This is a genomic window from Billgrantia sp. C5P2, from assembly GCF_051062895.2.
On sequence record NZ_CM128542.1, the window covers coordinates 2,444,686 to 2,559,155 of the forward strand.

Genomic DNA, 114,470 nt, shown 5'->3' on the forward strand with positions numbered 1-114,470 from the left:
CACGGCTTTCCAGTTTCAGGGTGAGGACAGCCTCGCTCCATCAGCCTTCGAGTCGACTCGTCAGTGCCTTACAGGTTTCAACGCCCATCGCTCGTACCGACCACCCCCATGGTCGATCAGGTTCCACCCGAGTCACGCACATCGCGTCGGCGCCTGCGCGCCTGCCACGAATGCGATTGGCTCGTGGCACTGCCGCCACTGCAATCAGGGCAAAGGGCGGACTGCCCACGCTGCGGACATACCTTGGCCATCCGCCACCATCGCCCTGCCCAGCGCAGCATGGCGCTGGCCATGGCATCGATGGTCGCCCTGCTACTGGCGATCTCCTTTCCCTTCGTCAGCTTCAGCACCGGCGGTTTCGGCAACCGCATCGAACTCACCCAGACGGCAACCACCTTGATCGGCTTCGATCAGCCACTGGTGGCGATTGCGGTGATCATGACGATCGTCGTGCTGCCGGGGATCTATCTGCTCGGCGTGATGTGGCTGCAACTGGGCCTGCTCCAGGGTCAGCCGCTACCGGCCAGCCGCGGTATCGCCCGCGCACTGGCTCACCTCAATCCGTGGATGATGGCTGACGTCTTCATCATTGGCGCGCTGGTGAGCCTGTTCAAGGTGGCGGACCTGGCGCAGGTCGAGCTGGGGATATCCTTCTGGGCCTTCTGCGCCTTCGCGCTGCTGCTGCTGGCCACCACCCAGTCCATCGACTCGGACTGGATGTGGTTCTCGCTGGCCGGCGAGCCGCTAGCCCCCGAGGGCGCCCACACGGGGGCGACAGCCGCCAGCCAGGGGCTTACCGGCTGCCCTACCTGCGGGCTGGTCAATCGCCTGGAGTCGAACCGCAAGGGCCATTGCCGACGCTGTGGCGAACGGCTGCACGCGCGATTGCCGCACAGCCTGCAGCGCACCTGGGCGCTGCTTGCCGCCTCCGCCATCATGTACATTCCTGCCAACCTCTACCCCATCATGACCACCACCAGCCTCGGTCACAGCGCCCCCTCCACCATCATTGGCGGCGTGGTGGAGCTGATCCAGATGGGTTCATGGCCGGTAGCCGCAGTGATCTTCATGGCCAGCGTCATCGTCCCAGTGGGCAAGCTGGTGGCGCTGGCGTGGCTCTGCCTGGTGGTAAAGCGCAGCAATGAACTCAACGCAGGCAATCGCACGCGGCTTTACCGCCTGACAGAATTCATCGGGCGTTGGTCGATGGTCGATGTCTTCGTGGTCGCCATTCTCGTGGCGCTGATTCGCGCCGGTTCGCTGATGTCGATCACCCCTGGCCCCGCCGCCCTGGCGTTCGCTGCCGTGGTGGTACTGACCATGCTGGCGGCCATGACCTTCGACCCTCGACTGATCTGGGATACGCCCCTGCCGCGTGACCGACACGAAACGCAAGGAACCACTGGATGAGCGACACCCCTCGCGACAACGAGGCCTCACGCGACTTGCACCGGGCCAAAGCCACGCCGCAACGGCGCCTGTCGCCGATCTGGATCGTGCCCATCGTGGCCATGCTGATCGGGCTGTGGCTGGTCTACGACAACTACCGCAGCCGAGGTCCGCTGATCACCCTGACCATGAGCAATGCGGAAGGCATCGAGGCCGGCAGCACCCTGATCAAGACCCGCAATGTCGAGGTTGGCCGGGTCGAGCGCGTGCAGCTCTCCGACGATCTGTCGCATACCGTCATCACTGCGCGGATGTCTCCCGATACCGAAGCCATGCTGACCGAAGGCAGCCGCTTCTGGGTGGTCAAGCCGCGCATCGGCCGCGAGGGTATCAGCGGCCTGGGCACCGTGCTCTCAGGCGCCTACATCCAGCTCCAGCCGGGTAGCGGCGAGCCCGGCCTGCGCGAATTCGAGGTCAGTGACCTTCCCCCCGTGGCGCCGGCCGATGCCGCCGGGCTACGTATCAATCTGGTCAGCCAGCTCGGCAACTCGCTGCGTGCCGGCGACCCCGTGACCTACCAGGGCTATACCGTGGGTCGCGTCGAGGAAGCCAATTTCGACGCCGACACCCGACGCATGAGCCAGCGCATCTTCATCGAGAGCCCCTACGACCGCCTGGTCACCGACAGCACCCGTTTCTGGTCGGCCAGCGGCATCGACCTGCGTCTCGATGCGGACGGCATCCGCGTCAATGTCGAGTCGCTCGAAGCCCTGCTCGGCGGCGGCGTCACCTTCGGCGTACCCGAAGACCTGCCGCGCGGCGGCCCGGTGGAGAACGACACCACCTTCAACCTCTACCCCGACGAGGAGAGCGCCCGCCAGGGCACCTTCAGCCGCTACCTGGAGTACGTACTGCTGGTGGAGGACAGCGTGCGCGGTCTGTCGCGTGGCGCCCCGGTGGAATTCCGCGGCGTGCGCATCGGCACCGTGGCGGCCGTGCCCTGGGAGTTCACCGCCGAGCAGCCGGAGACGCGCAACGGCTTCGCCATCCCGGTGCTGATCCGTATCGAGCCTCAACGACTCGGCATCGAGAACCAGCAGATCGACCTCGAAGAGTGGGACGAACGCTTCAAGCGCCTGTTCGGCATCGGCCTGCGCGCCTCGCTCAAATCGGGCAACCTGCTTACCGGCTCGATGTTCGTCGACCTCAATTTCTATCGTGAGGAAGCGGAGGATTACCTGGCGGAGAGCTTCAGCGAGCGTACCGTCTTCCCGACGACATCGACCGGCTTCGCCCAGATCGAAGCCCAGGTCACCACCCTGCTGGAGAAGCTCAATGCACTGGAGATCGAGCCGATACTGACGGGCCTGGACCGCAACCTGGCCGCTTCCGAAGCCATGCTGGGCGAGGTGCGCGAGCTCAGCGCCTCACTGCAAGGCATGCTCGACGACCCGGGTACTCGCAATCTTCCGGCCAACCTCAATGCCTCGCTGGAGGCGCTGCGAGAAACGCTGGAGGGCCTGTCCCCCGATTCCAGTGGCTATCGCGAGCTGACCGCCACCGCCGAACGGCTGGAGCGCTTGATGCGCGACCTGCAACCGGTCACGCGCACGCTCAACGAGAACCCCAGGGCACTGTTGTTCGACAGCCTCGACGCCGAGGATCCGACACCGCGCGCCCCGCAACGCAACTGATGAGGTTCGCCTAATGAATCGCTATGCTGTAATGATTGCGTCGAAAGGGAGTGCTGCATGAGGTGGATGATTTGGCTTGCCCTGCTGGCAAGCATACTGCTTGTCGGCTGCGCCTCGCCCACTGCACCGGCCAATCGTTACATGCTGCCCGATAGCGGCACCACGCTGTCGGATGGCAACCCCGCCCCCAGCCACCTGCTGGTGGTACAGCCACCGCGCCTGGCGCACTACCTGGATACCGACGGCATCGTACTGCAGCTCGACGACATCACGCTCAACGCCGCCCGCCAACATCTCTGGGCCGAGCCGCTGGGGCGCCAGTTGGAGCGCGGCTTGCGCACCAGGCTGGCCGAGCGCCTGCCCGACACTCGGGTCATGCGCGACGAGACCAGCCTGGGTCGCAGCGAGGCCCTGCGCTTGCGCCTCGAAGTCGATCGCTTCCAAGGCCGTCATGACGGCCTGGCCATCGCCAGCGGCCAGTGGCAGCTGCTGGCCCCCGACGGACGCCTGATGACCATGCAACGCTTCCATGTGGAGACGGAGCTCGACGATGACGGCTATCCCGCTCTCGTCCGCGCGCTGGGGAGCAGTTGGGATAGAGTGGCCGCCGACATTGCCGCGGGTATCAGGCAAGCACGCTGAGCCCTACCTGCGCGGCCATCCTGGTCTAGTCTGATAAGCGAACTGACTACAAGGACGCCACATGCCGGCCAGCCCTACTCCTGCCGCGAAGAACCGGACAGTGCCTGATCGCGCGACCGCCCTGGCGCTGCACAGTCTCGCCCAACGACTCGAGCGGGAACTCCTCGCCGCGCTGGAGTCGGATTCTTCCCAAGCTGCCGTCGATCGGCTGGAAACGATCAGCGCTTGCTGCGATCAGCTCGCGGATGCGCTCCAGCAGATCGACTCCCAACTGGCGCAGTCCGTGCTGGAAAGCCTGCGCCTGGGCCTGGATCGGTACGCCTGCGATCTCTATCAGCGTGGGGGCTGGGAACATCTGGACGACGCCCGGCGTACCACTTTGCTCTCACGCCACGCCATCAGGCTCACCCAGGCCAAGGGCGTCGGTCCGGCGAGCGCTCAGGTCCTCTTCGTTAATGGCATCAGCGATCCGGAGCGGCTCCATCAACTGACACCGGAAGTGCTCGACGAGATCGAAGGCTTGAATGCTGCCGTGCTTGCCCGCCTCAAGAGCGACCTCAAGGCCACCCGGGGTAAAGAGGCAGGAGCTCAAGGAAAGCTGCAGCGCGGTAAATAAACTGGCATAATGCCCCAACGCGGCGATTCGTGGTCCCTCCTGCCGCGCCCCTGAACCGAATTTCTCACGTCTTGGCCCGGGACTGGTCATGTGCATGACGCACACGACAAGGCCAGGACGTATCTGCGGAGACCGCATGACCCTTTTTTCCGAACTCGGCCTGCGAGCCGAACTGCTGCGTGCTGTCGAAGCGCAGGGCTATACCACGCCGACCCCGATCCAGCTCCAGGCCATTCCTGCCGTGCTCAAGGGCGGCGATCTGCTCGCCAGTGCCCAGACCGGCACCGGCAAGACCGCCGGCTTCACCCTGCCGATGCTGCAACGCCTGGCTGACGGCCCACGCCCCGGCCAACGGCAGGTACGCGCGCTCGTGCTGACGCCCACCCGCGAACTGGCTGCCCAGGTAGGCGAGAGCGTCGCCGACTACGGCCGCCACCTGACCCTGAAGAGCCATGTGATCTTCGGCGGCGTTGGTCAGCAGCCCCAGGTGGACGCCATTCGTCCCGGCCTCGACGTGCTGGTGGCGACCCCGGGTCGCCTGCTCGACCTGCATCAGCAGAAGCACGTGGATCTGTCACGGGTGGAGATCCTGGTGCTCGACGAAGCCGATCGCATGCTCGACATGGGCTTCATCCACGACATCAAGAAAGTGCTGCGGGTACTGCCCGCCAAGCGCCAGAATCTGCTGTTCTCGGCCACCTTCTCCGACGAGATCCAGACGCTGGCGGCCAAGCTGCTCGACAACCCCGCGAAGATCTCGGTGGCACGCCGCAACACCACGGCGGAAACCGTCGACCAGGCGGTCTATCGCGTCGACCGGGAGAAGAAGCGCGAACTGCTCGCTCACCTGATCACCCGGCACGCCTGGCATCAGGTGCTGGTCTTTACCCGCACCAAGCACGGAGCCAACCGCCTGGCCGAGCAGCTCTCCAAGCAGGACATCCCGGCCATGGCAATCCATGGCAACAAGAGTCAGTCGGCACGCACCAAGGCGTTGGCGGCCTTCAAGGGCGGTGACCTGCAGGTGCTGGTGGCAACCGACATCGCCGCCCGTGGCCTGGACATCAGCGAACTGCCTCACGTGGTCAATTTCGAACTGCCCAACGTCGCCGAGGACTACGTGCACCGCATTGGTCGCACCGGTCGTGCCGGTAGCGAAGGCCAAGCCGTCTCACTCGTCTGTGTCGACGAGCACGGCCTGCTGAAGGGTATCGAGCGGCTGATCAAGCGTGACCTGGACAAACACATCGAACCCGGCTTCGAACCCGACCCCAACGCCAAGCCCGAGCCGATCGAGAACGGCCGCAACCGGCGTGGTGGCCAGGGCGGCCAGGCTCGCCAGGGTGGCGCCAATCGTGGCCAGTCGGGGCAGCGCAGCGGCAACTCGGCAGGTGGCGATGCCCAGGCACCGCGTCGCCGGCGCAGCCGCGGGCAGGGCACTCGCCGGGCCTGAGTGCCCAGGCTTGGTGGTTGGCGAGTAGTAAGGAATGGTATACGGTTTGTCGTGCTGCCATTTTCACGAGCAGTTCGACTCAAGCGACTGAATACTCATTGAATCTCGCCACACCGCGCAAGGAGGCTCGAGCATGCTCAAATGGCTGACCGGAAAGCAACCCATTCCGGTCTGGGTCATCAAGCAGATCGATGATGGCCTGCTGCATCTCTGCGGCCAGGGCAGCATCGAGCCTCGAGCCAAGCGCAGTAGCGTCATCGAGGCCCTCCACGCCGGACGCTACGAAGGTGCCATCCACATGACCAGTGGCGGCCTGGTGCTGAATGCACGGCTGTTCGCCGCCCTGGTACCGCTCGAGGCCCTGCAACTCGATGCGCAGGGTCATGCCCACTGGCAAGGCCGCAGTTGGCTCGTCGCTCAAGCACCGCAGCGTTGCTGGACCTACGAGGGACGCCTGGTGACCCAACGCCAGGTAATCGGCCATCAGGAGCAGTTGGTCAGCGTCGAGGACGTTTCGGACATCCGTCGCCAGTTGCAGGGTTCCGCCGATCCCGGACGCGTCGAGTTCGATTCCCGCGGTGTCAATGAACATCCCTTGATCGCCCGCCGTGAGCAGGACGACGCCTCTTCCACCAGACATGACACCAATCGGCGAACCGACAAGTGGCGAGGCCATGACGACTGACCCCCGGCCCGATCCACGACGTGTCGCTCTCTTCCTTTTACTGATGGTGCTGGTGGGGCTCAATCTCAGGCCCGCCCTCTCCTCGCTTGCCCCCCTGCTACTGCGTATCAAGGCCGAGACCGGCCTGACGCCACTCGCCATCGGGGCCTTGACCACGCTGCCGGTACTCTGCCTGGGAATCTTCGCGCCCTTGGCGCCCTGGCTTGCCAAGCGCATGGGCCCGGAGAGCACCCTGACCCTGGCACTGGGCATGCTGATTTTCGGCCTGCTGCTGCGCGGGGTTCCCGCCGTGCCGTTGCTGTTCATCGGCACGCTGCTGGTGGGTGCCGCCATCGGCATCGCCGGCACCCTGCTGCCGGCGCTGGTCAAGCGAGAGCTTCCCGGTGGGGCGGACCTCATGACCGGGGTCTATACCATGGCCCTGTGCCTGGGAGGCGCTCTCGGCGCCGGCCTGAGCATTCCCCTAGCCAATATGCTAGGTAGCTGGCGTTTCAGCCTGATCAGTTGGGGGGCACTGGCCGGCCTCGCCTTGCTGGCCTGGATAGCGCTCATGCCACGTACGCCGCGGGCCATTGCCACGCCCCCCGCGGGCGGCAGCATGCGCGAACTGCTCGGGCAGCCGCTGGCATGGCAGGTCATGGTGCTGATGGGCTCCCAGTCGTCGTTGGCTTATATCGTCTTCGGCTGGCTGCCGACTCTGCTGCAAGCACGCGGTTACAGCGAAGCCGAGGCCGGCTGGATGATGGGCGCTTCGGTAATGGTGCAACTGGTCTCGGCACTGGGTGCGCCGTGGCTAGCGCGCTTCGGTCGTGACCAGAGGCCGGCCCTGCTACTGGTGCTGGGCTGCGTGGGAGCCGGTCTGTGGCTGTTGCTGCAGGCCGACGAGAACTGGCGCTGGCCCGGAGTGGTGCTGCTGGGACTGGGACAGGGCGGCAGCTTCAGCCTTGCCCTTACCCTGATCGTACTGCGCACGGCCAATTCACGCCTGGCCGGCAAACTCTCCGGCCTGGCCCAGGGCGGAGGCTATACTCTCGCCGCCATGGGGCCACTGGCGGTGGGGATCCTGCTGCAGTTGGAGGTCGGCATGGCCACGATGACGAGCGTCCTGCTGTCGATCGTCGCCCTGGCGGCCGGCTTCGCCCTGCTGGCCGGGCGCAACCTGCGCCTGGACATCGGCGAAGATGGCCGGCTCCTCACACGCTAGGCTTCTGCATTACTGTTGACTTCGATCAAGCATGCCAGGGCATTAGGGCATGCTAGCCTAGCGGGTAGCCCCCTTCGTCAGGTCACTTGTCATGCCAGAAATCGTGTTCCAGGCTCGTGATCTGAAGCGCTTCTACCAGATGGGTGAAATCACCATCCAGGCGCTCCGTGGCGTCGACCTGGAGCTGTACCAGGGTGAACTGGTGGTAATGCTGGGCGCCTCGGGCTCGGGCAAGTCGACGCTGCTCAACATCCTCGGCGGCCTCGACAGCCCCAGCCAGGGTTCCCTCGTCTACTTCCCTGGCTCACGAGACCCAGCCGTTTCGCAGCCTGCAGCCGAGCCGCGTGAGCTCGACCTGGCAGCGGCCAGCCAGCGCGAGCTGACGCGCTTTCGCCGCCACCATGTGGGCTTCGTGTTCCAGTTCTACAACCTGATCTCGAGCCTCACCGCGCGGGAGAACGTCGCCATCGTCACCGACATCAGCCGCAACCCCTTGTCCCCCGAGGAGGCCCTTGCCCTGGTAGGTCTCGAGCACCGCCTCGACCACTTCCCCTCGCAGCTGTCGGGTGGCGAGCAACAGCGGGTGGCCATCGCCCGCGCCGTGGCCAAACAGCCCGATGTGTTGCTGTGCGACGAGCCCACCGGGGCTCTCGACTTCCAGACAGGCATTCGCGTGCTGGAGGTACTCGAGAGAATCAATCGCGACACCGGCACCAGCGTGGCGATCATCACCCACAACGAGGTGATCGGCGAGATGGCAGACCGCATCATTCGCTTGCGGGACGGCAGGGTCGACCAGTTGCAGGTCAACGCCGAACGCCGCAGTCCCAAGGCGTTGCGCTGGTAACGTTCCCCATGCAGACACTCGACCGGAAGCTCTATCGCGACCTGTGGCGCCTCAAGGGACAGGTGCTGGCCATCGCAATGGTCATCGCCAGCGGCGTCATGACCCTGATTCTTTCCGTGACCACCCTGGAGGCCCTGGCCGGGGCCCGGGAGCGCTTCTACGCTAGCCATCATTTCGCCGAGCTGTTCGTCGAGGTCAAGCGCGCGCCGCTGGGGGTGATTGAGCAACTGCAGCGGCTCGAGGGCGTCAACCTGATCGAGCCGAGGGTCCGAGCCACCATACGCCTGGCGGTTCCCGGCTACGGCGACCCCGTGCGTGGCCAGTTGCTTTCGCTGCCCGACGGACGTCAGCCGCTGCTTAATCAGCTCCATCTGCTGGCGGGCGGCCTGCCGGAAGCCGGCCGCGACGATCAGGTCGTGGTGTCGGATGCCTTCGCCGAGGCCCATGGCCTGGCGCCTGGCGACACGCTGGAAGCGATCATCAACGGCCGGCGCACTCGCCTGACCCTTGCCGGCGTGGCCCTGAGCCCAGAGTTTCTCTTTCAAGCCGCCCCTACCGACCTGATGCCGGACTATCGGCGCTACGCCGTACTGTGGATGAACGGGCGGGCCCTTTCGAGGGCCTACGGCATGGATGGAGCCTTCAACAGCCTGACGCTAACCCTGCAGGCAGGAGCCCGCGAAGCCGACGTCATCGAGGCGCTCGACCTGGCCTTGGCGCGCTATGGTGCACTCGGCGCCCAGCCGCGTCACGACCAGCAGTCGCATCGCTTCATCGAGGAGGAGTTGAACCAGCAGCGCATCACGGCAGTCGTGCTGCCGGTCATCTTCCTGTCGGTGTCGGCCTTCCTGCTCAACGTCGTCATGGGACGCATCATCCAGACCCAGCGTGAGCAGTTGGCGGTACTCAAGGCCTTCGGCTACCGCAATAGCGAACTGGCTCGGCACTTCGGCTTGCTGGCGGCCTCGATCGTGCTGCTCGGCTGGGCGCTGGGCGTGGCGCTGGGGGCCTGGGCGGCAAGCGGTATGGCAGGGGTCTACCGGGATTATTTCCGCTTCCCCGAGATGCGCTTCGGCGTGCCCGCCTGGGCATTGGCCCTGTCACTGCTGGTGACCCTGGGTGCCGCCCTGTCCGGCACTTGGCTGGCGGTATGGCGGGCGGTCAATCGCCCACCCGCCGAGGCCATGCGCCCCCCTGCGCCTCACCGCTTTCGCCGCCATTGGCTGGAACGCCTGGTTCCGGCATGCCTGCTCGGCAACGAAGGACGCATCGTGGTACGCAACCTGACCCGCCACCCGCTCAAGGCCGGCTTTTCGATGCTGGGCATTGCCCTGTCGGCGGGGTTGTTGATGATCGGCGCCTACCAGCTCGCCGCGGTCAACGAGATGATTGACCAGCAGTACCGAGAGGTGCTGCAGATGGATGTCGAGCTTACCTTCAACGAGCCCACCTCGGCCAGTGCCGCCGGAGAGCTGCGTCATCAGCCCGGCGTGCTGGCAGTGGAGACCTGGCGCCGGATCCCCGTGACCCTGATCCATGGCCACCGCCAGTACCGCACCAGCCTGCTGGGAATGGAATCCCCACCTCGATTGCGCCGGGTCCTCGACCATAGCGGCCGCCCTCAATCCCTACCCGAGACCGGGGTCATGCTGACGCGTCATCTGGCCGAGCTGCTCGACGCCAGGGTCGGCGACGAACTCGAAGTCGCCATTCTGGAGGGGCGGCGCGAGCGCGTGACACTGCCGCTGACGGCTATCGTGGACGAACCCCTGGGGGTCGGCGCCTATCTACGCCGAGACACCCTCAACACCCTGCTGCGCGAGGGCCCCACCATCAGCGGCGCCTGGCTGTTGAGCGACTCGTCGCGGACGGACGAACTGCATGCTGCGCTATGGGAGATGCCCACCGTGGCAGCCATCGGCCTGCTTTCCCAGGCCGAACGGGGTATTCGCGACTATATGGATGAGACGCTGCTGGTGGTCGCGGTGATCTTCGTCGGCATCGCCTCGTCCATCGCATTCGGCGTGGTCTACAACAACGCCCGAATCGCCTTCGCCGAGCGCGCCCGTGAGCTGGCGACCCTGCAGGTGCTGGGCTACAGGCGTGCAGAAGTGGCGCGAATACTGCTCGGCGAGACAGCGCTGCTCACCCTGGCGGCGATTCCGCTGGGATGGGCCATCGGCATCGTCTTCATTCGCCTGCTCCAGAGAGCTTTCAGCAATGACCTCTACCGCATGCCACTGGTCTTCACCCCGCAGATCTTCGGCTTCGCCGCCGCCGGGGTGATCGTCGCTTCGCTACTGGTTGGCGCACTGGTCTTCCGGCGGCTAGGCCGGCTCGACAAGTTGCGGGTCCTGAAGGCAGTCGAGTGACGAACCATGACGAGTACACCGGAGGAAAGAACCATGAGGAATCGCCGCATACCCCGTCACCTGGCCTGGGTGGTCCTGGGGGTGGGGCTGCTCGGGCTGCTGGTCTGGGCGCTGCGCCCCTCGCCGGTACCGGTCAGCGTGGCCCGGGTGACGGTGGGCCCGTTCGTCGATTCAGTCACCGAAGAGGGCCGTACGCGCCTGCGTGATACCTGGAATGTCTCGGCACCCATCGACGGCTACCTCCAGCGAGTCGTCCTCGAGGAGGGGGACAGCGTCGAGCAGGGCCAGACGCTGTTCCAGCTCGAGCCGAGCCCGGCGCCGGCGCTGGACGTACGCACCCGCCAGCAGGCCGAAGACAATTTGCAGGCGGCCCAGGCCCGGTTGCAGGCGGCCCAGGCGAACCTCGACACGGCGCGCGCCGACCAGCGCTTCGCCGAAGCGGAATATGAGCGCTACCGGCAGCTGCACCAGCGCAACCTCATCTCCGCCGCCGACCTGGACCAACGTCAGAACCAGCGCGACCGCCAACGCGCCCTGGCCAGTTCCGCCGCCTCCGGCGTGGAGGTTGCCCGCTTCGAGGTGGAAAGCGCCAGGGCACTGCTCGCCGTGACGAGCGGACAGCGCAGCGAACCGGACCAACCCCAGCTACGGGTCCGCGCCCCAGTTACCGGGCTGGTGCTGAACCGCTACCGCTGCTGCGAGGGCAGTGTCGCCGCCGGCGACCCGATCCTCGAACTGGGCAGCCTCGACGACCTCGAGATCCAGGTCGATCTGCTCTCCATGGACGCCGTGAGGTTACGCCCGGGAATGGCCGTCAACCTCACCGGCTGGGGTGGCGAGCCGCTGAGAGGCGAAGTCAGGCGCATCGCCCCTTCCGGCTTCACCCGCACCTCGGCGCTCGGAGTGGACGAACAGCGGGTACCGGTGATCGTGGACTTCTCCCGTGAACTGGATCTGGCTGCACTCGGTCTTGGCAGCGGCTTTCGCGTGGATGCCGAATTCCTGATCTGGACCGCCGACGACATCCTGCAGATCCCCACCAGCGCGCTGTTCCGTCACCAGGGCGAGTGGACGGTCTACGTGATCGAGGAGGAGCGGTCCAGTCGGCGCCAAGTGGAGCTGGGGCGACGCCAGGGTCTCGTCTCCCAGGTACTCGCAGGCCTAGACGAGGGCGAGACGTTGATCACTCATCCCGGCGAGCGGGTCGCCGAAGGAGTTCGGGTCAGGGTAGATGAGTGAGATCCACGGCATCTCCCGTTATCATTGGCGTTCACTGCGCGCCGTTCGGCGCCCACCCTCGACGCTTCGAAGACAGGAAACGCCATGAACGAGTCTCCCTTAGCCGATCGCCCCGTGCTGGTGCTCTACACCGGTGGCACCCTGGGCATGGTGCCCAGTGCCGAGGGGCTGGCCCCGGGAGGCAATATCGAGGCACGGCTCAGACAAGCCCTGGGCGGCTTGCCCCCAAGTCGCCAGGCGCAGCTCCCACGGTTCACGGTTCAGTCCATCGAGGCCCCCATCGACTCCAGCGCGGCCGATCCTCGCGACTGGCAGTGGCTGGGAGAGACCATTGCCGGGTGTGTGAGCGAGCATTCCGGCATCGTCGTCCTGCACGGTACCGATACCCTTTCGTGGACCGCCTCCAGCCTTGCCTACCAGCTCCAGGGGCTGGATCGTCCCGTGGTCGTCACCGGTGCCATGCATCCCCTCGAAGCCGAAGGCAGCGACGCACTCGGCAACATCGAACTGGCCCTGCGTTACGCCGCCAAGCCGGAACTGCAGGAAGTCGCCGTGGCCTTTGCCGGGCGCCTGCTGCGCGGCATTCGCACGCGCAAGACCCATAGCGAAGCCGACGATGCCTTTGCCAGCCCCAACTACCCGGTGCTGGGCGAGCGTGTCGACGATGACGTGGTTCTTTACCCCGGCCGTGGGCTCGAGGCTCAGCAGCGCGGGGCACCGCGCTTCGAACTGCCGGATTACTCGACGTTGGCCGACGGCGGCATGGTCAGAATCGTACTCTGGCCCGGGATCCAGGCCTGGCAGTTGGACGCCTGGCTCAGCGACGACCGCGTCCGCGGCGCGCTGCTCGAGGTCTGGGGTGGAGGCAATGTCCCACCTGCCCCCGAGCTGATCGGCGTGCTGGCCAGGGCCAGCGGTGAGGGCAAGCTGGTCGCCGCGATCAGCCAGTGCCCTATCGGCGGCATCGCCCCCGGCCATTACGCTGCCGGACAGGGGCTGCTGCAGGCCGGCGTCCTTTCAGGTGACGCCATGACCCCGGAGGCCGCCATGACCAAGCTTGTCCATCTCCTCGCTCAGCCACTGGACGAGCAGGAGCGCCGCCGCCGCTTCCTCACCCCACTGGTGGGAGAGCGCTGACCGCCGCTGTCGCCGGTTCGACAGACCTATAGAATCGGCTGACTTCCCGCGACGGCCGGGCTAAGTTGAATGTAACCCACCGAAACTGCAGGCGTAAGGAGTAGCGACATGGAGCATCCCGTGCATCCCTTCAGCGAACTCTTCGAGCAACTGGGCCTTCCCGCCGATGACGCTTCGATCAAGGCCTTCCTCGAACGACACGCTCCGCTACCCTCGACCATGGCGCTCTACGAGGCCCCCTTCTGGAACCCCTCGCAGGCCGAGTTCCTCGAAGCGGCACTGGAAGAGGATGCCGACTGGGCAGAAGTCGTCGACCATCTCGATACATCGTTGAGGAAGCAATAAGCAATCAAACGTTAAGCCAACGGCCGTTCTGCTAGGCTTGGCCGGGGACAACAAGAACAGCATGGGCGGGGAAAGATATGCCGATCGATAGGATATCGGTAGAGGAATCATCTGGCGTTGCCGGTCTCGCCAATCTACAACTACCACCCTTGCCCGAAACGCTGAGCCAGCGCCTGGCCGAATGCCGCTCGTTGCCTAGCCTGCCGGCGGCAGCGGCTCGCGTGATCGCCATGGCGCGCTCTGCCGAGCCGTGTCTGGCCGACTATGCCCGCGCCATCGGCCAGGACCCCGCGCTCACCCTGCGACTCCTCTCGATGGCCAATAGCGCCTCGTACTCACGGGGCGGGAACCCGGTCTCCACCTGCCTGGACGGTGTCTCACGCATCGGCCTGGATGCCACCCTGGCGATAGCGCTGAGCTTCGGCCTCCCCCGCCCGGGCGCCAACGCCGTACTCGATCACGAATACCTGTGCCAGCGTGCCATCATCGCAGCCACAGCCACTCAGGAGCTGGCCCAGAACCTCTGCCCGCACGAAGCTCCGCAGCTGTTCACCACCGCGCTGCTGCAGGATATCGGCATCTTGGCCTTCGAAGCCCTGGATGGCGATGACTACGCCACGCATATCCCCGGTCTTCGTCAGCACCAGAAGCTGAGCGAGGCCGAGAACGAGCGCTACGGCTGCGACCACGCCCTGGTCGGCGCCTGGCTGGCGGCCAGCTGGGGAGTGCCCGGCCCCATCGCGGCCGGTATCATCGACAGCCATGGCCCGCTCGTCGACGGCGATCCGCGTAAGCTCTGCCTGCGTCTTTCCTGTCGTATCGCCGACTGCTGGCTGGCGGCCGACTCGGCCTCTGCCTTCAGCGCCCTGCTACGCCAGCTTGCCTCGGTCGCATCGCTGGACATCGTCATGCTGATGACGGTAATGCAGGAGCTCCAGCATCGCCTGCCCTCGCTGGCCCGCCTGTTCGAGATCACCTGCCCACCGGCCATCGACAGCACCCACTTGCTGGCCGAGGCCAAGGAGCTGCTGTTCGAGCAGAACTTGAAGATGACGATTCGACTCGCCGAGCAACAGCGCGAGCTGGAAGCCTTGCATGCCAGCCACGTCATACTCGACGAGCAGCACCGCACCGACCACCTGACACAACTGGCCAACCGCCCCTGGCTGGAGAAGCGCCTCGAACAGCACTTCGAGTGCGCCAAGCGTGCTCGCCAGCCCCTGTCGGTCATGTTCATCGACCTCGACCATTTCAAGCGCATCAACGACCGCTTCGGGCATCGTTTCGGCGACGAGGTGCTGATCCACTTCGCCGCGGCGCTCAGCAACATGGTCCGCGAAAGCGATATCGCCGGACGTTACGGCGGCGAGGAGTTTCTCGTCATCATGCCCAATACGCGTCGCCAGCATGCCGGTATCCTGGCCGACCGAATCCGCGAATACCTCGCCACCCAACCCTTGGCCCAGGCCGACGGCCAGCCACTTCACGTGACCGCCTCCATCGGCATCGCCGACATGGAAGACGGCGAATTCGAGAGTGCCACCGGCCTGGTCGACGCTGCCGACCAGGCCATGTACAGCGTCAAGCACGGCGGACGTGATGGCGTCGGACATTACGAGGAGCCCGACCCCTCCACCTGAGCTTGCTCGTCAGCAAAGAGGGCGACCAAGTGGCCGCCCTCTTGATACTACCGAGACATGTTACCGAGTCGGCTCGATACACCTGTACTCGCTCGAGCCGTGTTAACCCTTCAGGTCGCGCATCAACAGCGCGAATTCGATTCGCTCCGGTGAAATGGTCTCGCCCGGCACCGGGATGCGCACCACATGGCCCGAGCCCGGCGCCGCCTGCACCGATTCGCCGCGCTTGTTCTCGATGTGCTCGAGGGTGAAACGCCGATTGCCGCCGGGCAGCATCAGCTCCATGCCATCGCCCACCTCGAAGCGGTTCTTGACGTCCACTTCCAGCACGCCGCGCCCGGGATCGTAGCCGATTACCTCGCCGACGAACTGCTGATGCACACCGACCGAGTTGCCGCGCTCGTAGTTCTGGTACTCGTCGTGGACGTGGCGGCGATAGAAACCTTCCGTGTAGCCACGGTTGGCCAGGTTGTCGAGTTCGTCCATCAGGCGCATGTCGAAGGGGCGACCGGCCACGGCGTCATCGATGGCGCGACGATAGACCTGGGCGGTACGCGCCACGTAGTAGTGCGACTTGGTACGCCCCTCGATCTTGAGCGACGTCACGCCCATTTCAGTGAGCCTGGGCACGTGTTGTACGGCACGCAGATCCTTCGAGTTCATGATGTAGGTGCCATGCTCGTCCTCGAAGATCGGCATCAGCTCGCCCGGCCGGGTGGCGTCCTCGATCAAGGCGGAAAGCTCGTCCTGCCCCTCCACACCGCCGGCCGTCGCCGTGCTGTGGGTGGTACTGCCGCCGCCCGAGGCGATCAGTCCTCCCTGGCCGGGGGTCCACACGCCGCTTGCCGCATGTGCCGCCGCCGAGTTGGCCGGCACCAGATCGCCGGTCTCGTCCTGGGCCGCGGCCACGGTGTTGTACTGCCAGCGGCAGGCGTTGGTGCAGGTGCCCTGGTTGGGGTCACGGTGATTGAAATAGCCGGAGAGCAGGCAGCGGCCGGAGTAGGCAATGCACAGTGCACCGTGGACGAAGGTCTCGATCTCGAGTTCGGGGCATTCGGCACGGATCTCGGCGATCTCCTCCAGCGACAATTCCCGCGACAGGATGATGCGGCTGATACCCTGCTTGTACCAGAACTTCGCCGCCGCCCAGTTGACCACGTTGGACTGCACCGAGAGATGGATCACCTGGTCGGGCCAGCGCTCGCGAATCATCATGATCAGACCCGGGTCGGACATGATCAACGCATCGGGGCCGGCCTCGATCACCGGCTCCATGTCGCGCAGGTAGGTCTTGAGCTTGCTGTTATGCGGTGCAATGTTCGACGCTACGTAGAACTGCCTGCCCCGCTCGTGGGCGTAGGCGATGCCGCGGTGCAGGTTGTCGAGCTTGAAATCGTTGTTGCGCACCCGCAGCGAATAGCGCGGCTGGCCGGCATAGACGGCATCGGCGCCATAGGCGAAGGCATAACGCATGTTCTTGAACGTCCCCGCCGGGGAGAGCAGTTCGGGAGCTTTCATGTGAGGTCACCGTTGTCAGGACGATGGCGAGGTCACTGCCTGAAAACTGGTTGCGCTCGGCCATACGGCGTTAAAAATCGACTCTAGGTGCTCATTTACGTCCCGTAAACTCCGTCCTTTCGTCGATTTTTGCCTTGCCTGGCCTTCGCTCGCCGACTTTCCAGACAGCGCCTGGGCGCTGATATGGGGCTGGATTATAGCAGCACGAGGGCTTTGCCAGCACCACCAAGCCACGTGCACTTGTTTTTCCGCTCAAGTAGAATGACGCGCGCCGGACCGGATCCCGGCGACCGCCCATGGCGGGAACGAAAAATTCTCCGACTCAGAGTCCCACTATGCCCAATGCTTCCTCCAACGCCACCGTGGTGATCTACTCCGGCGGCATGGATTCCTTCACCGTCCTGCACCGCGCCCTGCGCGAGGGGCGCGAGGTTCACGCACTCTCCTTCGACTATGGCCAGCGTCACGTCCGCGAACTCGAAGTGGCCGCCAGGGTCTGTGGCATGCTCGACATACCGCACCAGGTGGTCGACATCCGCGCGATTCACGGCCTGATCGACAACTCGGCGCTGACCGATGCCAGCCGCGACATGCCGGAAGGCGACTACGGCGAGGAGAACCTCACCGCCACGGTAGTGCCCAACCGCAACATGGTGCTGCTGTCGCTGGCCATCGCCAAGGCGGTGAACATCGGCGCAGGAAGGGTCGATTACGGCGCTCACGGTGGCGACCACATGCTCTACCCCGACTGTCGCCCCGAATTCGTCGACGCCATGAACAGGGTGGCGGGCATCGCCAACTTCGAGCCGGTCGAGATCCATGCGCCCTACTTGCGCTCCAGCAAGGCGGAGATACTCGCCGATGGCCTGGCCATGGGGCTCGACTACGCCAACACCTGGACCTGCTATCGTGGCGAGGCGCTTGCCTGCGGCCGCTGCGGCAGCTGTCGTGAGCGGCTCGCGGCCTTTGCCGCCAATGGCGCGGTGGATCCTCTCGGCTATTCACCGCAGCCCGATGCTGCCGCCATACAGCGGCCCGATACCCATACCGGCGGCGCATCGGAAGGTGAAGGCTGATGTATCACGTCAAAGAGGCCTTCTACTCACTGCAGGGCGAGGGGGCGCAAGCCGGACGCGCCAGCGTCTTCTGTCGCTTTTCCGGCTGCAACCTGTGGTCGGGCCGCGAGCAGGACCGGACAAGCGCCGCCTGTCGCTTCTGCGATACCGATTTCGTCGGTACCGATGGTCAGCATGGCGGACGCTTCGTCGATGCCGACGCGCTCGCCGTCCACCTGACGGCGCTATGGCCGCAGCAGGACGCTGCGGCCACACCCTATGTGGTGTTTACCGGCGGCGAGCCGCTGCTGCAGCTCGACGAGGCACTGATCGAGGCCATGCATTCACGTGGCTTCGAAGTGGCGGTCGAAACCAACGGCACCCTGCCCGCACCTGCCGGCATCGACTGGCTCTGCGTCAGCCCCAAGGCCGACACGGCGCTCAAGTTGACCCGCGGCGATGAACTCAAGCTGGTCTACCCCCAAGCGGAGGCTGATCCCGAACGCTTCACCGAGCTCGACTTCCGGCATTTCTTCCTGCAACCCATGGACACCACGCCGCTGGTTGACGGAGCCAACTACCTGGACGCGACCGTGGCGTACTGCCTGGCTCATCCACAATGGCGCCTGTCGCTGCAAACCCACAAGATCACGGGAATCGACTGATGACCCTATTCGTCAACCGGCTGACCCAGCTCGACGCTTCGCTCTGGTGCCCTCAGCGCGGCCTGATCGGCGTCAGCTGGTACGTCGATGCCGAACTCGACGGCGAGCTAGGCGAAGATGGCATGTTGTTCGATTTCGGCCGGGTCAAGCCATGGATCAAGTCGCGCCTGGATGCCGATGCCGACCATACGCTGCTGGTGCCGACCCGGGCTCCCGGCCTCAGTATCAGTGAATGCAGCGAGGGAATCTGCGTACGCACCTCGCTGCCCTATACGCTGGAGGTGCGAGCACCGCGCCAGGCCTTCACCATGCTGCCCTGGCAGGAGGTCACGCCCGAACGGCTCGCCGCATCCCTCGCCCGTGAGCTGATGAAACGCCCGCCGCCGCGGGTCAGCGACATACGGCTGCGCCTGCGTGACGAGGTCGTCGACGGCGCCGTCTATACCTACAGCCACGGGCTCAAGCACCACACCGGCAACTGCCAGCGCATCGCCCATGGCCATCGTTCACGCCTGCACATCTGGCAACGCGGCGAACGCTGTCCGGAGCTGGAAGCCCAGTGGGCCGGCTATCTGGACGATCGCTACCTGGTCGACCAGGCCGACATCGTCGACCAGGCCGAACCCGAGATATATCCCAGCCTGACTAGCCGCTACCGCGCCGAGCAGGGCCGCTTTCAACTTCGGTTGCCACGGGAACGCTGCATCGTGCTCGACTCACCGACCACGGTCGAACACATCGCCGCCTGGCTGGCACGACAGATTGCGGAAGAAACCGGAAGGTCAACGCGAGTGCAGGCGTTCGAAGGGATCGACAAGGGTGCGATTGCCGAGGCCCGGCCGTGAGCACCGATACCGCACGCCGGGAATGCACGAAGAGTACGCCCGCACCAGCGGGCTGCCGTCCGGGCTGTGGCGCCTGCTGCATCGCCCCATCGATCAGCTCGCCGATACCCGGCATGCCCCACGGCAAGCCGGCCGGAGAACGCTGCGTGCAGCTCGACACGAACAACCTTTGTCGCCTGTTTGGTGATGCGCGCCGCCCCAAGGTATGCGGACAATTCGCTTTCGACCCCGAGCTATGCGGCAACAACCGCTCCGAGGCACTGGAGCGAATCGCCCTCCTGGAGAGCGGCACGCTCAGCGCAGAAGACTAGCCGTTGCCGACGGCCACGCGCCCTTCCGGACTGCTCACTTGAGGAAGTTGACGCTCGAGCAACATGCGCCAGCGAATCAGCACCGGGGCATCGCTGTGGCTCACGCTGTCGAGCAGGCTGCGGAACTGTTCGCGCACGACTTCATCCTGGTTGTCGATCAGCGTCAGCCATGCCTCGAGTGCACACAGCTCCTGATGCCGGTTCTCGTGCAGACGCGCACACTCCAGCGCCTGCTCGACCAGTAACCGCACCTCCTCCTTGGGCCGGCCCAACCGATCGCGGACACGGGCGAGCTGTACCGCCAGTTCGGAGACGAACAGCGTACTGCGCTCGCGGGCTATCATCAGGCACTGATCCAGATAATCCTCGGCATGACTGAGCTCGTCGAGCGCCAGGCAGGCATCGCTGTACCATAGCGTCGGGCGATGATAGCGGTCGCGGCCGGTGATCTCGCCCAGCTCCTCCTGAGCCAGCTCCATCATTTTCAGGCCATCTCGGTCGCCGGAGAGTGCGCGACGCCAACCGAGGATAGCCTGCGCCGACACCTGCCATAGATGCAGATCGGGAGTCTCGGTCAGGGCAACGGCCTGTTCGGCACGCCTGGCCGCCAAGTGAACATGGCCGAGCTGACGATAGAGCGCAGCGGCAAACAGCAGCGCCATGGCCAGCGATCCGGGATGGCCGATGCGCTCGGCCAGGCGGATCGCCGCCTCGACCTGCTGCTCGGCGCGCCGGTAGTCGCCGCGCAGACAGATGGCCCAGCCCTGGAAACAGGCCGCGGCCACCTGGGGGTGCTCGGAGAACGGCAGCCACTCGATGATCATCGGCTGTTCCAGCGGCGCGATCTCGTCGAGGTGCTCAAATGCCTGCCGGATGCGTCCCGCCCAGTACTCACAGTTGGCCCGGGCGTAGTCGGCCAGCCGCTGATAGCGTGGATCCTCGAGCCGACCGGCAATGGAAGCCAGGCTGGCGGCGAGCGAGAAGGCATCGGCATGGGCATGGCGCTGGCTGCAACCTACCCACAGCCCCCACTTGACCAGAAAGGCCTGTTCGAGGTCTTCGGCGTCCTCGGCATGACAACCCCCGTTTTCCACCAGCAGCTCGCGGGCGCGTACGAAGCTTTCATGTGCGGTAGGCGAACCGTGCCCCTCGAGGGCGAAGGCGGCCTGACCGCGCACGGTCAACAAGCTGATCTCGCGCTCCGCCTGGTTCTCGACGTGACGAAGGCTGGCCAGGCCGAAATCGGCCATCTTCAGCGCGGTGCGGTTGGCGCTGACCTTGAGCGCCTCGCGTGCCGCCAGCTCGAAGTAGCGTGCGCCGCGAGCATAGTGCCCGCTGCGCCGCAGGTGGGTAGCAAAATCGCCCGGATGCCGGCCGATCCACATCGGGAAACGCTCCTCGATCAGGCTGACGACCTGACGATGGATACGCACCCGCACGTCACGGGGACAGGAAAGATAAGCGGCCTCCTGCAGGAGCTGGTGACTGAACTGATATTCGCGGCAGCCGCCCTCGCCCCCGGCAGGCTCGATGATCTCGAGCCGTCGCATCTGCTCCAAGGCGCGGTTGAGCTGGGCCATTTCCCAGCCGCTGCATTCGGCCAGGAAGTCGAGACGAAAACGACGCCCCAGCACCGCGGCCACGTGCGCGACCTCACGGTCGCCATCGAGCTGGTCGATACGCCCGGCAAGCAGCCCGAGCAATCCTCTGGGCAACTCATCGAGCTGCACGCTACGCCCTTCACGGCGATCCATCTCCAGACGCCGGCAGATCTCCTGCATGTAGAGCGGCACGCCGTCGCAGCGTTCGATGATCTGGCCGCGCAGGCGCGGGCTGAGGTGCAGCCGGTAGCGCCTGGCCAGTTGCGACAATAGCCGAGACGACTGCATCGCATCGAGATGGCTCAGGGTGACCTGCTGGTCCCAGTGCAGACGTGTGGGCAGGGTCTCACGACCATGATGGCTAGCCACCAGCAGGAAAGCGCAGTTGATCGGCAGACGCGCCTGCAGGCCCGCCAGGACACGAAACGATGGTTCATCGAGCCATTGCAGGTCGTCGATCATCAGCACCTGGGTACGCTCGGCGGCCTGCCGTTCGATGGCCTTGCAAAGCAGTGCCACCACCAGGTCCACTGCCTCGCCGTTCTTGGCCAGTTGCGCCACTTCGGGCGATTCCTTGACGCCCAGCGCCTCCCCCAGCAAGTCCAACTGATCCGGACTCAGCGCGAGCCCGCATTGCCCGATCAAGTCCTCGAGCCCTTGCTTGTCGAGCTTGCCATCGAGCCGCCAGCGCAGCAGAGCTCGTGCAACGCCATAGGGCTCCAATACCGACAGGCGAGTGGTGGGCTGCCAACAGATGGCGGCGTCGCGGCTCAGCTCGAGCTGACGGAATCCGACCATCAGGGCCGACTTGCCCATGCCGGAAGCGCCCCTCACTAGCACGCTCTGACGCAGGCCGATGCCGGCGCGCGCCAAGGCATCGCGCAGTACGCGCAGCGATGCCTCGCGACCGACCAGACTCGGCGGCATGGCATCACGACCGCCTTCGTTGTGCCCCAGCACCAGTGCACGCAGCCGCACGCGGCCGTCGCTCGCCACCAGCCGCGAGGAGAGACGCGGCTGCAGGTCCAGCGCCGGCGGCATGTGCTGGCTGGCCTCCTGAGAGATGACCAGCTCGCTGCCTTCGGCAGCACACATCAAATCCAGCGAGCCCTGGGTCACTTGCCCCAGCGGATCGACCAATTGGCGCTCGGGTAAGTAGACGACACGACCACTGTTGAGACCGGCCGCCAACTCGATGCGTGGGGCCTCGTCTTCACCGCTCCAATGGCGCGCCACTTCGTCGGGCAGCACACGCCGGCAATGTTCATAGAGCGCCACCAGCTCGGCCAACTGGTGTGCCGGGCCATGAGTACCGAAACAGGCCAGCCCCAGGCCACCGGTCGCCCCGGGCAACCAGAAACCGCCCAGATGATGGCACTGCTGCTCCAGCCAGCGCATCAGTTCGATCTGCAACGACAGGCAGGCACGGATCTCGTCACGGGCCGAGAACTCACCCTTGACGCGCAGGCGAATGGCCATCACCGATAGCTGGCGCTGCTCGATCTCGTCCTCGCGCAGCGGTGAACTTCCGGCCGCCAAGGTGCGCGAGAAGGCACCCTGCGGCGACAGGCTCTGCAGGTCGGGGTTGCCATCCGACCAGTAGCGCGCCAGCTGCAGGAAATTGGGCTCGGGCTGCTGGCCGGAGAGCGCCAGCAACTGCAAGTAGGCGTTGTACTGCTCGTGGGCGGCGGCCAGTTGGCCCTGCTCGGCGAGCTGCCGCACCAGGCGCTCATGGAACGGCCCATAGCCGGAGAAACGACTCACCAGGGTCTGCAGCAGCGCGTCCGGTACCTCGTCGTTGCGCTCGAGCACACCTTCGGCAAAGCGGATCACGCGCTGGCGCCACTCGTTGCGCAGTTGCACCAGCCAACGCTGGAACTCGGTGCAGGCCGGCAACTGCAGCTCTTCCACCAGGTCGCCACGGTAGCGCCGCAGGAGCTGCTCGAGGGTCGCCACGTCCTGCGCGCCCTCCAGCAGCTGCTGGAGTTCGTGCAGATCGAAGCGCCAACCATCGGGCCGCCGGAAGGCAATGGTCTGGCGTGAAACGACCAGCACGCGCTCGGCTTCCTCACCCAGCGACTGTCGCAGGCAGTGAAGCGCGTGGCGCAGGTTGGTGCGTCCGGAGGAGAGCCCCTGATCGGGCCACAGCAGCTCGGCCAGACTGGCTCGGTTGACCGGCTGGTGGTGCAACAGCAGATAGACCAGCAGCGCCTTGACCTTGTCATAGCTGAACTGGGTCAGTACATCATCACCCAATGCCAGCGAGAACTGGCCGAACAGCGCCAGATGATCGCCATCGTCACTGTTATGCTCGGTTACTGAAGCGTCCTGCATGACGGAACCCTGCATGGCAAAGTGGCGGTATCAAGCCGGCACGCCACTATGGAAACGAAACGCCGTGTCCGGCGTGACTATTAGTTGTGCTTCGCATTCGGCAAAGAAAACCACCCGCTTGTCAATGGTATCCGACGAAAGATACCGCGCCAGCATGAGATAATCTTCGTAGTGGCGGCCCTCCGACTTCACCAGCGAGCGATAGAATCGGGCCAGCTCGGCATCGAGATGCGGGATCAGCCTGGCGAAACGCTCGCAGCTTCTCGCCTCGATGTAAGCCCCTATGATGAGAATATCGACCAGGCGCTCCGGATCTTGAGGGCGAACGTGACGGCGCAGCCCCTCGGCATAGCGCGAAGCGCTGAGATGGCGGTATTCGATGCCCCTCGCCTCCATCAACTTCACTACCTGCTCGAAATGCAGCAGCTCCTCGCGCGCCAGTTGCGACATCTTGGTCAGCAGCAGCGGCTGGTCGACATAGCGGTAGAGCAGACTCATGGCGGTCGAGGCGGCCTTCTTCTCGCACTGGGCATGGTCGATCAGCAGCAGGTCGGGGTTCTGGAGCGCCCACTCGACCCAGGCGTCGGGCGTGGGGCAGGCAAGGAAGGCGAGCAGGTCCGCTGGTAGCTCGACGTCGTTGAGGGTCGCTTCTAAGGTCTCTGGCATGGTTCAGGCTCGGTATTCTGGATCGTGCAGTCAACGGTTGGAGACCGGCACGCGATCGGCGCGTCGGCGTTCGTTCGCCTCTGCCAACAACTGCTCGCTGAGTCGCGCATGCAACTCGGCGGCGCTGAGCCCGGCGGCACTCCCCAGCGGCACCAAGCCATAGCGCTGCAGCTCGCGAATACGGTCGCGCCCGACCCGCAGCAGTTCCACCGCACGTGACAGCGACGGCTGCTCGGGTCGGAAGCGAATACGGTGTTGACGCAGTTGCGCTTCGAGGCAGGCTTCGTCGGTGACGCGCAGAAAGCGCGCGGCGACCCGCTCACGCAGGGCATCCAGTTGCGCGATGCGGCGGCTGCGCTGCTCGTCGGAAAGCGCCATCCACACGCAGATCTCGTCATCCGTTCGCTGGCAGCCCCGGCACACCGGATCGCCCAGCGTTGTCGAACAGAGCCCCACGCAGGGCGAGGCGATACGTGCGCACATCCCACTCTCCCCGTTGGTCATTCAGCCAATGGTAACGCGCCCCGCCCTGGCAGGCACCCTGTAGTGCAGCAAACATTGCGACGACCAAAGTCTAGGCCGTGGCTCAAAGGGTCAACTTAACATTGTCGACAGTTTCCCGTAGAATCGCGCCACCCAGTGACTACGGTTGTTTCACCCGCCAGGGCAGTCCTTTCGCCGATGTTCGTCGCCGTATCGAACTGCTTTGGGCAACACACCAGATGAGGGCCCCAACGTGCTTGAAGCCTATCGCCAACATGTCGAAGAACGCGCCACCGAGGGCGTCCCGCCGAAGCCCCTGAATGCAGAGCAGGCCGCCGCGCTGATCGAGCTGTTGAAGAACCCGCCCGCTGGCGAAGAAGAGTTCATCCTCGATCTGCTGACCAATCGCGTGCCGCCGGGCGTCGACGAGGCCGCTTATGTCAAGGCCGGCTTCCTCACCGCCGTTGCCAAGGGCGAAGCCAAGTCTCCGCTGGTCGACAAGGTGCATGCCGTCAAGTTGCTGGGCACCATGCAGGGCGGCTACAACATCGCCACTCTGGTCGAGCTGCTGGACGACAGCGAGCTGGCCAAGGAGGCCGGCGAGCAGCTCAAGCACACCCTGCTGATGTTCGATGCCTTCCACGACGTGGAAGATCGCGCCCGCGCCGGCAACGCCGTGGCCAAGGACGTCATGCAATCCTGGGCCGACGCCGAGTGGTTCCTCTCCAAGCCCGCCCTGGAAGAGAAGATCACCCTCACCGTCTTCAAGGTGACCGGCGAGACCAACACCGACGATCTCTCCCCCGCGCCTGACGCCTGGTCGCGCCCCGACATCCCGGTGCACGCCAACGCCATGCTCAAGAACGAGCGCGACGGCATCCATCCCGAAGTGCCCGGCACCACCGGCCCGCTCAAGCAGATCGAGGAAGTGAAGGCCAAGGGCTTCCCGGTCGCCTACGTCGGCGATGTGGTCGGTACCGGCTCCTCGCGCAAGTCCGCCACCAACTCGGTACTGTGGTTCTTCGGCGACGACATCCCCTACGTGCCCAACAAGCGTGCCGGCGGCTTCTGCTTCGGCGGCAAGATCGCCCCGATCTTCTTCAATACCATGGAAGACTCCGGCGCCCTGCCCGTCGAGATGGACGTCTCCAAGCTCGAGATGGGCGACGTCATCGACGTCTACCCCTACGAAGGCAAGGTGTGCAAGCACGGCACCGATGAGGTCGTCAGCACCTTCGAGCTGAAGACCCAACTGATCCTCGATGAAGTCCGCGCCGGCGGCCGTATTCCGCTGATCATCGGCCGAGGCCTGACCACCAAGGCGCGCGAGTCCCTGGGCCTGGCCCCCTCCAATGTCTTCCGCCTGCCGGAGCAGCCCGCCGACACCGGCAAGGGCTACACCCTGGCCCAGAAGATGGTCGGCAAGGCCTGCGGTCTGGAAGGCGTGCGCCCCGGCATGTACTGCGAGCCGAAGATGGCCACAGTGGGCTCCCAGGACACCACCGGCCCGATGACCCGCGATGAGCTCAAGGACCTGGCATGCCTCGGCTTCCAGGCCGACCTGGTGATGCAGTCCTTCTGCCACACCGCCGCCTACCCGAAGCCGGTCGACGTCGAGACCCACCACACCCTGCCCGACTTCATCATGAACCGCGGCGGCGTCTCGCTGCGTCCGGGCGACGGCATCATCCACAGCTGGCTGAACCGCATGCTACTGCCCGACACCGTGGGTACCGGCGGCGATTCGCACACCCGTTTCCCGCTGGGCATCTCCTTCCCGGCAGGCTCCGGCCTCGTCGCCTTCGCCGCCGCCACCGGCGTGATGCCGCTGGACATGCCGGAGTCCGTGCTGGTGCGTTTCAAGGGCAAGCGCCAGCCCGGCGTCACCCTGCGTGACCTGGTCCACGCGATTCCCTACTACGCGATCAAGCAGGGGCTGCTGACCGTCGAGAAGTCGGGCAAGAAGAATGCCTTCTCCGGCCGCGTGCTGGAGATCGAGGGCCTCGAGGACCTCACCGTCGAGCAGGCCTTCGAACTTTCCGACGCCTCCGCCGAGCGCTCCGCCGCCGGCTGTACCATCACCCTGTCCGAGGACAGCGTGAGCGAGTACCTGAAGTCCAACATCACCCTGCTCAAGTGGATGATCGCCAACGGCTACGGCGACCGTCGTACCATCGAGCGCCGCATCCAGGGCATGGAGGCGTGGCTGGCCAACCCGAGCCTGATGCGCGCCGACAAGGACGCCGAGTACGCCGAGGTCATCGAGATCGACCTCGAGGCGCTCAAGGAGCCGGTGCTCTGCGCCCCGAACGACCCGGATGACGCCCGCCTGCTCTCCGAAGTGGCCGGCGAGAAGATCGACGAGGTCTTCATCGGTTCGTGCATGACCAACATCGGCCACTTCCGCGCTGCCGGCAAGCTGCTCGAGAAGCAGCCCGCCGGCAGCCTGAAGACGCGCCTGTGGCTCGCGCCGCCGACCAAGATGGACCAGCACCAGCTCACCGAAGAGGGCTACTACGGCATCTACGGCCGCGCCGGTGCACGCATGGAGATGCCGGGCTGCTCGCTGTGCATGGGCAACCAGGCCCGCGTCGCCGCCAAGAGCACCGTGGTTTCCACCTCTACCCGCAACTTCCCCAACCGCCTGGGCGACGGCGCCAACGTGTATCTGGCATCGGCGGAACTGGCGGCGGTGGCCGCGGTGGAAGGTCGCCTGCCGAGCGTCGAGGAGTACCAGCGTTACATGGGCGAATTCGACGCCATGGCCGGCGAGATCTATCGTTACATGAACTTCCATGAAATCGAGGAATATCAGAACGCCGCTTCCAACGTGATTCCGGTCGCCCAGGAAGCCTGATACCTCGGGTCTGACAAGATCAGGTTCGACTCCGATGCTCGCAACATCGATGGTGCCTGGCGACAGGTGCCGGAGCCGATGAACGAAGCGCCCTCCTCGGAGGGCGCTTTTTTTCCAAGTGCCTATGCAGCCTGCATTTACGTCGCCAGTTGGCGACGTCTCGCTACGTTTTTTTACCCGCTCCGCCTTGAGAGCATTTCCCGCCGAGACTAAGTTTAAGAAGCCTTCATGTACTGGATCGGTCGGGGGACCGAAGACAGCGCATGCAAGAATGAGGGATTCAAGGCCAAGGGACATTTCAAGGAGTCAGAACATGTCGAACAGAATGCTCCTCACCACAGCACTGGCTTCCGCCTCGCTACTCGTTGCCACCGGCGCTCAGGCACAAGCCGGCCAGCCCCATGAACAGTATGCCTATCTGGGCTTGGGCACCGGCTTCAGCTCGCTGGAGAACGATCGCGAAGACGTGGACAACTTCATCGAGAGCGGCAGCAGCGACTTCGACCTCGACGACGACGACAACGTCTGGAAAGGCTTCGCCGGATACCAGTTCAACCGCTACCTTGCCGGCGAAGTCTTCTATGCCGACCTCGGCCGTGTACGCCTGCGCGGCACCGACGGCGCCAGCACCAACCTGGAATCCAATGCCTACGGCGCCAGCCTGGTCGGCCAGTTTCCGATCACGACCTGGTTCACCCCGTTCGCCAAGATCGGCGCCGCCAGTTGGGAAACGGAGGTGAAAGGCAACCTGGGTGATGCCGAGCTCGACCTGCAGGACAACGACGGCTTCGACCCGGTCTACGGCCTCGGCGCCCAGTTCAACTTCAACCCGGTGTTGATCCGCGCCGAGTACGAGCGCTACGATTTCGACAGCGACTACACCATCGATACCTTTACCGCCTCGGTTGGGCTCCGCTTCTAGCTTCCCTACTGCTTCGACCTGCGACACCGGGCCCTGCCCGGTGTCGTTCCAGCCTGCGACGAATCGACGAGGGCCGGAGCGAACGAACCATGGCATCATCCACACCATCTCCCTCCCTCTGGCAAGGAATCTTCGATGAGCGCGATCATCACGCCCGATATTTGCGATGCCCACCCGGACGTGCAGGTACTCGATCCGATCTTCGTCAGCTTTGGCGGCCGCGAGGCGTTCTGCGGGCCGGTGCGTACCGTCAAGTGCTTCGAGGACAATTCCCTGGTCAAGCAGGCCGTCGGCGAGCCTGGGGAGGGTGCCGTGCTGGTGGTCGATGCCGGCGGCTCTCATCGCTGTGCCATGCTTGGCGACATGCTCGCGGAGCAGGCAGTGGACAATGGCTGGTCGGGTGTCGTCATGTATGGCTGCGTGCGCGACGTCGACGTCCTGGCCGAGACGGACCTGGGCGTCCAGGCGCTCGGCGCGCACCCTCGCAAGAGCGAGAAGCGCGGCGAGGGAAGCCGCGACATTCCAGTCACTTTTGCCGGCGTCACCCTGCGCCCGGGTCAGTGGCTCTACGCCGACAACAATGGCATCGTGGTGGCCGAAGAGCGCCTGCCTCTCGACACTTGAGCTTCCGCTCGAATCCTCTTTCGAATTCACGGGCACCTCAGCGCCACTTGCCCACACGGCATCCCCGGTGCCACGCTAATGGCATGAATCTACACCGAGAGCTTCCATTTCGATGACGTCGCTAGGCGTGGATGTGCTGCGCAGCCTGCGAGAGCACCTGCGTCCGCTGGTGGCGTATCATCTCTTCTTCACCCTGCTCGCCTCGAGCCTGCTGCTGCCGGCCGTAGCCTGGACCCTGACCGGTCTGCTCAACCGGTTCGACCGCCCGGTCGTCACCAATGCCGCACTGCTCGACCTGCTGCTCAGCCCGGGGGGGATCTTGTGGCTGCTGGCGGCCATCGGGTTGACCTTCCTGATTCTCTACCTGCAGCAGGCCGGCATGATTCTGGTGGCGGTCAAGCGGCGCGACAACCATTACCAGTTGGCGTTCATCGCCCTGTGGCAGACCCTGCGCCGGCTGCCCGTCCTGGCCGGCCTGGTCGTACTGCAGGTGGGCGCGCACCTGCTGATGTTGATACCCGTTGCGCTGCTGCTGGGCTGGCTCTACGACATGATCATCGGCGGGCTCGACCCGTACTACGTACTACGTATGCGCCCGCCTGCACTGTGGCACTTCCTGGCCACCGCGATACCGCTGGTCCTCGCCTGGGCCCTCTCCGCGGCGTGGCTCTACGTGCGCTGGATATTGGCACTGCCGGTGGCCACGCTGGAAAATCTCTCAGCGCTTGCCGCCCTCAAGCGCAGCCGTGAACTGACCCGCGGCCATCGCGCCAAGGTTGCCCTGGTCGTGATCTCCGTGCTGCTGGTCATCGTTGCCCTGCCCCTCCTTGCCAGTACGCTCTTCGACCGCGTCTTCACCCCTCTGCTGTGGTGGCTACCGGAACGCAATGCGGTGCTGATTCCGGCCATGCTGGCCTACGTGACCGGCTACGTGCTGACAACGCTTGCCATCACCTTTATCGGCATCGCGGCGAACGCGCTGCTCTCGGCCTGCCTCTACCTGCGCCTGGCGCACCGTGAGCCGCGCCCCGCCCCACCGCCGCCCGATGCCCATCCGGGCCGGCTCGCCTGGGGGGTCGAGCTCGCCGTGCTGCTGTTCGCACTGGCCCAGGCATGGTGGATCGTCAACAGCTTCGAGCTACGCGATGACGTTGCCATCATCGCCCATCGCGGCAGCTCGATAGCCGCGCCCGAGAACACCCTGTCGGCAATTGAGCGTGCGAATGAGGATCGTGCCCACTACGTGGAGATCGATGTCCGCCTGACCGCCGATGGTGAAGTCGTGCTCTACCACGACCGCAGCCTTCAGCGCCTGACCGGCGACCCGCGCAACTTGCAGGACATGACACTCGATGAGCTGCGCGAATTCGATGTCGGCAGCTGGTTCGGCGACGCCTTCGTCGGGGAACGCATCCCCACCCTCGACGAAGCCTTTGCCGCGGTGCGCGGCAAGAGCGCCTTGATGATCGACATGAAACCGGACCCAGGCGCGGAAGACGCCCTGGTGGAGGCCGTGCTCGACGCGCTGGAGCGGGAAACCGAGGCGCGGCGTGAGTGCCTGGCCCGAGTGACGCCGGCGCAGGCCGCCCGTTGCGGCAGTCCGGACGTCAGCGGTGAGACACGGCTGGCGGTGATGTCGACCCGCGTACTGGACATGATCAAGGAGCGCGAGCCGGACCTGCGCGTGACCCTGCTGGCTCAACTGGTGATGCCGGGAACCCTCGATCGGCGCAGCTTCGACGCCTTGGGGCTACGCCACAACCGAATCACCGACAACGAGATCCGGCTGGCGCGCGAGCTCGGTTACGAGGTGCATGCCTGGACGGTGAACGACCGGGCGCGCATGTCGCAGATGATCGACCTCGGCGTGGACGCCATCATCACCGACTACCCGGATCGCCTTGCCGAACTGATTCGCGACCGCCGCGAGTCGAGTGACGGCGCAATCCTGCTGGTGAAGCTGCGCAACTGGCTACGACGTTGACGGTGGCGCCCAGACGGGCGCCACCCGGGCAGGCTGGCTAGTCGCCCATCACCACGCCTTCACGACGCGGATCGGCACCGCCGAAGAATCCATCCTCGGTACGCTGGATTGCCTGCAGTCCGCTCACCAGCTCGCGCTCACTGGCCTCGTGGCCGAGTTCGTTGAGCGCCTCGATCACGTGGGCCGGGAAACGACCCTCCTCGAGGTAGGCAGGCCCCCCCAGGGTGATGGCGTGGGGCAGGTCAAGCGCTTCCTGGGCATCCAACCCCCAGTCGAGCATGGCTACCAGCGCCTTGGCGGTATAGTGAATGATCGCAGCGCCGCCCGGCGAGCCGAGGCTGGCAACGAGTTCATTGCTTTCGCGGTCGAACACCAGCGTCGGGCTCATGCTCGAGCGTGGCCGTTTGCCGGCCTCGACGCGATTGGCGATCGGCGAGCCATCGGCATCCAGGGGGCGGAACGAAAAATCGGTCAGCTCGTTGTTGAGCAGGTAGCCACCCGCCAGCCCGGTGCCGCCATCGGCCAGGATGCGTGACCCGAAAGCGGCCTCGATGGTGGTGGTCATGGCCACGGCATTGCCCTCTTCATCGATGATGCTGATGTGGCTGGTGCCGTATTCGGGCTGGATGGGCTGGATGGCCCAGGCAGTTTCCACGACACCGGGATTGCCCGCGTCGGCACCATCCGGCCCCATGCTCTGCTCGCCGATCAACTCGGCGCGTTCGGCCAGGTACTCTTCGTCGAGCATGCTGTTCCAGTCGCCGCCCGGAGGGTTGACGAAGTCCGGGTCGGCGATGAACTTGTCGCGGTCGGCGAAGGCCAGCCGCGACGCCTCGAGGAAGCGGTGCAGCCATTCGGTGCCGGGACGATCCTCTTCCATCGGCTCGTCGAGCGCCGGCAGCTGCTCCAGGATGCCGAGGATCTGCATGATGGTGAGATGACCCGAGGACGGTGGAGGGAAACCGCAGATCCGGTAATCCTGCCAATCGGTACACAGCGGATCGCGTTCCTTAGCGACATAAGTGGCCATGTCCTCCAGGCTGATCGCCCCCGGCCGCTCGGAATGACCCTGCACCCGCTGGACGAGATTCTCGGCAATCGGCCCGGTGTGCAATGCCTTGCTGCCGTTTTCGGCTATGTCGCGCAGGATCTCGGCGAGCGCCGGATTCTGCAGGAGATGCCCCTGAGGCAGCGGTTCACCCTCCTCGGTGTAGTAGAACTCGCTGGCAAGCGGATCGTCGCGCAGCCTCTCCTCTGCAGCAAGGCTGGTATGTAGCCGCGGGCTGACCTCGAAGCCCTCCTCCGCCAGGGTAATGGCGGGAGCGAACAGCTCCGCCCAAGGCAGTTTGCCGTGCTTCTCGTGGACCATCTCCAGCATGCGCACGGTTCCCGGTACGCCAACCGAAAGACCACTGGCCGCCGCGTCCATGAACTCGAGAGGCTCTCCCTCGCCGTTGAGGAACAGCGATTCGCTGGCGGCACGAGGCGCCGTCTCGCGACCGTCGTAGGCCTTGACCCCGTTGCCGTCGTAGTGCATCAGGAAGGCACCGCCACCGATACCGCTCGACTGGGGTTCCACCAGGGTCAGGACCATCTGCACGGCAATGGCGGCATCGACTGCCGAACCGCCCGCCTTGAGTACCTGGTAACCCGCGTCGGTCGCCAGCGGATTGGCTGCCGCCACGGCAAAGCGCTCGGTCGCCCAGCCGGGTTTTTCGTTATAGCCGGACGCGGCCTCCGGCTCGATGGCCGGGGCTTCGTACTGAAAGGCCACCTCGGCTGGCGCCATCAACGGCGCGCTCAGCACGCAAGCCGCGGTAACGGTAACTAACCAGTATCGACGAACAGAAACTGATTTGATGTCCATGAGTGGGCCTCTCGGTAACTCCATGTAAGAGTTGTACAGCATAGGCGAAAAAAAGCCCGATTAAGAGACATCAATCGGGCAAGTTTGTAAACCTAATAAAACTTAACTACGAGAGTGTTTCCCCCGCCAGCATGAACCAGGTTTCAAGCACCGCGTCGGGATTGAGCGATACGGAATCGATGCCTTGCTCCATTAGCCACTTGGCGAGATCGGGGTGATCGGACGGCCCCTGCCCGCAGATACCCACGTACTTGCCTTGAGCCTTGCAGGCCTGGATCGCCATGCTCAGCAGCTTGAGCACCGCTGGGTTACGCTCGTCGAACAGGTGCGCCACGATACCCGAGTCGCGATCCAGACCCAGCGTCAGCTGCGTCAGGTCGTTGGAACCGATCGAGAAGCCGTCGAAGTGCTCGAGGAACTCCTCGGCCAGCAGCGCGTTGGCCGGCAGCTCGCACATCATGATCACCTTGAGCCCGTTGTCACCACGCTTGAGCCCGTTGGCGGCCATCAGTTCGACGACCTCACGGGCCTCTTCGGTGGTACGCACGAAGGGCACCATGATCTCGATGTTGTCGAGCCCCATCTCGTCGCGCACGCGCTTGAGCGCCTGGCACTCGAGTTCGAAGCAGGGGCGGAAGGCATCGGAGATATAGCGCGAGGCGCCGCGGAAGCCGAGCATGGGGTTCTCTTCGCCCGGCTCGTAGAGCTTGCCACCGATCAGGTTCTCGTATTCGTTCGACTTGAAGTCGGAGAGCCGCACGATCACCCGTTGCGGATGGAACGCCGCCGCCAGGGTCGAGATGCCCTCGACCAGCTTGTCGACATAGAAGTCCACGGGGCTGGCGTAACCGGCGGTGCGCAGGTTGATGGTCTGCTGCAGGTCCAGCGGCAGGGTGTCGTACTCGAGCAGCGCCTTGGGGTGCACGCCGATCATGCGATTGATGATGAACTCCAGGCGCGCCAGGCCGACACCGGCATGCGGCAGGCTGGCAAAGCTGAAGGCGCGGTCGGGGTTGCCCACGTTCATCATGATCTTGAACGGGATCTCGGGCATGGAGTCGACACTGGTGACACGACAGTCGAAGTCCAGCAGCCCCTCGTAGACATGACCGGTATCGCCCTCGGCACAGGAAACCGTGACATCGCGGCCCTCCTCGAGAGTCTCGGTCGCGTCGCCGCAGCCCACCACGGCGGGAATGCCCAGCTCGCGGGCGATGATCGCCGCATGGCATGTCCGTCCACCGCGGTTGGTCACGATCGCCGAAGCGCGCTTCATGATCGGTTCCCAGTCGGGATCGGTCATGTCGGTGACCAGCACATCGCCGGCGTTGACCTTGTCCATCTCTTCCGGCGTGAAGACGATCTTCACCGCGCCGCGGCCGATACGCTGGCCGATGGCGCGACCAGTGACAAGGGTGCGCCCCTTCTCCTTGAGGTGGAAGCGCTCGAGCTTGCCACCCTCCTGCTGGGACACCACCGTCTCGGGGCGAGCCTGGACGATGTAGAGTTCCCCGTCGTCACCGTCCAGCGCCCATTCGATATCCATGGGACGCCCATAGTGCTGCTCGATGGTCACCGCCTGGCGAGCCAGGGCCATGACCTGGTCGTCGCCGATGCAGAAGCGGGCACGATCCTTGAGCGGTACGTCCACGGTGGAAACCGACTTGCCGGCGCTGGCATCGTCGCTGTAGATCATCTTGATCAGCTTGGAGCCGAGATTGCGGCGCAGCACCGCCGGCCGCCCGGCGGCCAGGGTCGGCTTGTGCACGTAGAATTCATCGGGGTTGACCGAGCCCTGCACCACGGTCTCGCCCAGCCCCCAGGAGGCCGTGACGAACACCGCATCGCGGTAGCCCGACTCGGTATCGAGGGTGAACATCACCCCCGAGGCGCCGGTCTCGGAGCGCACCATCTTCTGGATGCCCGCCGACAGTGCCACATTTTCGTGAGCGTAGCCGCGGTGCACGCGGTAGGAGATGGCGCGGTCGTTGAACAGCGAGGCGAATACCTCGTGGACGGCGCGCTTGACGTTATCGAAGCCCTCGATGTTGAGGAAGGTTTCCTGCTGCCCGGCGAAGGAAGCATCGGGCAGATCCTCAGCCGTGGCCGAGCTACGCACCGCCACCTTGAGGCTGTGATGCTGGCTGGCGAGCTTGTCGTAAGCACCGCGCAGGTGCTCCTCGAAAACCGGCGGCAAAGGAGTGTCGATCACCCACTGGCGAATCTCGGCCCCGACGCGAGAAAGCTCGGTAACGTCGTCGACGTCGAGCCGCGCCAGCGCCTGGTTGATACGCTCGTTGAGCCCTTCATGAGCGAGGAATTCGCGATAGGCATGGGCAGTGGTGGCAAAGCCTCCCGGCACGGTGACGCCGGCTCCCGAGAGGTTGGAAATCATCTCGCCGAGCGAGGCATTCTTGCCGCCTACTCGTTCCACATCGTCCATGCCGAGCTGATCGAACCACAGGATGTAGTCTTCCACGTAACCCCCTACTGATGTCCGTTGCCTAGACTTCAGGCGAAAAGCGCAATGCTGCCCACCTTAAACGCAAGCGGCCATATTCGCCATTGGTCTAACATCGAAGTCACTGGAGGTTTTTTACAACAATGGGGCGATTTCCGCGTTTCCTGTAGTCGGGAAGCGTTCGGAGCCCTGCAAGCCACGCCTTGCCGCCAGCGCCACGAGCCCTGACAATGAGCAACCAACCCTCACGGATACCGTCGACGCCATGCCCCGTACCGCCTTCTTCATTTCCGACGGCACCGGCATCACCGCCGAGAGCCTGGGCCGCAGCCTGCTCGCGCAGTTCGAGAACGTCGAGCTGCGCATGCTCACCAAGCCCTATATCGACTCCATCGACAAGGCACGCACCCTGGTCGAGATCATTACGGGCGCCGCGGCGCGCGATGGCGAAGAGCCGATCATCATCGACACCATCGTCGACGAAGCGATCCGCGAAGTGATACGCAGCGCGCCCGGATTCAAGATCGATATCTTCTCGACCTTCCTCAAGCCGCTGGAGAAGGAGCTCGGCACCCATTCAAGCTATACCGTTGGTCGCACCCACTCCATCGGCCAGGATGAGGTCTACATGGACCGCATTCACTCTGTTCACTTCGCCCTGGACAACGACGACGGCGCGCGCACCCACCAGTATGACCAGGCCGACGTCATCCTGGTCGGGGTATCGCGCTGCGGCAAGACACCGACTTCGCTCTACCTGGCCCTGCAGTTCGGCATCCGCGCCGCCAACTATCCGCTCACCGAGGACGACCTCGACGAGGACGGCAGTCTCAAGCTGCCGCGAGCCCTCGCCCAGCACCGCCACAAGCTGTTCGGGCTGACCATCGACCCACGCCGGCTGGCCGCCATTCGCCATGAGCGACGCCCCAACAGCCGCTACAGTTCGCTGGACCAGTGCGTCCAGGAAGTGGAGCAGGCCGAAGGGCTCTACCGTCAGATGCACATTCCCTACATCGACACCACGCGCTTCTCGATCGAGGAGATATCCACCCGCATGATCGCCGAGACGGGACTGACGCGGCGCTTCTCACCGCGCTGAAGGAGCCCGCCATGCTCAAGCTGCTCGTTGGCGTGGTGATCATGATATTGCTGCTGGCCGGCGGGCCGCTCTACATGTGGGGTTTCGGCGGTATCGACACACGGGGTGACTGGCGCAGCGCCGATCGCAGCAGCCTGGGGCTTGCACCCGACCCGGGCCAGACCCACCAGGCGGTGGTACAAGTCTACTCGGCCCGGGCCTTCAACTGGCGCGGCATCTTTGCCGTGCACGCCTGGGTGGCCACCAAGCCGGAGGGAGCCGCGCACTATACCGTGCACCAGGTCACCGGGTGGGGGCATCCTGCCCTCACTTCACGTATCGGCGGCCCCGACCGCGCCTGGTTCGGCAGCCGACCCACGGTGCATGCCACCCTGTGCGGCAGCCAGGCCGAGCGCGCCATCGAGCGCATCGACGCCATCCTGCCCGACTACCCCTATCGTGACCGCTATCGCGCCTGGCCCGGCCCCAACAGCAATACCTTCGTCGCCTGGTTGATCCGCGAGGTACCGGAGCTGGACGTGGCACTGCCCTCCAGCGCCATCGGCAAGGACTACCTGGGCGACAGCGTGCTGGCACGCACTCCCAGCGGCACAGGCATGCAGGTTTCGCTAGGCGGCGTGCTGGGTGCCGCTGTCGGGTTGCGTGAAGGGGTCGAGCTCAATCTCGCCGGCCTGGTACTGGGCATCGATCCGGCCGCACTGGGGGTCAAGCTCCCGGGCGTCGGCACCCTGGGGTTGCTGGCGCCTGCCTACGGTCAGCCGCAGGGTGAGTGTCCCGACGTGGCGGCCGGCTAAGCGGCTCGAGCTCCAGGCTAGCGGACGATGCCCTCGCGGCGCAGCCGCTCGATATCCTCGGCTGTCAGGCCCATCTCGGCGAGTATCGAATCGCTATCCTGGCCCAACCGGGGCGGTGCCATTTCGCTCATGGCTGGCTGGCTGTCGAAGCGCAGCGGACAGGCCACCTGGGGTACCTCGAGCTCGCCGCGCTTGAGCGTACGCTGCATGCCGCGGTGCTTCACCTGGGGGTCGTCGAAGACTTCCGCGATGGTATTGATGGGGCCGGCGGGTATGCCGCGGGCCTCCAGCTCGGCCAGCCACTCGTCGCGCTGGCGAGTCATGAAGATTGTCTGGATCAGCGCCACCAATACGTCGCGGTTGCCCACTCGTGCGGCATTGGTAGCGTATGCCGGGTCCTGGGCCCATTCGGGATGCCCCAGCAGTTCGGCCAGTCGCGAGAACTGGCTGTCGTTGCCGACGGTCAGCACCAGATGGCCATCGGCACAGGCGAAGGCCTGGTAAGGCACGATGTTGGGATGGGCATTGCCATGGCGTTCGGGCGAGACACCGCTGACCAGGGCATTGAGCGCCTGGTTGGCGAGTGCGGCCACCTGTACGTCGAGCAGTGCCACGTCCACGTGTCGCCCTTCGCCGGTACGGTTGCGCTCATGCAGCGCCGCAAGTACGCCGATGGTGGCGTAGAGCCCCGTCATCACGTCGGTGATCGCCACACCGGTCTTCATCGGCATGCCGTCCGGCTCGCCGCCGATGCTCATCAACCCGCCCATGGCCTGGATCATGAAGTCGTAGCCGGCGCGGTGCGCATAGGGACCATCCTGGCCGAAGCCGGTGATGGAACAGCCGATCAATCGTGGATTGAGCGCCTTCAGGCTGGCGTAGTCGAGGCCGTACTTGGCCAAGCCGCCGACCTTGAAGTTCTCCAGTACGATATCGGCACCCTCGGCTAGCTGGCGGATCAGCGCCTGCCCCCTATCGCTTGCGATATCCACCGCCAGCGACTGCTTGCCGCGATTGGCGCACAGGAAATAGGCCGCCACTCGCTCGAGGTCGTCGCCTCCAGCCTCCAGGTCTTCGTCAAGCCACGGCGGCCCCCAGCCGCGGGTATCGTCGCCGCGTTCGGGATGCTCGATCTTGATCACCCGCGCCCCGAGGTCGGCGAGCAGCTGGCCGGCCCAGGGGCCGGCCAGCACGCGCGACATGTCGAGCACAGTGATGCCTTCCAGCGGCCCGCTCATGCTTGCTCTCCTTGTCGCCAACTCAATTCGCGAAGGCCTGGATACCGGTCTGGGCACGCCCCAGGATCAGGGCGTGCACGTCGTGAGTGCCCTCGTAGGTGTTGACCGCCTCGAGGTTCATCATATGGCGAATCACATGGTACTCGTCGGCGATGCCGTTGCCGCCGTGCATGTCGCGGGCGACGCGGGCGATGTCCAGCGCCTTGCCGCAGTTGTTGCGCTTGATCAGCGAGATCGCCTCCGGCACCAGTTGGCCCGCGTCGATCATGCGGCCCACTCGCAGCGCTGCCTGGAGGCCCAGGGCAATCTCCGTCTGCATGTCGGCCAGCTTCTTCTGGATCAGCTGATTGGCGGCCAGCGGGCGGCCGAACTGCTTGCGATCCAGAGTGTACTGGCGCGCGGCGTGCCAGCACGCCTCGGCGGCCCCCATGCTGCCCCAGGCGATGCCGAAGCGAGCGCGGTTGAGACAAGAGAACGGCCCCTTGAGCCCGGTGACGCCCGGCAGACGCTGCTCATCGGACACTTCCACGTCCTGCATGGCGATCTGTCCGGTAATGGAGGCACGCAGGCTGAACTTGCCTTCGATCTTGGGTGCGGACAGCCCCTTCATGCCCTTCTCGAGAATGAAGCCGTTGACCACGCCCTCCTCGTCCCGTGCCCAGACCACGAACACGTCGGCGATCGGCGAGTTGGTGATCCAGCTCTTGGTGCCGTTGAGGCGCCAGCCGCTATCGGTGCGCACGGCACGCGTGGACATGTTGCCCGGGTCTGAGCCGTGGTCCGGCTCGGTGAGCCCGAAGGCCCCCACCCATTCGCCGCTGGCCAGCTTGGGCAGGTACTTCTCGCGCTGGGCTTCGCTGCCGAAGGCATGGATCGGATACATCACCAGGCTCGACTGCACGCTCATGGCACTGCGGTAGCCGGAGTCGACGCGCTCCACCTCGCGGGCGATCAGGCCGTAGCTGACATAGTTCATGCCGGCACAGCCATAGCCGTCGATGGTGGCGCCGAGCAGACCCAGCTCGCCCATCTCGTTCATGATTTCGCGGTCGAAGCGCTCATGGCGATTGGCCTCGAGCACCCTCGGCATCAGCTTGTCCTGACAGTAGTCGTGAGCGGTCTGCAGGACCATGCGCTCGTCTTCGTCAAGCTGGTCGATCAGGCGGAACGGGTCTTCCCAGGTAACGGCGGTGATCTGACTCATGGTGGCTCTCCTGAATAAATTTCTACATTTTCACAGAATGTAGACCAAACAGGGCCCGCTGCCAACCCTTGATCACGCTTTTTTCTCGAGGGAACCGCTCGATTCGTCCTTGGGCTCTGCCTCAACGGCATGCATTGCATCGAGCCGTCGGCGCAGGGTACGCCATGCCACCAGCCCCACCAGCACGTTGGCCAAGAACAGGCCGATGAAGACGCCCCGGGGCCCTCCGGCAATGCCACCCAGCCAGGCCAGCGGCACCGTAAGCAGGAACAACCGGATCACCGAGAGTCGCATGGCCCGGGAGGGTTCGTGCAGGGCATTGAACGAAGACACGGCCAGAATCACCACGCCCTGAGCGCCAAGCCCCAGCGGCACCCACCACAGGAAGTGACGCAGCACCTCGCCCATCTCACCGTCCGCGGTGTAGCCGGCGACGAGCCATGGCGCCAGCAGTTGCAGCAACAGCCATACCCCGAGCTGCCACACCAGCACGAAGACGAAGCAACCGAAGATGGCGCGCCTCACCCGCTTGTGCTGGCCTGCCCCGACGTTCTGGCTGACCAGCGGCGGCAACGTCATCGAGAGCGCCAGCACGCCGATCTGGGCAATGGCCTCGATACGCGTGCCGACGCCGTAGCCAGCCACGGCATGATGGCCATGGCCGGCGACGATGCGCGTCACCAGCGCCAGAGCCAGCGGCGTGAATACACTGGTAATGGCTGCCGGCAGGGCGATCCGCGAGAGTTCGCGCCAGGAGGCCATCAGGCCGCTCGGCGTAAGTCGGCGCAGGTCGAGGCAGTCGCGCAGCTCGCGCTGCCAGAACAGCGCCGCGGTCATGGCCGCCCAGCTCAGTACCGTGGCCAGGGCCGCGCCCTGCACGCCTAGCGCCGGGAATGGCCCTGCACCGAAGATCAGCAGCCAGTCGAGCAGCCCATTGAGCAGCGCGGCCAGCGCCATCATCAGCCCGGGGATGAGCGTATTGCCCTGGGCGCGCAGCACGCTGTTGAGCACGCGCGGCACGATCACCGCTGCCGCGCCCAGGTACCAGATGCCCATATAGTCGTGGATGTGCGGCATCAGCACCGTATCGGCACCCAGCAGCCGAAACAGCGGCTCGAGCGTGGCCAGGCCCAGTACGCTCAGCAGCACACCGACGGCCAGGGCCAGCAGCGCGGCATCGGTGGCACGCCGCCGCACGGTCTCGATATCGCCCTGACCCAGGCGCCGGGCCACCACTGCCGAGGTGCCGATACCCAGACCGATGGCCAGGCTGATCACCGCGAACACCACCGGGAAGGTGAACGACACCGCCGCCAGTGGCGCCGGCCCCAGCCTGGCGATGAACCAGGTATCCACCAGGTTGAAGCTCATCATGGCGACCATGCCGCCCACCACGGGCAGGCACTTGCGCAGCAGGGTCAGGGCGATGGGGCCTTCGAGCAGTTCGCGGCGCATGGGGCGTCGCGAGCCGCCTTCAGCCGAGGAAGGTGACGTTGACATGGGACCTCGAAACGAGAAACGGGCACCCGATTGTGCCCGTTTCACGCCAACCTGCCAAAAGGAGGCTCAGCTTTTCTCGCCCGCCCGATAGAGCTTCTGAATACTGGAGAAATCCAGCCCGCCATTGCCTTGGGCCGCGTGCAGGGCGAACAGGTTACGCGCCTGGGAACCCATCGGTACCGTGGCCTTGCAACCCAGGGCCAGTTCCCAGGCCAGCCCCAGGTCCTTGGCCATCAGGTCGGTCAGGAAGCCGCCCTGGTAGTCGCGCGAGGCGGCAGACCCCTCCATCACGCCGGGCCAGGGATTGTAGACGTTGAGCGCCCAGTTGCCGCCGCTGCTCTGCTTCATGATCTCGGACAGCACGGCCGGGTCGAGACCGTTCTTGACGCCAAGTGCCAAGGCCTCGGCGGTACCGCTCATGAGGATGCCGAGCAGCATGTTGTTGCAGATCTTGGCCACCTGACCGGCGCCGATCTCCCCGGCATGGAAGATGTTCTTGCCCATGCCCTCGAGAACCGGTTTGGCCTGCTCGAAGCCGGCCTGGCTGCCACCGACGATGAAGGTCAAGGTGCCGGCCTGGGCGCCGCCCACGCCGCCGGAGACCGGCGCATCGAGGTAAGTCAGGCCGCGCTCGGTGGCTGCGGCACCCACGACTTGAGCATCTTCCGGCGAGATGGTGGAGGCGTCGATGATCAGCGGCTTGCCTTCCAAGGCATCGAACAGCCCCGGCGAATCCTCACGGCCGAGATAGAGGCGGCGCACATGCTGGCCGGCCGGCAGCATGGAGATGACCACCTCGGCCCCACTGGCCGCGCTCTGGGCGCTGGCGCAAGCGTGGGCTCCGGCCTCTTCGAGGCGTTTCATGGCGGCATCGACCAGGTCGAAGACGCTGACCTCATGCCCGGCCTTGACCAGGTTGTGGGCCATCGGGGCGCCCATGTTGCCAAGGCCGATAAAGGCGATTTTCATGCGAGCTGCTCCTGATTGTCGTTATCGAAAGTGAGTGACTTGGAGTAAAGCGTTCAGTGGATTCGTTTGCCACTGCCGAGGTCTCGCAACGGGTGCTCCTCTTCGCTCCACAGAGGTTCCAACAGCGCCTGCAGGTCCGCCTCTGGCACGCTGGCAACACTCTCGTGCAGCCACTTGGGGCTCTTGTCCTTGTCGATCAGCAGCGCCCGCACACCTTCGGCGATATCGCCTTGGCGGCAGCACTGCACCGAGAGGTTGAGCTCATCACGGAAGGCATCGGCCAGACTGGTATGACGGTGCCGCTCGAGCATGCGCCAGACCAGATGGGCACTCAGCGGACTGCCGGCCTCGAGCCGCTTGCGGTTCGTAGCAAGCCACGCATGGTCGCGGTCGTCCTGCAGGATACGCCTGACCGCCGCGGGGGCGTCGACCTGACCGCTGAGGGCTTGAATATGATCGAGCAGTGGCCAGACCTGGGCGGCTGGTGCCTGCGAGCGATCCTCGAGTTCGTCGAGCACTCGCTGCACGCCTGCCTGGAGTTCGCGGGGGGTACGCGAGCCGTAGTCGGCTTCGCCGAGGGCCTCGAGCAGCGAATCGCGGCGCTCGCGCGGTATGAAGTGGTCGGCCAGCCCCAGGTCCAGTGCATCCCGGGCGTTGAGCTGAGCACCGGTGATCCCGAGATAGGCCCCCACCCCCGGCGGCATGCGGCTGAGGAACCAACTGGCGCCGATATCCGGGTAGAGGCCGATAGTGATCTCGGGCATGGCAATCAGCGTGGTCTGCGTTACCAAGCGCCGCGAGGCACCGGCCATCAGGCCCAGGCCGCCGCCCATGACGATACCGTCGCCCCACACCAGGACCGGCTTGGGGTAGGTGTGGATGCGGTAATCCAGCCGATATTCCGTGGTGAAGTAGGTTTCGGCGTAGAGGCTGTCGCGGCCAGCACCGCGATTGTCGCCCTCTTCGGTCATCGAGCGGTACAGCGCCACCACGTCGCCACCGGCGCAGAAGGCTTTCTCGCCGGCCCCCTCCAGCCACACCGCGACGATGCTGCGATCCACTGCCCAGGCCTCGAGCTTGGCATCCAACTGTCGCGCCATATCCAAAGTCAATGCATTGAGGGACTTCGGCGAGTTGAGGGTGGCGACACCTATTCTCCCCCCGTCGCGGGTCGGCAACTCATCGAAGATGACCGCAAGATCCGTCATGCCACTATTCTCCTTCTGTTTATTGCAGCGCTTCGATCACGCCGTCCGCAAGCAGGCGGCGGGCCACGATTACACGCATGATCTCGTTGGTGCCCTCGAGAATCTGGTGCACGCGGGTATCGCGCACCATGCGCTCCAAGGGGAACTCCCTCAAGTAACCATATCCGCCATGCAGCTGCAGCGCCTCGTTGCAGACGTGGAAACCCATGTCGGTGGCAAAGCGCTTGGCCATGGCGCAGTAGGCGGTGGCTTCCGGGTCGCCCTGGTCGAGCCGCCAGGCAGCCTGGCGTACCATCAGCCGCGCCGCGGTGAGTTCGGTGGCCATGTCGGCCAGCTTGAACTGCAGGGCCTGAAAATGCGCCAGCTCACGGCCGAACTGCTTGCGCTCCTGCAGATAGTTGCGCGACAGCACCAGGGCGTGCTGGGCCGCTCCCAGCGAACAGCTGGCGATGTTCAGGCGCCCACCGTCAAGCCCCTTCATGGCCAGCTTGAAACCTTCGCCCTCCTCGCCCAGGCGATTGCCAACCGGCACGCGCACCCCATCGAAGCTGACCAGGCGCGTGGGCTGGCTCTTCCAGCCCATCTTCTCCTCGTTCTTGCCGTACTCGATGCCCGCGGCATCCGCCGGCACCAGGATCGCCGACACCCCACCGGCACCGCTGTCGGGAGCACCGGTGCGCGCCATGACCACCAACACGTCATTGGCGCCGGCGCCGGAAATGAACATCTTGGAGCCGCTGATGACATACTCATCACCCTCGCGCACGGCCTTGGTCCGCAGGCTCGCCGCATCCGAGCCGGAACCGGGCTCGGTCAGGCAGTAGCAGCCCAGGCACTCGCCGCTGATCAGCCGCTCGACCCAGGTCTCGCGCAGCGCCTCGTTGCCCCAGCTCGCCACCATCCAGGCCACCATGTTGTGGATGGTAAGATAGGCGGTCGTGGAGATGCAGCCTTGGGAGAGCTGCTCGAAGATCAACGAGGCATCCAGCCGCGACAGCCCCAGGCCACCACGCTCTTCGGGAATGTAGATGCCCAGGAATCCCGCTTCGCCGGCGCGACGAATGACCTCGACCGGAAAATAGGAGGTGGCGTCCCATTCGGCGGCATGGTCGGCCAGCTCGGCCCGAGAGAAATCTGCGGCAGCCTGGACGAGCGCCTTCTGGTCATCGGTAAGAGAGAAATCCATCGGGTAACCTCGTGTGTTTTGTATGTCAGGCCGCATGTCGAAGCGCGACTCAGCCTCCTCCGCTTGAGCGGGGCAACGCAAGGCGCTTGATGCCGACCAACCTAGCACTTGCTAGGTTTTACCGCACACATCCCTTGGTCGACAACCACTTTACGTTAACGTCAACGTCGTCTAGTGTTGCGATTACGTGGCGAGACACCGCACGACGGCCCGCCCTACTCATAGGAAGGTAGCAATGAGCACACCCAAACCGGAAGCCACACTCGCGGTCAACGGCAGCCTGCCCCGGCACCGCCGCACCTACTCCATCGGTGAATTGGCCCGGATGTTCGAGGTGACGCCACGCACCATCCGCTTCTACGAACAGGAAGGATTGTTGGCACCGGAGCGACGCGGCCAGACCCGCATCTATCATGAGAAGGACCGCGTTCGCCTCAAGCTGACCCTGCGCGGCAAGCGGCTGGGTTTCTCACTCGCCGAGATTCGCGAGGTCATCGAGATGTACGACGCCATGCCCGACGGCAACGCGCGTCAGCTCAAGCGCCTGCTGGAGATCCTCGCCGACAAGCGCAGCAACATGGAGCGTCAGTTGGAAGACATTCGCCTGATGCAGCGCGAACTCGACGACGTAGAGATGCGCGCACGGGAAGTCCTGGAGCGTCTCGATCAGGGTTGACCCAAACGCCAAGGCCTCTTGCAGCACCAGCCACAGTGGTCGGCATTCCAGCGGCAAATCGACTATTACAAACTGCCACAACAAGACGGGTAACACGATGACACGCCAAGCATTTCAAGACCGCGTCCCGAACAGTTACGTCAGCGGTATCAGCGACACGCCGCTGAAGGGCGAAACCATTGGCGACTGCTTCGATTCTACGGTCGCGCGCTTTCCCGACGGCGATGCCCTGCTCAGCCTGCACCAGGGTCTGCGCTACACCTGGAAGGAACTGCAGCAGGCGGTCAACCAGGCAGCCCGCGCCATGCTCGCCTTGGGCGTGAAGAAAGGCGATCGGGTGGGCATCTGGTCGCCCAACTGCGCCGAGTGGACCATCACACAGTTCGCCACAGCCAAGATCGGCGCCATCCTGGTCAACATCAACCCGAGTTATCGCACCCACGAACTGGAATATGCGCTCAAGCAGTCCGGCACCTCGACGCTGATCCTGCAGGGCCAATTCAAGACCTCAGACTACGTCGCCACCCTCGCCGAGCTGGTGCCCGAGATGCGCGACGACGCACCTGACAATTTTTCTGCCGCCAAGCTTCCCGAACTCAAGCGCGTAGTGTGCCTCGACGCCGGCCGTGCGCTGAGCGGCATGTACAGTTGGCAGAGCATGCTGGCCCACGCCGACCAAGTCTCGGAGGAGCAGTTGGCCGAGATCCAGGCCACGCTGCAGTTCGACGAGCCGATCAACATCCAGTACACCTCGGGCACCACCGGGGCGCCCAAGGGAGCGACGCTCTCCCACCACAACATTCTCAACAACGGCTTTTTCGTCGCCCGCACCATGGGCTTCACCGAAAAAGACCGCCTGGTGATCCCGGTGCCGCTCTACCACTGCTTCGGCATGGTGATGGGTAACCTGGGCTGCATGACCCACGGTGCCACCATGATCTACCCGGGTGACGGCTTCGAGCCGGAAGCCACCCTAAAGGCGGTCTCCGACGAGAATGCCACGGCACTGTATGGCGTACCGACCATGTTCATCGCCGAGCTGGAGCATCCCAACTTCTCCCAGTACGACCTCTCCACCCTGCGCACCGGCATCATGGCGGGCTCGATCTGCCCCATCGAGGTAATGCGCAAGGTCATCGAAAAGATGCACATGGAGGATGTCACCATCTGCTACGGCATGACCGAGACCAGCCCGGTGAGTTTCCAGACCCAGATCGACGCCCCGCTGGAGAAGCGTGTGACCACGGTGGGCACCATTCACCCCCACCTCGAGGTCAAGCTGGTCAGCCCCGAAACCGGCGCCGTGGTACCGCGTGGAGAGACCGGCGAGCTGTGCACCCGCGGCTACAGCGTGATGCTCGGCTACTGGAACAACGAGGAAGCCACCGCCAAGTCGATCGACAGCGCCGGCTGGATGCATACCGGCGATCTCGCCACCATGGATGAGGAAGGCTACGTGGCCATCGTCGGCCGCATCAAGGACATGATCATTCGCGGCGGCGAGAACATCTATCCGCGAGAGATCGAGGATTTCCTCTACACCCATCCGGCCATTTCCGACGTGCAGGTGATCGGCGTGCCCGACGAGAAGTACGGCGAAGAAGTCATGGCCTGGGTCAAGCTGGCGGACGGGCAGCAGCTCAACGCCGACGAGCTCAAGGAATTCTGCAAGGGCAAGATCGCCCACTACAAGATCCCGCGCTACGTGAAGTTCGTCGACGAATTCCCGATGACCGTGACCGGCAAGATCCAGAAATTCAAGATGCGCGAGGAAGCCACCCACGAGCTGGGCCTGGCCTGACGTCTAGCGACTACTCTCTACCTTCCGCTCCTTACCGCGCCCCTGCTCCGCCAGGGGCGCTTGCCGTTTACCCTCTCGCCATGCGCTCGCCAATCCAGTCGATGAAGGCCCGCACCTTGTAGAGCTCGGCCATGTGCTCGGGATAAGCCATGTAGTAGGCGTCCCGGCTCTTCAGGCTGAAGGACCAGGGAACCACCAGCTTGCCCTCGTCGATCTCCTCCTGGGCAAGAAAGCGCGGCACCAATGCCACCCCGCAGCCGGCCTGCGCCGCCCGCAGCGCCATATAGAAGGTATCGAAGCGCGGCCCATGGTAGCTGTGCTCCGTGTACTGGTCCTGGGCAGCGAACCAGTCGTGCCAGGCTTCCGGCCGGGTGGTGCTCTGCAGCAGTACCAGCCGGGTCAACGCCAAGGGCTCCTCCACGCTCATTCCCTCCAGGGCCTGCGGGGAGCAGACCGGCACGATCTCCTCGTCGAGCAGCTTGATGCACTCGGCCCTGGGCCAGGCGCCATGTCCGAAGAAGAAAGCCACTTCCACCCGTTCCTGTTGCATGTCAAATGGCTCGACGCGATTGCTGATGTTGAGGTTGATGTTCGGATGCCGAAAGCGGAAGCCGTTGAGCCGCGGTATCAGCCAGCGCGCGCCGAAGGTGGGCAGGGTCGCGACGTTGAGCACGTCGGCCTCACCGCCATAGGACTGCATGTAGCGCGTCGACATCTCGACCTGGGCGAGGATCTTGCGCGCCTCGCTCAGGTAGATCGCCCCTTCGGGTGTGAGATGCAGACGGCGTCGGATCCGCCGGAACAGTGGGTGCTCCAGGATCGATTCCAACTGCGCGACCTGCTTGCTCACGGCGCTCTGGGTCAGACTCAGCTCGTCCGCCGCGCGGGTGAAGCTCAAATGACGGGCTGCCGCTTCGAAGCACTGCAGCCCGGCCAGGGAGGGGAGATGTCGTCGACTCATGTAGCCTACACAGCATGAAATTAAGGAATGATATATGTCGTAATCATCGCTTGTTGCCGCTTGCCGACGCTAGCAATACTTGGCGCCATGACATTCATTGACGATAACGATAGGAGAAAGAATGATCGAATCCCTGATGCAACGTCTCGGTGTGGCGCCCGAACAGTACCAGCACGGAGAGATCGCGGTCTCCACTCCCATCGATGGCAGCGAAATCGGTCGCGTGCGCATCGCTACCCCCGATGAAGTCGACACGGCCATCTCCAACGCCCAGCAGGCGTTCGAGGCCTGGCGTCAGGTACCTGCCCCGCGCCGCGGCGAACTGGTACGCCTGTTCGGCGAACAGCTGCGCCGTCACAAGGAGGACCTTGGCGCCCTGGTGACCTGGGAGTGCGGCAAGATCCTCCAGGAAGGGCTCGGCGAAGTGCAGGAAATGATTGATATCTGCGACCTGGCCGTGGGTCAGTCGCGCCAGCTTTACGGCCTGACTATCGCCTCCGAGCGCCCCGGGCACCACATGCGCGAGAGCTGGCACCCGCTCGGTCCGGTGGGCCTGATCACCGCCTTCAATTTCCCTGTCGCACCCTGGGCCTGGAATGCGGCGCTGGCGCTGGTGTGCGGCGACAGCCTGCTGTGGAAACCCTCCGAAAAGACGCCGCTCTCGGCCCTTGCCTGCCAGGCGCTGCTCGAGCGCGCCATGGCCGAGTTCGGCGACGACGCGCCGCAGCACCTCAGCCAGGTGATCACCGGCGAGCGTGCCGCCGGCGAACAGCTTGCCGACGATCCCCGCGTTCCCTTGATCAGTGCCACCGGCAGTACCCGCATGGGTCGCGAGGTAGGTCCACGCGTCGCCTCTCGCTTCGGCCGCAGCATCCTCGAGCTCGGCGGCAACAACGCCATGATCCTGACGCCCAGCGCCGATATCGACATGGCCGTGCGCGCTATCCTCTTCTCGGCGGTGGGTACCGCCGGCCAGCGCTGTACCACGCTGCGCCGCCTGATCGTGCATCGCTCCATCAAGGAGGATGTCGTGGCCCGCCTCAAGCAGGCCTATGCCGGCATCAGCATTGGCGACCCGTTGAAGGGCAATCTGATCGGCCCGCTGATCGACCACCAGGCCTTCGATACCATGCAGCAGATGCTGACCCAGGCCCGCGAACAGGGTGCCACGGTATTCGGCGGCCAGCGCGAGCTCGCCGAACAGTATCCCGAGGGCTACTACGTGGCACCGGCCATCGTCGAGGTCGACGGCCAGAATGACCTGGTGCGGCACGAAACCTTCGCGCCGATCCTCTACGTCATCGGCTACGAAGAACTCGGTGAGGCCATCGCGCTGAACAACGACGTGCCCCAGGGGCTTTCCTCCTGCATCTTCACCACCGACGTGCGCGAGGCGGAAACCTTCGTTTCCGCGGTGGGCAGCGATTGCGGCATCGCCAACGTCAACATCGGTCCCAGCGGGGCGGAGATCGGCGGCGCCTTCGGTGGCGAGAAGGAAACCGGCGGCGGCCGCGAATCGGGCTCCGACGTGTGGAAGAGCTACATGCGTCGCCAGACCAATACCGTGAACTACTCCCGGGAGCTCCCCCTCGCCCAGGGCATCAAGTTCGATTGACCCTGCTGCGTCACGGCCTCGGCGCAGCGGCTCGCCGAGGCCTTCCCAACCGCTCCAAGCACGGGAGGCACCATGAAGGAACGCTGTCTCTGGCACGATACCTCACCGGAGCCGCTTCTCGATCTGGGCACACTGCAGGGCAACCACACCACCGATGTGCTGGTGATAGGCGGTGGCATCACCGGACTCAGCACCGCCCTGCACCTGGCCGAGGCCGGCGTCAGCGTGACCCTGATCGAAGCGGGCGACGTGCCCAGTGGCGCTTCGGGGCGCAACGTCGGGCTGGTCAACGCGGGCTTGTGGATCCCGCCGGATGACATCCTCGAGGTTCTTGGCGAGGAGGTGGGCGAGCGTGCCAACACGATCCTCGGCGGCGCACCAGCGGTCGTCTTCTCGCTGATCGAGCGACATGGAATCGAATGCCAGGCGACCCGCACCGGCACGTTGCATCTGGCCCATAGCGGCAGGGGCGACCAGGAATTGGCACGCCGCGCGGAACAGCTTCAGCGACGCGGCGCCCCAGTGGAACTGCTAGATGCAGATGACTGCCAGCGGCTCGTGGGTACCCAGCGCATCCGTCGCGCCCTCCTCGACCACCGTGCCGGCACGCTGAATCCTACTGCCTATACCCGCGGCCTGGCACGTGCCGCCAAGGCGGCCGGCGCACACCTCTACACGCACAGCGCCGCCACCGGGGTCAGCCGAGCGGGTGAAGATTGGTGGGTCACCAGCACCCACGGCAGCGTCAAGGCTCGACGCCTGGTACTTGCGACCAACGCCTACACCGAGGATCGCTGGAACGAAATCCGCCATCACTTCTTTCCCGGCTATTTCTTCCAGGTCGCCTCCCGGCCGCTCCCCGAGGAACTGGCCGACGACATCCTGCCCGAGCGTCAGGGCGCCTGGGATACCCGGATGGTACTGAGCAGCATGCGCCGCGACGCCGAGGGCCGCTTGATCCTCGGCAGCTTGGGCAAGGGAGACGGCAAGCCCGCCGCCTTCCTGCGCTGCTGGGCCAACCGCATCCAGCGTCACTACTTCCCCCAGTTGGGCAACGTCGAGTGGGAATGTAGCTGGAGCGGGCGAATCGGTTTCACGCCCGACCATACGCTGCGCCTTTTCGAACTCGCCCCTGGCGTATTGGGAGTGTCGGGGTACAACGGTCGCGGCATCACCACCGGCACCGTGGTGGGCAAGGGCTTTGCCCAGTACCTGATCACCGGGGATGACGATGCCCTGCCCCTACCGCTCCGCACCCCCAGGCCGATACGCGCCAGGTCGCTGCGAAGCTCCGGCTACGAAGGGGGTTTTACGCTCTACCACACCGGGCAGTGCCTGCGGGTACTGATCTAAGAGGGACATTGCCTCTGGCGAGACACCGGAAAGAGACCGAGCCGGCCGGCAATCGCCCTTCTATCGCTCAAGGAAAGGCATCGATGGGAACCGGCACCGTGACTTCATCCTTGACGAGTTCCATCACCACGAAGGAGTGCGTCTGATGAACATTCGGCAACCGGCCAATCTGCTGCACGAGTACGGCACGGTAATGAGTGATGTCGTGGGTTCTCACCTTGAGCAGGTAGTCGAAATTCCCCGCCACCATGTAGCAGCCCTGCACTTCGGGAATGAGGCGCACGGCCTCGTTGAAGCGTTCCAGGGCGTCCTCGCTGGTTTTCTCCATGGTAACGAGCACCACCAGCACATGCCCTGCGCCGAGCTGCGCCGGGTCCAGGTCGGCTCGATAGCCGCGAATGATCCCGGCCTCCTCGAGCCGACGCACGCGCTGGGCACAGGGAGTCTTGGTGAGGTTGACCCGACTGGCCAGTTCCACGATGGAAAGACGCCCATGCTCCTGCAATTGGTACAGGATACGGCGATCGATGCGATCCAGCTTGGTAGCCATATTGCCTACTCATAAGGTTTTCAAAGGACAATAGTAAATGAATCTAGCGTTATTTAGAGCCTATTCCTAGTCATTTTGACCAATACTGAGCCTGTAAGACCTGCCGATGGCAGGGGCGCATTATCTGGAAAATAGGGGAGGAAGCGACTGCCCGATCACGAGGATATCCGGCGATTCCAGCCACCGAGTCGTACCGATCCCTGAGATAACGGGATCGCCAGGCTGGACATCGATCAAACAACGAGATGAGAAGCAACACGTATCAACCCCAGGGTAATGACATGACAAGTCCAAAAGATCCAAAAGCTTATAAGCAGCCAGGCCTGATGCTGGCGCTGACCCCCGTCGTCCTGACACTGCTGGTACTGGCGGTGCAACTGTTCTATTTCGGTGATTTCACCCCTCACATCCCCCTGGCCATCGGTTTGGCGATTACGGCGCTGGTGGGGGTCAAGCTCGGCTTCCGCTGGAAACAGATCGAAGAGGGGGTCTTCCACGTCATCCACGTGTCGCTGCCCTCCGTCTCGGTGCTGATCTGCGTCGGCATGATCATCGGCGTTTGGATCGCCAGCGGCACCGTGCCGACCCTGATCTACTACGGGCTGACGATACTCTCGCCGACCATCTTCCTGGCAGCGGCCATGCTGCTCTGCTCGGTCGTATCGCTGGCGCTGGGCACTTCATGGGGTACGGTCGGTACGGTCGGCCTGGCCCTGATGGGCATCGGCGCCGGCTTCGATATTCCGATGTACTGGACCGCCGGCGCGGTGGTATCGGGCGCCTTCTTCGGTGACAAGGTCTCGCCGCTGTCGGATACGACGAACCTGGCCCCGGCGGTCACCGGCACGGACGTTTTCTCCCACATCAAGAACATGATGCCGACGACGATCCCGGCAATGCTGATCGCCTTCGCCATCTACCTCGGCGCTGGCTTCACCCTGATCGACGATAACTCCGCCTCCTTCGACCGGATCGATGCCATCACGGCGGCGCTGCAGGCGAACTTCACCATCTCGGCCTGGCTGCTGCTGCCGGCGGTGCTGGTCATCGTGCTCGCGGTCAAGCGCATGCCGCCCATCCCGTCGTTGTTCGCCGGCGCCCTCGCCGGTGCGGTTACCGCCATGGTCGTGCAGGGGGTCGGCGTACACGACGTATTGACCTATGCCAACAGCGGCTATTCGATCGACACCGGCGTCGCGGCCATCGACAGCCTGCTCAACCGCGGTGGCATCCAGTCGATGATGTGGACCATCTCGCTGGTGCTCATTGCGCTGGGCTTTGGCGGTGCGCTGGAAAAAACCGGCTGCCTGGAAGCGATCATCCGCGCCATCATGACCAAGGTGCGTAGCTTCGCCGGGCTGCAGACCTCGGCCGTACTGACCTCGGTTTCCACCAACCTGGTCGCCGGCGACCCCTACCTCTCCATTGCCCTGCCCGGCCGCATGTATGCCCCCACCTACCGCGGCATGGGCTATTCGACCCTGAACCTGTCGCGCGCCATCGAGGAAGGCGGCACGCTCATCTCACCCCTGATTCCCTGGAACGCCGGCGGTGCCTTCGTGATCAGCGCCCTCGCGCTCGGTATCGCCGACGGCAACGTCGAGAACCTGCTCTACATCCCGCTGGCCTTCGCCTGCTGGCTGTCGCCGGTAATCGGCCTGATCTATGCGCAGACCGGCCTGTTCTCACCGCGGGCCAACGAGGAAGAGCGCCAGCTCTGGCAGGAACAGGGCGAGGCCGTCGCAACCGACCTCGGCGCCGCCGCTGGCGAGGCTGCGACAAGCACCGCCCCAGCGCGGGCAAGCTGAGTCAGTGCCCCGGCGTCGACCGGGGCCATACCATCAACCCAGCAGGCTTGGCCTGCTGGGTTTCATATTTGTGGAAGGGGGTAACTGCAATGCCTTGGTCGCATGCGCTGCATACAAGCGCATCAATCAGGAAACGGCTTGTGCGCCGGTAATCTCAACAGCTCCGCCGCACAGGAAGGGTGCCTCATCGGACCCCAGGAAGGCCACGAGCGCGGCGACCTCCTCCGGCTTGCCGATCCTGCCGAAGGGCACGAGCCTCTCGAGCTCCTCAACCGTCCTGCCGGTCTTCTCCAGGCCCGAAACGAGCATGGGCGTGCAGATCTCGCCCGGGCACACTGCGTTGACACGAATGTTGTGGCAGGCCACGTCCCGGGCAAGGCTCTTCGTGAACGACACCACGGCAGCCTTGGTCACGTTGTAGGCGATGTGGCCAGGGGCGGGATGAAGTCCCCACTGAGACGCAGTGTTGACGATCGCCCCACCCCCCGCATCGCACATGTAGGGAACTGCCACGCGGCAGAGGTAGAACATTAAGTGTAAATTCACATCGAAGCTCGTGTGCCAGTCCTCCACCGAAACTTCCGTGATGTCTCCACGGCGATTGAGACCGGCATTATTGACCAGCACATCTATCCGGCCGTAACGTTCCACGACACTGCCGATCAGACGAGTGCAGTCGCCCTCTTCGGCAACGTCGGCAACCATCTCCACCGCAAGCCCCCCACTCGCCTCGATCTCCTCCCTGACGACTGCAGCCAGCTTTTCGTCGCGATCGGCCACGACGACGACAGCACCCTCGGCAGCCAAACGACGACAGATGGCACTCCCGATCCCGCCACCTCCTCCAGTTACCACCGCGACCTTGCCCTGAAAGCGTGACATCAACGTGTCTCCTTGTGATCCGATATGCAGTACAGCCTGTTTTCTCAACGGATATAGCTGCCACCGTTGACGTCCAGGGTGGCGCCGTTGATCGAACGCTGGGAAGGGTTCAGGCAGAACGCTACGAGTTCAGCGACCTCTGCGGGGGTGGCGATGTCACCCAGGGGAATGTCCGCGACGGCGGCTTCGAAACCGTGCTTGGTAATGTAATTTTCAGCCATCTCGGTCCTGACCCAGCCCGGAGCGATACAGGTGGCAACGATTCCCCTATTGCCGAAGGAACGGGCGATGGATTTCGTCAGGTTGACCAGCGCCGCCTTGGTGACCCCATAGGGCAGCGCCTCGGCGCTGTAGCCACGCTGAGCGGCCCGGCTAGCCATGCTGATGATCTTGCCGCCGCCGTGTCGAGAGAAATGCTCAATGGCAAGGCGGCTCAGGTCGGCCGCCGCCTGTACGTTGATCTGGAACTCCCGGCTCCAGGCGGCATGCCATTCGTCCCAGTCGGAATCGATGCTGACCTCCGTGCGAACGCCGGCATTGTGAACCACGGCATACAGCTTCGAGACTTGCTGCAGGCAGCTCTCCCACAGCTCCCTGGGGCCCTCACGTGAAAAGAGATCCGCCTGGACCATTGCTCCCCTGCCCTCGATGCGCTCGAGCAACTGCTCGGCAGCTCGCCGATTGGCCCCGTAATGGATAACGGGGAAGCCACCCTGATGAGCGATCTCCTCGACAATGGCACTGCCGATACCGCCCGATGCCCCGGTAACGAGCACATTCATCCCATCGAGACTGGAACCCATTGTGTTCCCCTCGCATTATTGAATCGTTGTGAAAACGCGCCGCTAACTCGTCTTCACCAGACCTTCAGGACCTGGCCGTTGACGAGGGACTCGACGCTGCGGCTGTAGGCAAGGGCGACATCCTCGGCCGCTACCGGCTTGAAGCCGCGAAAGAACGGGCCGTATTTGCCGAGGGACTCGCGCAGCACGCTGGGGCTGACGATGTTGATGCGCATGCCGCGTGGCATCTCCATGGCTGCGGCCCTGACGAAGGCGTCGAGGGCACCGTTGACCATGCTGGGCGAAACACTTCCGGGCACTGGATGCTCGTTGAGAATGCCGCTGGTCAATGTAATGGAGCCGCCATCCACGAGATGGTCCCGGGCGCACTGCGCCACGTTGATCTGCCCCATCAGCTTGTTCTCGATGCCGATCCGGTGTTGGGAACTTTCCAGCGGAGCCGCCTCCAGTTCTTCGAATGGAGCGAAGGTGGCCTTGCCCAGTGTGGTGATGACGGCATCAAGTGGGCTCAACTGCTCGAACGCACGCCGGATTGATTCCGGGTCGGTGATATCCAGTTGGACGTCGCCGCTCTTGGTGCCAGCCGTGACGACATCATGGCGCTGCAACAGGTTCTCCTTCACAGCAGAGCCGATCGTGCCACTGCCACCGATGACGAGGATCTTTAGCCGCTTGGAACTCATACCTCCAACTCCTCTCTATTATCCAGCCAGTCAAGGCTCAATCCATTGGTGTGGCTCTTGTTCAGGTAATCGATGAAACGCCTACGGAAGAGCTCCGTATGTTCATGCGCAGCCATTTCAGCCTTTTTCATGTCCTTCTCAGAAATGGCTGTGATGATGTCTTCGTGATCGTTGCCGATGGTGCGTGCAAGGTCGCTGACAATGAAATTCAGCTGCAGATGAATCAGCCGCTGCCCCTCATCGAGCAGGTTTTCGTAATACTGCGTCAGGTAGGGATTTCCAGCCGCCCGGGAAATGCACAGATGAAACTCCTTGTTCTTCTCCGACATCAAGCAGAAGTCGGAGGCATCGACCGCAGCCATATATTCCTGGTTCTTGGCGCAGATCTCTTCCAACTGGGCATCGCTCCTGAAGCCTGCCGCCAGCCGAGTCACGGCCCGCTGGATGAGATCGAGCGCGTCCAGGTAGCGCGGCAGGCCCTCGAAGTCGATCGGCTTCACGATGACGCTCCTGTTGCTGAGAACCGTCACCAGACCTTCGCTGTGCAAGCGGGCCAGGGCATCGCGAACCGGTGAGCGTGACAGGTTAAAGCTCTCGGCCAGAGAGACTTCATCCAGCGGACTTCCCGGCTTGAGCTCGAGCGTCAGAATCTTTCGCCGCAGCGTCTCGTAAACGTAGCGACCGCCATGTCTTTTCGTTGCGCCAGCCATATACGTCTCTCTCCATAACGGTAATTTCTTATTTCATTATCAGGTTATCACTCTTTCCCCCAGGTATCGGACAGGGTAAAGCCCTCTGCCAGGGGATCGGCCGGGTCGACACCCAACTGATGAAAGCCATAGATCCAGGCACGCCCGGTCACGCTGGGCAACACCGCCTGCCTGCCGGCAATCGAAGTAATCTCACGTGCCTCGATCTGGAACTCGCTCCCGATGATGGAGCGGGACACGAGCCGGTCGCCCTTGCTGACGCGCCCTCTCGCCAGCAGGGTCGCGAGGTTGGCCGAACTGCCTGTCCCGCACGGTGAACGATCCACCCGCCCCGGCGGAAGCGTGGTGCAGGTCTGGTAAACCTTCTCTTCCAGGCGATTGCGAAACATGACGTAGGCCACGCCGCGTATCGAGTCCAGCACTGGGTGCTGTACGACGATCTCGCGATTCACGACCTTCCTGATCATGGCACCGAGTTCCGCAAGCCTGTGCGCATTCTCCGGCTCGATCTCGAGCCCGACCTGATCCACGTCGACCAACGCATAGAAGACCCCGCCAAAGGCGATATCGAGCCTGATGCTGCCCAGGCCCGGTACCTCGACGATCCGGTCGAGGGTATCGACGAAGGCCGGTACTATATCCAACTTGACGCTGGTGCAACGCCCGTCGGAGCAGTACGCCTCGGCCGCAACGAGACCCGCCGGCGTATCGATGACGACCCGAGTCACCGGCTCCTCCATCCTGACCATGCCCAGCTCCAGCAGGGCCGTGACCACGCAGATACAGTTGCTGCCGGACATGGGGTGCGCCTTGTCGGCCTGAAGCACGATCATGCCGGCATCCGCCTCGGGCAGGCGCGAGGGAAGCAGCAGGTTGACCGACATCTGCAGGCAACCCCGCGGCTCCAGGGTGACGAAGCGCCGCAGGGAGTCGTCGACCTCATTGATGTAGTTCATCTTGTCGAGCATCGACTCACCGGGCAGGTCCAGCACGCCCCCCGTGATGACCTTGCCGACCTCTCCTTCACAGTGTACGTCCACCAACTGCAGTGTTTTCTGCCAGCGCATGATGTCCTCGACTCGGCGATGCTCATGATCCGCGCGCGGCGGCGCGGAAAGATACAAGTTACTTGATGAACCAGCCCCAAGGCTTGTCGCTCACGTAGCTGGTGATCTGCTTGGTCTCGAAATAGTTCTCGTAACCCCATTCGCCAAGCTCGCGACCGATACCGCTCTTCTTATAACCGCCCCAAGGGGCCTCGACGAAGGTAGGCTGCGAGCAGTTGATCCAGATGATGCCCGCCTCGAGATTGCGCGCGACGCGCTCGCAGCGCTCGAGATCCTTCGACATCACCGCACCGGCCAACCCGTACTCCGAGTCGTTCGCCAGGCTGACGGCTTCCTCTTCCGTGACGAAGCGTCGAATGGCCACCACGGGACCGAAGATCTCCTCACGCCAGAGTTCGCTCTCCACCGGCACGTCGACGAAGATGGCGGGTTCGAGGAAATAGCCCCTGTCGAAGCCGGCAGGGCGGCTGCCGCCATAGGCCAGCGTGGCGCCCGCCCGCTTGCCCGCCTCGATGGCGCCGGTCACCTTTTCGTACTGTGCGGCATTGACCAACGGGCCCAGCAGCACGCCCTCTTCCATGCCATTGCCGATCCTGAGCTTGCGAGACTCCTCGACGAGTCGCTCCAGCAGCCGTGGATAGAGGTTCTCCTGGATCAGTACCCGCGAGGTGGCGGAACAGACTTCGCCCTTGTTCCAGAAGATGCCGAACATCAACCACTCGACAGCCGCTTCCAGGTCGCAATCGTCGAAGATGATCAGCGGCGACTTGCCGCCGAGTTCGAGGCTGATATTCTTGATGTCCTGGGCGGCGACCTGCATGAGCCGGCTTCCGGTCGGCACGCTGCCGGTGAAGGCGACCTTGTTCACCAACGGGTGCTCGGCCAGGGGCGCACCGGCCTCCTTGCCCATACCGGTCACGATGTTGACCACACCGGGTGGAAGTCCGGCTTCGTGACAGATGTCGGCGAGTTCGAGCGCCGTCAGGGAGGTGACCTCAGAGGGCTTGAGCACGATGGTGCAGCCTGCCGCGATGGCGGGCGCCACCTTCCACGAGGCCATCAGCATCGGGAAGTTCCATGGTGTGATAGCGGCCACCACGCCGACGGGCTCCTTGACCGCCTTGGAGACGAAGCCCTCCATGGAGAGCTCGACGCTGCGCTCCGGCACCGCATCGCTGCGCTCGGCAAGTTCGGCATAGAAGTCGAAGCAGCCGGCGGTATCCTCGATGTCCCAGACGGCCTCCGGCAGAGGCTTGCCGTTGTCCCTTACCTCCAGTGCCGCCAGGTGGTCTAGACGCGCCCGGATGCCCTCGGCGATGCGGCGCAGGTAGCCTCCCCGCTCCCTTCCGCGCAGTCTTGGCCAGGGGCCATGATCGAAGGCCTCGCGCGCCGCCTTGACGGCTGCATCGATATCTTCGGCGCTGGCCGCCCCGACCCTGGCGACGACCGACTCGTCGCTGGGGTCGATGGCCGGGAAGGAATCGCCTTTCGAAGGCTTGACCCACTCCCCATTGATATACAGCTTGTCGTAGGAATCCATTGGTCCTCTCACTTTCTTGACGTTCCTGCTTCACGCTCTTTCTCGAGCTAGAACCGTGAAGCACGGAAAGGCGTAATGTCCTCGGCGCTCTTTCTACCCTGCAGCAGGTCCGCGATCAGCCGCCCCGTAGTCGCACCCAGCGTCAGGCCGAGCTGACCGTGACCGAATGCCATGGCGGCATTCGTAAGCTTCGGAGACTTGTCGATGACAGGCTTGGTATCGGGCAGGAACGGACGGAAGCCGACGCCGAACTCGACATCGGAGATATCGAGCGACGGCAGTATCCGCTTCGCCTTCTCCAGGATGATCCTGGCTCGCTCGTAGTTGGGCTCGGCATTGTCGCCGGCGAACTCGATGGTGCCGCCGATCTGCAGCCCTCGGGTCATGGGCACGAAACCGAAGCCGCCATCGGCATAGACCGTCGCGTGCCTCAGCTCGACGCCGGCATTGCGTACCACGGCCTGGTACCCGCCGATGCCCATCAGCGGCACCTTGACCCCCAGCACCTCGAAGAAGCGCTTGCTACCGTTGCCCGCGGCAACCACCAGTTGGTCCAGTGCGATGGCGCGGCCGCTCTCGAGACGAATGCCGGTTGCCCTGCCCTGGCTCGCTTCGATGCTTTTGACCGATTCCTGCAACCTCGTCCCGCCCTGGTCGACGAAGCTCTTCGTCAACGCGGCGATAAAGCCTTCCGTGTCTCGCACCGTGCGCCAGTCGGAGAGCAGCAGTCCGTGGGAAAACTTTCCCGCCATTGCCGGCTCGAGCTCACCGATCTCGTCCGCTCCCAGCGACTCCACCTTGAAGCCCAGCTCGCGCCGCAGCGCTATGTAGGCCTGCTCATGCTCCAGGCCAGCACGAGTATCGAAGACTTCCAGCGTCGGCTGCGACCCAAGCAGGTCCTTGTCCTCGCACCTCTCGAACAAGCTTGCGTAATCCTGGTAGACCTTGCTCGTCAGGGTGGCGAGCTCCTCGGCGATAGTGTCGATGCGGGAGCGGCGCGCATTGGCCAGGAACCGCATCATCCAGGGCAGCAATGAGGGTATCGCAGTCGGCCTCAGCGCCAGGGGCCCCTTCTGATCCAGCATCCAGCCCGGTATCTGCTTGAGGATACCCGGCTTGGACAGGGGCACGATTTCGCTGACGGCCATCTGGCCACAGCTCCACTTGGCCGTGCTTTCTCCAGGTGCCTCAGGATCCACCAACATCACGCTATGGCCTTCACGCTGGAGATACAGGGCACAGCACACTCCCACAATGCCACCACCAATCACCACAGTGGACGGAGCGACGCTCATCGAATACCCCTTGAGTAGGGGCAGGAACGCACGGTTGCGAACGCTCCTGCCAAGTCTTTGATCAAACGAGTTCGTAGGCCTTTCTGAACTCGGCCTTCTCGGCCTCGCTGAGAGGCTGAAGCGGCATTCTGGCCTTGCCCACCGGGAACCCGCTGAGCTCGCAGCCATACTTGATCTTCTGAATGAACTTGCTCGTCTCGAGGCTATTCATCACCGGGAAGATCTTCTCCGAGATGCTCTTGGCACCTTCGAGGTTGCCAGCCTTGAACTCATCGTAAAACTTGATGATATTCTCCGGCATGATATTGGCCGGCGCACTGATCCAACTGGTGGCGCCCCAGACGAAGAAATCCAGTGCGATATCATCCGAACCGCAGCAAAGGTCGATCTTGCCCTTGTACTTCGTGCCGATGTCGATGGCCCGCATCAGCTCACCGCTGCTCTCCTTGATCGCAATCACGCGCGGATCGTCCTGCAGGCCATCCAGGACACCGTAGCCCAGCTCGATGGCCACCCGCATTGGATAGTTGTACAGCACGACCTCGACATCGGGTACGGCTTCGAGAATGGCGCGATAGTGGCCAAGCAACTCCTCTTCCGAGGGAACCGAATAGAAAGGCGGAGCGATCAATACGGCATCGTAGCCCGCATCCCGGTTCTGCTTGACCTGTTCGATGACTTCTCGCGTCGAGGGCGCGTTGGCCCCGGCGATCAGCAAGCCACGATTGCCGACCACCTCTCTCACTGTCTTCAGCACTTCACGACGCTCTTCGTTGGTCAGTGCATAGGACTCGCCGGTCGAGCCAAGCGGCACGAAACCGCTGGAACCGAGTTTCAACTGGTGCTCGACCAAGTCAGCCAGCACCTGGTGATTGACACGATCATTGTCATCAAAAGGAGTGACGAGTGCGGGGAGAATGCCTTCAAGCTTCATTATAAAACCTCCGGTTCAAGCGTTATCAATCGGATTCAGGTAAAGCGGAACAGCAGCCGCTGTTCGACCAGGTCGACCAGACGGGTCATGGGGAAAGCAACGATGAAATAGATGATGGCCGCCGCCGTCAGGAACTCGACGGGGCGAGCCGTGCTGGAAGATATGTTGGAGCTGACGAACATCAGGTCAGCGATACCCACCGAGGAGATCAGCGCACTCTCCTTGAAAAGCGCAACGTTGTTTGACATCAGCGGCGGTATAGAGCGCAGCAGCGCTTGCGGGAAGATGACATTCACGGCCTTGACTCGAAAGTTCAGGCCCAGGGCAACACAGGCATCATGCTGCTCTCCGGAAATGGACTTGAGCGCGCCACGAAACGTCTCACTGGTGATCGCCGCCATGAACAGCACCATGGCCAGCAGTACCGACACATAGGGGTGAATATCCTGGCCGATGACCAACGGCAGGCAGAAATAGATCCAGAACAGCTGAATCAGCATTGGCGTACCGCGAAAGAATTCCACGTACAGCCGCGCCGGCCACTTGAGCGCACGGAAAGGCGACACTCTCATGAGGCTGATGACAAAGCCCAGCAAGGTGCCAATCAGGGCGGCACTCACCGTGAAGAGCAACGTAATGCCGAGGCCATGCAGCAGGACATCCCAATAGCTGAAGACGCGCAAGAAATCGAAGCCCATGTTGTTCTCCTCAACGCTCTACCGAGGCATCCTGCCGACGCTCAAGATACGTTACGACTTGAGAGATCGGCAGCGACATAAGAAAGTAGATAACAGCGACAGCCGTAAAGACCTCGAGCGGTCGATAGGTATCGGTCGCCAGCATCTTTCCGGCGTACATCAGATCGGCAACCGCCACGATGGCAACCAGCGCGCTCTGCTGCAGGATGGTGATGCCGTTGGTCATCAGCACCGGCACCGCATTCCTCAGCGCCTGAGGAAATATCACGTAAATCGTCTTGTGCCAGGACCCGAGCCCCAAGGCGACACAGGCATCATGATGCTCCTTGGGTACGGCCTGTATACCTGCACGATATGCCTCGGCATTGAAGGCAATCAGGTTGAGCCCGAGCGCCATCACTCCCATGGTGATGGGATCGAGGAAGACGTTGAAGATGATCGGCACGCAATAGAAGAACCACACTATCTGTATGAGCACGGGCGTGCAGCGAAAGAACTCGATGAACATCTTCGCCGGTAACCGCAGAATCCAGAGCGGTGCCATGGCAAGCAGGCAGACAAGGAAGCCGAGCGTCAGACCGAGCGCGTTGGCACCCAAGGCCAGCAGGAAAGTCGTCTTCAGCCCTTCGACAAGCGGCCCGAAGTTCCCCAGCAGAACGCTGAAATCAAATACGTAGTTCATTGCTGGTCACCTCACTTAAGATGCAAGACCTTGTCGAGGAAGTCCCGGGTTCGCTCCTGCTTCGGATCATTGAACATGATCTCGGGATCGCACTTTTCCACGACCTTTCCATCAGCGATGAAGACCGACTCAGTAGCGATCTTCTTGGCAAAATACATGTCATGCGTGACGATCATCATGGCCATTTTCTGCTTCGCCAAGTCCAGCATTACCTTCTCTATCTCGGCCACCATTTCCGGGTCCAGCGCAGACGTTACCTCATCGAATAGCATCAGCCGAGGCTCGAGCATCAGTGCACGGGCTATGGCGACACGCTGCTTCTGGCCACCGGACAGCTTACCGGGATAGCTATACAGCTTGTCCTCCATCCCGAGTCGGGCGAGGTACTCTCGGGCCCGGTCCTCTGCCTCTGACCTGGCCATGTGACGCACCTTGATGGGCGACAGCGTCAAGTTGCTCATTACGGAAAGATGCGGGAAGAGCGTGTAGTGCTGGAAGACCATTCCAATCTTTCTACGAACGGCCATGTCCGTGCATGTGTGCCCTTTTCTGTTCACGGTGATATAAGGCTTGGAATCGAAGTGGATCTCTCCATGGTCGATCTTCTCCAGCCCCATCAGCACGCGCAACAAAGTGCTCTTTCCGCTGCCGCTCGGACCGATGATGACCAACCGGTCCCCGGCCTTCATCTGCAGATCCATCTCGTCCATCACGCAGGTGTCGCCAAATCGCTTGGTCACACCCCTGAACTCGATCAACGGACTGGCTTTATCGCCACTCTGGTTGGCGGCAGTCATTTCTGCCTCTTGTTTGTCGATAGCCTTCGCCATATTCATCTTCGTCTCCGAACCGCTTTGTCTATTGTGTCAAGGAGATGCGCAAGTAGCCGGCGCTACCCATTGATGGCTGGAGTTTCTGGCCACACGGCCTGGGGGTTGAGAACCATGAGCCCTCCCTTGTTCTTGTTGGGGTTGTGATTTTCTACTTTCTGTGTGCAATTCTGCATACAACTCTAGGCAGCGTCTCATGAGCGTGTCAAGACGGGCATCAAAAAAATAATTGGAGCCTCCTCGATCGATTGAAAATGCGTTTGGACAGCTACCTGTCTCAAGGCTCCACAGCCCATCCGCACGGGGCCAGGCGGACAATTTCATGTGCGTGTTGACTTGCCGAAATCACGACCCTACAGTTGTATGCAGGTCTGCATACCAATGATTAGACCTACCTGTCGGCGAGCAATGACACCGACAAACCTACTCCTCGGCATGACCCGTGAACCTGCTACGGATTTCATACATTTTAAAAACAAGGGTTTATGAAATGAGAAAGTTCAACAAACTGCGTCTTGTCACCGCTGCCTGCTGTACCGCTGTCTTGGGTTTTAGCTACGCCTCTTCGACTATCGCGGCGGAAACCACGTGGGAACAGGTCAAGGAAGCCGGCTCTCTCCGGTGTGGCGCGGCCATTGCGGCCCCCTACGTAATGAAGGACCCGAGATCCAACTCCTATAGCGGCTTCTTCGTGGAGATGTGCCGTGAATTCGCGGATCACCTAGGTGTCGAAGCGAACTTCGTTGACACTAACTGGGACAACATCGTCGCGGGTGTTCAGAGCGGCCGCTGGGACCTGGCGATGGCTCTCAACGAAACACCGGAGCGGGCCAGGGCTGTCTCGTTCTCCGAACCGGTCTCCTTCTACGAGGTTTCCTTCCTTTACAACAAGGACAACCCCAAGCTCTCCGGGGACGTAGCCAATCTGGAGGACATCGACAAAGCGGATATAACGATTGCCGTGATGTCCGGCACCGTGCAGGACAAGGCAGTCAGCGAGAGCATGGAGAACGCCAATATCATGCGCCTCCCCGGAATGGATGAGACACGACTGGCGGTCATGTCCCGACGCGCCGATGTCCTGGCGGATGCCAACGACACCAACCTTCTCTTCCACCATGCCAACCCTGAGTGGTCGGTGATCATGACTCCCGACCCTTCTCTCGCCGCACAGGGCGTGGCCTTCGGTATGAACCAGTCGACTCCCGAGGCAGATGTGCAGGAGCTGAATGCGTTCATACTGGAGAAGCGTGAGGCTGGCGAAGTCGATAGAATGATCGACGATGCCGCAGCACTTGCCGCCCAACAGATGGACTGACGCGGTACTGCCCTACTCTCCCGGAATAAGAGGCTCAGCGGCGTCGGCACTGAGCCTCTTCTTTATGCAACAGGGAATTACGTGCCGCCGCGCCAAAGGCGCGGCCTTGCCAATCGAGCATGCGAGGGAGTCATTCGCGTATCAGGTACCTCAGCTCCTCGAGATAGGTTTCCAGCACCAGGTTGGGCGGGGCCCCCTTGCGGGTAATGGCGCTGTAGTGGGTGAGGTAGTGCCATCGCTCGGGGTTCAGGGCGCGCATCCTGCCACTGCCCACCCAGCGCTCGGCGTAATGGGTGGGCAGGTAGCCGATATAGCGATTGGAGAGGATGAGAAAGGCGATGCCCTCTCGGTCCGTCGCCGAGGCGGCGGCCCTGAGGGGCTCATGCAACGCCTTGACCTCCGCCGTCTGGGCATAGGCGGGCACCACGGCGTCGCAATTCGCCAGTTGCCGCTCGGTCACTGCTTCGCTATCGAACAGGGGATGCTCGGAGGCGCAGTAGAGCTGCGAGGTCTCCGCATACAGCGAAAGATAATCGAGCCCCGGCAAAGTCTTGAGCGCGGGTATCACCCCGGTATGCAGGCGGCCGTCCAGTACGGCCAGCTCTATGTCGCTGGGCGGGATCATGCGAATGTTGATACGCACGTCCGGACCGCGCTCCTTGAGCGCGCTGAGAGCATTGGTGATGTGCATCTGAGGCATGGTCACCAGATTGTCGGTGATGCCGATGTTGAGTTCGCCCTTGAGCCAGGCATGCAGGCCGTTGACGCGGGTGCGAAATCCTTCCACCGCGGCCAGCAGTTGCATGGTGGCTTCGTAGACTTCCGCCCCCTCGTCGGTCAGCGAGAAGCCACTGCGCCCACGCTGGCATAACCGCAGGCCAAGCCGCGTCTCGAGATCGTTCATCGCCATGCTGATGGCAGCACGACTGATGTTCAGCTCCACTTCGGCGGCGGAAAAGCCGCCGCATTCGACCACCTTGCGGTAGATCTTCAGCAGGCGCAGATCGGCATCGCTGGGCTGGGCCGACAGGGCCTCCTTGCGGCGTGACATGAGCGTTTCCCTTCCTTCATGAGGTACTGCTTCGAGAGTATCGCCGCCGTGGAAGAAAGTTAAGCAATCACTTGCATGAGATTAAAAACATCTGGATTTAACTTAGCACCGACCCGGACTAGCCTGCTTGCATAGAATCAATAACAGCAATGCCAACAGAGGGTGCTGCCATGACAGTTCGAGAGACTCTGCGCGCTGGCCTGAGCCAGGAGCAGTTGGACGCCTACTGGATGCCCTATACCGGCAACCGCCAATTCAAGCGTGACCCGCGGATCATCGTGGGCGCCGAGGGTAGCTACTTCACCGATGCCGACGGTCGCCGCGTCTTCGACGCCCTCTCCGGCCTGTGGACCTGCGGCGCCGGCCATGGCCGGCCCGAGATCACCGAGGCCGTGGCCCGGCAGCTGCAGCAGTTGGATTACGCCCCGGCCTTCCAGTATGGCCATCCCAAGGCCTTCGAGCTGGCCCACCGCATTCGCGGGCTGACCCCGCAGGGGCTCGACTACGTGTTCTTCACCGGCTCCGGCTCGGAGAGCGCCGACACCTCGCTGAAGATCGCCCGCGCCTACTGGCGCAAGAAAGGCAAGCCGACCAAGACCAAACTGATCGGCAGGGCCAAGGGCTATCACGGCGTCAACTTCGGCGGAATCAGCCTGGGTGGCATCGGTGCCAACCGCGTACTGTTCGGCCAGGGCGTCGATGCCGACCACCTGCCCCACACCCTGCTTGCCGAGAATGCCTTCACCAAAGGCATGCCCGAGCAAGGCGCCGAGAAGGCCGAGGAGCTGCTGGAGCTGATCGCCCTGCACGATGCTTCCAACATCGCCGCGGTGATCGTCGAGCCCCTGGCCGGATCGGCCGGCGTGATCCCGCCACCCAAGGGCTACCTGCAGCGGCTGCGAGAGATCTGCGATGCGCACGACATCCTGCTGATCTTCGATGAGGTCATCACCGGCTTCGGCCGCATGGGCTCCATGACCGGCGCCGAAGAATTCGGCGTGGTGCCGGACATCATGAACGTGGCCAAGCAGCTGACCAACGGCGCAGTTCCGATGGGCGCGGTAATCGTGCAGGGCGAGATCTACCAGACCTTTATGGATCAGGGCGGCCCCGACTACATGCTCGAGCTACCCCACGGCTACACCTATTCGGGCCACCCGGTGGCCTGTGCCGCGGCGCTGGCGGCCCTGGACGTGCTCGAGAACGACCGCCTGATCGATCGCGTGCGTGAGATGAGCCCAGTGTTCGAAGCCTCGCTGCACGGCCTCAAGGGCACTCGCTATATCAGCGACATTCGCAACTACGGGCTCGCCGGCGCCTTGCAGATCGAGAGCTACCCCGGCGAGCCGGCCCGGCGCCCCTTCGAGATCGCCATGAAGTGCTGGGAGAAGGGCTTCTACGTGCGCTACGGCGGCGATACCATCCAGCTCGGCCTGCCCTTCATCGTCGAGCGCGACGAGATCGACCGGCTCGTGAATGTACTGGGTGAGACCCTCGGCGAACTCGACTGAATACAACAGACACTCGTTTCATCTAGAGGTAATGCAATGACTACGCTCGGCCACCTGATCAACGGCGCACGCATCAACAGCGAAGGGCGCACCCAGGACATCTTCAATCCCTCCACCGGCGAGGTCGCCGGCCAGGTCAGCCTGGCCAGCAAGGCCACCGTCGAGGAAGCCATCGCCGCCGCCCAGGCCGCCTACCCGGCCTGGCGCAACACGCCGCCGGCCAAGCGCGCGCGCGTCATGTTCCGCTTCAAGCAGTTGCTGGAAGAGCATGCCGACGAGATCTGCCGCCTGATCGGCCAGGAGCACGGCAAGATCGTCCACGACGCCCAAGGCGAACTGCAGCGCGGCATCGAGAACGTGGAGTATGCCTGCGGCGTGCCGGAGCTGCTCAAGGGCGAGCACAGCAAGAACGTCGGCCCGGGCATCGACTCCTGGAGCGAGTTCCAGCCGCTGGGCGTGGTCGCCGGTATCACGCCCTTCAACTTCCCGGCCATGGTCCCGCTGTGGATGTACCCGATGGCCATCGCCTGCGGTAACACCTTCGTGCTGAAGCCGTCCGAGCGCGACCCGAGCTCGACGCTGTTCATCGCCGAGCTGGCGCTGGAGGCGGGCCTGCCCGCCGGCGTGCTGAACGTCGTCAACGGCGACAAGGAAGCCGTCGACGCCCTGCTCGACGATCCGCGCGTGCAGGCCGTCAGCTTCGTCGGCTCCACGCCGATCGCCGAATACATCTACGGCCGCGCCAGCGCCAACGGCAAGCGCTGCCAGGCCCTCGGCGGCGCCAAGAATCACGCCATCGTGATGCCCGATGCCGACATGGACAACGTCGTCAACTCACTGACCGGGGCCGCCTTCGGCTCATCGGGCGAACGCTGCATGGCACTGTCCGTAGCCGTCGCCGTGGGCGACGCCGCTGCCGACGCCCTGATCGCCAAGATGCAGGAGCAGATGCAGAGCCTCAAGGTCGGCCCCTTCGCCGACGCCGGTAACGATTTCGGCCCGGTGATCACCAAGGCTCATCAGGAGAAGGTCTGCGGCTACATCGACAGCGCCGAGACACAGGGTGCCGAGATCGTGGTCGATGGCCGCGGCGTGCAGGTGCCGGGCTTTGAAAACGGCTTCTATGTCGGCGGCACCCTGATCGACCGCGTGACCCCCGAGATGACCTGCTACCAGGAGGAGATCTTCGGCCCGGTGCTGCTGGTGGTTCGTGCAGGCTCCATGGAGGAAGCCATGAAGCTGATCGACGATCACGAGTACGGCAACGGCACCTGCATCTATACCCGCGACGGCGAGGCCGCCCGCTACTTCAGCGACAACATTCAGGTCGGCATGGTCGGCATCAACGTACCGCTGCCGGTACCGGTCTCCTACCACAGCTTCGGTGGCTGGAAGCGCTCGCTGTTCGGCGACCTGGCCGCCTATGGGCCGGATGCCGTGCGCTTCTACACCAAGCGCAAGACCATCACCCAGCGCTGGCCGTCGGCTGGGGTCCGTGAAGGGGCACAGTTCTCCTTCCCCTCCTGACGCCAGGCAATAGCATGATGAAGCCGAACCAGGTCTCCTGGTTCGGCTTTTTCATTCATTTTTGCTCCTTCCCTCGGAGCGGCGGCCATTCAACCGACCAGTGCCTTCAATACCGTTTCGCGAGAAACCCGCTCACGCTCGGCATACAGCGCCAGCTCGTCGGCGACCGGTGCCCCGAGAGCCTGCTCGAAGGCTTCGCGATTGGCACTACCGGCATAGGTGCCGCTGTGCCCACCGCCCAGATTCGACTGGAAGATTCCGGCCGCACTCACCGGCAGGAAGTCCTCATAGGTCAGCGGCCAGGCCGTGACCAGGCCACGCTCGATCAGCTCCTCCAGGTTGCCGCTCTCCACACGCCCGGCGGCCTCACCGGCTTCGGTGAGGCGGTAATGGCAGAACGCCAGGCCCTCACGCCGCAGGGTCTTCTCGTCATCGGGGAAGTCGGCGAAGATCTCTTCGAGTACGCTCTGATGCGCCGCGTTGTCGAGGCCGGCGGTGCGGCGCCGTGCATCGCCCAGCAGGCTGTCGTAAAGCTCACGCCCCCTGGCGGTCAGCGCCATGCCGCGCTGCTCGACCTCACCGAAGCGGGCGGTATGTGTGCCCTGCCGCTCGCCGGCAAAGCGAATCTCCTCCTCCAGGGCCTTGAAGCTGGTCTGGCGCAGCAGTATCGGGCAGGCGCGACGGGGCGGCCCTTCGATAACCGCCTTGGGATTCATGCCGGCATCGGGCATGCGTCGCTGCGTCTCGTCGATGTTCAGCGTGCGCGGCGTCAAGTGGTTGATATGCGGCCCGCGAAAGCAGACCACGTCGGCGATCAGGCGATGCTCGGCGTGCAATGCTTCGTAAGTCTCCAGATCCACCGTGGCATCGCGATGCCAGCGGAAGGTCTCCAGGGCCTCGGCGATGAAGCGCTCGGCCTGCTCCTCGTCGAGCCCGCCCTGCGCTTCGTGCAGTTCGATCGACGCCCGACAGCCGTCGGTGAAGATGTCGCGCCGGGCCAGAATGGCGGCGGCGCGCTCACGCAATGCCTGGCTCTCGATCAGCTCGAGGCGCAGCAGCGAAGTGAAGATCCGGAACGGGTTACGGGCCAGTGCCGCATCGTCGATCGGGCGGAAAGCCGTGGCGTGTACCGGCACTCCGGCCGCGGAAAGATCGTAATAGCCCACCGGATGCATGCCCATGACCGCGAAAAGGCGGCGCAGCACGGCCAGCTCCCGTGCCGTACCCACGCGGATGGCACCATGGCGCTCGGCACCGAGGCGTTCCAGCTCGCCGTGAGCGGCCAATCGCGCGGCCAAGGCGGGGTCGGCCTCGAGTGTTTCCCGATTCACTCGCTCGACCAATTCGAGCAGGGTCCCGTACTGAGGCACCTCGGCCTGGTACATGGCCGACATGGCCCGGGCGAAACGTTCGCGAATGTCATCGGAACAGAGGAAACGGGACGCGGGCACTTTCATGCCTCCTTGATATCGAGTTGAATGAGTGACTCCAGGGCATGCTCGATGCATGCGAGCCCTTCCGTCATGATTTCGGGTTCAGCAGTGAGTGGCGCCAACAGGCGCAACACGTTACGCCGACGGCCGCTCGGCATCAGCAGTACACCGGCCTCACGCGCCGCCGTCAGCAGCGTGGCTAGATGCTCGCCGCCGCTGGCCCGGATCGTATCCTCGAAGACGATCCCGCGCATGGCTCCTATCCCGGTGAGCTTCCCCACCATCGGAAAGCGCCCGCTTGCCTGCCAGCGCCGATGAGCCTCGACGATCAGCGCCTCCTGGCGCGCTCCCCAGGTGGTCAGGGCTTCCTCGCTCATCAGCGCCATCACCGTCCGCGCCGCAGCACAGGCCATGGCATTACCCGAGTAGGTGCCTCCCAAACCGCCCTTGGGAACGGCATCCATGAGTTCCGCCCTGCCCGCTACCGCGGCCAATGGCAGCCCCGCCGCCATGCTCTTGCCCATCAGCAGCAGATCGGGCTCGACCCCCAGGTGGGAGAAGGCGAAGCGGGTCCCGGTTCGCCCGAAACCCGACTGGATCTCGTCGAAGATGAGCACGATGCCGTGACGATCGCACACGTCGCGCAGCCGCATGGCGAAGTCACGACACAGCAACCGGAAGCCACCCTCGCCCTGGACCGGTTCGACAATGATGCATGCGACCTCATCGGCAGGCGTTGCGACCTCGAAGAGGCGCTCCAGGGCGGCCATGGCCTGGTCGGCATCGACACCGCTATCGCCACTGGGGAAAGGCACGTGGTACACCGGACCCGGCAAGGCGCCCAGCCGGTTCTTGTAGGGCTTCACCTTGCCGTTGAGATTCAACGCCGCCAGCGTGCGCCCATGGAAGCCGTCATCGAAGGCGATGACCGTCTGCCGTCCGGTCGCCGCGCGCGCCACCTTCAGTGCGTTTTCGGTGGCCTCGGCCCCGCTGTTGGTCAACATGCAGGAAAGCGGATAGGAAACGGGCACGAAGGTGGCCAAGGCTTCGGCAACCTCCAGATAGCCGCGGTGCGGCACGGCATTGAACGCCGAATGCATCAGCGTATCGACCTGCGCCTTTACCGCCTCGACGATGACGGGATGCGAATGGCCCAGGTTGAGTACGCCGATGCCGCCAACGAAGTCGATGTAACGATTGCCGCGCTCATCCCACACCTCGGCATTGCGCCCCCGCTCGATGCAAACGGGATGCACGACACCCAGGGCCTGGCTGATATGAGGAAAGTCCATGTCGAATGCCTGCACTCGTCAAAGGTCAAGTGACCTCAATGAGAACAGACGGCTGGCCCGCTCCACAAACGAAAAAAAGACGCCTATGCATTCCCAAAAGTCATGCTGAAAGGCGTCTTTAACGTACTCGGGCGGGTTTTCAGGTAGATGGAGGTACGACAAAACCCACCCATTCCTGAATGTATGAATCAAAGCCCTTTGGGAGCGAAGATGCCCGGCGCGTTGCGCCAGTAGCCCTTGTAGTCCATGCCGAAGCCGAACACGTAGCGGTCGACCACTTCGAGGCTGCAGTAGTCGGCCTTGAGGCCGGGTACCGACTTGCGGTCGTGGCGCTTGTCCACCAGCACCGCGGTGGAGATGCTGGCCGCCCCCGCCTCGCGGCAGTAGGCGAGTATCGCCGCCAGGGTGGCGCCTTCGTCGAGGATGTCGTCGACGATCACCACGTGGCGATCGGCCATGGGTATCTCCGGCGAGACCCGCCAGAACAGCTCCCCTCCGCGCAGGCCGCCGCGATAGCGGGTGGCGTGGAGGTAATCGACCTCCAGCGGGAAGCCCAGGCGAGTCAACAGGTGGCCGGTGGTGATCAGGCCACCGTTCATCACGCAGTAGAACACCGGTAGCTTGTCCCCCAGGTCGGCAGAGATCTGCTCGGCCATGCGGTCCAGCGCGCGCTCGACCTCCTCATGGCTGATCAGGCAGTCGGCGTTCTCCATGACGTCGCGCATGGAGGCAAGAGATTCGTGAAAATCGGCTTCGAGCTTGGGCATGAAGGACTCGTATCAGTACAGGTAATCGAATGGGTTTCGGTCAGGCAGTTCAGAACGAAGCCATGGCCTCGAGCCGTGCATGCACACGACGCCAGCGCCCCAGCGCCTCGATCGCCTCGATGTCGGGACGGGCCCGGCCGTAGCGCAAGCGCGCCGTCAGGCGTGTGGTCCGTCCTTGGCAGGCTTCCAGCGCCTCGAGCGCAGCGGCGCGGTCGTTGCACACCAGCACCATGTCGCAACCGGCGTTCAGCGCCGCCAGGGCTCGCTCACCCGGCGTACCGGCGAAACCGGCACCTGCCATGCCAAGGTCGTCGGAGAAGATGGTGCCCTTGAAGCCAAGCGACTCGCGCAGCAGGCCCAGCCAACTGCCGGAGAAGCCTGCCGGACGCGAGTCGAAGGCAGAATAGATGACGTGGGCCGGCATGACGCCATCGAGCCGAGAGGCGAGTTCGGCAAAGGGTATCAGGTCGTGCTGACGCAGCGCTTCGAGCGGGCGCTCATCGACCGGCAGCTCCAGGTGCGAATCAGCCGCCACCCCGCCATGTCCGGGAAAGTGCTTGCCCACCGCCGCCATGCCGGCTTCGTGCAGGCCACTGATGAACGCACCGCCCATGGCCGCGACGGCCTGAGGACTGGAGGAGAAACTGCGATCGCCAATTACGCTGGAGATGCCGGTATCGACATCGAGCACCGGGGCAAAGCTGAGATCGAGCCCGCAGGCCGCCATCTCCATGCCTAGAAGCCAGCCGGTATCCAGGCACAACCTCAGGGTCACTTCCGGAGTGGCCTCATAATCCCGGCCGATCCGACCCATGGCGGGTAGACGAGTCACTCCTTCACGGAGCCGCTGAACCCGGCCACCTTCCTGGTCGATGGCCAGCAGCAGTTCGGGGCGAACGCGCCGAATGCTATCGCACAACTCCCGCACTTGCCGCGCATGCTCTACATTGCGGCCGAACAGGATGACACCTCCCACCTCGGGACGCTTGAGCAGCGCGCGCTCTTCTTTGCGTAATGCGGTGCCTTCCAGATCGAGCATCACCGGGCCAAGGGTCTGGGTCATGTTCGGTGTCCTTGGGGCATGAAAGGGAGCTGATTCTAGACTAAAGCCGCCTACGGCAACAGCCATCCATGACACACCTGAACCGAACCTCAGTGGAACCGGCATGCCTGCGCCTTATCTCGTCATTCGTGCAGCCAGACGGGCGTGCCGGGCAGTGCCAGTGCGAAGACCTCCAGCAGTGCCTCGTCACGCATGCGGATACAGCCATGTGAACGAGCCTCACCCATCGGCTGATCCGGCGGTGTGCCGTGTAGATAGATATAGCGCCTCTGTGAGTCGACGTCGCCGCCACGATTGAAATCACGCTCGAGCCCGCACAGCCAGAGGATGCGAGTCAGGATCCAGTCGCGCCCCGGGTGAGCGGCCGCCAGCGCCGCGCTGTAGATCTCGCCGGTGGGGCGCCGGCCCCGAAACACCGTGCCAGCCGGCTGACCGCCGCCGATCGCCGCTCGCACGTAATGCCAGCCCAACGGCGTGCAACCGCTGCCCTCTTGCTGGCCCGTTCCCGCCAGTGCCGTCGACACCGGCCACTCCGCCAGGGGGCGCTCGCCTTGCCACTGGACGAGGCACTGGCGACCGACATCGATCTCGAACCAGTCCCCATCCCGGGGCGGTAAAGCGTCCAGCCGAGGGGTGCGCATATCAGCTCGCCTTGGCCGGCTGCATGGCGGGAGGCGGAGGCAAAGGAGCGTTCATGGCAGCTACCACCACGGGACGCAGACGACGTATCAGGTCGCGCACCGAGACGTGCTCATGGTAGTCCTTCTCCGCAATGTCACGCAGTGCATCGAGGCCGGACAGTGTGAAGATAACCGTGCCGAGGACGAAATGCAGGCGCCAGAACCGCTCGGCATCGGGCAACTCCGGGGTGGCGAGTCGCACCAGCTCGGTAAAGCGAGTGAAGACGCTGCCGTACTCCTCCTGGATATGGCGGCGCAGATGCCCCTGGGCCTGGCTGTAAGCCAACCCCAACAGTTTCATGAAAACCTTGAGGCTATGTTTCTCGGCGGGCACTTCGAGCACGGTGCGTGCCATGGTCTCAAGTAGTTCCTCCAGCGGAATGACACCGCCCGCGTGGCGTGCTTCGAGTTCATCGAGGGCATGATGAAAACGCACGGTGAAGGGATCGAGATAGCGCGAGAAGACCGCCTGTATCAGTGCCTTCTTCGAGCCGAAGTGATAGTTGACCGCGGCGAGGTTGACGCGAGCCTTGCTGGTGATGGTGCGCAGCGAGGTCTCGGCGAAGCCGCGCTCGGCGAACAACACCTCTGCGGTGTCGAGAATGCGCGTGACGGTATCGGTTTGGGCCATGATCAGTTTCCACTGAAAACATCTGTTTTAAACATTACAAAAGTCTACGACATTACGCTTTATCCCTCAACATATGGCGTTCCAGATTCGTTTTAAACATCTTCTGAGCGACTGCCGAGGCGGAACATCACCTTTTACTGTATGGGCTTCCATGCTGTATACTTGACCAATACGGCAGTCGCCACTGGAGTTCGCCATGACACGCCCACTGACCTCGCGCCAGCAGAACGTTTATGACTTCATCGTCAAGACCATGAACGAACTCGGCTATCCGCCAACCCGTGCAGAAATCGCCCGAGCGCTGGGCTTTCGTTCGCCCAATGCCGCCGAGGAACATCTGCGCGCACTGGAGCGCAAGGGCGTGATACGGGTGATTCGTGGCACCTCGCGCGGTATTCGCCTGCCGGCTCAGGAGGTCGATAGCACCCTCAGTGAGCCAGGCAACGAGGGACTGCCCATCATCGGCGAAGTGGCTGCCGGCAGCCCTGTTCTTGCCGCCGAGCACATCGATCGCTATTGCCCCCTGCCCCCGGACTTCTTCACCCCTCGCGCCGACTACCTGCTCAGGGTACGTGGCCTGTCGATGAAGGATGCCGGCATCCTCGAAGGCGACCTGCTGGCGGTACATCGCACCGATCGCGTACGCGACGGCCAGATAGTGGTGGCGCGCCTGGAGGACGAAGTCACGGTCAAGCGCTTCCACCGCCAGGGGCACCATGTGGTGCTGGAAGCCGAGAACGCCGATTTTGCGCCCATCGAGGTGGATCTGCGTCATCAAGAGTTGGAGATCGAGGGTATCGGGGTGGGAGTTATACGCGGCGGCAGCGGCCAAGCTTTGGGTTGATCGCTTCCTGAACTCGACCATACGGCGTTGGAGCTCTCCTCGGAATGCTCATTGACTACAGTCAACTCCGCTTCCTCGTCGAGCTCCGCCTTGTCTGGTCGTCGCTCAGAAAGCGCTCTAGCTGAGCGGAACGACGCCCCCATGAGCCGCAAGATCCTGCATGCCGATTGCGATTGCTTCTACGCCGCGGTGGAGATGCGCGACAACCCCTCTCTCCGTGAGGTGCCGCTGGCGATCGGCGGCAGCGCCGAGGGGCGCGGGGTCATTGCCACCTGCAACTACCCTGCCCGTGCTTACGGCATTCATTCCGCCATGCCGACGGCGCGGGCGCTGCGCCTGTGCCCTCACCTCACTCTGTTGCCCGGCGACTTCGACCGTTACCGCGAGGCTTCACGGCAGCTGCTGGCGATCTTTCACGAGCTGACGCCGCTGGTGGAGCCGCTGTCGCTGGACGAGGCTTTCCTCGACGTCACCGACGTGACCCGCTTTTCGGGCAGTGCCACCTGGATGGCACGCTGGCTGAAGGAGGAGTGCTTCAAGCGGGTGGGTATCACCGTCTCGGTGGGCGCCGCCCCGGCGAAATTCCTGGCCAAGATTGCCAGCGACTGGGAGAAGCCGGACGGCCTTACCGTCATCGCCCCCTCGCAGGTAGACGACTTCCTGCGCGAGCTTCCAGTCACGAAGCTGCACGGCGTTGGTCCGGCCACGGCCAAGCGTCTGCAGACCCTGGAGATCGCCACCTGTGACGATCTGCAGCGCATTCCACTGGAGCGCCTGCTGCAGGAGTTCGGCAAGTTCGGACGACGCCTGTTCGAGCTGGCACGGGGCATCGACGACCGGCCGGTGCGCATCGAGCGCGAGCGAAAGTCGGTGAGCGTGGAGACCACCTTCGCCACCGACCTGCCCGACCTGGCGCACTGCCACACTCAGCTGTCGCCGCTGTGCGAACGCCTCGAGGCGCGCCTGGCTCGTCATGGCCACCCCCCGATCGCCGGCACCTTCGTCAAGGTGCGCTTCGACGACTTCTCCCTCACCACCCTAGACTCCCGGGGCGGCCTGCCCACTCTCGACATCTTCGCCTCACTGATGCAGCAGGCCTGGGCCAGACGCCAGCGTCCGGTACGCCTGCTGGGCGTCGGGGTACGGCTGGTATCGGACGATGCACGGCGGCAGCTCAGCCTGCCGCTATAGGCCTACTTGGTATCGATATAGCGATGAGCGTTGAACGTCGCAACCCAACTGGGGTGATAGACCATCAGCACGCTGAGCAGCATGCCGGTGAGGAAGGCTTCCGAGGGCATCAGCAGTGGCAGGAAAAGCGCGTACTCCTTGGCCAGATGGACCGCCTCGGGATCGATGGCGCCGAGCAGGACCAACCCCAGGCCCGCAAGCCCAGTCCCCAACGTCGCCAGCGCTGCTCCGAAGAAACCGCACAGGAACAGGAATATCATCAGATTGTCGGGCAGGTAGCGGTCCACGATACGCCATATCGTCACCATGATCGTGACCGGCACCAACCCGGTGATCAGCACGTTCACGCCAAGCAGCGGCCAGCCTGCCTTGCCCAGCGCGAGCAGCGAGAGATTGGCCAGCAAGTTGGTCACAAGCGCCAGCGGCGCCTTGAAGATCAGCGTCATCAGCACCGTCATCATCAGATGCAACGACAGCCAGTCCACCGACTGAGCCCTGAGCTGCCACAACAGTACGACCGCCACGCTCGCCGCCAACCAGCGATGTTGCAGGCCGCGATCGGACAGCAGGGCCTGCCAAGGACGCTGCATCAGCGCCAGGGCCAGTCCCGCCAGTGAGATCAAACCGCTGACGATCAACAGCCACGAGGCCAGAATCGGCTCGGAAAAGGTCATGGCGTACTACCTGCGAAGATCAACTGCCGGGATCAGGCGAAGACCACGGTCTTGTTGCCATGAATCAGCACCCGGTCCTCCAGGTGCCAGCGCAGACCGCGTGCCAGTACCGCCTTCTCCACATCGCGTCCGAAACGGACCAGGTCCTGTGGCGTATGGCAGTGGCTCACGCGGTGTATGTCCTGTTCGATGATTGGCCCGGCATCCAGTTCCTCGGTCACGTAGTGACAGGTGGCACCGATCAGCTTGACCCCTCGCGAATGCGCCTGGTGATAGGGCCGCGCGCCGGCGAATGAAGGCAGAAAGCTGTGGTGGATGTTGATCACCTTGCCGGCATAGCGCTGGCACAGCCGCGGCGGCAGGATCTGCATGTAGCGAGCCAGCACCACGGTATCGGCCTCCATTGCCTCGACATGACGCTCGACTTCGGCGAAGGCTGCGCTCTTGTCGTCGCCTCCAACCGGCACATGGTGATACGGCAGGTCATGCCACTCGACCATGCTGCGCATGTCGTCGTGATTCGAGATGACTCCGACGATATCGCCCTCCAGCTCCCCGGCCGTCCAGCGATACAGCAGGTCGACGAGGCAGTGCGACTCGCGAGAGACCATGAGCACTACCCGCGGTCGGCGGCGCGTATCGCGCAGCGCCCAGTCCATGTCGAACTCGCGGGCCACGGGCGTGAAGGCTTCCCTCAGCTCGGCGGCGGTCATGCCGATGGAGTCGGCAAGGATTTCGTAACGCATGAAGAAACGCCCGGCCTCGAGGTCGGAGTGCTGGCTGGCTTCCGTGATGGAGCCGCCGTGACCGGCAATGAAGCCGGAGACGCGGGCCACGATCCCGCGGCGGTCGGGACAGGAAACGACGAGACGATAATAGTGAGACATGGACCCAACCTGATACGAAACGATATTCGGAGAGCACGCATTGTAGCGAACTCGGCAGACTGGGACACGTCTACCCCACTCAGCACCGGCATCGCATTTGTGGAGGGTTGCGACGTTCCCGTATAGTGAAGTTTCCATTGTCTGGTCATGTTTTGCCGATGCATTCGACTCAAGTCACCATTCGTCCCCGCCGCCGTTCCCCGCTTCACTTCCTGCCACTGGGGGGCTGCGGCGAAATCGGCATGAACCTGGGACTCTACGGGCATGAGGATGAATGGATTGCCGTCGATTGCGGCATGATGATCCGTCAGGACCTGCCGGACACGCCGCTGCAGGTGCCCAGCCTCGAAACACCTGAAGCACTCGGCATTCGTCCCACGGCCCTGATCATTACCCACGGGCACGAAGACCATATCGGTGCCGCCGCCTGGCTATGGCCCAAATGGCAATGCCCCGTATACGCCACACCGCTGGCTGCCGGCCTGCTCCGCGGAAAATTCCTCGAGCGCGGCCTCGCTGTCGATGCCATCCGGGTGATCGAGCCCGGTGAAGCGCTGGAGAGCGGGCCCTTCACCCTGCGCTACCTGCCGTTGACCCACTCGATACCGGAAAGCTGCGCGCTGCTGATCGCCATCGGCGACTACAGAGTGCTGCATACCGGTGACTGGAAGCTCGACCCGGAGCCCTTGATCGGACCACCGGTAAAGGGCTCGCTGTTTCGCGCCCTGGCGCCCGTGGACCTGGTGGTCGGCGACTCGACCAACGCTCCCATGCCGGGTCATTCGCGCAGTGAGGGCGAAGTGGCAAGGGCGCTCGAGCACCGCCTCGCCCAGTGCACGGGGCGCGTCGTGGTGACCTGCTTCGCCAGCAATCTGGCTCGGGTATTGGCCGTGGCCCTGGCCGCCGAGCGCTGCGGCCGCCGGGTCAGTCTGATGGGGCGGGCCATGGAACGCATGGTGGCGGTGGCCCGAAGTCTCGGGTACCTGGACGACATGCCGCCGCTGGTACCGGTCGGCGATCTCGGCTACCTCCCGCCATCGGAAGTCCTGGTCATTGCCACCGGCAGCCAGGGCGAGCCTCGTGCCGCCCTCAGTCGACTGGCCTATGGCCGGCATCCCAGCTTCGAGCTGATGGCGGGCGATACCATTCTCTTCTCGGCCAAGGCAATTCCAGGCAACGAGCGTCAGATCGAGCGCCTCAAGCATGCCCTGAGACATCTTGATGTGGCCGTGTGGGACGAGTTCAACCACCCCGAGCTTCACGCTTCGGGCCATCCCGCCCAGGACGAATTGCGCATCTTCTATGACTGGATAAAGCCACGACATCTGCTGCCGGTACACGGGGAGCGCCGCCACCAGCAGGCACACCAGGAGCTGGCGGAATCGATGGGGATTCAGGCGCCGCTGGCGCCGGTCAATGGCGATCTGATTCGACTCGATGGGGAAGGACTGAGCCTGGAGTCACGTCACCCTCAGCGCCCCTGCATCGTCAGCCAGAATGCCGTCACGCCTCTGCCTGGACTTACGGCGGAGCGAGGATCGTCACGCCATGGCATTCTGCATCTCGCGCTGTCGGTCGCCCCGACCCAGACTGGCTGGACACGAATAGGCCGCTTGATGCTGGATGCCCACCGCGTCAGCGCGATGGATGAAGACAGTTTTACCGAGTGGCTCGACGAACGCCTGGTGGAAGTCGAGGCGGAAACCTTGGCCGAACTTCGTATCGCCCTGCAGCCTCTAATCACCTCCTGGCTGGGGCAGCACTTGCGTCAATTACCCGACGTACATCTTCAGTTGATCGCCGTGGAGTCGCTCGCCTACCGGTAAATCCGATCGGATGTCATGGCTGGCCGAACGCGGCGGAGAATGCATCAGCAGGACGGGAATGACACCTCATGCATCATTCCCGTCCCGAGTTGCGCAAGCAGACGATTCGCGTCCGGCTGGCTCACGAACCGCTGGCATTCTTGGGTGGACGTCCACGCCGACGGCGAGGCTGTTCACCCACGAGATCTTCCACGGAGAGACCGGCATCACTCATGGCCTCACGGATCTCAGCCAGTTTCTTCTCCTTGTCCGCTTCTTCCTGTTTGCGGAGCTTCTCCTCTTCATTTTTCTGCTCGATGACCTCGCCGATCACATCGGAGAGCTTGTGCAGCTGCTCCATGCTCAACTGGCGAGCCGCAGCCCGAGCCACGTTCTTGTTACGGGCGATGCGCTCCAGGGTTTCGCTGGACATTGGCCTCCTCCATGCAAGAAAACGACGAGTCAGCCTTGAGGCTCACTCGTCGAAAGTATATGCCGATTTGCCGAATTGGCAAGAAAAGCCCGTTCCAACGCAAGGCCGAATATCGGGAAAGAACATGGAGAAAAGAGGGCTACTGCCAGCGCTCAGCCGCCGGTCATGTTCATGAAGCGGACGATCTGGACATCACCATCGGTAGTGAAATAGTGACGCTCGGGCTTGAGCGGCAGAGCCGCGACGATAGCCCGCTTCAGGGCATCGAGGTCGCCCGGGTTCTGGCGCAGCACAGCGCGCAAATCCACTGAGTGCTCATTACCCAAGCACAACAATAACCGCCCTTCCGCCGTGACACGCACTCGATTGCAGCTGGCGCAGAAGTTATGGCTATGGGGAGAAATGAAACCAATGCGGCTGGCGCTATCGGTCATTCGGTAATAGCGCGAAGGGCCAAGTGTTGATTCGGCGGTGGGAATCAACTCGTGGCGCTGTTCAATAAGGGCCTTTACCTCATCGCTCGAGCAGAAGGTTTCGGCGCGTGAGTGGTCGGAAACATCCCCCAGCGGCATCTCTTCGATGAAACTCAGGTCTACGCCTTCGGTTCGGGCAAACTCGACCAGGTCGAGCACTTCGTCGTCATTACGCCCCTTGAGGATGACGGCATTGAGCTTGATACGCTCGAAGCCGGCTTCCCGTGCTGCACGCAGCCCATCCAGTACCTGCTCGAGATTGCCGGTGCGGGTCAACTCGCGGAAACGCTGCGGGTCGAGCGTGTCCAGACTGATGTTGAGCCGGTCCAGGCCAGCCTCGCGCAGGCGCCTGGCATGCTTGACCAGCCCGGCCCCGTTGGTGGTCATGGCCAGCTCGCGTAGTCCAGGCAGGGCACTGGTCTGCTCGATGAGTTGATCGAGGCCACGACGCACAAGGGGCTCGCCGCCGGTCAGGCGAATCTTCTCCACGCCCATCTCGATGAATGCCTGCGCCACCATGCTCAGTTCCTCGATCGTCAGGATCTGTGCCCGGGGCAGGAAGGTCATCTCTTCGCTCATGCAGTAAACACAACGAAAGTCGCAGCGATCGGTGACGGAGATCCGCACATAGCGAACCTTTCTGCCGAAGCCGTCGATCAATTCGGCTGGCAAGGTCTCAGGGGATTTTGTCATTGTCGCTCTCCCAACGATTGGCATCCCGGTGGTCCGATTCGCGCTCGGCAACCCAGTAGTCTCCGGTAATGCTATGCTCCTTTTTCCAGAAAGGCGCACGGGTCTTGAGGTAATCCATGATGAAGTCGCATGCTTCGAAGGCTGCGCGGCGGTGGGCACTGGCGACCACTACCAATACGATAGGCTCCCCGGGCGAAAGACGCCCAACCCGGTGAATGACACGCACCCCCTGGAGCGGCCAGCGCGATTCCGCTTCTGCCACGATCTCACTCAGGGCGGCTTCCGTCATGCCGGGATAATGCTCGAGCGTCAGCCCGCTGACGTCCGGACGTTCGTTGAAATCGCGTACCAGCCCGGTGAAGCTGACCACGGCGCCAATGTCCGAACGGCCTTGCAGCAGTTGCCGCTGCTCGTCGCCTGCGTCGAAGCACGCCTCCTGCACCCGGATCATACCGCTCAGCCTCCCGTTACCGGTGGGAAGAACGCCACTTCATCGTCATTGGTGATCGGCGTCGGATCCAGCGCCATGACCTGATTGACAGCGCACAGCACCTTCCCTTCACTCAATCGTGCAAAGCGCGCATCGCTCTTCAGCAGCGCGCTCTTCAATCCCCCGACGTCAGTACTAGGCAGGGTGTCGAGCGGCAGGGTGAGTTCACTGACACCGAGCCGTTCGCGCAACTCGGCCAGGAATTTCACCCTGACACAGGGCGAGTCGATATCGCAGCGGCTGCCCACCGACACCTGGCCAGTAGTACCTTCCCCCGTAACGATCGGAGCCGCCGTAGCGCTCGGCTGGCGCTGGTAGTCACCCGATTTTCCGCCACGCTTGGCGTCGAGATGGATGGCGCCAATCTCCATGTCCTTGTCCACTGCCTTGCACATGTCATAGAGCGTCAGGCAAGCCACCGAGACCGCTGTCAATGCCTCCATCTCCACGCCGGTGCGACCGTTGAGGCGGCAGGTGGCAACCACTTCGACCCGGAAATTCTCTTCGTCCAGGTGAAAGTCGACCGCCACCTTCGACAGCGGCAGCGCATGGCACAGCGGGATCAGCTCATGGGTACGCTTGGCGGCCTGAATACCGGCGATACGCGCCGTCGCCAGCACGTCGCCCTTCGGCAGCCCGCCTTCGATGAGTAGCGCCAAAGTCTCCGGTTTCATCTGGATATGACCGGAAGCGGTCGCCTCACGGCGACTTTCGGCCTTGTCGGCGACGTCGACCATATGGGCCTCGCCGCGCTGATTGAGATGGGTCAGACTCATGTGAGGCAGCCTCGGAATCGGTTATTTGGATACATGTTCCAAGCAGAGGAAATACGCTCAAGCCAAGCCACGCGGGGCCCGCTCTGCCGGCCATCTCAATGGCCAGGCGGCGACCCACTCGGCGATGGCGTCCAGGTCATCCAGGTCGAGCCAATCAACGCCGGCAGGCACATTGACTGATGGATGGCTGGCCACCGCCTTGACCCAGGGATCCTCGGCCACACGCAGCGTCTTGCCTAGCGCTTCGCGATACAGCTCCAGCTTGGGCAAGGGCCAGGACTTGAAGCCTTCCACCAGCACCAGGTCCGGACGCTGGTGCCGTATCGTCTCGATCAACTGAGCCAGGTCGGCTTCCTCCTGCCCTGGCGTTTCCATCATCATGGCCCACCTGGCACGAGAGGCAACCAGCATCGGCATGGCTCCCGCCTGGCGCAGGCGATGGCTGTCCTTGCCCGGCTGATCGACGTCGAAACCGTGGTGAGCATGCTTGATCACCGCCGTGCGCAACCCGCGTGCCGCCAGGCGTGGCAACAGGCCCTCGAGCAGCGTGGTCTTGCCGGTTCCGCTCCAGGCGGCTATGCCGAGCAGTGGCGGTGTATCGTCGAGGCTCAGTGAGCCGTGCTCCGGTCGTGACATCAGGTTCGGCTCTCCTCGTTCAGGCGCATCTCCAGGCGTCGCCTGTCTTCATCGGTATTGAGATTGTCGAAGGCCTCGGGACAATCGCTGAAATCCACAGCGGTCCAGGCGTGGCGCTCGAACCAGCGACCGACCTTGCGTTCCCCTTCTGCGAGGGCGGCATGCAGGTCATCGGCCAACGCTCGCTCCAGGAGCACCACGACCGGATGCAGACGCTCTCCGTCATGGGCCACGGCAATACGGTGGCGGCCGATACCCGCCGCCATTCTCTCCACCAGATCCGGTGGCAGGACCGGTGTATCGCAGGGTACAACCAATACCCATGGTGTGGTGGCGGCACATAGCCCACCGTAAATACCCATCAGCGGTCCCTGAAAGCCGCCCACCGTGTCGCTCACGACACGATCGGCCAGGCTCCGGTAGCGTTCGAGATGGCGGTTGGCACTGATCAATACCTCAGCTACCCTGCCCGCCAGGCGCGCCCGGACATGACTGACCAAGGCAACCCCACCCAATAGCTCCAACCCCTTGTCGCGCCCGCCCATGCGGCGGCCCTGGCCGCCAGCCAGGATCAGGCCGGTGATATCGGTCAGTGGGTTCGGAACGGTGACGGGGCGATCGGACATATCCACCATGATGCCTTAGCCGGCACGCCGGTGCCATGGCCTGAGAGCCAATTGCTTGCCTGCCATGATCCGGATCATCTTATGCACGACGCCTGCAACGGGTATCATGTGTCAAACAAATCGAACGACCTGGACCTGACAATGGAAGGATTTGATGTGGGGACTCGTCTGCGCGAGTTGCGCAAAGCGCGCAAGCTGTCCCAACGCGAGCTGGCCAAGCGAGCCGGCGTTACCAACAGCACCATCTCGTTGATTGAACAGAACAGCGTCAGCCCTTCGGTCAGCTCACTGAAGAAGATCCTCGATGCCTTGCCGGTATCGATCAGCGCCTTCTTTGCCGGCGACGAACCCTCCCCACCGCGCGCCTTCTATCCTGCCGAGGAGCTCACCGAGATAGGCGACGGGCATCTGTCGTGGCGCCTGGTGGCGGCCCGCCGTCCGGATCGCAGCATGTCGATCATCCATGAGCGCTACCCTCCCGGGGCCGACACCGGTGATGAAATGCTCGAGCACGACGGCGAGGAAGGCGGCGTGGTGGTGGCCGGCGAGATCGAACTCACCGTGGCCGGCGAGGCGCGGTTGCTTCGCACCGGCGACGCCTACTACTTCGACTCACGCCTGCCCCACCGCTTTCGCAACGTCAGCGATGAAGAGTGCGTGATCGTCAGTGCCAACTCCCCACCGACCTTTTCTGAGGGCGGCAGGGAGATGCACCACACCTAAGCTTTGTCCGAAACTGGCTGCGCTTGGCCATACTGCGTTAAAAATCAGTTCAAAGTACTCATTTACACCGCGTAAACTCCGTCTTTTCACTGATTTTTGCCTTGTCTGGCCTTCGCTCGCCGACTTTTCAAACAATGCTCAAGGCTGTACGTTACTCCTCTTCGGCGCGAGGCAGTACCCAGTTCAGCACGATGCCCACCAGGGCTGCCAGGCTCACGCCCTGCAGGGTGAACTGACCGCCGCCGAACTGCATGCCACCGATACCGAACACCAGGATCAGCGACACCACGACCAGATTGCGCGGCGCGGTCAAGGAGTGGCCGGCGCGTACCAGAGTATTCATCCCCACCACGGCAATCGAGCCGAACAGCAGGGTCATGATGCCGCCCATCACCGGACCGGGAATGGTCTGCAACAGTGCGCCGAGCTTGGCGACGAAGGCCAGCCCGACGGCGAAGCAGGCGGCCACCACCATGATCCTGGGGTCGAATGCCCGAGTCAGCGTCACGGCCCCGGTCACCTCCGAATAGGTGGTATTGGGCGGACCGCCGAACAACGCCGCAGTAGAGGTTGCTAGCCCGTCGCCCAGCAGGGTGCGGTGCAGCCCCGGCTTCTCCAGGTAGTTCCTGCGCGTCACCGAGCCGATGGCAATCATGTCGCCGATATGCTCGACGGCCGGCGCGATGGCCACCGGAATCATGAACAGGATCGCCGCCCAGTGGAAACTCGGCGCGGTGAACGAGGGAATGGCCAGCCAGGACGCCTCGCGTACCGGCGTGAAATCCACCAGCCCCATCAACAGCGCCAAGGCATAGCCCACCAGGATGCCGCCCATGATAGGCACCAGCCGCAGCAGGCCACGGCCGAAAACGGCCAGCACCAAGGTGACCAACAGGCTTGTCATGGAGAGGAAGATCGCCGGGCCATAACCGATATGGTCGCTGGTCTCGCCGGTGGCCATGCTGACCGCCACCGGGGCCAGCGCCAGGCCGATCACCATGATCACCGGCCCCACCACCACCGGTGGCAGCAGGCGGTGCAGCCAGGCGGTGCCCTTCATGCGCACCGCCTGGGAGATCGCCACGTAGACCAGCCCCGCCGCCATCAAACCACCCATGGTGGCGGGCACGCCGAAATTGGCCACAGAGCCCTGGATCGGGGCGATAAAGGCGAACGAGGAAGCCAGGAAGACCGGCACGGTGACCTTGGTCACGCCGTGAAACACCAGGGTCCCGATCCCGGCGGTGAACAGGGCTACACTGGGGTCGAGCCCGGTCAGCAGCGGCACCAGCACCAGGGCGCCGAAGGCGACGAAGAGCATCTGCGCCCCGGTCAGGAGAATCCTCGGCAGGGAGTCGGTCGGCGCCTGCGCAGTCGCCACGTGTTCGCTCATGGGTAGCAGCCCTTCTGTGTGTCGTTGGTCGAATGAAGGCATCCTGCCCAGAAAAACGCCCCTGGATCGCAATCTCAGGGGCGTCTTATCCGTATCGTGCAGCTCATCTTGTGCCGAAGATCTTGTCTCCAGCATCGCCGAGACCGGGAACGATATAACCGTTCTCGTCGAGGTGATCATCGACGGCAGCGGTATAGATCTCGATGTCGGGATAGGCATCCTGCACCCGCTTGATGCCTTCGGGTGCCGCCACCAGCACGATCACCTTCATCTGCTGGCAGCCGCGCTCGCGCAGCATGTCGAGCGTTGCCACCATGGTGCCACCTGTCGCCAGCATGGGGTCGATGACGATGGCCATGCGCTCGTCGAGGTCGCCGGCGAACTTGGCAAAATAGGGTACCGGCTGCAGCGTCTCCTCGTCACGATAGAGCCCCACCACGCTGATCCGTGCGCTAGGGATCAGGTCGGTCACGCCGTCGAGCATACCGAGCCCGGCACGCAGGATCGGCACGATGGTCACCTTCTTGCCCTTGAGCAGCTTCACCGGAATCGGCTCGCCGCTCCAGCCGTCGATAGCCTGTTCTTCCAGCTCCAGGTCCTGGGTCGCCTCGTAGGTGAGCAGCTTGGCCAGCTCGCCTGCCAGCTCGCGAAAGCTCTTGGTACTGATGCCCGCTTCACGCATCAGACCCAGCTTGTGCTGGACCAGCGGATGGTGGATGGCGTGGACGCTCATGACGGACCTCTTGGCATGGGGGGGGGGGTGAGTGACTAATCATTGCCGGGACGAATCGCGCGCCATTTTACCCTCATCCCGCACAGAGGTTAAGGCACAGCTTCAGGTGTCGCGGGAAGCTGCCAGTCGATCGGCTCGCGCCCGTTCGCCTCGAGGAAGGCGTTGGCCCGAGAGAAGTGACGATTGCCGAAGAAGCCCCGGTGCGCCGAGAGCGGCGAAGGGTGTGGCGACTCCAGCACCAGGTGTCGCGACGTATCGATCAGTGCCTTCTTCTGCCGGGCATGGCTGCCCCACAGCAGGAACACGCAGGGCTCGGCATGGGCGTTGACGACCTCGATGGCACGGTCGGTGAAGGTCTCCCAGCCCTTGCCACGGTGCGAACCGGCATTGCCCTGCTCTACCGTCAGCGAGGTATTGAGCAATAGCACGCCCTGGCGCGCCCAGTACTCGAGATTGCCATGATCGACCGGCCGGAAGCCGACGTCGGCGACCAGTTCCTTGTAGATGTTCACCAGCGACGGCGGCGTCGCCACGCCGGGGCGCACCGAAAAACATAGGCCATGGGCCTGGCTGGGCCCGTGGTAGGGGTCCTGCCCCAGAATGACGACCTTGACTCGCTCCAGTGGTGTCAGCTCGAAGGCCCGGAACCAGTTCGAGGAGTGCGGATAGACGATTTTCCTGGCCGCCTTCTCGGCTGCCAGGAAATTACGCAGCGCCTGCATGTAGGGGGCTTCGAACTCGCTTCCCAACCAACGCTGCCAGCTCTCGGGCAATGGACAGTTCATGGCGTACCGCCCCGTTTATCGCTTCACTTGATCGACCAAGGGTTCCACGTAGGCGACCCCCATGTCCCACGGAAACTGGATCCAGCAATCCTGGGCCACCTCGGTCAAGTACTGATCGACCAGCGGCCGCCCTTCCGGCTTGGCATAGATGGTGACGAAGTGCGCCTTGGGCAGCATCTCGCGCACCTTGCGCGCCGTCTTGCCGGTATCGACCAGGTCATCGACCAGCAGCCAACCGTCGCCATCGTGATCGACGCCCTTCATGACATCCAGCCCGCCCTGGTCCATGTGGTCGTAGCTCTTGATACAGACGGTATCGATCAAGCGCACGTTGAGCTCGCGGGCGATCAGCGCCGCCGGGATCAGGCCACCACGGGTGATCGCCACGATGCCCTTGAAGTCACGCTCGACCAGGCGGTGACAGAGTTCGCGTACGTCGCGATGCAACTGATCCCACGAAACGGTGAAGTGCTGGTGATAGCGGGCGTTGCTCATGATGATGTCACTCGTCCTCTGTGAAGGAGCAGACCGCAAAGACGCCGAAGCCGGCCTCGCGAATCCTTGCCGACCCGCCGATCTCCGGCAGGTCGATGATGGTAGCGGTCTCTACCACCTGCCCCCCCGAGCGGGTGATGAGCTTGGCGGCGGCCAGCATGGTGCCCCCGGTGGCGATCAGGTCGTCCATGATCAGAATCCTGTCGCCCTGGCGGAAGGCATCGGAATGCAGTTCCACCTCGGCCTGGCCGTACTCCAGCGTATAGGTCTCGCTGATGGTGCGAAACGGCAGCTTGCCCTTCTTGCGCACCGGCACGAAGCTGCAGCCCAACTCGTAGGCAACCGGCGCACCGATGATGAAACCGCGCGCATCGATGGCGGCAATCGCATCCAGCTCCATGTCCTGGTAGCGATGCACGAAGCTGTCGATCAGCTTGCGGAAGGCCGAACTGTTCTGCAGTAGCGGGGTGATGTCGCGAAAGTTGACCCCCTGTTGCGGCCAGTCGGGGACGGTTCGGATCACGGACTTGATGTAGTCGCCGTAAATGCTCATCGCAGCTCTCGGTGAGAAAATGTCAGTCTAGGAACAGGAACTTCAACACGAACAGGATCGCCAGCACGACCACGGCCGGGTTGAGGTCACGGAAGCGGCCGGAGAGGGTCTTGATAGCAGCGTAGCTGATGAAGCCCAGCGCAATGCCCTCGGCGATGGAGAAGGTCAGCGGCATGGCCAACGCGGCGATCAGCACGGGCGCGGCGTCGGTCGGGTCGTCCCAGTTGGCGTGGGCCAGGCTGCCGGCCATCAGCACCGCGACGTAGAGCAGCGCGCCGGCGGTGGCGTAAGCCGGGATCGAGCCCGCCAGCGGCGCGAAGAACAGGCTGATCAGGAACAGCGCGGCCACCACCACGGCGGTCAGTCCGGTGCGCCCGCCCGAAGCGATACCGGCAGTGGACTCGATATAGCTGGTGGTGGTCGAGGTACCCAGCACGGCACCTGCCATGGAGGCGCCGCTGTCGGCCATCATGGCGCGCCCCAGGCGCGGCAGCTTGCCGTCCTTGTCGAGCAGGCCACCCTTGTGTGCCACGCCCACCAGCGTACCGGAGGTGTCGAACAGATCGACGAACAGGAAGGCGAAGATGACGCTGAGCATGGCGATGTCCAGCGCACCCCACAGGTCCAGCGCCATGAAGGTCGGCGCGATCGAAGGCGGCATAGACATCAGCCCGCCATACTGGTTGTGTCCCAGGATCATGGCCAACACGGTCACGCCGAGGATGCCGATCATCACCGCTCCGGTGATGCGCAAATAGGCCATGGCGGTGATGGCGAAGAAGCCGAGCAACGCGTAGATGGCGGCAGGCTCGGAAAGATCGCCCAGCGCCACGTAGGTGGCCGGATTGGATACCACGATGCCGGCATTCTTCAACGCGATCATGGCCAGGAACAGGCCGATGCCCGCAGCGATGCCCAGGCGCAGGGAGAGCGGAATGGAGTTGATGATCCACTCCCGGATCTTGAACACACTGAGCAGGAAGAAGCAGAAACCGGACAGGAACACGGCGCCCAGCGCTGCTTCCCAGGTGTAGCCCATGCCGAGCACGACGCCATAGGTGAAGAAGGCATTGAGCCCCATGCCAGGCGCCTGGGCGATGGGATAGTTGGCCCACAGGCCCATGATCAAGCAGCCGACGGCCGCGGCAAGACAGGTGGCGACGAACACCGCACCGTAATCCATGCCCGCTTCGGAGAGAATGCTGGGGTTGACGAAAATGATGTAGGCCATGGTCAGGAAGGTGGTGATCCCGGCAATGACCTCGGTCTTCACGCTGGTATTGTGCTCAGTCAGCTTGAAGTGTCTTTCGAGGAGGTTCTTCATTTTTGGCATTCCTGCGCACTAGGGCTGATTATCGGCCAGGGAGCGAGAAAAGCCGCACATGGTACCCAAAGGCCGCCGGTGATGCGAGACCGACCCTGGACGCCATGCCGCGGCACGGTTCGCTCTGTATAAGCAAACTCTGCGCCATGCGCCAGCGCGGCTACCAACGCAGACTTGACGAAACGGTCATTTGAACCGTAACTCAGACACCGCGTGAGGCAAGCACACGCTCGACCGTTTCGACGATGGCCTGGGTCTGGGGATCGACCTCGATATTGACCCGGTCGCCCGGGACGCGATCCACAAGGATGGTGCGCTCCAGCGTCTCCGGGATCAGGTCGACGCAGAAGCGCGGGCCGTGATCAACCGTCGCACGCCGCACCTCGCCTATCGTCAGGCTGATGCCATCGACCCCGATGTAACCCTTGTCGAACAAGAAGCGCCCCAGCGCATCGGGTACCTCGAACCAGAGCCGGCGGTTGTTGGGTGCCTGGTCCAGTTCCACCAGTTCCGCCATGGCCATGACGTGCCCGGACATCGCATGCCCGCCGATCTCGTCCCCGAAGCGCGCCGCCCGCTCGATATTGACGCGGTCGCCCTCGCGCAACGCACCGAGATTGGTCACGCGTAGCGTCTCGCGCATCAGGTCGAAGCTGACCCGCTCGCCCTCGACAGCAGTAACGGTCAGGCACACACCGTTATGGGCCACCGAGGCCCCCAGCTCGAGCCCTTCGCGCAGTTGTTCGGGCAGGCTCACCACGTGGGTACGGAAGGCCTCCGCTTCCTTGATGGCGACGACTTCCGCCGTCCCCTGAACGATGCCTGTGAACATGACGCCTCCTGGGCAGCCTCCGACAGGGAGTTAGAGCAGATGGGTTTCGCAGTGTAAGAATTCGGCAACGCAACGTCCATTGCCAGCCAGCGAACGCAGCGCGAAGAGTTCGAGATGAAACCATGCGATTAGTCATGAATGCAGCAAGATTTATCGAAGCCAGGCGGTAGACACCCGATCATCCACCATACGCATTGACAGGGTACGCCTTTGATCCTAATATGCCGCATCACATTTCAGGCGCCGATTTGTACCCGGATTGCGGGCGCCCACGCCGATGGGGACGTTCCATTTCCCCGACGACGTGAAGTGCAGCTAAAAGGGTGTGTCCAGCGTTGATGGCCACCCGTCAGGGTGGCCTTTTTTCGTTTCGGCCATCCATTTCGGCTATCGCTGCGCCCGCCCCTCCGGGACGGCCCGTAGGAAGCCAGATGATTACGCTACGCAACGTTTCCAAGACCTACCATCTCACCGGCCCCAGAAGCCGGCTACCGTTCACTGCCCGCCGACACGACACCTCGTCCCGGACGATCGAGGCGCTCAGGAACGTCGACCTTCATGTCCCGCAAGGCAGCATCCACGGCGTCATCGGCCTGTCCGGTGCCGGCAAGTCGACCCTGATTCGTTGCGTCAACCTGCTCGAACGCCCCACGAGCGGCAGCGTCGTTGTCGACGGCCAGGAGATGACTGGCCTCTCTTCCGCCGCGCTCAACCAGGCACGGCACCGCATCGGCATGATCTTCCAGCATTTCAATCTGCTGACCACGCGCAACGTCTTCGACAATGTTGCCTTGCCCCTCGAGCTGATGGGTATGAAACGCAGCGCCATTCGCGAGCGCGTGCTGCCGCTGCTCGAGCTGACCGGCCTTTCCGACAAGGCGCGCCAGTACCCGGCACAACTTTCCGGTGGCCAGAAACAGCGCGTGGCCATTGCCCGGGCACTGGCCAGCGAACCCCGCGTGCTGCTGTGCGACGAGGCGACCTCGGCGCTGGACCCGCAGACCACCGGCTCGATTCTCACCCTGCTGCGCGAGATCAACCAGAAGCTCGGCCTGACCATCCTGCTGATCACCCACGAGATGGAGGTGGTCAAGTCGATCTGCCATCGGGTCAGCCTGATCTCGGACGGCGAACTGGTCGAGGAAGCCGAGGTCGGCGACTTCTTTACCGCCCCCCGCACCCGGCTCGGCCGCGAATTCCTCAATGATTTCCTCCAGCTCGAGCCGCCCAAGGCCCTGGTGGAAAGGCTCGAGGACGTACCGGGCGAGCGTACCCACCCAGTGGTGCGCCTGGCGTTCTCGGGCGATGCGGTCTCAACCCCATTGATTTCCCGGCTGGCCAGGGAATGCGGTGTGGACGTGAGCATCCTGCAAGCCAAGGTGGAGTCGATCCAGGAGCGCACCCTGGGGCTGATGATCGCCGAGCTGCTCGGCACACCGGAGCAGACCCGCCGCGCCATCGACTACCTCGAAACCCATGATCTTCACGTGGAGGTGCTCGGCCATGTCCAGCGCGATGATTGACCTGATTCTCCAGGCGACCCTGGACACGCTCTACATGGTCGCCGTATCGGGCGTGATCTCGGCCCTGCTCGGCGTGCCGCTGGGCGTGATGCTCTATGTCACCCGCCCACGCCAGATTCTCGCGCGCCCCGTGCTGAACCAGGTTCTCGGCATGGCAACCAATATCGGTCGTTCGATTCCCTTCATCATCTTGATGGTGGCGATCATTCCCTTCACACGTATGGTCGTGGGCACCTCCATCGGCACCAATGCCGCCATCGTGCCGCTGACCCTCGCCGCCATTCCTTTTGTCGCACGACTGGTGGAAGGCGCGCTCAACGAGATACCACCGGGACTGGTCGAAGCCGCCCAGTCGATGGGTGCCACACCCCGCCAGGTGATTACCAAGGTACTGCTGCCGGAGGCCCGCGGCGGCATCATTACCGGGTTGACCATCACCATCGTCACACTGGTGAGTTACTCGGCCATGGCCGGCGCCGTGGGCGGTGGTGGCCTGGGCGATCTCGGCATCCGCTACGGCTACAACCGTTTCAACCCGACCGTCATGTTGATCACCGTCGCCATCCTGGTGGTCATGGTGCAGGGCTTCCAGAGCCTGGGGGATTATCTGGTACGCAAATCGGATCGCAAGTGACGCAACACCCAAGGAGAACGACCCAATGCAAGCAAGCCTGACCCGTCTGCTCGGCGCCGCCACCCTGCTCGGCGCCACCCTGATCGCCGGCTGCGGCAACGACGACGCCACCGAGACCCGCTCGATCAAGGTCGGCACCATGTCCGGCCCGGAGTCGGAAGTCATGGAAGTGGCGGTACAGATCGCCAAGGATCGTTATGATCTCGAGGTCGAAATCATCGAATTCACCGACTACGTGTCGCCCAATGCGGCGCTGGCCGACGGCAGCCTCGACGCCAACGCCTTCCAGCACGAGCCCTACCTGCAGAGCATGATCGACGACCGCGGCTACGACCTGACCGTGGCCGGACGCACCTTCGTCTATCCGATCGGCGCCTACTCCGAGAAGCACGACAGCATCGAGGAGCTGCCGGAGCGTGCCATCATCGCCCTGCCCAACGACCCCACCAACGGCGGTCGTGCGATGATCCTGATGCACAACGCCGGCCTGATCGAGCTGGACGATCACGAGAACCTCGAGGCCACACCGGTCAACGTGGTCGAGAACCCGCGTGATTTCCGCTTCCGCGAGATCGAGGCGGCCCAGCTGCCGCGCGTGCTGCAGGACGTCGACCTGGCCTTCATCAACAACACCTTCGCCCAGCCGGCCGGCCTGAGCCTGGACGACGCCTTGATCAAGGAGGGGCCCGAGTCGCCCTACGTCAACCTGATCGCGGTGCGCGCGGGCGACGAGGAGCGCGAGGAGATCCAGCAACTGGTCTCGGCCTACCAGAGCGAAGAAGTTGCCGCCAAGGCCCAGGAGCTGTTCGACGGCGGTGCAGTACCCGGCTGGGAGTGAAACCGGGGCTTGTCGCCGTCTGAACGTCAACGGGCCGACGCCATGCGTCGGCCCGTTCGTGTCTGAGTCACTCCCGAACACTCATTGAGGAGATGTCATGGCATATCCCGACTATTCACTGCTGGCCCGACAGCTCGAAGCCCTGCTCGACGATAGCGACTGGCTGGTCAATGCCGCGCAGACATCCGCCTTCATCATGCAGCAAGTGCCGGAGCTCAACTGGGCGGGCTTCTACCTGCAACGCCAGCCCGAGCTGCTCACCCTCGGCCCTTTCCAGGGCAAGCCCGCCTGCAACCCTATTCCGTTCGCCAAAGGCGTCTGTGGCGCCGCCGCCCGTAGTCGCCGGACCCAGCGTATCGACGACGTGCACGCCGTCGCCGACCATATCGCCTGCGATGCCGCCTCGAACGCTGAGCTGGTGGTTCCAATCGTGAGAGAGGGAGCGCTGTGGGGCGTACTCGACCTGGATAGCCCTCAACCCGGCCGCTTCGTCGAATCCGATCAGGCCGGCATCGAGGCGCTGATGCGCGTGTTCGTGGCACGCACCGACCTGCCCGACTTCCTGGCCTCGCGCTGACGAATGGCGCAAAGCAGAACGCCCCGTGACATTTGAGCCACGGGGCGTTCCGGGATACTGGTAGGACCAAGCGGATTTGAACCGCTGACCTCCACGATGTCAACGTGGCGCTCTAACCAACTGAGCTATGGTCCTGGAAATCGCAGGGCAAGCTGGTAGGACCAGGCGGATTTGAACCGCCGACCTCCACGATGTCAACGTGGCGCTCTAACCAACTGAGCTATGGTCCTGCTCCCGGCTTTTTGCGGCTGTTTCCATTCTTCCGAATGGCGGCAGCCCGCCTGTCACCGACAAATCTTCGCTGCGGCAACGGATGCATATCTTACCGATATCGCTGCTTTTTGCAAGCTTCAGGCAGTGCTTTTTACACGCCCCACCGCTTCGAGCCAGCCCTTGTAAAGCCGCTCGCGCTCGGCTTCGGGCATGCTCGGCGTGAAGGTTCTCTCACAACGCCACAGCTCGGCGATTTCCTCAAGGTCGCGATACCAGCCGAAGCGCAGCCCCGCCATGTAGGCAGCGCCCAGCGCCGTCGTCTCGAGTACCGTAGGCCGGTCGACCTGCACTCCCAGCATATCGGCCAGGAACTGCACCAGCCACGAATTGGCCGCCATGCCGCCATCGACGCGCAGTGTTCCCGGCGGCACGCCCATGTCATCGCTCATGCAGGCCTGCAGGTCGCGCGTCTGGTAGCAGACCGCCTGTAGCCCTGCGGCTACGATCTCGGCGATACCGGTATCACGGGTCAGGCCGAAGATCGCCCCCCTCGCCTTGGGATCCCAGTGCGGCGCGCCCAGCCCGGTGAAGGCGGGGACCAGGTATACGCTATGCCCGTCGCGGGTTTGCTTGGCCAGAGCCTCGGTTTCGGCGGCCTCCTTGAATAGCTTCAGCCCGTCACGCAGCCACTGCACGGCCGCGCCGGCCACGAAGATACTTCCCTCCATGGCATAAGTGGTCTTGCCACCCAGCCGATAGGCCACGGTGGTCAGCAATCGGTTGCGTGAGGTCGCCGGCGTGTCGCCGGTATTGACGATCATGAAGCAGCCGGTGCCATAGGTGCTCTTGCCCATGCCCGGCTCGAAGCAGGCCTGCCCTACCAGCGCGGCCTGCTGGTCGCCGACTACCCCGCCGATCGGCAGTTCGGCCCCCAGCCACTCGGCTTGCGCGGTACCGAAGTCACCGCTGCTGTCGCGCACCTCCGGCAGCAAGCCCGAGGGAATGTCGAAAAGACTGAGCAGTTCCTCGTCCCACTGCTGGGTATGGATGTTGAACAGCATGGTACGCGAGGCATTGGTGGCGTCGGTGGCGTGAACCTGGCCGCCGGTCAGCCTCCACAGCAAGTAACTATCCACCGTGCCGAAGGCGAGCTCACCGCGCTCGGCGCGCTCCCTGGCACCTTCGACGTTATCCAGCAGCCAGGCCAGCTTGGTTGCCGAGAAGTAAGGATCGATCAATAGCCCGGCGCGCTCCTGGACCAGTGCACTCCCCCCCTGATCACGCATCTGCTGGCAGAGGTCGGCGGTGCGCCGATCCTGCCAGACGATGGCATTGTAGAGCGGACGGCCCGTGGCCCTCTCCCACAACAGGGTGGTCTCGCGCTGGTTGGTAATACCGATACCGGCGATAGCATCGAGCGCAACGCCCGACTCTTGCACCACTTCGCGACACGTGGCCAATACCGTGTCCCAGATGTCCTGCGGGTCGTGTTCGATCCAGCCGTCGCGGGGAAAGTGCTGGGGAAACTCCCGCTGCGCAACGCGGACCACATGGCCGCCACGGTCGAAAAGAATGGCACGTGAGCTGGTGGTGCCTTGGTCGATGGCGAGAAGATAGTCGGCCATGTTGAATCCTGTCGTTGTATGTTCGTTTATGATCATCAAGAGTACTTGAACATGTTCGCAATGCTTTACGACTTTCGTAGCACAAAGGGCTGAACGCCTGCCGGCGGCGGGCCGAATCGCTTACACTCGCGTGATCGAAAGGGAGCCGACATGAACCAGCAACAACGACAAGATGCCATCGTTGACCTGGTACGCCGCCAGGGCTATGCCAGCATCGAGCAGTTGACGGAGCACTTCTCCGTCACCCCCCAGACCATCCGCCGCGATCTCAACGCGCTGGCGGAAGAGGGCATGATTCGCCGCGTGCATGGTGGTGCCGGGCTCGAGTCCAGCACCGTCAACACCGCCTACAGCACGCGCAAGAACCTCAATCTCGACGCCAAGCGCCGCATTGCCACCCTGGTTGCCAGGCATATCCCCGATCACGCCTCGCTGTTCATCAACATCGGCACCAGCAACGAAGTGGTGGCGGAAGCCCTGCTCGACCACCAAGGCCTCGAGGTGATCACCAACAACCTCAACGTGGCGGCCATCCTCCAGCACAAGGAAGATTTCAATGTCATCATCGCCGGCGGCCAGGTTCGCTCCCGGGACGGCGGCATCATCGGCGAGGCGACGATCGACTTCATCAACCAGTTCAAGGTCGACTTCGGCATCATCGGCATCAGCGGCATCGACGAAGACGGCTCACTGCTGGAGTTCGACTACCAGGAGGCGCGCGTTGCACAGGCGATCATCCATAACTCTCGCCAGGTCTACCTGACCGCCGACCACTCAAAGTTCCATCGCAATCCCGTCGTACGCCAGGGCAACATCGCGCAACTGGATGCCCTGTTCACCGACCGCCAGCCACCCGAGCGCATCGTCCATCTCATGCAGGTCAACGACGTCGCCCTGCATATCGCCTGAGCCGTACCCTCAGCCAGACCGCTCTGCCGACACCCGAATGTCGGCATTGTCGTGCCCGAGACCTTGATGTTCGATTTCGATTGCTATATGTTCGTTTTCAAACATCAGCGTTGGATCGGTTCCGCTCCGCGGACCGTCAGTTCGGAGCCTTTTCCCCATGGCGCAAACGTCTCGCAAGCTACTCGACATATTCATTATCGGTGGCGGCATCAACGGTACCGGCATCGCCAACGATGCCGCCGGCCGCGGGTTGGCGGTAGGCCTGTGCGAGCAAGGCGACCTGGCCGGCGCCACGTCATCGGCAAGCAGCAAGCTGATCCACGGCGGCCTGCGCTATCTCGAGCACCGAGAGTTCCGCCTCGTCGGAGAAGCCTTGCGCGAGCGCGAAGTGCTGCTGCATAAGGCACCGCACATCATTTGGCCGTTGCGCTTCATCCTGCCGCACCGTTCCCACCTTCGCCCCGCCTGGATGATCCGCGCCGGGCTGTTTCTGTACGACCATCTCGGCAAGCGCAAGAAGCTGCCCGGATCGCGAAGCGTTCGCTTCGATGCCGCCTCGCCGCTGAAGCCCGAGATGATGCGCGGTTTCGAATATTCGGATTGCTGGGTGGACGATGCCCGACTCGTGGTGCTCAATGCGTTGCAAGCCCGTGAAGGCGGCGCGGAAATACTGGTGCGCACGCGCTGTACGGGGGCGCGGGAAGAGGACGGGATCTGGCGTATCGAACTGGAGGACGTGCGCAGTGGCAAGCGCTTCGAGCGTCATGCACGAACCCTGGTCAATGCTGCGGGCCCCTGGGTCGAGCAAGTAGTGCGCGAGCAAGCCGCGCGCCCTTCGCGTTATTCCATCCGCATGATCCAGGGCAGCCATATCGTCGTGCCACGCCTCAACGCCGACGACCGTGCCTATATCCTGCAGAACAGCGACCGCCGCATTGTCTTCGTATTACCCTACGAGGATGACTTCAGCCTGATCGGCACCACCGACCGTCGCTATCAGGGCGATCCGACACAGGTCGCCATCAGCGAGGAAGAAATCGACTATCTGCTCGGCGTGGTCAACGAGCACTTCCGTCGTCAGCTCGACCGTCGCGACGTCATCACAAGCTTCTCCGGCGTGCGCCCGCTGTGCGACGACGAATCGGCCGATCCTTCAGCCATGACCCGCGACTACACCCTGGCCCTGGACCAAACCGGCGCCCCGTTACTGTCGGTGTTCGGCGGCAAGATCACCACCTACCGCAAGCTGGCGGAAGCCGCGCTGACACTGCTAGCGCCTGCCCTGCCCGGCATGGGGACGAGCTGGACCGCCACCACCGCCCTGCCGGGAGGCGACATCGTCAGTCATGAGCACTTCATGGCGCACCTGCTTGGCGATTACCCCTGGCTCGGTGAGGAACGTGCGCGACGCTTCGCCCGTAGCTACGGCAGCCTCTGCCTGCGCTTTCTCGAAGGTGCCAGGGGGGCGGACGACCTGGGGGAGGAGTTCGGCGCCGGCCTCACCGCTGCCGAAGCCGACTACCTCATTGATCAAGAGTGGGCACTTGGCGTCGAGGACATCCTGTGGCGACGTACCAAGCTGGGCCTGCGCCTGACACCGCGCCAGGTGGAACGCCTCGCCGCACACGTCGAAGCCCACCATCAGGCGCTGGCTGCCTGAGGCTGACATGGCGTAGTCTCCTGAGGGAGGTATTGCCCGATTCAGGGCCTAGCCTCAGGAGACTCCGTGATTATCTACTCCCTTGCACTGGGCAGCGCGGTCGTGCTGCTGCTCGCTGCCACACTGATCGCCAAGTTGCCGCTGCGTTGGTGGTGGATACGAGCCTGCGAATTCCCCCGGTTGCAGCTGGCCTTTGCCGCCCTACTCACCGCCCTGCTTTCGCTTCCACTCGAATCACCCTGGCGCTGGCTACTGCTCGTAGCGAGCCTGCTGGTCGTTGCCCTGCAAGCCCGCTTCATTCTCCCCTGGACTCGCCTCTGGCCGCTTCAGGTGCAGGATGCCGAGCCGGGACACCAGTCCCGCTGCATCACACTGCTGATTGCCAACGTCCTGACTACGAATCGTCGGGCCGCACGACTCCTGGAAATCATCCGCCAGAACGACCCCGATGTCGTGTTGACTCTCGAGTCCGACGCCTGGTGGCAGGAGCAGCTCGACGCCGAACTCGACGAGAAATGGCCCCATAGCGTCAAGATTCCTCTCGACAATCTATACGGCATGCATCTGTACTCACGGCTTTCCCTCAGCAACACCCGTGTCGAGTGGTTGATCCAGGACGACATCCCTTCCATCCACACCGAGGTCACGCTCGAAAGTGGCGATACGTTGCGGTTGCATGCTCTCCACCCACGCCCGCCAGCCCCCAACGAGAGCGAAGAGACGCTGTGGCGCGACGCCGAGCTGCTCCTGGTCGGCAAGACCATCCATCGCGAGCCTGCTCCCACCATCGTCGCCGGCGACCTGAACGATGTGGCCTGGTCGCGTACCACGCGGCTGTTCTGTCGCATCAGCGGCATGCTCGATCTCCGCAGAGGCCGAGGCATGTACAGCACCTACCATGCTCGTTATCCCCTGCTTCGTTGGCCGCTCGACCATGTCTTCACCAGCGAGCATTTCACCTTGAAAGCACTGAGAAGGCTGCCCTATTTCGGCTCGGACCACTTCGCCATCCTGGTATCGCTCTGCTTTCGGCCCTCGCGCAGCGATGAGCACGACTGCCCCGAGGCGGACGGAGACGAGCGCAAATGGGCGCGCGAGACCATTCGTGAAGCTCGCTCTCGCGATCAGCAGGATTGAAAGAGCTCAGTCGGGTAATCCCCCCTGGGTCAGCCTGACAGGATCGAGCAGGCGCTCGAGCTCGTCCCGCCCCAGGTCGGTCTGCTCCTCGGCCACTTCGATGATAGGTCGCCCGGCCTGGTAGGCCTGCTTGGCGATGGCGGCAGCAGCGTCATAGCCGATCACCCCGTTCAAGGCTGTGACCAGTATCGGGTTGCGCGCCAGCGGCTCGGCCAGGCTCTCCTCCCGCACGCGAAACGTGGCAATGGCCCGCTCGCCGAGCAGCCGTGCCGTATTGCTCATTAGCTTGATAGCAGTCAGCAGGTTGTTGGCAACGAGAGGCAGCATCACGTTGAGCTGGAAGTTGCCGCTCTGCCCTGCCACCGTCACTGCCGCGTCCAGGCCAATCACCTGGGCAGCGGCCTGCGCCGCCGACTCGGGTATCACCGGGTTGACCTTGCCCGGCATGATGGAGCTGCCCGGCTGCAGCGCCTCCAGCTCGATCTCGCCCAGGCCGGCCAGAGGGCCGGAATTCATCCAGCGCAGGTCGTTGGCGATCTTCATGATCACGCAGGCCAGGCCCTTGAGCTGCCCCGAAAGTTCCACGGCGGCATCCTGGGAGCCAAGACTGGCAAAGAAGCTGTCGTTGGGGCTCAGCGAAAGGCCGGTTTGATCGCTTAGTTCCCGCGCCATGCGTTCGGCGAACTCCGGATGGGCGTTGATACCGGTACCCACCGCCGTACCGCCCTGGGCCAACCTGGCGAGGCGCACCATGGCACTATCGATACGCTCGATCGCCTGCCCGATCTGGCTCGACCAGCCTCCCAGCTCCTGCCCCAGGCGCAGCGGCATGGCATCCATCAAGTGGGTTCGCCCGGTCTTCACCACCCTGTCCAGCTCGAGAGCGCGCTCGTCGATGGTGGCGCGCAGCTGCACCAGTGCCGGACGTAGCTGTGCGGTGACCTCCAGCGCCGCGGAAAGATGGATCGCGGTGGGGATGACGTCATTGCTCGACTGGCCCATGTTGACGTGGTCGTTGGGCCCCACTTTCAATCCTTCGCGGCTGGCCAGGTGTGCGATGACCTCGTTGACATTCATATTGCTCGAGGTGCCCGAGCCGGTCTGGAACACATCTACGGGAAACTGCTCATCGTGCTCGCCATCGACGATCCTTTGCGCGGCCGCCATGATGGCTTCGGCCCGTTTCTCGTCGAGTAGCCCCAGATCCCGGTTCACCTTGGCAGCAGCCAGCTTGATGCGGGCAATGGCGTGGATGAATGCCGCAGGCATCGGCTGACCCAAGACCGGAAAATTCTCCACCGCCCGCTGGGTTTGGGCGCCATAGAGCGCTGCGGCCGGCACCCGAAGCTCGCCCATGCTGTCGCGCTCGATACGATGTTCGCTCATGTCACTCCCTCGCTTGTCGACTCTTCCTTCACCATGGTGCCAAGCCTGGTGTCACGCAAGCCAGGCACAGGCTGCGTGTGCCTGAAGCAGTTTTTGACAGTTATCAAACCTGCGCACTGATTCGGCGTTATCGAAGCGGAACATGATAACTGTCGTTGCAGCGCAAAAGCCCCTTTCCCTAAGATCGCTTTGCCTACCCACTCCAGGCAATTCCGATAACGGCTCTAGAGCAAAGCGGACGAAACATCTCATGACCTCTACCCTGCTGCTGCCCCATGAACAGCTTACTCTCGCCAATGCGCACGAGGCCGCCGAACTCCAACGCTACCGCCGGCTGGCGCTCAGCTTTCTGCCGCACGCCCCGCAAACGAGCCGCTTGATGGCCACCTTGGGCCTGCAGAGCGAGAAGCGCCTCGACATGCTTCGCCAGGCGGCCAGGTGCCTGGAACTCGAAGCTTGCGTCACTGAAGTGCCGTTGAGTGCTTCGAACTTCACGCTGGACCAGCGGCATTTCTTCGTCATTGACGACATCATGGGTAACCAGATCATCGAACAGGCCGTGCGCTCGGCAGCGGAATCGAAGCACTTCTTCGAATGGCTGTTGAACACCAATGCCACCCCGGAGTTGCATCAACCACTAGTGAACTTCGTCAGGGAGAAGGAAGGCGAATGTCGCGTTCTGCTCGAGTACTGGGAACAGCACCGAGCTTCCATGATGGCTCAGCGAGCTTGATCGACAGGGCGACCCTGAGGCCTCTTCTGCCGCCTGCCGGTGGAAGAGGCAAGTCGCTCGAGACGGGGAAGATCGAGAAGATGGTATTCACGCCCATGCACGCGAAGCAGCCGTTGGTTCTGGTAGGTCGCGAGCGTCCTGCCGACCGTTTCCTGAGTGAGTCCCAGGTAACTGCCGATGTCGTTGCGCGTCATCGGCAAGCGAAAGTGCGAGGCCGAGTAGCCGCGGCGATGAAAGCAGGACGATACGCTCAACAGGAAATAGGCCAGGCGCGCCTCGGCAGTGCGACACAGCAATTGATGCAGGCTCAACCTCTCTTCATGCATGGCTCGACTGATACTGCGTTGAAGGTGCCGGCGTAGCCTGGGCATCCTCTGTGTCAGTGCCTCGAACTGATCGAAAGGGAGCTTGCACAACGTTGCGGTCTCGAGCGCGCTTACGGTAGCGGGATAACGCCCCAGGCCGATGGCGTCGCAGCCGACGATATCCCCGGGAAGCCAGAGTGCGGTCAGCAGGCTCTCGGCGCCTTCGACAGCCGTCTCCTGTTTGAGGTAGCCGGTGCGCACGACATAGAGGTTATCGAACGACGCCTCTTGGACGCAGAGCACTTCGCGCTTTTCCAGGCGGATGGGAGGGAAGATGAGTTCATCCAGCAACGCAATCTCCTCGGGAGACAACCCTTGTGGAACGCACAGGGCTTTGAGATAGCACGAAAGGCATCCGGCGGCTTCCGTCGCACGATGTTCGTCGCTGCCATGGCTCGGCATAGGGCGGTTCTCCTGTCCATGGAACGTTCAGACAGTATAGGAGTGCATCACTTCACTGCAGTTTGAGTTCCATCATGCTGAGAATGGGTGAGCTCAAACCCTACCCTCCAATGTCATGACGAAAATCATGCTGCGCAAAGAATTGCCGCGACCTAGTGTTAATGCTGCAGTGCCGCAGGCTCAACGTTACCTCTGGGACAAAGAGGAACGCCACTAAAGGGAACCTAGCCATGCATCAGACCCCCTGGATGACGTCTGACATTCTCAGCCGGCTCAATGCCAACGCTGGCATGCTGTTGGTGCGCAGCCTCTGGGAATATTGCCCCGAGCACATGTTCATCGTTCGCGTCGAGGGCCCCACCGACTTCGTGGTCGAAGCCATGAATCCAACGCGCCAGGCCATGCTCGGCAATGACACCATTGCCATAGGCAAACGCATCGAACAGTTACTCCCGCCTCACATGGGCCATGGCGTCATCGCCAACCTGAAGCGCTGCGTCGAGTGCCGCAGCCCCATTCGCTATGAAGAAGAAGGGGGGTACATCGACCGCAACGGGATCTGTCAACAAGGCCACTGGCAGACACTGCTGGTGCCGATCACCAATCAAGAGGGTTACGTTACCCATCTGTTCGGTGTGTCTCGCGACATGTCGCTGCTCTCTAATCAGCCTGGCGGAGCTTACCCCAACAGCAAGGAATTCGAACGACGGGTACACGAACGTACGGCGGAACTCATAGCCGCCAACGAACACCTGACTCATCTGGCGACGCATGACCCCCTGACCGATATCTACAACCGCCGCTACCTGCTGGAGCTGGCTGAACTGGAGCTTCGCCGCGCCTTTCGCTATGAGCAGCCGCTTTGCCTGATGATGCTCGACGTCGATCATTTCAAGGAAATCAACGATGTCGAGGGCCATCTCGCGGGTGACGAAGCGCTGCGGCGCGTTGCCCATACCATACTGGCCACGGTCAGGGAGTGCGATCTGGTTGGGCGCTATGGAGGCGACGAATTCATCATTCTGATGCCTGAAACCACAGCCGCCGGGGCAAGCGAGATTGCCGAACGCCTGCAGCGAACGCTATCTCAGACGACTCCGCTCACCATCAGTATCGGTATCGCCAGCCTGGAGCCCGCCGACCGCTTCGTCGTCGACCTGATCCATCGCGCCGATGCCCTGTTGCTACAGGCCAAGCGTAACGGACGCAATCGGATCGAATGCGCCGCCTGAGGAAAGCTCTGAAAGCTCTGACAGGACGCTACAGAGGCTTACCGAATCTTATATTGCGGCGCAAAAACCACTCTGCTATGCTGCAATGCAGCAGGACGGATTCCCGTTCGTTATCTATCGCGAACCAGGAGGTTCACAGGAAATGATGAAGACATTCAGCTTCGACACCAAGCCGTTCGAAGCCATGCTTCTCGGCCCGGCCCGTGCCTATGCCGCTCTGAGCATCGACTATACCGAGAAGCTGCTCTCCGCCCAGTTGGACACCGCCAAGGCATATGCCGACACAGGCCTGGCCCAGGCCCGTGGGCTGCTCGACGTGCGCGATGCCGATGGCCTGCGCAGCTATTTTGAAGGTCAGCAGCAGGTCGCCAAGGACATGACCGAGCGGCTCAAGGGCGATGCCGAAAAGGTCGTTTCCCTGAACCAGGACTTCCTGCAGCAGAGTCAAAAGCTCGCCGAGAGCAGCCTGAAGCAGACACAGCAGGCTACTTCCAGCCAAGCTGCCAAGGCGTAACGCGATAGCGTCACAACGTCTTTCTGAAGGTCCGCCGAACTCGCTTCGGCGGACCTTTCGTTTTTTGGCCTGTCCCCCGGCTTCCTTCATCGTTTATGCTCGCTGGGTACGGGCATAGCCATGAGGATGCAAGCGAATGAAAGTCTGGATACCCGTAGCCCTGCTGGGCCTGTTTCTCGCCGGTTGCCAGATGATGGAGCCGGGCCCGCCCCCTGAACGCATCGAAATCATCGAGATCGGCGAGCCCCAACGTCCCGATACCGAGCGTCCCGATGAGCAGCGCCCCGCTCCGGCTCCAAGCCGTATCCCTCGTCAAGTTGCCTTCCCCGCCGAGGAGTATGCCGCACTGCCAAAGTCAGGCACCGCCGCCATTGCCGGCCGACTCAGCCTGAACGGCACACCGGGCGCCGGGGAGACCATTTCCGTCGCTCCCGTCACCACCTATTCGGCCGAAGCCGCGGAGCACGCCCTAGCCGGCCAGGCCGTCGAGCCTGCCGACCCGCGAGCGCGCGAGTACACCCACACCACACGAACCGACGGCAATGGCAACTTTACCTTGCAGGGACTCCCGCCGGGGGAATTCTACGTTTCTGGCAGCGCGGTCAACTCGCGCGGGCAGCGCCAGGTGATCCTGCGTCAGGTGTCGCTGCGCAACGGCCAGCGCCTCGAGGTCAATCTGAGCCGCTGAACCGGCATTACCAGCCCAGCGCCTGCTTGACGAAGGGGATGGTCAGTTTGCGCTGAGCGGTAAGCGAAGCACGATCCAGAACCGACAGCGCCTCGAACAGTTCCTCGAGACGTCGTGGGCCGCGATGCAGGATGTAACGTGCCACCTCGTCGGGAAGCTGGATCCCACGCATCCGGGCACGAAGCTGCAGGGCCTGTAGCCGCTCGCCATCGTCGAGTTGTTGCAAATGGTAGGTCACGCCCCAGGTCAGGCGCGAGGCCAGGTCGGGAAGTCTTACCGGCAACTGGCGGGGCGCCACGGCAGCGGACACCACCAGCCGCTTGCCGGCATCGCGCAGGCGATTGAAGGCATGGAAGAGCCCCTCTTCCCAACGACGCCGCCCGATGACACTGTCCACGTCATCGATAGCCACCAGGTCGAGGCGCTCGGCATCCTCGAGCATCAAGGGAGGAAAATGGCCGAGGTCCCGTAGTGGCAAGTAGAGCGCACGCAGGTCTCGGTCCGAGGCCGCGTGGCAGGCCGCCTGCAGCAAGTGACTACGACCACTGCCGGACGCGCCCCACACATACAGGAACGGCTCGCCGTCGGGATCGAGCTGACGCGAGAGATGTTCGACCAGACTGGCGTTGGCTGCCGGCAGGAAGCTGTCGAAAGTCGCATCGTCGCGCAACCCCACTCCCAACGGCAGCTGCGCAGGCGCTCGGCTCATGGTAGATCCTCGTGGCGATGCTCCGGCCCATCGACGTCGTACAGCGTGCTTCGCCTGTAGCGATCGTTGAGTTCCCGCAAGAGTACCATGATCACCGCAGCGGCCGGCAGCGCCAGCAGCACGCCGGTGAAACCGAACAGCTTGCCCCCTGCCAGCACGGCGAAGATGACCGCCACCGGGTGAAGCCCGATGCGATCCCCCAGCAGCTTGGGCTGAAGCAATACGCTCTCCAGTACCTGGCCGGTGGCGAACACCGCCACGACGCCGATCAGCACCAACCAGCCCTCGAACTGAAAGAACGCCACGACCAATGCGACGCTGAGCCCGACGATGAAACCCAGGAACGGTACGATACTGGCCAGCCCCGCCGCCATGCCGATCAACAGCCCGAAGCGCACGTCGATCAGCGTCAGGCCGATGGCATAAATTGCCCCGAGGGACAGCATGACCAGTAGCTGTCCGCGCAGGAAAGCCGACAGCACTTCATCGCAGCGCTGGCCGAGACGAACCACATCCGGCTCCCAGCGGCGTGGCAGCGTGTCGTGCAGGTTGGCCACCATCCTGTCCCAGTCGAGCAGCAAGTAGAAGGTCACCACCGGGATCAGCGCCACATAGGTGATCCAGGTGATGAACGCCATGCCCGATCGACCAACCTGACCCAGGAACTGAGCCGCGTATTCGCCGGCATTCTGCCAGTTCTGTCCTAGCGTTTGCTGTATGGCAGCGAGATCAGCGGTCAGGTCGAGCCCTGTCCAGCCCTGTACCTGAGGGGCCAGTACCGTCTGCACCCAGGTGAAGATCCCCGGAATCACCTGATTGAACTGACGGATCTGCTGCATGAGCAGCGGGATCAGGATCAACAGGGCGATGACCAATACGATCGACATGACCAGGAACACGGCGCATACCGCCAGCGTACGCGACAACCCCAGGCGCTCGAGCCGATCGGCCAGGGGATCACACAGGTAAGCCAGGATCATGCCGGCAATGAACGGCATCAACATCGCTTCCAACTGGAACAGCAGCCACACCACCGCTACCACGCCGACCAGGATCCACCATTCTCTGCGCATCACACCTCCCTGCGTTTGTCATTCACGGCAATGCGAGCCGTGTTTCGTGATGCTACAATTCCGGCCCGACCTTGCCCACTGCTCCGGACATCAGGCGACATGTCGTCTGGCGCCAGTCAACGAACCACTACTGCGTTTACTTCCTACAGGACAGGCCATGACCGATTCCACCTCTCCCGACAATGCCAAGGCTTCGCTGAGCTATAAGGATGCCGGCGTCGACATCGATGCCGGCAATGCCCTGGTCGACCGCATCAAGGGCGTTGCGAAGCGCACTATGCGCCCCGAGGTAATGGGCGGGCTGGGTGGCTTCGGCGCCCTGTGCCAACTGCCCTCCGGCTATCGCGAGCCGGTGCTGGTTTCCGGCACCGACGGCGTGGGCACCAAGCTGCGCCTGGCCATGGACCTGGGTCGCCATGAAACCATCGGCATCGACCTGGTTGCCATGTGCGTCAACGATCTGATCGTCGCCGGCGCCGAACCGCTGTTCTTTCTCGATTACTATGCCACGGGCAAGCTGGACGTGGATATCGCCGCCGACGTGGTAACGGGTATCGGTGAAGGCTGCGAACGGGCCGGCTGCGCGCTGGTGGGCGGCGAAACCGCCGAGATGCCCGGCATGTACGAAGGCAGCGACTACGACCTGGCCGGCTTCTGCGTCGGCGTGGTGGAGAAGTCCGAGATCCTCGACGGCAGCAAGGTCGGCGAAGGTGACGTGCTGCTGGGCATCGCCTCCACCGGGGCGCACTCCAACGGCTACTCGCTGATTCGCAAGATCCTCGATGTCAGCGGTGCTTCGCTGGACACCGCTATCGACGGCCAGCCGCTCGGCGACGCCCTGCTCGCCCCCACGCGCATCTACGTCAAGCCGCTGCTGTCGTTGATCAAGGAGAGCGGTATCGCGGTCCATGCCCTCTCGCACATCACCGGCGGCGGCCTGCTGGAGAACGTGCCCCGTGTACTGCCGGAGACGCTCACCGCCCGCATCGACGTCAAGAGCTGGACCCGGCCAGCGCTGTTCGACTGGCTCCAGCAGCAAGGCAACGTCGCAGAGCAGGAAATGTACCGCGTGCTCAACTGCGGCATCGGCATGGTCGTGGTCGTGCCAGCCGACAAGGCCGACCAGGCCCGGGCCCACCTGCAGGCCCAGGGCGAGACAGTCTATCGCATCGGCGAGATCGTCGCTCGCGGCGAGAACGAAGATGCCGTGCTGCTGGAGAACCTCGAGGCATGAGCGAGAGCTACGCGGACACGCTCAACGACTTGACGCCCGAGCCGACAGGCGCGCGCCGGGTGGTGGTGCTGATCTCCGGCAACGGCAGCAACCTGCAAGCGCTGATCGACGAACAGACCCACGACCGGCTGGGCGGGGAAATCGTCGCGGTGATCTCCAACGTGGCGGACGCCTACGGGCTGCAGCGCGCCCGTGACGCCGGCATCGATGCGGTGGTCCTGCCCCACGGCGAGTACGACAGCCGTGACGCCTACGACATCGCCCTGATCAAGGTGATCGAGCGCCACGAGCCCGATCTGGTAATCCTCGCCGGCTTCATGCGGATCCTCAGCTCGCGCTTCGTGCAGCGCTTCCATGGCCGCATGCTCAACATTCACCCTTCCCTGCTGCCTGCCTATCGCGGTCTCAACACCCACGCCAAGGCGCTGGCCGACGGTGTGGCCGAACACGGCTGCAGCGTGCACTTCGTCACCGAGGAGCTCGACGGTGGCCCGGTGGCCATCCAGGCCGTGGTGAAGGTGAGCGAGGGCGAAACCGAAGCCAGCCTCAAGGAGAAGGTGCACGCCCGCGAGCACCTGATCTACCCCATCGCGGTGAAGTGGTTCCTGGAAGGGCGCCTGCGCCTCGAGGGCGACGCCGCCATTCTCGACGGCACGACGCTGCCACCCCATGGGCTGCGTCTCTCCCACGCCGACGCCGCCGAGGAGTTGGACGAAGAGTAGAGGTCAAGTACGGGGCAAGGTGACTCCCCTCTGCCCCATGTATTTCCCACCGCGATCCTTGTAGGAAACCTCACACACTTCATCCGACTCCAGGAACAGCATCTGCGCCACGCCCTCGTTGGCATAGATCTTGGCCGGCAGGTTGGTAGTGTTGGAGAACTCCAGGGTCACATGCCCCTCCCACTCGGGCTCCAGCGGCGTGACGTTGACGATGATGCCGCAACGCGCGTAGGTCGACTTGCCCAGGCAAATGGTCAGTACACTGCGCGGGATACGGAAATATTCCACCGTGCGCGCCAGGGCGAAGGAGTTCGGCGGAATGATGCAGACGTCACCCTTGATGTCGACGAAACTCTTCTCGTCGAACGCCTTGGGGTCGACCACCGCGGAGTGGATATTGGTGAACACCTTGAACTCGTCGGCGCAGCGTACGTCGTAACCGTAGCTGGAGGTCCCGTAGGAGATCACCCGCTGATCGTTAACGTAACGCACCTGGTCGGCTTCGAAGGGTTCGATCATACCTTCCCGCTCGGCCATGCGGCGGATCCAACTGTCGGGTCTGATGCTCATGGGACGTCCTGAGAAGAAGTTGTACCGAAGAATGAAGAAATAGGCTTTGGCTGAAAAGTCGGCGAGCGAAGGCCAGACAAGGCAAAAATCAGCGAAAAGACGGAGTTTACGTAGTGTAAATGAGTACTTTGAGCTGATTTTTAACGCCGTATGGCCAAGCGCAGACAATTTTCAGACATAGCCTAGGGCCGCTATCATAGCGGCCCTGAATGCAGCCGTCACGGCCCTGCGGCTAACGGGGCCAGACAGACCGAGGGATTCAGTCGCTGAACGAGATGCTTGGCCCTTCGTCCGCCGACTTACCCGCGAGCGCATCGGCGATTTGCCGTGCCATGTCACGGAAGATTCCGGTCACTTCCCCCTCCGGTTCGGCGACCACCGTCGGCCGCCCACCATCCACCTGCTCTCGGATCGACAGTGTCAACGGCAGCCGGCCCAGCACACGCGTCTCATACTCGGCGGCAATGCGTTCACCGCCCCCTTCGCCGAAAATCGGCTCGGCATGACCGCAGTGTGAGCACACGTGCAGGCTCATGTTCTCCACCACGCCCAGCACCGGCACGTTCACCTTACGGAACATCTCGATCCCCTTGCGGGCATCCAATAACGCAATGTCCTGCGGCGTGGTGACGATCACCGCCCCGTCCACCGGCACCTTCTGCGCGAGGGTCAGTTGAATGTCACCGGTGCCCGGGGGCATATCGATGAACAGTACATCGAGATCCTGCCAGGCGGTCTGGGTCAGCAACTGCTGGAAGGCACCTGCCACCATCGGCCCGCGCCATACCATGGGCTCCCGGGTATCGACCATGAAGGCCATCGACATGGCCTGCATGCCGTGCGTCTCCAGCGGCCGGAACTTGTTCTCGCCGGCCTGCTGGGGCCTAACACCTTCCGACACGCCCAGCATCTGGGCCTGACTCGGGCCATGGATGTCGGCATCGAGAATCCCCACCCGATAACCTTCGGCCACCATGGCCAGCGCCAGGTTGACGGTAACGGTGGACTTGCCCACCCCACCCTTGCCGGATGCTACGGCCACGATATGCTTGACCCCTTCGATCACGACTGACTCCTTGTATCATTGCGTAAGGCAGCGAGCGCCGATTCGCCTGTCTCGACAGTATACGCGCCGATGCCGGCGACTGGGTGGCAGATCCGACAACCACGTATGCCTGAAACGGCGTGCGGCGAGCCTTGGCCCGCCGCAACGATTCCCGAGAGTGCGTCAGCTGCGTTCGGCATCGGCCCTCTCTTCCTGCGGATCTTTCTGCTGCTGGCCTTGCTGCTGGTCTTGCTGCCTATCTTGCTGTTGCTGGTCTTGCTGCTGCCGGCCTTGCTCGGCCGATTCGGTGCGCAATTCGAGTTCGGCCAGTGTATCGCGCCATTGTGCCAGCTGTGCCTCGAGTTGCTGCAGCTGCCCTTGCCGGCGTTCGATCTGGGCTTCGGTCTCCTCGAGGCTGCTGCGGCCGGACTCGATCTCTTCGTTCAACCGGTCGCGCTCCTGGCGAATCGACTCGAGCTCGGACATGGCGGCGTCGCGCTCGTTGCGGATCTCGCCTATTTCGTTTTCGACCTCGTCACGCCTGGCTTCCAGCGCTTCGATATCGCTCTCCATTGCCTCGAGTCCCTGCTGGCGCTCTGCCAACGCCTCGTTGAGGGTCGTGAGCCGCTCTTCGGCACTAGCCGCCTCTTCCCGCATCTGGCCCAGTTCGCTGGTAAGCTGCTCGAGCTCGGCCTCGGCCTGCTGATGTGCCTCTTCCGCCTGCTGGCGCTCCTCCTCTGCAGCCTGACGCGCCTCTTCTGCCTCCTGCCGGGCACTCTCCGCATCCTGACGTGCCGCTTGTGCATCGGCGCGCGCCTGATCCACGGCCTGATAGTTCTCCTGCAGCGCAGTGAGGCTCTCTTCCATCTCGGCCTGCTCGCCGCGGCGGGCTTCCAGCTCACTCTCCAGCGTCGAACGTTCTTCCTGTAGCGCCTCTAGACGAGCCTGCGCATTATCGGCCTCGGCCTCGAGCCGCTCGATCTCGCCGCGGATGGCCTGCTGCTCCTCGCTCATGGCGGCCTCTAGCGACTGACGCTCTTCCTCGAGTTCGGCTAGCCGTGCCTGCTGTGTCTCGATATCCTCCCCGGCCTGATTGCGTTCGTTGAGTTCCGCGAGCAGATCCTGATGCTCGCCCTCGATTGCCGCCAGTTGCTCTTCGAGGGCTTCGCTGCGGTCGCGGTGATCGGTGGCGCTGTTGTGAGCAAAGATTGCCCAGATGATGGCGAGCACGGCCACGGCCACCAAGGCCATGACGCGCCTATCCTTGTAAAGTGGACTCTCGGGTGTCTCCGGCATGGACTAGACCCTCCAGGTGGTCCCTTTGAGCCGCCGCCGGAAGGCGACAGCCGCGTATCGCTCCTTCCTCAGCATACATAGCGATTCTTCCAGGCGAAAGGAAGTGTCTATCGATGGCTCAGCGCCGCACAATGCGTCGAATTGGTGAGGTCATTCAGGGCGTGTCGACTCGCCAATTTGAAAACCAGGGGCTGCCATGCACGTCGACATCCAGTGCAAGCAACCAGCGCGCAACGACCAGATTCGACTGGTGGACGGCGGAGTACCGCCGCGGATAGGGAACGAACTCCAGCCCGAACTCTTCGCTCGGCACCGGCTCACTAGCGGCCTGCTCGAAATGCTCATCGAGCCGTCGTCGCAGGGCCAGCACGCGCGCCGCTTCGGCTTGGAATGCATGAACATCGGTCAATCCCTCCGGAGCCAGCCGATGGAACTGGCCGGGTGAACTTATCTCAGGGTAGACGCCTCGCCCCAGCCCGGACTTGGTGGGCCAAAGCATGGCCGCGGCTCCGGCGGGCAAATGGCGGCGCCCCTCTACGTACCAGCGCCATTCACCGTAGCTGTAGCGCACCACGCCGCCCTCCTCGCGTGGCAGCACCAGGCTTGAGTGGCGTCCATGGTCGAGCAGGTAGACATCGACGGGCTCAGCGAGCGATCGAGGCTCGGGTGGCAAGACACGACCTACGCAACCGGCCAGCAGCAGCGCGCCCAACCCAGCCCCCAGCCAGCGTAGCAGGTAGAGTCGATGTTCCATGTCCTGCCTCCTGCGTTGGGTTTGGATAAGCCTGTCGCATTCGGAACCTCCAGCAACTCGTGGTTCTCGAAGAGAAGAACGAAATTGCGAGAGAGGACAGGCATGTCGACTATCCTAGCTGCCATGGCGCGGGTCCTTCACCATCGCTGGCTCCCGGCCATGCTACCGTTACTGCTGTGCCTGTTCCTGCTGAGTTCGCCCTCGCAACGGGCCCAGGCGCAGCAAGGCGCACAAGCTGGCGTAAGCGAGCAGGCTCTGGCGCAACTAGCCAGCGAGGCGGAGGACATCTCCCGACTGCACGCCATCGTCGTCGCCGAACGGGGCGAGATCGTTCTGGAGCATCGGCTGGATGGTCCCGCCACCGACCAACCAGTCAACATCAAGTCATTGTCCAAGACCGTACTGGCAGCCCTGGTCGGCGCAGCCATCGAGGCAAACCTGATCGAGGGCGTCGACCAGCCGATCGTAGCACTGCTCGGGCCACGGGTTCCTGAGCAGGCCGATCCGCGTATCGACGAGATCACGGTGGAACATCTGCTGACGCTGCAGGCGGGACTCGAACGCACCTCCGGCAACAACTATGGCGCCTGGGTGGCCAGCGACGACTGGGTGGCCAATGCGCTGAGCCGCCCATTCGTCGCCCGACCCGGTGGCGAGATGCTCTATTCCACCGGCAGTTCCCATCTGCTCTCGGCCGCCCTCACCGAGGCAAGCGGCGAAAGCACACTGGCACTGGCCCGACGCCTGCTCGGCGAGCCACTCGATATCGTCATCCCGCCCTGGCCACAGGACCCGCAGGGTATCTACTTCGGCGGCAACGACATGGCACTCTCGCCCAGGGCACTGATCCAGATCGGCGAACTCTATCGCCATGACGGCGTGGTCAATGGCGTTAGAATACTGCCCGAAGGGTGGGTCGAGGCGTCCTGGCAGGCACACGGTACCTCACGCTGGACGGGCGACGGCTACGGATACGGCTGGTTCGTCACCACGCTGGCGAACGAGCGTGTCTACTACGGGCGGGGTTTCGGCGGGCAGGGGCTGTATGTGATTCCATCGCGCAGCCTGACCATCGCCATCACGGCCGATCCGACGCCAAGCTCGGACGGCAACCGTTTCAATCAGGAGCAGCTTCACAGCCTGGTGGAAGGGTTACTCGCAGGAGCATGACGGCCTGTCGATGGATCACGACCGGCGAGATGATGCCGGCCATGACCTCGGGATCGTCACCCGGTCCTAGCGCAGCCCCAGCATGGACAGGATAAACAGCACCACCACGATCAAGCCGATGATATAAATGATATTGCGCATACAGCTCTCCTTGCTGCCCAGTTCAGGATGGTCGACACGGTGGCTACCAAGCCTCCGTCAGCCCCAGTGTAGCGGACCTGTGCGAAGCATCCAGCGAAGCGACAGGCTTGTAGCCGCCGGCCAGCACGAATACCTTGAT

Annotated in this window: 105 protein-coding genes and 2 tRNA genes; 49 read left to right on the top strand and 58 right to left on the bottom strand. The window is 63.4% G+C overall.

The window, feature by feature from the left end:
* Positions 1-108: 108 nt before the first annotated feature.
* From ACRWQA_RS11255 to ACRWQA_RS11315, 13 genes are all read left to right on the top strand, one after another.
* Positions 109-1,410, top strand: a complete 1,302-nt coding sequence (locus tag ACRWQA_RS11255; RefSeq protein WP_263583784.1) for a paraquat-inducible protein A — start codon at positions 109-111, stop codon at positions 1,408-1,410.
* Complete coding sequence (gene pqiB, locus ACRWQA_RS11260) at positions 1,407-3,083, top strand: intermembrane transport protein PqiB (protein ID WP_263583783.1); 1,677 nt, start codon at positions 1,407-1,409, stop codon at positions 3,081-3,083. Before ACRWQA_RS11255 ends, pqiB begins: the two co-directional genes overlap by 4 nt.
* A gap of 57 nt (positions 3,084-3,140) precedes the next feature.
* The gene (locus tag ACRWQA_RS11265; RefSeq protein WP_434228473.1) at positions 3,141-3,725 is read left to right on the top strand and encodes a PqiC family protein; all 585 of its coding nucleotides are present in this window, start codon (positions 3,141-3,143) and stop codon (positions 3,723-3,725) included.
* A 61-nt stretch (positions 3,726-3,786) separates the two neighbouring features.
* Positions 3,787-4,341, top strand: a complete 555-nt coding sequence (locus tag ACRWQA_RS11270; RefSeq protein WP_434228475.1) for a helix-hairpin-helix domain-containing protein — start codon at positions 3,787-3,789, stop codon at positions 4,339-4,341.
* A 136-nt stretch (positions 4,342-4,477) separates the two neighbouring features.
* Positions 4,478-5,794 carry a DEAD/DEAH box helicase gene (locus ACRWQA_RS11275; RefSeq protein WP_263583780.1) on the top strand — a complete coding sequence of 439 codons (1,317 nt, stop codon included), beginning with the start codon at positions 4,478-4,480 and terminating at the stop codon, positions 5,792-5,794.
* A gap of 133 nt (positions 5,795-5,927) precedes the next feature.
* Positions 5,928-6,479: a hypothetical protein gene (locus ACRWQA_RS11280; RefSeq protein ID WP_263583779.1), complete on the top strand. Its 552-nt coding sequence runs from the start codon at positions 5,928-5,930 to the stop codon at positions 6,477-6,479.
* Positions 6,469-7,683: an MFS transporter gene (locus tag ACRWQA_RS11285; protein WP_263583778.1), complete on the top strand. Its 1,215-nt coding sequence runs from the start codon at positions 6,469-6,471 to the stop codon at positions 7,681-7,683. The genes ACRWQA_RS11280 and ACRWQA_RS11285 overlap by 11 nt, the downstream gene beginning before the upstream one ends.
* 91 nt (positions 7,684-7,774) lie before the next feature.
* Positions 7,775-8,530, top strand: coding sequence for an ABC transporter ATP-binding protein (locus ACRWQA_RS11290; protein WP_434228478.1), 756 nt, complete (start codon positions 7,775-7,777; stop codon positions 8,528-8,530).
* 8 nt (positions 8,531-8,538) lie between these two features.
* Positions 8,539-10,902, top strand: a complete 2,364-nt coding sequence (locus tag ACRWQA_RS11295; RefSeq protein WP_434228479.1) for an ABC transporter permease — start codon at positions 8,539-8,541, stop codon at positions 10,900-10,902.
* A gap of 33 nt (positions 10,903-10,935) precedes the next feature.
* On the top strand, positions 10,936-12,141 hold the full coding sequence (locus ACRWQA_RS11300; RefSeq protein WP_434228480.1) for an efflux RND transporter periplasmic adaptor subunit: 1,206 nt from the start codon (positions 10,936-10,938) through the stop codon (positions 12,139-12,141).
* 84 nt (positions 12,142-12,225) lie between these two features.
* A complete protein-coding gene (locus tag ACRWQA_RS11305) occupies positions 12,226-13,278 on the top strand; it encodes an asparaginase (RefSeq protein ID WP_434228482.1) in 1,053 nt (350 codons plus the stop codon).
* 108 nt (positions 13,279-13,386) lie between these two features.
* A complete protein-coding gene (locus ACRWQA_RS11310) occupies positions 13,387-13,623 on the top strand; it encodes a DUF2789 domain-containing protein (protein ID WP_263583773.1) in 237 nt (78 codons plus the stop codon).
* Positions 13,624-13,700: 77 nt separating this feature from the next.
* Positions 13,701-15,263 carry a sensor domain-containing diguanylate cyclase gene (locus ACRWQA_RS11315; protein WP_263583772.1) on the top strand — a complete coding sequence of 521 codons (1,563 nt, stop codon included), beginning with the start codon at positions 13,701-13,703 and terminating at the stop codon, positions 15,261-15,263.
* A 102-nt stretch (positions 15,264-15,365) separates the two neighbouring features.
* Here ACRWQA_RS11315 and trhP read toward each other — a convergent pair whose 3' ends face one another.
* A complete protein-coding gene (trhP, locus tag ACRWQA_RS11320) occupies positions 15,366-16,781 on the bottom strand; it encodes a prephenate-dependent tRNA uridine(34) hydroxylase TrhP (RefSeq protein WP_434228485.1) in 1,416 nt (471 codons plus the stop codon).
* Positions 16,782-17,116: 335 nt separating this feature from the next.
* On the opposite strand from trhP, the gene queC reads away from it, so the two are divergent.
* The 4 genes from queC to ACRWQA_RS11340 are packed head-to-tail and all read left to right on the top strand — an operon-like array spanning position 17,117 to position 19,657.
* On the top strand, positions 17,117-17,857 hold the full coding sequence (gene queC / locus ACRWQA_RS11325; protein WP_434228487.1) for a 7-cyano-7-deazaguanine synthase QueC: 741 nt from the start codon (positions 17,117-17,119) through the stop codon (positions 17,855-17,857).
* Positions 17,857-18,501, top strand: a complete 645-nt coding sequence (gene queE / locus ACRWQA_RS11330; RefSeq protein ID WP_434228489.1) for a 7-carboxy-7-deazaguanine synthase — start codon at positions 17,857-17,859, stop codon at positions 18,499-18,501. The genes queC and queE overlap by 1 nt, the downstream gene beginning before the upstream one ends.
* Entirely contained in the window at positions 18,501-19,346 is an 846-nt protein-coding gene (locus tag ACRWQA_RS11335) for a 6-carboxytetrahydropterin synthase (RefSeq protein WP_434228491.1), read from the top strand. The genes queE and ACRWQA_RS11335 overlap by 1 nt, the downstream gene beginning before the upstream one ends.
* Positions 19,343-19,657: a YkgJ family cysteine cluster protein gene (locus ACRWQA_RS11340; RefSeq protein WP_263583767.1), complete on the top strand. Its 315-nt coding sequence runs from the start codon at positions 19,343-19,345 to the stop codon at positions 19,655-19,657. Before ACRWQA_RS11335 ends, ACRWQA_RS11340 begins: the two co-directional genes overlap by 4 nt.
* Here ACRWQA_RS11340 and ACRWQA_RS11345 read toward each other — a convergent pair.
* From ACRWQA_RS11345 to ACRWQA_RS11355, 3 genes are read right to left on the bottom strand one after another with little or no spacing between them, the layout of a single operon-like run.
* Positions 19,654-23,592 carry an ATP-binding protein gene (locus ACRWQA_RS11345; protein WP_263583766.1) on the bottom strand — a complete coding sequence of 1,313 codons (3,939 nt, stop codon included), beginning with the start codon at positions 23,590-23,592 and terminating at the stop codon, positions 19,654-19,656. The genes ACRWQA_RS11340 and ACRWQA_RS11345 overlap by 4 nt on opposite strands.
* A 30-nt stretch (positions 23,593-23,622) precedes the next feature.
* On the bottom strand, positions 23,623-24,258 hold the full coding sequence (locus ACRWQA_RS11350; protein WP_263583765.1) for a MiaE family protein: 636 nt from the start codon (positions 24,256-24,258) through the stop codon (positions 23,623-23,625).
* 30 nt (positions 24,259-24,288) lie between these two features.
* Positions 24,289-24,741, bottom strand: coding sequence for a DUF1289 domain-containing protein (locus ACRWQA_RS11355; RefSeq protein WP_263583764.1), 453 nt, complete (start codon positions 24,739-24,741; stop codon positions 24,289-24,291).
* Between the two features lie 253 nt (positions 24,742-24,994).
* Between ACRWQA_RS11355 and acnB the strand changes: the two genes are divergently transcribed.
* The 4 genes from acnB (at position 24,995) to ACRWQA_RS11375 (ending at position 31,128) form a co-directional block, all read left to right on the top strand.
* Positions 24,995-27,598, top strand: coding sequence for a bifunctional aconitate hydratase 2/2-methylisocitrate dehydratase (gene acnB, locus ACRWQA_RS11360; protein ID WP_434228494.1), 2,604 nt, complete (start codon positions 24,995-24,997; stop codon positions 27,596-27,598).
* Positions 27,599-27,911: 313 nt separating this feature from the next.
* Positions 27,912-28,520: a porin family protein gene (locus tag ACRWQA_RS11365; protein ID WP_263583762.1), complete on the top strand. Its 609-nt coding sequence runs from the start codon at positions 27,912-27,914 to the stop codon at positions 28,518-28,520.
* 135 nt (positions 28,521-28,655) lie between these two features.
* Entirely contained in the window at positions 28,656-29,144 is a 489-nt protein-coding gene (rraA, locus tag ACRWQA_RS11370) for a ribonuclease E activity regulator RraA (protein ID WP_263583761.1), read from the top strand.
* Positions 29,145-29,256: 112 nt separating this feature from the next.
* Positions 29,257-31,128: a glycerophosphodiester phosphodiesterase family protein gene (locus tag ACRWQA_RS11375; protein WP_434228496.1), complete on the top strand. Its 1,872-nt coding sequence runs from the start codon at positions 29,257-29,259 to the stop codon at positions 31,126-31,128.
* Positions 31,129-31,165: 37 nt separating this feature from the next.
* On the opposite strand, the gene ggt is transcribed toward ACRWQA_RS11375, so the two are convergent.
* Both ggt and ppsA read right to left on the bottom strand, forming a co-directional pair.
* Entirely contained in the window at positions 31,166-32,995 is a 1,830-nt protein-coding gene (gene ggt, locus ACRWQA_RS11380) for a gamma-glutamyltransferase (protein WP_434228498.1), read from the bottom strand.
* Positions 32,996-33,101: 106 nt separating this feature from the next.
* Positions 33,102-35,474, bottom strand: a complete 2,373-nt coding sequence (gene ppsA / locus ACRWQA_RS11385) for a phosphoenolpyruvate synthase (protein WP_434228500.1) — start codon at positions 35,472-35,474, stop codon at positions 33,102-33,104.
* A 247-nt stretch (positions 35,475-35,721) separates the two neighbouring features.
* Between ppsA and ppsR the strand changes: the two genes are divergently transcribed.
* Both ppsR and ACRWQA_RS11395 read left to right on the top strand, forming a co-directional pair.
* Positions 35,722-36,555 (top strand): posphoenolpyruvate synthetase regulatory kinase/phosphorylase PpsR, encoded by an 834-nt coding sequence (gene ppsR, locus ACRWQA_RS11390; protein WP_263583757.1) that lies wholly within the window; start codon positions 35,722-35,724, stop codon positions 36,553-36,555.
* 11 nt (positions 36,556-36,566) lie between these two features.
* Positions 36,567-37,349, top strand: a complete 783-nt coding sequence (locus tag ACRWQA_RS11395; RefSeq protein ID WP_434228502.1) for a DUF3750 domain-containing protein — start codon at positions 36,567-36,569, stop codon at positions 37,347-37,349.
* A 17-nt stretch (positions 37,350-37,366) separates the two neighbouring features.
* Here ACRWQA_RS11395 and ACRWQA_RS11400 read toward each other — a convergent pair whose 3' ends face one another.
* From ACRWQA_RS11400 to ACRWQA_RS11425, 6 genes are all read right to left on the bottom strand, one after another.
* Positions 37,367-38,587, bottom strand: coding sequence for a CaiB/BaiF CoA transferase family protein (locus ACRWQA_RS11400; protein WP_263583755.1), 1,221 nt, complete (start codon positions 38,585-38,587; stop codon positions 37,367-37,369).
* A 22-nt stretch (positions 38,588-38,609) separates the two neighbouring features.
* Entirely contained in the window at positions 38,610-39,791 is a 1,182-nt protein-coding gene (locus ACRWQA_RS11405; RefSeq protein ID WP_263583754.1) for an acyl-CoA dehydrogenase, read from the bottom strand.
* Positions 39,792-39,863: 72 nt separating this feature from the next.
* Complete coding sequence (locus ACRWQA_RS11410; protein ID WP_434228505.1) at positions 39,864-41,291, bottom strand: MATE family efflux transporter; 1,428 nt, start codon at positions 41,289-41,291, stop codon at positions 39,864-39,866.
* A gap of 66 nt (positions 41,292-41,357) precedes the next feature.
* Positions 41,358-42,260 (bottom strand): 3-hydroxyisobutyrate dehydrogenase, encoded by a 903-nt coding sequence (gene mmsB, locus ACRWQA_RS11415; protein WP_434228507.1) that lies wholly within the window; start codon positions 42,258-42,260, stop codon positions 41,358-41,360.
* 53 nt (positions 42,261-42,313) lie between these two features.
* Complete coding sequence (locus ACRWQA_RS11420) at positions 42,314-43,468, bottom strand: enoyl-CoA hydratase/isomerase family protein (protein ID WP_434228509.1); 1,155 nt, start codon at positions 43,466-43,468, stop codon at positions 42,314-42,316.
* A gap of 19 nt (positions 43,469-43,487) precedes the next feature.
* A complete protein-coding gene (locus ACRWQA_RS11425) occupies positions 43,488-44,654 on the bottom strand; it encodes an acyl-CoA dehydrogenase family protein (RefSeq protein ID WP_263583750.1) in 1,167 nt (388 codons plus the stop codon).
* 235 nt (positions 44,655-44,889) lie between these two features.
* Here ACRWQA_RS11425 and ACRWQA_RS11430 point away from each other — a divergent pair, with 235 nt between their 5' ends.
* Together ACRWQA_RS11430 and ACRWQA_RS11435 are read left to right on the top strand one after the other, a co-directional pair.
* Positions 44,890-45,330: a MerR family transcriptional regulator gene (locus tag ACRWQA_RS11430; protein ID WP_263583749.1), complete on the top strand. Its 441-nt coding sequence runs from the start codon at positions 44,890-44,892 to the stop codon at positions 45,328-45,330.
* 97 nt (positions 45,331-45,427) lie between these two features.
* Positions 45,428-47,131 carry an AMP-binding protein gene (locus ACRWQA_RS11435; protein WP_434228512.1) on the top strand — a complete coding sequence of 568 codons (1,704 nt, stop codon included), beginning with the start codon at positions 45,428-45,430 and terminating at the stop codon, positions 47,129-47,131.
* 67 nt (positions 47,132-47,198) lie between these two features.
* Here ACRWQA_RS11435 and gcvA read toward each other — a convergent pair whose 3' ends face one another.
* On the bottom strand, positions 47,199-48,092 hold the full coding sequence (gcvA, locus tag ACRWQA_RS11440) for a transcriptional regulator GcvA (protein ID WP_434228514.1): 894 nt from the start codon (positions 48,090-48,092) through the stop codon (positions 47,199-47,201).
* Between the two features lie 121 nt (positions 48,093-48,213).
* Between gcvA and amaB the strand changes: the two genes are divergently transcribed.
* Positions 48,214-49,707: an L-piperidine-6-carboxylate dehydrogenase gene (amaB, locus tag ACRWQA_RS11445; RefSeq protein WP_434228516.1), complete on the top strand. Its 1,494-nt coding sequence runs from the start codon at positions 48,214-48,216 to the stop codon at positions 49,705-49,707.
* A 72-nt stretch (positions 49,708-49,779) separates the two neighbouring features.
* Positions 49,780-51,060 carry an L-pipecolate oxidase gene (gene amaA / locus ACRWQA_RS11450; RefSeq protein ID WP_434228517.1) on the top strand — a complete coding sequence of 427 codons (1,281 nt, stop codon included), beginning with the start codon at positions 49,780-49,782 and terminating at the stop codon, positions 51,058-51,060.
* A gap of 67 nt (positions 51,061-51,127) precedes the next feature.
* Here amaA and ACRWQA_RS11455 read toward each other — a convergent pair whose 3' ends face one another.
* Entirely contained in the window at positions 51,128-51,610 is a 483-nt protein-coding gene (locus ACRWQA_RS11455; protein ID WP_434228519.1) for an Lrp/AsnC family transcriptional regulator, read from the bottom strand.
* A gap of 326 nt (positions 51,611-51,936) precedes the next feature.
* On the opposite strand from ACRWQA_RS11455, the gene nhaC reads away from it, so the two are divergent.
* Positions 51,937-53,418, top strand: coding sequence for a Na+/H+ antiporter NhaC (gene nhaC, locus ACRWQA_RS11460; protein ID WP_434228521.1), 1,482 nt, complete (start codon positions 51,937-51,939; stop codon positions 53,416-53,418).
* A gap of 126 nt (positions 53,419-53,544) precedes the next feature.
* Here the strand turns inward: nhaC and ACRWQA_RS11465 are convergent, their stop codons facing one another.
* The 11 genes from ACRWQA_RS11465 to ACRWQA_RS11515 form a co-directional block, all read right to left on the bottom strand.
* Complete coding sequence (locus ACRWQA_RS11465; protein ID WP_434228523.1) at positions 53,545-54,300, bottom strand: SDR family NAD(P)-dependent oxidoreductase; 756 nt, start codon at positions 54,298-54,300, stop codon at positions 53,545-53,547.
* A gap of 44 nt (positions 54,301-54,344) precedes the next feature.
* A complete protein-coding gene (locus ACRWQA_RS11470) occupies positions 54,345-55,103 on the bottom strand; it encodes an SDR family NAD(P)-dependent oxidoreductase (RefSeq protein WP_434228525.1) in 759 nt (252 codons plus the stop codon).
* Positions 55,104-55,156: 53 nt separating this feature from the next.
* Entirely contained in the window at positions 55,157-55,786 is a 630-nt protein-coding gene (locus ACRWQA_RS11475) for a short chain dehydrogenase (RefSeq protein WP_434228527.1), read from the bottom strand.
* Positions 55,783-56,496, bottom strand: a complete 714-nt coding sequence (locus tag ACRWQA_RS11480) for a GntR family transcriptional regulator (protein WP_434228528.1) — start codon at positions 56,494-56,496, stop codon at positions 55,783-55,785. The genes ACRWQA_RS11475 and ACRWQA_RS11480 overlap by 4 nt, the downstream gene beginning before the upstream one ends.
* Positions 56,497-56,543: 47 nt before the next feature.
* A complete protein-coding gene (locus ACRWQA_RS11485) occupies positions 56,544-57,563 on the bottom strand; it encodes a proline racemase family protein (RefSeq protein WP_434228530.1) in 1,020 nt (339 codons plus the stop codon).
* Positions 57,564-57,621: 58 nt separating this feature from the next.
* Positions 57,622-59,103: an aldehyde dehydrogenase family protein gene (locus ACRWQA_RS11490; protein ID WP_434228532.1), complete on the bottom strand. Its 1,482-nt coding sequence runs from the start codon at positions 59,101-59,103 to the stop codon at positions 57,622-57,624.
* A 47-nt stretch (positions 59,104-59,150) separates the two neighbouring features.
* On the bottom strand, positions 59,151-60,398 hold the full coding sequence (locus ACRWQA_RS11495) for an NAD(P)/FAD-dependent oxidoreductase (RefSeq protein ID WP_434228533.1): 1,248 nt from the start codon (positions 60,396-60,398) through the stop codon (positions 59,151-59,153).
* A 61-nt stretch (positions 60,399-60,459) separates the two neighbouring features.
* Positions 60,460-61,332, bottom strand: a complete 873-nt coding sequence (dapA, locus tag ACRWQA_RS11500; protein ID WP_434228535.1) for a 4-hydroxy-tetrahydrodipicolinate synthase — start codon at positions 61,330-61,332, stop codon at positions 60,460-60,462.
* A 35-nt stretch (positions 61,333-61,367) separates the two neighbouring features.
* Positions 61,368-62,030 (bottom strand): amino acid ABC transporter permease, encoded by a 663-nt coding sequence (locus tag ACRWQA_RS11505; protein WP_434228536.1) that lies wholly within the window; start codon positions 62,028-62,030, stop codon positions 61,368-61,370.
* Positions 62,031-62,040: 10 nt separating this feature from the next.
* Positions 62,041-62,712 carry an amino acid ABC transporter permease gene (locus ACRWQA_RS11510; RefSeq protein ID WP_434228538.1) on the bottom strand — a complete coding sequence of 224 codons (672 nt, stop codon included), beginning with the start codon at positions 62,710-62,712 and terminating at the stop codon, positions 62,041-62,043.
* Positions 62,713-62,723: 11 nt separating this feature from the next.
* The gene (locus ACRWQA_RS11515; protein WP_434228539.1) at positions 62,724-63,548 is read right to left on the bottom strand and encodes an amino acid ABC transporter ATP-binding protein; all 825 of its coding nucleotides are present in this window, start codon (positions 63,546-63,548) and stop codon (positions 62,724-62,726) included.
* Between the two features lie 484 nt (positions 63,549-64,032).
* On the opposite strand from ACRWQA_RS11515, the gene ACRWQA_RS11520 reads away from it, so the two are divergent.
* A complete protein-coding gene (locus ACRWQA_RS11520; RefSeq protein WP_434228541.1) occupies positions 64,033-64,860 on the top strand; it encodes a substrate-binding periplasmic protein in 828 nt (275 codons plus the stop codon).
* 130 nt (positions 64,861-64,990) lie between these two features.
* Here ACRWQA_RS11520 and ACRWQA_RS11525 read toward each other — a convergent pair whose 3' ends face one another.
* The gene (locus ACRWQA_RS11525; protein ID WP_434228542.1) at positions 64,991-65,911 is read right to left on the bottom strand and encodes a LysR family transcriptional regulator; all 921 of its coding nucleotides are present in this window, start codon (positions 65,909-65,911) and stop codon (positions 64,991-64,993) included.
* Positions 65,912-66,081: 170 nt separating this feature from the next.
* Between ACRWQA_RS11525 and aptA the strand changes: the two genes are divergently transcribed.
* Positions 66,082-67,422, top strand: a complete 1,341-nt coding sequence (gene aptA / locus ACRWQA_RS11530) for an omega-aminotransferase AptA (protein WP_434228544.1) — start codon at positions 66,082-66,084, stop codon at positions 67,420-67,422.
* A gap of 36 nt (positions 67,423-67,458) precedes the next feature.
* Positions 67,459-68,949 carry a CoA-acylating methylmalonate-semialdehyde dehydrogenase gene (locus ACRWQA_RS11535; protein ID WP_263583740.1) on the top strand — a complete coding sequence of 497 codons (1,491 nt, stop codon included), beginning with the start codon at positions 67,459-67,461 and terminating at the stop codon, positions 68,947-68,949.
* An 89-nt stretch (positions 68,950-69,038) separates the two neighbouring features.
* Here ACRWQA_RS11535 and hglS read toward each other — a convergent pair whose 3' ends face one another.
* The 6 genes from hglS to ACRWQA_RS11565 all read right to left on the bottom strand — a co-directional run bounded on the left by hglS (position 69,039) and on the right by ACRWQA_RS11565 (position 74,815).
* Entirely contained in the window at positions 69,039-70,400 is a 1,362-nt protein-coding gene (gene hglS / locus ACRWQA_RS11540; protein ID WP_434228546.1) for a 2-oxoadipate dioxygenase/decarboxylase HglS, read from the bottom strand.
* A gap of 2 nt (positions 70,401-70,402) precedes the next feature.
* Positions 70,403-71,674 (bottom strand): 2-aminoadipate transaminase, encoded by a 1,272-nt coding sequence (locus tag ACRWQA_RS11545; RefSeq protein WP_434228548.1) that lies wholly within the window; start codon positions 71,672-71,674, stop codon positions 70,403-70,405.
* A gap of 188 nt (positions 71,675-71,862) precedes the next feature.
* Positions 71,863-72,441 carry a hypoxanthine-guanine phosphoribosyltransferase gene (locus ACRWQA_RS11550; RefSeq protein WP_263583737.1) on the bottom strand — a complete coding sequence of 193 codons (579 nt, stop codon included), beginning with the start codon at positions 72,439-72,441 and terminating at the stop codon, positions 71,863-71,865.
* A gap of 49 nt (positions 72,442-72,490) precedes the next feature.
* Complete coding sequence (gene nagZ / locus ACRWQA_RS11555; RefSeq protein ID WP_263583736.1) at positions 72,491-73,504, bottom strand: beta-N-acetylhexosaminidase; 1,014 nt, start codon at positions 73,502-73,504, stop codon at positions 72,491-72,493.
* Positions 73,505-73,626: 122 nt separating this feature from the next.
* Complete coding sequence (locus ACRWQA_RS11560) at positions 73,627-74,145, bottom strand: L,D-transpeptidase (protein ID WP_263583735.1); 519 nt, start codon at positions 74,143-74,145, stop codon at positions 73,627-73,629.
* Between the two features lies 1 nt (position 74,146).
* A complete protein-coding gene (locus tag ACRWQA_RS11565; protein ID WP_263583734.1) occupies positions 74,147-74,815 on the bottom strand; it encodes a TetR/AcrR family transcriptional regulator in 669 nt (222 codons plus the stop codon).
* Positions 74,816-75,011: 196 nt separating this feature from the next.
* Between ACRWQA_RS11565 and lexA the strand changes: the two genes are divergently transcribed.
* Both lexA and dinB read left to right on the top strand, forming a co-directional pair.
* On the top strand, positions 75,012-75,659 hold the full coding sequence (gene lexA, locus ACRWQA_RS11570) for a transcriptional repressor LexA (RefSeq protein ID WP_263583733.1): 648 nt from the start codon (positions 75,012-75,014) through the stop codon (positions 75,657-75,659).
* A 141-nt stretch (positions 75,660-75,800) separates the two neighbouring features.
* The gene (gene dinB, locus ACRWQA_RS11575; protein ID WP_434228552.1) at positions 75,801-76,850 is read left to right on the top strand and encodes a DNA polymerase IV; all 1,050 of its coding nucleotides are present in this window, start codon (positions 75,801-75,803) and stop codon (positions 76,848-76,850) included.
* Positions 76,851-76,852: 2 nt separating this feature from the next.
* On the opposite strand, the gene ACRWQA_RS11580 is transcribed toward dinB, so the two are convergent.
* Positions 76,853-77,524 carry an energy-coupling factor ABC transporter permease gene (locus ACRWQA_RS11580; RefSeq protein ID WP_263583731.1) on the bottom strand — a complete coding sequence of 224 codons (672 nt, stop codon included), beginning with the start codon at positions 77,522-77,524 and terminating at the stop codon, positions 76,853-76,855.
* Between the two features lie 32 nt (positions 77,525-77,556).
* Positions 77,557-78,411 (bottom strand): formyltetrahydrofolate deformylase, encoded by an 855-nt coding sequence (gene purU / locus ACRWQA_RS11585; RefSeq protein ID WP_263583730.1) that lies wholly within the window; start codon positions 78,409-78,411, stop codon positions 77,557-77,559.
* Between the two features lie 242 nt (positions 78,412-78,653).
* Between purU and ACRWQA_RS11590 the strand changes: the two genes are divergently transcribed.
* Positions 78,654-80,237, top strand: a complete 1,584-nt coding sequence (locus ACRWQA_RS11590) for a ribonuclease J (RefSeq protein ID WP_434228584.1) — start codon at positions 78,654-78,656, stop codon at positions 80,235-80,237.
* 121 nt (positions 80,238-80,358) lie between these two features.
* Here ACRWQA_RS11590 and ACRWQA_RS11595 read toward each other — a convergent pair whose 3' ends face one another.
* The 6 genes from ACRWQA_RS11595 to mobA all read right to left on the bottom strand — a co-directional run bounded on the left by ACRWQA_RS11595 (position 80,359) and on the right by mobA (position 84,343).
* A complete protein-coding gene (locus tag ACRWQA_RS11595; RefSeq protein ID WP_111412080.1) occupies positions 80,359-80,649 on the bottom strand; it encodes an H-NS family histone-like protein in 291 nt (96 codons plus the stop codon).
* A 152-nt stretch (positions 80,650-80,801) separates the two neighbouring features.
* A complete protein-coding gene (gene moaA / locus ACRWQA_RS11600) occupies positions 80,802-81,815 on the bottom strand; it encodes a GTP 3',8-cyclase MoaA (RefSeq protein WP_434228555.1) in 1,014 nt (337 codons plus the stop codon).
* Entirely contained in the window at positions 81,799-82,266 is a 468-nt protein-coding gene (gene moaE, locus ACRWQA_RS11605) for a molybdopterin synthase catalytic subunit MoaE (RefSeq protein WP_263583728.1), read from the bottom strand. Before moaE ends, moaA begins: the two co-directional genes overlap by 17 nt.
* Before the next feature lie 5 nt (positions 82,267-82,271).
* Positions 82,272-83,081 carry a cyclic pyranopterin monophosphate synthase MoaC gene (moaC, locus tag ACRWQA_RS11610; RefSeq protein WP_263583727.1) on the bottom strand — a complete coding sequence of 270 codons (810 nt, stop codon included), beginning with the start codon at positions 83,079-83,081 and terminating at the stop codon, positions 82,272-82,274.
* A 57-nt stretch (positions 83,082-83,138) separates the two neighbouring features.
* Positions 83,139-83,717 (bottom strand): molybdopterin-guanine dinucleotide biosynthesis protein B, encoded by a 579-nt coding sequence (mobB, locus tag ACRWQA_RS11615; RefSeq protein WP_263583726.1) that lies wholly within the window; start codon positions 83,715-83,717, stop codon positions 83,139-83,141.
* Positions 83,717-84,343 (bottom strand): molybdenum cofactor guanylyltransferase MobA, encoded by a 627-nt coding sequence (gene mobA, locus ACRWQA_RS11620; RefSeq protein WP_434228558.1) that lies wholly within the window; start codon positions 84,341-84,343, stop codon positions 83,717-83,719. Before mobA ends, mobB begins: the two co-directional genes overlap by 1 nt.
* A gap of 141 nt (positions 84,344-84,484) precedes the next feature.
* On the opposite strand from mobA, the gene ACRWQA_RS11625 reads away from it, so the two are divergent.
* Positions 84,485-85,066: a cupin domain-containing protein gene (locus tag ACRWQA_RS11625; protein WP_434228559.1), complete on the top strand. Its 582-nt coding sequence runs from the start codon at positions 84,485-84,487 to the stop codon at positions 85,064-85,066.
* A 151-nt stretch (positions 85,067-85,217) separates the two neighbouring features.
* Here ACRWQA_RS11625 and ACRWQA_RS11630 read toward each other — a convergent pair whose 3' ends face one another.
* The 7 genes from ACRWQA_RS11630 to ACRWQA_RS11660 form a co-directional block, all read right to left on the bottom strand.
* Complete coding sequence (locus ACRWQA_RS11630) at positions 85,218-86,459, bottom strand: uracil-xanthine permease family protein (RefSeq protein ID WP_434228561.1); 1,242 nt, start codon at positions 86,457-86,459, stop codon at positions 85,218-85,220.
* 103 nt (positions 86,460-86,562) lie between these two features.
* Positions 86,563-87,192, bottom strand: a complete 630-nt coding sequence (gene upp, locus ACRWQA_RS11635; RefSeq protein ID WP_263583722.1) for a uracil phosphoribosyltransferase — start codon at positions 87,190-87,192, stop codon at positions 86,563-86,565.
* Positions 87,193-87,281: 89 nt separating this feature from the next.
* Positions 87,282-87,977, bottom strand: coding sequence for a uracil-DNA glycosylase (ung, locus tag ACRWQA_RS11640; protein WP_434228563.1), 696 nt, complete (start codon positions 87,975-87,977; stop codon positions 87,282-87,284).
* Positions 87,978-87,992: 15 nt separating this feature from the next.
* Positions 87,993-88,472, bottom strand: coding sequence for a xanthine phosphoribosyltransferase (gpt, locus tag ACRWQA_RS11645; protein ID WP_263583720.1), 480 nt, complete (start codon positions 88,470-88,472; stop codon positions 87,993-87,995).
* A gap of 7 nt (positions 88,473-88,479) precedes the next feature.
* Entirely contained in the window at positions 88,480-89,025 is a 546-nt protein-coding gene (locus ACRWQA_RS11650; protein WP_434228566.1) for an adenine phosphoribosyltransferase, read from the bottom strand.
* A 22-nt stretch (positions 89,026-89,047) separates the two neighbouring features.
* Positions 89,048-90,349 (bottom strand): NCS2 family permease, encoded by a 1,302-nt coding sequence (locus tag ACRWQA_RS11655; protein ID WP_263583718.1) that lies wholly within the window; start codon positions 90,347-90,349, stop codon positions 89,048-89,050.
* Between the two features lie 202 nt (positions 90,350-90,551).
* Entirely contained in the window at positions 90,552-91,181 is a 630-nt protein-coding gene (locus tag ACRWQA_RS11660) for a riboflavin synthase subunit alpha (protein ID WP_434228567.1), read from the bottom strand.
* A 431-nt stretch (positions 91,182-91,612) separates the two neighbouring features.
* Between ACRWQA_RS11660 and ACRWQA_RS11665 the strand changes: the two genes are divergently transcribed.
* The 4 genes from ACRWQA_RS11665 to ACRWQA_RS11680 all read left to right on the top strand — a co-directional run bounded on the left by ACRWQA_RS11665 (position 91,613) and on the right by ACRWQA_RS11680 (position 94,753).
* Positions 91,613-92,704 (top strand): methionine ABC transporter ATP-binding protein, encoded by a 1,092-nt coding sequence (locus ACRWQA_RS11665; RefSeq protein WP_263583716.1) that lies wholly within the window; start codon positions 91,613-91,615, stop codon positions 92,702-92,704.
* Entirely contained in the window at positions 92,685-93,338 is a 654-nt protein-coding gene (locus tag ACRWQA_RS11670) for a methionine ABC transporter permease (RefSeq protein WP_263583715.1), read from the top strand. Before ACRWQA_RS11665 ends, ACRWQA_RS11670 begins: the two co-directional genes overlap by 20 nt.
* Positions 93,339-93,363: 25 nt before the next feature.
* Positions 93,364-94,176, top strand: coding sequence for a MetQ/NlpA family ABC transporter substrate-binding protein (locus tag ACRWQA_RS11675; RefSeq protein ID WP_434228569.1), 813 nt, complete (start codon positions 93,364-93,366; stop codon positions 94,174-94,176).
* Positions 94,177-94,273: 97 nt separating this feature from the next.
* Complete coding sequence (locus tag ACRWQA_RS11680) at positions 94,274-94,753, top strand: GAF domain-containing protein (protein WP_434228571.1); 480 nt, start codon at positions 94,274-94,276, stop codon at positions 94,751-94,753.
* Between the two features lie 58 nt (positions 94,754-94,811).
* Here the strand turns inward: ACRWQA_RS11680 and ACRWQA_RS11685 are convergent.
* From ACRWQA_RS11685 to glpK, 3 genes are all read right to left on the bottom strand, one after another.
* Positions 94,812-94,888 (bottom strand) — tRNA-Val (locus tag ACRWQA_RS11685).
* 18 nt (positions 94,889-94,906) lie between these two features.
* A tRNA-Val gene (locus ACRWQA_RS11690) sits at positions 94,907-94,983 on the bottom strand.
* Positions 94,984-95,103: 120 nt separating this feature from the next.
* Positions 95,104-96,591 (bottom strand): glycerol kinase GlpK, encoded by a 1,488-nt coding sequence (gene glpK / locus ACRWQA_RS11695; RefSeq protein ID WP_434228573.1) that lies wholly within the window; start codon positions 96,589-96,591, stop codon positions 95,104-95,106.
* 150 nt (positions 96,592-96,741) lie between these two features.
* On the opposite strand from glpK, the gene ACRWQA_RS11700 reads away from it, so the two are divergent.
* The 3 genes from ACRWQA_RS11700 to ACRWQA_RS11710 all read left to right on the top strand — a co-directional run bounded on the left by ACRWQA_RS11700 (position 96,742) and on the right by ACRWQA_RS11710 (position 100,297).
* Positions 96,742-97,500 (top strand): DeoR/GlpR family transcriptional regulator, encoded by a 759-nt coding sequence (locus ACRWQA_RS11700; RefSeq protein ID WP_263583711.1) that lies wholly within the window; start codon positions 96,742-96,744, stop codon positions 97,498-97,500.
* A 157-nt stretch (positions 97,501-97,657) separates the two neighbouring features.
* A complete protein-coding gene (glpD, locus tag ACRWQA_RS11705) occupies positions 97,658-99,160 on the top strand; it encodes a glycerol-3-phosphate dehydrogenase (protein ID WP_434228574.1) in 1,503 nt (500 codons plus the stop codon).
* Between the two features lie 72 nt (positions 99,161-99,232).
* Positions 99,233-100,297: an endonuclease/exonuclease/phosphatase family protein gene (locus tag ACRWQA_RS11710; protein WP_434228586.1), complete on the top strand. Its 1,065-nt coding sequence runs from the start codon at positions 99,233-99,235 to the stop codon at positions 100,295-100,297.
* A 6-nt stretch (positions 100,298-100,303) separates the two neighbouring features.
* On the opposite strand, the gene ACRWQA_RS11715 is transcribed toward ACRWQA_RS11710, so the two are convergent.
* On the bottom strand, positions 100,304-101,683 hold the full coding sequence (locus ACRWQA_RS11715; protein ID WP_434228576.1) for a class II fumarate hydratase: 1,380 nt from the start codon (positions 101,681-101,683) through the stop codon (positions 100,304-100,306).
* Between the two features lie 250 nt (positions 101,684-101,933).
* Here ACRWQA_RS11715 and ACRWQA_RS11720 point away from each other — a divergent pair, with 250 nt between their 5' ends.
* The gene (locus ACRWQA_RS11720; RefSeq protein WP_446326181.1) at positions 101,934-102,416 is read left to right on the top strand and encodes a hypothetical protein; all 483 of its coding nucleotides are present in this window, start codon (positions 101,934-101,936) and stop codon (positions 102,414-102,416) included.
* Here the strand turns inward: ACRWQA_RS11720 and ACRWQA_RS11725 are convergent.
* Positions 102,404-103,072 carry a helix-turn-helix domain-containing protein gene (locus ACRWQA_RS11725; protein WP_263583707.1) on the bottom strand — a complete coding sequence of 223 codons (669 nt, stop codon included), beginning with the start codon at positions 103,070-103,072 and terminating at the stop codon, positions 102,404-102,406. The genes ACRWQA_RS11720 and ACRWQA_RS11725 overlap by 13 nt on opposite strands.
* Positions 103,073-103,413: 341 nt before the next feature.
* Between ACRWQA_RS11725 and ACRWQA_RS11730 the strand changes: the two genes are divergently transcribed.
* The 3 genes from ACRWQA_RS11730 to ACRWQA_RS11740 all read left to right on the top strand — a co-directional run bounded on the left by ACRWQA_RS11730 (position 103,414) and on the right by ACRWQA_RS11740 (position 105,617).
* Positions 103,414-104,415: a sensor domain-containing diguanylate cyclase gene (locus tag ACRWQA_RS11730; RefSeq protein ID WP_434232211.1), complete on the top strand. Its 1,002-nt coding sequence runs from the start codon at positions 103,414-103,416 to the stop codon at positions 104,413-104,415.
* 142 nt (positions 104,416-104,557) lie between these two features.
* Positions 104,558-104,929 (top strand): phasin family protein, encoded by a 372-nt coding sequence (locus tag ACRWQA_RS11735; protein ID WP_412031206.1) that lies wholly within the window; start codon positions 104,558-104,560, stop codon positions 104,927-104,929.
* Positions 104,930-105,065: 136 nt separating this feature from the next.
* Entirely contained in the window at positions 105,066-105,617 is a 552-nt protein-coding gene (locus ACRWQA_RS11740) for a carboxypeptidase-like regulatory domain-containing protein (protein ID WP_263583705.1), read from the top strand.
* Between the two features lie 7 nt (positions 105,618-105,624).
* Here the strand turns inward: ACRWQA_RS11740 and hda are convergent, their stop codons facing one another.
* Together hda and ACRWQA_RS11750 are read right to left on the bottom strand one after the other, a co-directional pair.
* Positions 105,625-106,326, bottom strand: a complete 702-nt coding sequence (gene hda, locus ACRWQA_RS11745) for a DnaA regulatory inactivator Hda (RefSeq protein ID WP_263583704.1) — start codon at positions 106,324-106,326, stop codon at positions 105,625-105,627.
* Positions 106,323-107,399, bottom strand: a complete 1,077-nt coding sequence (locus ACRWQA_RS11750; RefSeq protein ID WP_263583703.1) for an AI-2E family transporter — start codon at positions 107,397-107,399, stop codon at positions 106,323-106,325. The genes hda and ACRWQA_RS11750 overlap by 4 nt, the downstream gene beginning before the upstream one ends.
* A 157-nt stretch (positions 107,400-107,556) precedes the next feature.
* On the opposite strand from ACRWQA_RS11750, the gene purM reads away from it, so the two are divergent.
* Entirely contained in the window at positions 107,557-108,633 is a 1,077-nt protein-coding gene (purM, locus tag ACRWQA_RS11755; protein ID WP_434232207.1) for a phosphoribosylformylglycinamidine cyclo-ligase, read from the top strand.
* A complete protein-coding gene (gene purN / locus ACRWQA_RS11760; protein ID WP_434232205.1) occupies positions 108,630-109,355 on the top strand; it encodes a phosphoribosylglycinamide formyltransferase in 726 nt (241 codons plus the stop codon). The genes purM and purN overlap by 4 nt, the downstream gene beginning before the upstream one ends.
* Positions 109,356-109,358: 3 nt before the next feature.
* Here the strand turns inward: purN and dcd are convergent, their stop codons facing one another.
* The 4 genes from dcd to ACRWQA_RS11780 form a co-directional block, all read right to left on the bottom strand.
* A complete protein-coding gene (gene dcd / locus ACRWQA_RS11765) occupies positions 109,359-109,925 on the bottom strand; it encodes a dCTP deaminase (protein WP_263583700.1) in 567 nt (188 codons plus the stop codon).
* A 259-nt stretch (positions 109,926-110,184) separates the two neighbouring features.
* Positions 110,185-110,988: an iron-sulfur cluster carrier protein ApbC gene (gene apbC / locus ACRWQA_RS11770; protein ID WP_434232215.1), complete on the bottom strand. Its 804-nt coding sequence runs from the start codon at positions 110,986-110,988 to the stop codon at positions 110,185-110,187.
* 165 nt (positions 110,989-111,153) lie between these two features.
* Entirely contained in the window at positions 111,154-112,266 is a 1,113-nt protein-coding gene (locus tag ACRWQA_RS11775; RefSeq protein ID WP_434232203.1) for a coiled-coil domain-containing protein, read from the bottom strand.
* Positions 112,267-112,420: 154 nt separating this feature from the next.
* A complete protein-coding gene (locus tag ACRWQA_RS11780) occupies positions 112,421-113,020 on the bottom strand; it encodes a hypothetical protein (RefSeq protein WP_434232201.1) in 600 nt (199 codons plus the stop codon).
* Positions 113,021-113,122: 102 nt separating this feature from the next.
* On the opposite strand from ACRWQA_RS11780, the gene ACRWQA_RS11785 reads away from it, so the two are divergent.
* Positions 113,123-114,190 (top strand): serine hydrolase domain-containing protein, encoded by a 1,068-nt coding sequence (locus ACRWQA_RS11785; protein WP_434232198.1) that lies wholly within the window; start codon positions 113,123-113,125, stop codon positions 114,188-114,190.
* Positions 114,191-114,470 lie beyond the last annotated feature (280 nt).

Coding starts and splice junctions, on each gene's coding strand:
- ACRWQA_RS11775 (WP_434232203.1), bottom strand. CDS start 112,266: ATGCCGGAGACACCCGAGAGTCCACTTTACAAGGATAGGCGCGTCATG.
- ACRWQA_RS11435 (WP_434228512.1), top strand. CDS start 45,428: ATGACACGCCAAGCATTTCAAGACCGCGTCCCGAACAGTTACGTCAGC.
- ACRWQA_RS11680 (WP_434228571.1), top strand. CDS start 94,274: ATGGCATATCCCGACTATTCACTGCTGGCCCGACAGCTCGAAGCCCTG.
- ACRWQA_RS11375 (WP_434228496.1), top strand. CDS start 29,257: ATGACGTCGCTAGGCGTGGATGTGCTGCGCAGCCTGCGAGAGCACCTG.
- ACRWQA_RS11740 (WP_263583705.1), top strand. CDS start 105,066: ATGAAAGTCTGGATACCCGTAGCCCTGCTGGGCCTGTTTCTCGCCGGT.
- ACRWQA_RS11430 (WP_263583749.1), top strand. CDS start 44,890: ATGAGCACACCCAAACCGGAAGCCACACTCGCGGTCAACGGCAGCCTG.
- ACRWQA_RS11565 (WP_263583734.1), bottom strand. CDS start 74,815: ATGGCCCAAACCGATACCGTCACGCGCATTCTCGACACCGCAGAGGTG.
- ppsR (WP_263583757.1), top strand. CDS start 35,722: ATGCCCCGTACCGCCTTCTTCATTTCCGACGGCACCGGCATCACCGCC.
- glpD (WP_434228574.1), top strand. CDS start 97,658: ATGGCGCAAACGTCTCGCAAGCTACTCGACATATTCATTATCGGTGGC.
- dapA (WP_434228535.1), bottom strand. CDS start 61,332: ATGAAGCTTGAAGGCATTCTCCCCGCACTCGTCACTCCTTTTGATGAC.
- ACRWQA_RS11490 (WP_434228532.1), bottom strand. CDS start 59,103: ATGGATTCCTACGACAAGCTGTATATCAATGGGGAGTGGGTCAAGCCT.
- ACRWQA_RS11410 (WP_434228505.1), bottom strand. CDS start 41,291: ATGTCAACGTCACCTTCCTCGGCTGAAGGCGGCTCGCGACGCCCCATG.
- purM (WP_434232207.1), top strand. CDS start 107,557: ATGACCGATTCCACCTCTCCCGACAATGCCAAGGCTTCGCTGAGCTAT.
- ACRWQA_RS11335 (WP_434228491.1), top strand. CDS start 18,501: ATGACCCTATTCGTCAACCGGCTGACCCAGCTCGACGCTTCGCTCTGG.
- ACRWQA_RS11300 (WP_434228480.1), top strand. CDS start 10,936: ATGAGGAATCGCCGCATACCCCGTCACCTGGCCTGGGTGGTCCTGGGG.
- moaC (WP_263583727.1), bottom strand. CDS start 83,081: ATGAGTCTGACCCATCTCAATCAGCGCGGCGAGGCCCATATGGTCGAC.
- ACRWQA_RS11665 (WP_263583716.1), top strand. CDS start 91,613: ATGATTACGCTACGCAACGTTTCCAAGACCTACCATCTCACCGGCCCC.
- ACRWQA_RS11470 (WP_434228525.1), bottom strand. CDS start 55,103: ATGGGTTCCAGTCTCGATGGGATGAATGTGCTCGTTACCGGGGCATCG.
- mmsB (WP_434228507.1), bottom strand. CDS start 42,260: ATGAAAATCGCCTTTATCGGCCTTGGCAACATGGGCGCCCCGATGGCC.
- ACRWQA_RS11750 (WP_263583703.1), bottom strand. CDS start 107,399: ATGCGCAGAGAATGGTGGATCCTGGTCGGCGTGGTAGCGGTGGTGTGG.
- ACRWQA_RS11270 (WP_434228475.1), top strand. CDS start 3,787: ATGCCGGCCAGCCCTACTCCTGCCGCGAAGAACCGGACAGTGCCTGAT.
- ACRWQA_RS11295 (WP_434228479.1), top strand. CDS start 8,539: ATGCAGACACTCGACCGGAAGCTCTATCGCGACCTGTGGCGCCTCAAG.
- amaB (WP_434228516.1), top strand. CDS start 48,214: ATGATCGAATCCCTGATGCAACGTCTCGGTGTGGCGCCCGAACAGTAC.
- ACRWQA_RS11785 (WP_434232198.1), top strand. CDS start 113,123: ATGTCGACTATCCTAGCTGCCATGGCGCGGGTCCTTCACCATCGCTGG.
- ACRWQA_RS11535 (WP_263583740.1), top strand. CDS start 67,459: ATGACTACGCTCGGCCACCTGATCAACGGCGCACGCATCAACAGCGAA.
- ACRWQA_RS11730 (WP_434232211.1), top strand. CDS start 103,414: ATGCATCAGACCCCCTGGATGACGTCTGACATTCTCAGCCGGCTCAAT.
- ACRWQA_RS11495 (WP_434228533.1), bottom strand. CDS start 60,398: ATGAGCGTCGCTCCGTCCACTGTGGTGATTGGTGGTGGCATTGTGGGA.
- ACRWQA_RS11550 (WP_263583737.1), bottom strand. CDS start 72,441: ATGCCCAAGCTCGAAGCCGATTTTCACGAATCTCTTGCCTCCATGCGC.
- moaA (WP_434228555.1), bottom strand. CDS start 81,815: ATGACAAAATCCCCTGAGACCTTGCCAGCCGAATTGATCGACGGCTTC.
- rraA (WP_263583761.1), top strand. CDS start 28,656: ATGAGCGCGATCATCACGCCCGATATTTGCGATGCCCACCCGGACGTG.
- ACRWQA_RS11285 (WP_263583778.1), top strand. CDS start 6,469: ATGACGACTGACCCCCGGCCCGATCCACGACGTGTCGCTCTCTTCCTT.
- moaE (WP_263583728.1), bottom strand. CDS start 82,266: ATGATCCGGGTGCAGGAGGCGTGCTTCGACGCAGGCGACGAGCAGCGG.
- ACRWQA_RS11475 (WP_434228527.1), bottom strand. CDS start 55,786: ATGAGTTCCAAGCGGCTAAAGATCCTCGTCATCGGTGGCAGTGGCACG.
- ACRWQA_RS11505 (WP_434228536.1), bottom strand. CDS start 62,030: ATGGGCTTCGATTTCTTGCGCGTCTTCAGCTATTGGGATGTCCTGCTG.
- purN (WP_434232205.1), top strand. CDS start 108,630: ATGAGCGAGAGCTACGCGGACACGCTCAACGACTTGACGCCCGAGCCG.
- ACRWQA_RS11255 (WP_263583784.1), top strand. CDS start 109: ATGGTCGATCAGGTTCCACCCGAGTCACGCACATCGCGTCGGCGCCTG.
- ACRWQA_RS11525 (WP_434228542.1), bottom strand. CDS start 65,911: ATGTCACGCCGCAAGGAGGCCCTGTCGGCCCAGCCCAGCGATGCCGAT.
- ACRWQA_RS11560 (WP_263583735.1), bottom strand. CDS start 74,145: ATGCGCACCCCTCGGCTGGACGCTTTACCGCCCCGGGATGGGGACTGG.
- mobB (WP_263583726.1), bottom strand. CDS start 83,717: ATGTCACGACCGGAGCACGGCTCACTGAGCCTCGACGATACACCGCCA.
- ACRWQA_RS11655 (WP_263583718.1), bottom strand. CDS start 90,349: ATGAAGAACCTCCTCGAAAGACACTTCAAGCTGACTGAGCACAATACC.
- ACRWQA_RS11400 (WP_263583755.1), bottom strand. CDS start 38,587: ATGAGCGGGCCGCTGGAAGGCATCACTGTGCTCGACATGTCGCGCGTG.
- ACRWQA_RS11545 (WP_434228548.1), bottom strand. CDS start 71,674: ATGGACTTTCCTCATATCAGCCAGGCCCTGGGTGTCGTGCATCCCGTT.
- ACRWQA_RS11310 (WP_263583773.1), top strand. CDS start 13,387: ATGGAGCATCCCGTGCATCCCTTCAGCGAACTCTTCGAGCAACTGGGC.
- ACRWQA_RS11290 (WP_434228478.1), top strand. CDS start 7,775: ATGCCAGAAATCGTGTTCCAGGCTCGTGATCTGAAGCGCTTCTACCAG.
- ACRWQA_RS11670 (WP_263583715.1), top strand. CDS start 92,685: ATGTCCAGCGCGATGATTGACCTGATTCTCCAGGCGACCCTGGACACG.
- mobA (WP_434228558.1), bottom strand. CDS start 84,343: ATGTCCGATCGCCCCGTCACCGTTCCGAACCCACTGACCGATATCACC.
- ACRWQA_RS11395 (WP_434228502.1), top strand. CDS start 36,567: ATGCTCAAGCTGCTCGTTGGCGTGGTGATCATGATATTGCTGCTGGCC.
- ACRWQA_RS11265 (WP_434228473.1), top strand. CDS start 3,141: ATGAGGTGGATGATTTGGCTTGCCCTGCTGGCAAGCATACTGCTTGTC.
- amaA (WP_434228517.1), top strand. CDS start 49,780: ATGAAGGAACGCTGTCTCTGGCACGATACCTCACCGGAGCCGCTTCTC.
- ACRWQA_RS11420 (WP_434228509.1), bottom strand. CDS start 43,468: ATGACGGATCTTGCGGTCATCTTCGATGAGTTGCCGACCCGCGACGGG.
- lexA (WP_263583733.1), top strand. CDS start 75,012: ATGACACGCCCACTGACCTCGCGCCAGCAGAACGTTTATGACTTCATC.
- upp (WP_263583722.1), bottom strand. CDS start 87,192: ATGAGCGTCCACGCCATCCACCATCCGCTGGTCCAGCACAAGCTGGGT.
- ACRWQA_RS11355 (WP_263583764.1), bottom strand. CDS start 24,741: ATGTGCGCACGTATCGCCTCGCCCTGCGTGGGGCTCTGTTCGACAACG.
- hda (WP_263583704.1), bottom strand. CDS start 106,326: ATGAGCCGAGCGCCTGCGCAGCTGCCGTTGGGAGTGGGGTTGCGCGAC.
- ACRWQA_RS11625 (WP_434228559.1), top strand. CDS start 84,485: ATGGAAGGATTTGATGTGGGGACTCGTCTGCGCGAGTTGCGCAAAGCG.
- nhaC (WP_434228521.1), top strand. CDS start 51,937: ATGCTGGCGCTGACCCCCGTCGTCCTGACACTGCTGGTACTGGCGGTG.
- ACRWQA_RS11455 (WP_434228519.1), bottom strand. CDS start 51,610: ATGGCTACCAAGCTGGATCGCATCGATCGCCGTATCCTGTACCAATTG.
- ACRWQA_RS11515 (WP_434228539.1), bottom strand. CDS start 63,548: ATGAATATGGCGAAGGCTATCGACAAACAAGAGGCAGAAATGACTGCC.
- dinB (WP_434228552.1), top strand. CDS start 75,801: ATGAGCCGCAAGATCCTGCATGCCGATTGCGATTGCTTCTACGCCGCG.
- ACRWQA_RS11675 (WP_434228569.1), top strand. CDS start 93,364: ATGCAAGCAAGCCTGACCCGTCTGCTCGGCGCCGCCACCCTGCTCGGC.
- ACRWQA_RS11365 (WP_263583762.1), top strand. CDS start 27,912: ATGTCGAACAGAATGCTCCTCACCACAGCACTGGCTTCCGCCTCGCTA.
- pqiB (WP_263583783.1), top strand. CDS start 1,407: ATGAGCGACACCCCTCGCGACAACGAGGCCTCACGCGACTTGCACCGG.
- ACRWQA_RS11345 (WP_263583766.1), bottom strand. CDS start 23,592: ATGCAGGACGCTTCAGTAACCGAGCATAACAGTGACGATGGCGATCAT.
- gpt (WP_263583720.1), bottom strand. CDS start 88,472: ATGAGCAACGCCCGCTATCACCAGCACTTCACCGTTTCGTGGGATCAG.
- ACRWQA_RS11580 (WP_263583731.1), bottom strand. CDS start 77,524: ATGACCTTTTCCGAGCCGATTCTGGCCTCGTGGCTGTTGATCGTCAGC.
- ACRWQA_RS11480 (WP_434228528.1), bottom strand. CDS start 56,496: ATGGCTGGCGCAACGAAAAGACATGGCGGTCGCTACGTTTACGAGACG.
- ggt (WP_434228498.1), bottom strand. CDS start 32,995: ATGGACATCAAATCAGTTTCTGTTCGTCGATACTGGTTAGTTACCGTT.
- ACRWQA_RS11405 (WP_263583754.1), bottom strand. CDS start 39,791: ATGAGTCAGATCACCGCCGTTACCTGGGAAGACCCGTTCCGCCTGATC.
- ACRWQA_RS11510 (WP_434228538.1), bottom strand. CDS start 62,712: ATGAACTACGTATTTGATTTCAGCGTTCTGCTGGGGAACTTCGGGCCG.
- ACRWQA_RS11780 (WP_434232201.1), bottom strand. CDS start 113,020: ATGGAACATCGACTCTACCTGCTACGCTGGCTGGGGGCTGGGTTGGGC.
- ACRWQA_RS11715 (WP_434228576.1), bottom strand. CDS start 101,683: ATGAGCGAACATCGTATCGAGCGCGACAGCATGGGCGAGCTTCGGGTG.
- ACRWQA_RS11650 (WP_434228566.1), bottom strand. CDS start 89,025: ATGAGCATTTACGGCGACTACATCAAGTCCGTGATCCGAACCGTCCCC.
- ACRWQA_RS11700 (WP_263583711.1), top strand. CDS start 96,742: ATGAACCAGCAACAACGACAAGATGCCATCGTTGACCTGGTACGCCGC.
- ACRWQA_RS11735 (WP_412031206.1), top strand. CDS start 104,558: ATGATGAAGACATTCAGCTTCGACACCAAGCCGTTCGAAGCCATGCTT.
- ACRWQA_RS11595 (WP_111412080.1), bottom strand. CDS start 80,649: ATGTCCAGCGAAACCCTGGAGCGCATCGCCCGTAACAAGAACGTGGCT.
- aptA (WP_434228544.1), top strand. CDS start 66,082: ATGACAGTTCGAGAGACTCTGCGCGCTGGCCTGAGCCAGGAGCAGTTG.
- ACRWQA_RS11720 (WP_446326181.1), top strand. CDS start 101,934: ATGACCTCTACCCTGCTGCTGCCCCATGAACAGCTTACTCTCGCCAAT.
- nagZ (WP_263583736.1), bottom strand. CDS start 73,504: ATGACCCAGACCCTTGGCCCGGTGATGCTCGATCTGGAAGGCACCGCA.
- ACRWQA_RS11465 (WP_434228523.1), bottom strand. CDS start 54,300: ATGTCACGCTTTCAGGGCAAGGTCGCGGTGGTAACTGGAGGAGGTGGC.
- purU (WP_263583730.1), bottom strand. CDS start 78,411: ATGTCTCACTATTATCGTCTCGTCGTTTCCTGTCCCGACCGCCGCGGG.
- ACRWQA_RS11425 (WP_263583750.1), bottom strand. CDS start 44,654: ATGGATTTCTCTCTTACCGATGACCAGAAGGCGCTCGTCCAGGCTGCC.
- glpK (WP_434228573.1), bottom strand. CDS start 96,591: ATGGCCGACTATCTTCTCGCCATCGACCAAGGCACCACCAGCTCACGT.
- gcvA (WP_434228514.1), bottom strand. CDS start 48,092: ATGAGTCGACGACATCTCCCCTCCCTGGCCGGGCTGCAGTGCTTCGAA.
- ACRWQA_RS11305 (WP_434228482.1), top strand. CDS start 12,226: ATGAACGAGTCTCCCTTAGCCGATCGCCCCGTGCTGGTGCTCTACACC.
- queE (WP_434228489.1), top strand. CDS start 17,857: ATGTATCACGTCAAAGAGGCCTTCTACTCACTGCAGGGCGAGGGGGCG.
- ACRWQA_RS11485 (WP_434228530.1), bottom strand. CDS start 57,563: ATGCGCTGGCAGAAAACACTGCAGTTGGTGGACGTACACTGTGAAGGA.
- ACRWQA_RS11590 (WP_434228584.1), top strand. CDS start 78,654: ATGAACCTGGGACTCTACGGGCATGAGGATGAATGGATTGCCGTCGAT.
- ung (WP_434228563.1), bottom strand. CDS start 87,977: ATGAACTGTCCATTGCCCGAGAGCTGGCAGCGTTGGTTGGGAAGCGAG.
- ACRWQA_RS11350 (WP_263583765.1), bottom strand. CDS start 24,258: ATGCCAGAGACCTTAGAAGCGACCCTCAACGACGTCGAGCTACCAGCG.
- ACRWQA_RS11630 (WP_434228561.1), bottom strand. CDS start 86,459: ATGAGCGAACACGTGGCGACTGCGCAGGCGCCGACCGACTCCCTGCCG.
- trhP (WP_434228485.1), bottom strand. CDS start 16,781: ATGAAAGCTCCCGAACTGCTCTCCCCGGCGGGGACGTTCAAGAACATG.
- ACRWQA_RS11315 (WP_263583772.1), top strand. CDS start 13,701: ATGCCGATCGATAGGATATCGGTAGAGGAATCATCTGGCGTTGCCGGT.
- ACRWQA_RS11660 (WP_434228567.1), bottom strand. CDS start 91,181: ATGTTCACAGGCATCGTTCAGGGGACGGCGGAAGTCGTCGCCATCAAG.
- ACRWQA_RS11280 (WP_263583779.1), top strand. CDS start 5,928: ATGCTCAAATGGCTGACCGGAAAGCAACCCATTCCGGTCTGGGTCATC.
- dcd (WP_263583700.1), bottom strand. CDS start 109,925: ATGAGCATCAGACCCGACAGTTGGATCCGCCGCATGGCCGAGCGGGAA.
- queC (WP_434228487.1), top strand. CDS start 17,117: ATGCCCAATGCTTCCTCCAACGCCACCGTGGTGATCTACTCCGGCGGC.
- ACRWQA_RS11275 (WP_263583780.1), top strand. CDS start 4,478: ATGACCCTTTTTTCCGAACTCGGCCTGCGAGCCGAACTGCTGCGTGCT.
- ACRWQA_RS11520 (WP_434228541.1), top strand. CDS start 64,033: ATGAGAAAGTTCAACAAACTGCGTCTTGTCACCGCTGCCTGCTGTACC.